Origin of the sequence: Paenibacillus sp., assembly GCF_048976745.1 — a bacterium.
Taxonomy (GTDB): domain Bacteria; phylum Bacillota; class Bacilli; order Paenibacillales; family Paenibacillaceae; genus Paenibacillus.
Window position 1 is genome coordinate 288,358 of sequence record NZ_JBHGUU010000006.1, and the last position, 115,343, is coordinate 403,700.

The window sequence follows — 115,343 nt, forward strand, 5'->3', positions numbered from 1 at the left end:
GGTGATGCAAATTAACCAGATCCTCGTTGACATCATCATTAAACGTCAGGTGAAGTTCAGCCAAAGTTTGTGGCTCTTCCCATGTCAATTGCACCCATTCCGGCTTGCCAGACTGCATCGGCTGCGACATCCACTGCTGTGGCCCACCGTAAGGGCGATGATAACCGTTGATCGTGTTGTCTGCTGAATAGGCAGAAGTCTCAGCGAGGGGACGACAGCAGAAGGGCTGACGTGCCAACCCTTGCATGGACCACAAGACAACAGGCTGATCCGTGGCGTGATCCTCCAGATTTTTGGACACGTGGTTTTCTTCTGTTTTGAAGAAGATCAGCATCCCGCTGTGTGCTTCTGTCGAATGGTAGAGTGAGACGGCTTTATTGGAGCGGATGATTATAAAAGCATTCTGCGGTTCTTCCGGTCGCCATTCGAGCGGAAGCTTCACCCACTGCCTAGCCCCGGTTGTAACGTTAACAGTCGCCGTAACTTGTAACGAATGCGGGACATAGTTCTCCTTACGCCCCGTATCCCACAGCTCTACCGTCAGCGCGGTATCGCTGGATGCATCCAGCAGCAGCTCCAGGCCGCTGAGCAGTGGATGCACAGGCAGCAGCAGGGCAACATCCGTACCCAGCGGGTACGTCTCGCCAGGCTGCTCCAGAGCGATGCCCGTCAGCGTGCTGGAGGCTGTAGCCTTGGCACGCCGGGCCAGATCCAGCTCATCGTGGCTACGCACCCCGATGATGGAAGCGTCCTGCCGCAGCAACGTCTGCTGCAGCGCCGCAAGATGCCTCGCGTGCAGCTCGCGCGGCGACACCCCCATGGCCGCGCAGAGCGCTGCGCCCGTACCCGCGGCTTCGCCGATGACCGCGCATGTGGCCATGACGCGGGTCGTGCCGAAGGCGACATGTGATGCACTGATGTCGCGCCCGGCCATGAGCATATTCCGCACATTGGCGGAATATAACGAGCGGAACGGCACGTGATATACGCCGTCGGCATGCATATGCTTCGAGCCGCTCGCTTCGGCGTACATGCCCTGCGGGGGATGCAGGTCGATGGACCAGCCGCCAAAGGCAACGGCATCCGGGAACTCCCGCTGGCTAATGATATCGTTCTGGGTGAGCACATAGTCACCCGTGAAGCGGCGGTACTCCCTTTTGCCAGGCAGCGAACCAATCCACTCCAGCGTCATATGATCGGCATCAAACTTGCCGGAGTTCTTGATATAGTCCCAGATCCCGTAGATTACGGACCACAGCTCATCACGGATCAGTTCATTGTCATGAACCGTGTCATGTTCACCGCCCCATTCAATCCACCAATAATGACAACCGGAATCCCCGCTGCGAATGACCCGGCGAATCGGAATACTCGTCTGTGTGATATCCTTGGCAAAAGAAGGCGGGATATAGCGGACGGGGGTACCCGTATCCTTGGTATAAAAGAGCAGTGTACTGCCCAGCGTGATCTGGTCGGCCACCTCCGGTGCCCATTCTTCACCATATTCGCTGCGGGCTTCCCGGCCGAGTGCAAACTTGGCACCTGCCAGAAAACCAACCAGTCCATCACCTGTACAGTCCAGATAGATCTGACTCTCGAATCGGATTTTGCGCTCAGAGCCCATCATCCACCCGGTAACAGAGGTGATCATACGTTCTTCGCCATCTCCAGTGGCCTCAACTTCATGGACATCCGTGTTCAGGTACAGGCTGATGTTGGATTCAGCTCGAACGGCTTCCAGAATGACCAAGTCCCAGAGATAAGGATTGCCCTCCGGATTACGATACTGATTCTCTACAAACAGTTCCCCCATGATGCCAGTCTCGCGGGCGTAGCGGTTAATCCCGTGGGCGGTAGCCCCGCAGACCCACACACGTACTTCACTGCTGGAATTACCACCGAGTACAGGACGATTCTGCACCAGAGCGACCTGTTGGCCCAGCCGGGCAGCAGATATGGCAGCGCATACGCCAGCAAGCCCGCCCCCGATAACGGTGATATCCGGTTTAACGAGTTCATGTTTCATACAAACACCTCTCTCATTGAATATGGATAAGCCTAAGCTCAGATTTTTTATTTCATATCTATAATTTCATAATAGTTCTATATATTTACTTTTCAAATACACTATATTATCATCGAGCATATACTTTATTTCATAACAAAGGCAGGTGTGTCATGGAGCTTCTTAATCACATCTACTGGAAGAAGAAAGCTGAATTTGCTCTGGCAGAAGATATCTACGATGCTTGGGTGGTCTTTGCCGTGGAGGAGGGCGTATTTCGTTACGAGATTGATGGACAGACCGGAGAGGCGGGTTTTGCTGATCTGGTGTTGTGCCCACCCCACGTTCCTTTTCGCAGAGAGACGGCAACCCCGCTGACATTTCACTATATGCTGTTCCGTTGTAACTCCGCAGATGCTGAGAACCTCCTGCCGCCAATCGGAAGATCCCTCATTAATGATACGAAGCGTCTGGCTTCTACCTATGCCTATCTGCGTCTGGCGAGCGAGGACAACGATGAGGCTACAAGAGGATGGAAAACCCATCTGATGATAGATTTGTGGCGACTGTACCAATGGGAGCGCAGACAGAGCAGACTAATGGAAACGAAGTTCACGGAGGATGCCCTCATGGCTGAAGCGGCAGTGTTGTTGGAGGAGTGGGCCGGAGAGGCAGTAAGTCTTCGAACGTTGGCGGAACATCTGGCGTTGAGTCCGGTCCAGCTTACCCGAAGGTTTCGGGAGGCCTTTCAAGAGACACCATCTGATTATTTGAAAGCGATTCGTCTCAAAAAAGCAAAAGCCTTGCTGGCAGATAGCCGCCTGACCCTTACACAGATTGCCGAGAGATGTGGATATGAGAACGGTTTTTATCTGAGCCGTGTATTTTCGTCCACCATAGGAATCAGCCCCTCGGAATATCGGAGACGACATCAAGTGTAAGGTAAAAGTCCCATCCAACCAAGCAACCACCATTCATTCATCCATTCATTCAATCGAACTATCAATCCATCAATTTTTTTCGAACACCAATAGAACAGATCTGTGCATCTCACAGGGATGCAGGCAACGAATATCACAAATCCATGCAAATCAATCAACTGCGGCTGTAAATGGCAGGGTGGTGCTATAATGGGGTCATTAATTGCAGGGGAGCGAGCCAAAGGAATGAAGAAGCCACATTGGAAGAGTTGGTTGCCACAGCGGCTCAGGTACCGCCTGTTCGGTGCGTTTGTAGTGCTGATTCTCTTGCCGTTCAGTGCATTAAATGTCTACAATTATCAGCAGATTGAATCGTTGGTGGAGCAGAAAATCAGTGAGCAGAGTCATGAGCAGCTTGTCCAGATGTACCGATCACTGGAGGACCAGATGAGCATTGCCTTCAAAACGCTCATTTTTCTGGAACAGGATTCCGCGGTAAGAAGTGTGTTAACCTCCCCGGACAGTCGTACGCCCCTTGAGAACAAGTCACTGGTGGAAGAAAAGTTCAAAATGATCAACAACAGCTTTTTTCTATATAATCCTTCGGTGTACTTTACCTTGCTGGATTTTTATGATAGCGTTTACACTTCGTATTTGCCGAAAGAAGCACTGACTTATGGCCCCTATCTGGAACAATTCCGTGATCGGCTGGGGGAGATAACCATTCCACAAGGCGGTGCGAAGTCACAACCGATTCAACCGGAAGAACTCTTCTATCGCTGGGATGCACGGGATACCAATCCTGTGCTCAGGGAGTTATCCTCCAGCCCGTATCTGTTGTCGCTGTATGCCTACATGAAGGATAGCGGCGGCAAGCGATATGGATTGGCACGAATTAGCATCGATTATTCCTACTGGTTCCAAACCATGCTGAAGGATTCACAGAGCAACCAGGAGTATTACCTTATTACAGGTAGTGGAGAGACCATAGCCAGTTCATCCAAAACAGCGTCGCTTTCCCCGGACGTTACGCGTGAAATAGCTCTTCATCCGGCACAGGCTTATCTGACCGATCCAGCCTCGGATACGTTAATTAACTACGTGTACATCGAGTCACTGGATTGGTATATGGTGAATCGCATTCCGCTTTCCATTCTGTTTACAGAGATATCCGAGCTTAAACAGCGTTACTTTCTGACCTTTTTTGGTTTCACAGGCGCATTTGTAGTGATGGCTTTTATGATTTCGGCAACGTTTACGCGCCCTTTGTCGCACTTACAGAATAAGATGAAGGAAGTTGTACGCAAAAACCTCAAGATTCGTATTCCCGAAGGCCGCAGCCGTGGGGAAGTACTGGAACTGACACGTACGTTTAATACGATGCTGGATGATGCCAATCAGATGATTAACCGACTCAAGGCGGAGGAACGCCAGAAGGAAGCGGTACATTTTCATATGCTCCTGGCCCAGATGAATCCGCACTTTCTCCTGAATACATTGAATACAATGAAATGGAGTGCGATCCGCAGCGGGAATGAGGAGATCTCCGAGATGTGTGTTTCCTTGGGCAAACTTCTGGAGGTCAGCCTGAACTCACAGGTCGAATTGGTATACCTGAAGGATGAGATCGAGTTGGTTCAGGCCTACCTTCATATCCAGCGGATTCGATACCGCGATAGTTTTGAGGTCACTTGTGAATTTGACGATACACTGGAATATGCGTTGGTGCCCAAGCTGAGTTTGCAGCCACTGGTGGAAAATGCCATTCACCACGGTGTGGGGCCACTGGAACAGCTTGGTCAGATCCACATCGGAATTTATAGGCAAGACACAGGCATGTTGATGCTGGAGGTAGCAGACAACGGAGTTGGAGTGGTGGAATCCCGGCGTCAGCAGACGACTCGCACGCGTCCGGGAATTGGTCTGTCCAACCTCAGGGAACGATTGCTGTTATTGTTCAAAGGCCAAAGTAAACTTGAAGTGATCGATACCGAGCCAGGGACATTAGTGAGGTTCAGCATTCCTTTTTTATTGTCAACGCCTTACGTACAGAAGCGATCAGACTAGCGGACTGGAGAGGGGAATCTGGCATGTGGAAGGTATTGCTTGTAGAAGATGAGGTGTTTGTACGCGAGTCGGTGCGAGAGATTATTTCCTGGGAGGAGCTGGGCTTCACGGTCATCGGAGAATGCGGTAACGGGACCGAAGCGCTGGCGATGATCTTACAGGATACACCCGATCTCGTGCTGACCGATATTGTCATGCCAGGCATGGACGGTCTGGAATTACTCAGGCAGACTCGTCAGGCCGGGTTGAAAACCAAATTTGTCATGCTCACCTGCATGGGGGAGTTCGAATATGTACGTCAAGCGATGGAATACGGAGCTTCGAATTATATTCTAAAGCTGTCGATGAGTGTGAATTCACTGCGTGATACACTCCGCAAAGTAAGTGCGGAACTGGGAGCATCGGCTGAAGCCCGCACAGAGACAGCGCATCATGAAGTGGCATCGTCCACACCGGTTCTCACGTTATCGCCTGCTTCGTCTAATTCCCTTACCGTCTCTTCCTCACCGCCGTCTGAGACGGACCTTCCGTTCACACCTGTTCGTGAGCCGGTTGTGAAACATCCGGAAATTAGCAAAATAATTGAGTATATCGGACAGCATTACGATCAGGACATTACCGTCAAATCCATGTCACGGTATGTGATGATGGGCGAGAATTATGTGAGTGCTTTGTTCAAAAAGAAAACCGGTCATACCCTGATTCATTACCTGCATGGGGTACGGATGGAGAAAGCAGCTGAATACTTGCGCGAGACGGATCTTCCCGTACAGGAGATTGGTTACCGGGTAGGGTTCGGAAGCGATAATTATTTTATCAAAATATTCAAACGTTGGACCGGTTGCACGCCCAGCCAGTACCGCCACCGCTCGTGACTGACAGGATGAGTAGAAGGAATATGTGTACCCGAGTGTTTAGACAAGGAAGGGTAAATCCGTATTTTTGTTCAATTCGGATCATGGATATGTATCTTATGAACCCAGCAAGGTCCCTGCTACGATGTAACGGAAGGTACACTTCAATTCAGGGAGGTCATGTGACCAGATGAGAATCAGAAAAGGATTAACAGGGTTAATCGTAGGTGCGCTGATGCTGGGCTTGCTTGCCGGCTGTGTTGGTAAAAATGAGACGAACGGTGGAGATAACGGAGGTGGAGCGGCAGCGGGAAAAGTGAAGCTCACCATGTGGGGCGCGGTGCCGCCCGAGAATGGTCCGCAGGAAGTCGTGGATACCTGGAATGCGGAGCATCCGGATATTCAGGTGGAGTATGTGCGGTTTGTGAATGATGATGATGGCAACCTGAAGCTGGATACAGCGCTGTCCACCGGTCAGAACGTTGACCTGTATGTCAACTATACCCTCACCAATCTGGATAAACGCATTAAAGGCGGGACCGCACTGGATCTGGGTGAGTTCACCGACTACAACATTGATGAGAAAATGGGTGAAGATGCGGCTTCCTGGAAAGTGGACGGAAAATATTACGGGATGCCGACCAAGAAAAACGCTGCCTTCTTCGCCTTAAACATGAAAGCGCTTGATCAGGCGGGGCTGAGCGTACCAACAGCCTGGACTTGGGATGAAGCCCGTGAGTATGCACTCAAGTTGAAAGATGCTGGCTTCAAGTATGGATTGGTGCAGCATACCGCTTCCTATGTGGACCCGCTCGATTCCGTTCTGGTGAAGAACGGTTATGTTAAGGCAGACGGAACTTCCAACCTCGACGATCCCCTCGTTACCAAATGGTTGGAGACGTTGAACGGAATGATGAAGGAGGATGCAACCACCCCACCACTTGGTGAGCAGCTCACTTCCAAAATGCCGGTGGAGAACATGTTCCTTGCCGGTGAGTCTGCCATGATTAATATCGGCGAATGGCTGATCCGCACTTCGAACAACATGACCGAGTTCCCTCGGGATTGGAAAATCGCCTTTGCCCCTGTACCGAGACTGGCTGCACAGGAAGCAGATATGGTGAAGAGTGGGGGACTGGGTGACTTTATTGCCATCAATTCCAAGTCGAAAAATAAAGAAGCTGCATGGGAGTTCCTGAAATGGTACGCCGATGGGGGAATGATGCCGATGGCTGCTGGTGGACGTTTGCCTTCCTCGAATGCGGTCGATCAACAGACGGCTATTGATCATCTGCTTGGCGATTATGCCGATTCTTATGACAAAGAGTCACTGGAATTTGTGTTGTACGGTGATAAGACACCTACGTTTGTCCGCAGTATTGCGCAAGAAGTGGTCGATCTGCGTGCACAGGAGTATGAAAAGTTCTTCCTTGGGAACCAGACTGCCGAAGTTACGGTACAGAACATGGTCAAACGTCATAATGACTGGCTGAAGCAGAATCAATAGAATGCAAAAGTGTTGAGTCGTAAGACCGTCCCTATCGGGGCGGTTTTTTTTCTATATAAGTAATAGAACAATTCCATGTTATTATCCTTCCGAAAGTCACTGCCAAAATACATATATCTGTGATATCAGGAACGGGGTTATGTTCCTTAAATGTTAGAGGACATCTTGTTATGCTTAATTCCAGAACAGATGTTAAGGAGTGGGGGAGCATATGCATAAATCCTGGATGAAACGGCAGAGCAGGCTCGGGTATCTGTTTATTGGACCCAATATGATTGGCGTGCTGTTGTTTTTTATTATACCGGCTGTCTATTCGTTCTATCTCATGTTCACGGATTACAAATTCATGAGCCAGGAAACGAATTTTGTGGGGTTGGACAATATCCGCCGAATGATGAATGATGATCTGTTTGGGGTGGCTCTTCGAAATACATTTGTATTTTTGTTGGCGGTTCCCATATCGATGGGATTGGCGTTTATTGTGGCGGTGGCGCTGAACAAGTCGGTGTACTGGCAAAAAACGCTGCGTGCCCTCTATTTCATGCCCTATATTACCAGCGGTGTTGCCATCGCCTTTGTTTGGATGCTGCTGTTCCAGCCAACGTCGGGGCCGATCAACGGTTTTTTGCGGGGAATCGGTATTACGAGTCCACCGGGATGGTTATCAACAACCGAATGGTCCATGTACGCAATTGATATCATCTGGATCTGGTTCATGCTGGGTTACAACATGATTATTTATCTGGCAGCTTTGCAGGAAATCCCGGAGGAATTGGTTGAGGCTGCACGAATTGATGGAGCCCGCCCCTGGCAGACGATACGCCAAGTAATCTGGCCGCTTGTAAGCCCGACTACCTTTTTGCTGCTGATTACAGGGCTGATTATGACCATCAAAAATTTTGGTATTATTCAGGCCATAACTCAGGGTGGGCCGGGGAACAGTACAACCGTACTGTCACTTTTTATCTACCAGAACGCCTTCCGGTATTACGAGATGGGATACGCTGCTGCCATTAGCTGGGCGCTCTTTGCCATCATCATGATCTTCACTGTATTGCAGTGGCTTGGTCAGAAACGTTGGGTTCACTATTAAGGAGGGGGGGATCGTAATGGAGAAATTAAATGCTGCGAACGTGAAGCCTATAGTTCCGCAATCACCTCAAGTTAAAGTCCGCAGGGAGTCTATGACCCAGATTCGGAAGATCATACTGACTTTACTGATGTCCGGATTTGCTTTGCTGATGATTATGCCGTTTATCTGGATGATCAGCACGTCGTTCAAATCTCCTGCGGACGTCTTCACCTATCCGATCCAGTGGATACCCTCCAGCCTGAACTGGGAGCATCATATCAAGGTGTGGAGTGGGGCGAATACCTTTGCGACGTATTATCTGAACTCGTTGAAAATATCGCTAATTAGCACGATTGGAGCTGTATTTCTTTCGGCGTTTGCAGCCTATGGCTTTGCGAGGATTCAATTCAAAGGTCGGGAGACACTGTTCCTGATTTATCTGTCGATGATGATGGTGCCGCCGCAGGTGCTCTTTGTGCCCAAGTTTCTGATGTTTGAATGGGTCGGCATATATAATACACATTGGGCTTTGATATTGCCCGGAATGTTCACGATCTTTGGGGTGTTTATGCTGCGACAGTTCTTCCTGTCGGTGCCTTCAGAGATTTCGGAAGCGGCGTTCATCGACGGTGCCGGTCACCTGCGCATATTCTTCAGGCTTGTTCTGCCCTTGGCGAAGCCGGCGCTGGCTACCCTGGCGATCATTGATTTCTCATGGCACTGGAATGATTATGAGAATGCGCTTGTGTTCCTGATCGACAAAGACCTGTACACCGTGCCGCTTGGACTGCAGAACTTTATTCTGGAGAACAATGTCGACTACAACGGCATGATGGCCGCTGCCACAGCTGGCATTATTCCAATGATCATCGTCTTTCTGGTGGGTCAGCATTATATCATCCAGGGCGTGGCCGGAAGTGCTGTGAAAGGCTGAAGCTGTGATCACTGCCTCCCATAATATTACCCTTTTGCTGAACGAGGAAATTTTGGCGGCAGAAGGGTTTTCTGTTGAAAAGCAGAATTAATCCATGATCTGAGTTTATCCATTGGAGGCGATTTTCTTGGAGATGAAAGTTGTTACTTTGCCTGCTTTTCACGTTGTAGGATATTTAATCGAAGCGACTGTAGAAGAATTCGAATCCGGGCTGGGCAAAAGCCACTACCATAAGCTAGTTGAGAGAAAGAAGGAAATTCAACATCGAAAAAATGACAATGTCATGTTGATGCAGATGTATCCGATGAATGAGGATTTTAACGCGAAGGTCGATAAGTTCACACATCTGATAGGATATGCAGTAACCAGTTTGGAGAACGTTCCATCCGAGATGATAAGTCATGACGTCCCTGACAGCCAGTATGTGACGTGCACCCATCGAGGGATCGAGTCAGAGATTGGTGATACATATGATTATATATACGGACAGTGGTTTGATGAGACGGGACATGAACCGAAGTTTTATGACTTTGAAATTTGGGATGAGCGTTATCAACCGGAAAGTGTCAGCAATGAGATTGATATATATGTAGCTTTGCAATCATAATCTCGGCAATCTTTCCGCAATACAATAGGGCTAACTTCGTATATAATATAAAATCATATGATGCTGTATGACTACATAACTATCGCGAGGTGCACTAGACTTATGCCAACCATCTACGACTTTACCGTAACCCGAACCAGTGGAGAGCGATTCCCGCTCTATCAATATGAAGGAAAACCTGTGCTCATCGTAAACACGGCAAGCAAATGTAAATATACACATCAGTTTGATGACATGCAGAAGCTGTACGATGAGTACAAGGATCAAGGACTTCAGATCATTGGTTTCCCGTGCAACCAGTTTGCCGAGCAGGAGCCTGGAAGCAGTTCGGAAGCGGAATCCTTCTGTCAAATTAACTATGGTGTGAAATTTCCGATGTTCTCCAAACTGGATGTGAATGGAGAAGCGGCGCACCCGCTCTATGACTTTTTGAAAAGATCTGGACCTTTTGCCGGCTTTGATGAAACGGATATACAGGCCAAATTATTGAAATTGATGGTGGCTGATAAAGCACCAGAATGGTTACACGGCGATGCAATTAAATGGAATTTTACAAAATTCCTGATTGATGCAGAGGGTCATGTAGTCAGACGTTTCGAACCGATCGACTCCATCGACGAAATTCAGGAGAGTATTAAGCAGCTTCTATAATTTCACTTTCATATATCCTACAGGGGCATGACACGAATCGTTCCCTCTTCCGAACAGGAGGTGCATGAATGTGCCGAGCATGATGCAATTTAGTGCTTCACTGGAGTATAGTTACCGTTCCACCAGTACGTTTGATCCGGGCAAGTCAGATGGATTTCATTCACATCCACATTATGAGATTTATTATTTTCATGAGGGAGAATGTACGTATATTATAGGAGACCGGGTATACAACCTGGAGCCAGGTGATCTGGTGTTAATGCATGGCTTGACTCTTCATCGACCACATCCGAAGCCCGGCAGTACTTATGAGCGAAGCACATTGCATTTTGATCCATCTGCCATTCGCAGCAGTCTGCATCCGGACCGTTTGGTTGAGGTGCTCAGGCCATTCGAAGAACTCCGAAATTGTCGGGTCAACCTGACGGGAGATAGTCGCTCCGAGTTCGAAGCTTTATTGCAAGACCTTCATCGGCTGTCTCAAAGTGAGAGCACTTTCAGACAGGAGCGCATGAATGTGAGATTGTGTGATCTCTTGTATTTTGTAGCAGAGATCTGCCAGGGCGATGTCGAAGAACAACTTCCTTCATCGGAGAAGGAGCGGCATATCCAGCATATTATTCGTTATGTGGATACCCATTATATGAAGGATATTGGTCTGGATGATTTGGCACTGGAATTACATCTATCCAAGCCATATCTGGCAGGCATGTTTAAGGAAATGACAGGTTTGACGATATTCAAATACCTGTATGACCGTCGCATTAATCAGGCAAAGCTTTTGTTTCAGTTCCAACCGGAGATCACCGTGACAGAAGCAAGCCGCTTGTCCGGCTTCAAACGCCTTTCCCATTTTAGTCGGATGTTCAAACAAAGTGTGGGATGTTCGCCGGATCTGTATCGTACCCAATTGCATCGCCAATCATAGTCCTCTGTGAGCTGACCAGCTTGTCTGGTTGGCTTTTTTTGTTGATTTTCGTTCGAGCAATGTCTTTCGTTGTGTTTAGAGGGCGTGCATAAAAGGTAAAGAAAGGTAATGAACCCAGAGGAGGCGATTATGAATGAAACAGCGCACACCGGATCAGAATAACAGCGATACCCGTCAGGATCAATCCCGTGACAATCCCGAACAATATAAGACAGAGCATGAAAGTCTGCTTGACCAATATGAAGAAGAACAGACTGTAGATCCAATTCCGATGGAAGATCTGAATATGGAGGCTCAGGAAGAGAAGAATAAGGATCAGACGAAAAGCAACTCGTCTACCGAAGAGAAATATCGGGCGGATTATCGCAAAAAGGCGAGCGAGTGAAGGTTAATCCCGATGGCTGATTTGAAATACTGATTTGAGCAAAAAAGTGTCGTTTATTGTCGAAAGTATATTTAGTGAAAATAAAATAGTTTGTTGACTAATGTATGTTACTATATTATAGTTACTATGTTGGCAAATGAATAAAAAATTTGGGAGGCGAATAAGAATGACTACTTTTTTTGATGCGTTGAAAAACAGAAGATCTTATTACGGAATTAGCAAGGAATCTACAATTTCGGATGCTAAAATCCAGGAAATCGTAGAAGAAGCGGTGAAATATACACCAACTGCTTTTAACTCTCAAACATCCCGTGCTGTTGTATTGCTTGGTGAACAACATGATAAATTGTGGAATCACACTGAAGAAATTTTGCGTGAAGTGGTAGGTAATGAAGAAGCCTTCAAATCCACAGCAGAGAAAATGACTGGATTCCGCAGCGGATATGGTACGGTTCTCTTCTTTGAAGATAACAATGTGATCGCACAGCTTCAACAAAATTTTGCAGCTTATGCAGATAACTTCCCGATCTGGTCTAACCAATCCAATGGTATGTTGCAACTGGTCATCTGGACTGCTCTGGAACAAGAAGGTCTGGGTGCATCTTTGCAGCACTACAATCCGTTGATTGACGAAAAAGTGAAGCAAGAATGGAACATTCCTGAGAACTGGAGATTGGTTGCTCAGATGCCATTTGGTAAACCAACGGCAACACCGGGTGAGAAAGAATTCCAACCAATTGAAGAGCGCGTAAAAGTACACAAATAAATCAATTTCATAATACCTTTAGCTGCTTCAATCAAGGCTAGATATGGATCAAAACGTTTCAATTTGTCTATATCTAGTTACATAAATTCATTTTAATGAGTTATGAAATTGATTTAAGTAAGCTTCGCATTTCCCAACATTTAACCACATACGGCCTCGCTTCAATTTGATACGATAATAGTTGATCGTAATCCAATGAAGCGAGGCTTTTTGATGTGAATAATAGATTAATAGACATAACGAACCAACGTGTGTGGAAGATAGCTTTATGCGGGTTATTAACATTTGGGTCGGTGGCTGGATACAGTTCTGCCGTTCAGGCTGCAACCGTGCAGCAACAGTTTCAGGATACGCGTACGAGTTATGCGAAGGATGCCATTACACATCTGGTGGCCAAAGGTATTGCTGCCGGTACGTCAAAGACTACGTTTGAGCCAAAGAAAGCCGTTACTCGTGCAGAGTTTGCGACGTTTGCGGTTAGATTGTTAGGTTTGAAGCCCGTAAAAAATAATATTAATCCCTACCAGGATATAAGCATGAATGCCTGGTATTACGGCAACGTTGCCGCCATGACAAATCTTTTTATTCTGGAGGGTAAAGGTCAGGGAACGTTCCAGCCTAATGCTTCCATTACCCGTGAAGAAGCGGCAGCTCTTCTTGTTCGAATGTTGAAACAGCAACCCGTAGAGACGTCACTCTTATCTTCAACGTATTTCGACTCAGCGGAGATCTCGGAATGGGCACGTCCATATGTGCAGACGGTATATCAACTTGGATTGATGAAGGGAAGCGGAGGCATGTTCCGACCGCATGACCAGGTAACGCGAGAAGAAGCAGCCGTCATGCTTGATGCCATTTTACAAAAGAAAACATGGTCTGAGCAGTTACAACGTGGCGATGAACTCGGCGTTCAGTTGGGGTGGCAATATAACTCCACTACCGCTGAATTCAAGAAGCAAGTGGAACAGTCTGAAGTGAATACGCTCGTCCCGCGCTGGTTTTTCCTGAACAGCAGTATGAAAGTAACGGATCACGCGGACCCTGCATTGATCTCCTGGGCATCCGCCACAGACAGGCAGTTATGGCCGTTGCTTGGGAATCGTTCCGATTCGGCACTTACACATCAAATGTTATCCAGCTCAGCCAACCGAGCGGCAGTGATCTCACAGGTAGCTGCTTATGTCAAAACCTATAAACTGGACGGCATTAATGTGGACTTCGAGAATGTTGATCCTGCGGATCGTGAAGGGTTGACGGCATTTGTCACCTCCTTGACGGCTACGTTACACGCACTGGGTGCAGTTGTGTCTGTGGATGTATCACCAGACCTGGGTACAGATTGGACGGATGCATTTGATTATGCCAAACTGGGCGCTGTGTCGGATTATATGGTGCTGATGGGATACGAGGAACACTGGAACGGTGATCCGAAAGCAGGATCAGTGGCGTCTCTTCCATGGGTGGAAAAGGCTTTGGATACCATGCTCTCAGAGGTGGTACGTGCCAAAACCATTTTGGCCCTTCCGCTATATACACGAGACTGGTCTTCAGTGAATCCAGCAACCAGTTCTTGGGACATTACACTGGCAGACCAGGGAACTCGTGCCCATGCTACGGGGTCTGTAAGACGATGGGATGCAAGTCTGGTTCAATATATTATTGGTTACAACAGTAACGGTATCCCAAGATATATATGGGCAGAGGATAGTCGTTCTTTATCGGCCAAAGTGTTGATGAGTGAGCAACGGCAGATTGCCGGACTGGCTTACTGGTATATGGGCGGCGAAACAGCAGATGTATGGAACGCCATTTCGAATGCTTCGCGATTTGAATCATATAACTTCTAACTAATATGAATAGGATAGACTCAAACGAACCGGGATACTACCGGATGGTTTGGGTCTGTTTGTTTTGGTATAAGATAAGCAATATGAGGAATCGTTTAAGCTTGGCTAAACGGTTTAATGTATATAAGGACAAAATATAGATATATTGAACTAAACATTTACACAAAACGGAGAGGACAGAACGAACCTGAAGAAGCGAAGCGTTCGCCTTTATCACCGGATTTAACCTTTGTAAAAGATATAAAAAAAATCTGGGGATAACAGCGATCGGAAGGTTGTTCTGTCATCGGAGTGTGCGGTGTAAATACTTGTTAGTTCAATATATATAGTTCAGGAGGAGAAGGAGCATGCGAGAGGTTGATTGCATAATCGTAGGTGGAGGGCTCGCAGGGCTTCAGGCAGCCATTCAGCTTGGACGTTATTCAGCTCATCAGGTGTTGGTCATCGACGCGGGAGAAGGCAGATCAACGTTATGCCGGACTTATCATAATATCCTCGGTTTCCCCGATGGGGTATCCGGTGAAGAGCTCAGAGCCCGGGGCAGGATGCAGGCAGAGCGGACGGGTGTATCTTTTGAGAAAGACCGTATTGTTAAAGCGGGCCGTCATGGAGAGAAGATTCAATTGTTCGGTACTTCAGGAACTGAATACAGGAGCAAAACCGTGTTATTGGCAACAGGGCTTTCAGATAGAGTGCCGGATATTCCGGGATTAACCCCAACACTGGGCCGAACAGTTTATGTCTGCCCTGATTGCGATGGTTATGAGATTCAGGATCAACGTACGGTACTCTTGGGATCTGGCGAAGCAGGTGCCAATATGGCGATGATTTTAATTCAGCGTACGAATGATCTTTTATATATCAATCATGAGCAGGCCCCCATATCTGCAGAGCTTCATCGCAGCATGAAAGAGGCGGGAGTTCGTTATCTGGAAGCGGCTGTTCAGGAAGTACAACAGATTGAGGATGGTCATATCACCGGTGTTCTGACCGAAGATGGACAGATTTTCGAGTCGGAGCGTGGATTTATCGCATTTGGAGGCAACCAGGTACACTATGAATTGGCAGAGCAGCTTGGAGCTGTGATCGCAGATAATAAACATGTAGAAGCTGATCCGCGCAGCTTGCAGGCAGCGACGAATGTGTGGATCGCCGGGGATCTGGGAGTGCACGCAGAACAAGCAACCGTTGCGATGGGTGAGGGTTCCATTGCCGCGATCTGGATTCATAAGGCGTTACAGCAGATGACCAAGGATTAACTCCAGAGTTGATCAATAAAATTTCAGTTAGTGTAATTAGAATATCATTTTTCTATGACACCAAAAGACCTCCCAGGCCATGAATAGGGCGGGAGGTCTTTTGGTGCTAATTTCATCTTGAAAAAGGACAATCATTAATCCGATGAATCAGGCGAATGGGAAGAATCCTTTTTGTCCTTCGAGTCATGGGAGAAATCCTTCCGAATGTTATCTACGATATCACCAACCACGCCTTCGATCATATCGGTTGGTCCTGGATTATTTTTGTCTGGATGGATAACGGTATTCACGCCGGGTTCAAGTTCATCGTTTGTCTTCTCATGTTTGCTTTCTTCATGCATGGGAAATCCCTCCTGATTCATTATTGTACAAGGTGTTCATTAACATATCCAAACACCGTTACATATATGTAAACGATTAACCGCTGTAGCTCTTTTGAAACGGTTGCTTGCTCATATCATAGAAGATTATACAGAATTGAACGTACTGATTAAACTTCTGTAATCCGTTTATATTATAGATAACCCGCTTGATTATTAAGTCTAAATCTCGAAACCAATAAACAACTATTATACAGGAGGTTATTCAAATGAATGAACAAAATCATGTAATCCATAAAGATGGCCAGGTTTCAACTGAGAAGGTGGACAATGCAATCGAGAAGATTGCACCGGAAGAAAGAGATCAGATTTTGCAGAACTTTGATGCATTCAAAGAATACTTGGGTAAGCGAATTGCCATGGGAGAATCGATTGGACTAAGCGAGGAGCAGATGGCCAAAATTGCCGAGAAAGTAGCGGATCATCTGGCTGCGCGGGAGGAACCCCGTAATCGTGAAGAAAAACTGCTTCAGGAGCTGTGGAATGTCGGGAAGGAAGAGGAACGGCACATGCTGGCTCATATGCTCGTTCGTTTGGCGCATGACTCCACAACCAATCATTAAGATTAACAAGTATCCACAAGAATAAGATTCATGAACAAACATAAGAATCTTATACGAGTCAAGCACCCCTGAATGACGAGGTCTTTCAGGGGTGCTTGTCATTTACGGAGACTACAGACAGGAGTAATGACGTTCATTGTAACTATTTTTAATCTGGTTGATACTTTTATATTCGCTGTTCCAAGTATGATAGGAAAAGAAAGAACGTTGGAATGAATAGTTCGCTTGAGCGTTTGATAAGCAAGACTTCCGGTTAAGGAATAATAACGTTCATATTAAGGAGAGATGTACCCATGAAGAACGCGGCAAAACAATGGAAACTACGAATGATCGGTGCAGTTGTTGCTTTACTTGGCATGATTGTGCTGACTACATATTTGCTTACCCCTGCGAATGCACAAGAAAGTGCAGATAGCCAACAGCCTTCTGCCAAAGAAGCACAGGTTGCAAACTCCGAGATGTTTACAGCCTATGTTGAAGGCATGCACATGGAAGACGGCAAATTGTTTATGACAGTGGACAAGATTGGCTGGTATCAGGGTGAAGAAGCCGATGCGATTTTTGCACAGCGTAATCCGGAAGCGGGTATAGACGGTGCTCCAGATGGTTACTATATTGTCAATGACAGCAAAGAGCAGGAACAGGTTGAGGTTAGTGCCAATGCTGAAGTTTTGATGCAGTTATATGACCGGGATGGTACGATGCAGGGCGCAGACATTCAATGGAATGAACCTGTGACATTATCCAAGTTCGAATCGTTGTATGAGAATACCCGTATTCTTGACCTGTCCGTATTCCCGTATCACCTGACAGTGCAGGACGGAAAAGTTACCAAAATTGTGCAACAATACATCCCATAAAATGAGAAGAAATTCATCATTCAAGCATTCCTTCAGTTCATTGGAACGGTGAGGGGTGCTTTTTGGTTATGACAAATTCATGAAAGCGATTGTAATTAATGGTAGGTACATGTATCATTATTGGAATGGCGTTTTTACATAGTTCAGGAGGAGCCTCATGCTTAAAGACATGATTGCATTAACTAAACCCGGACTTCTAAGGCTAAATGTGTTTGCGGTGGCTGTAGGGTTCTGGGTAGCTTCAAAATGGGATATTAACTGGTTATCTCTGCTTATGGTCGTGATCGGATCAACCTTGGTTATTGCTTCAGCTTGTGTTATCAACAATTATTGGGATCGTGAATTGGACCAGAAGATGGAGCGCACCAAAAAAAGGATGGATTACATTAACCATCTGAAGCCAGGGTTTGTACTTGGCTATGGCATTATCCTTGGTGTTGTGGGACTAGCAGTACTGTATCTCTTGGTGAATCCGTTATCAGGCTGGATGGCACTGCTGGGGTGGTTCGCGTACATCGTGATATACACGATGTGGTTGAAACGCAGTTCAACGTGGAGTACGTCGCTTGGTGGAATTGCGGGAGCGATGCCGCCTGTCATCGGTTATACGTCTGTAACCAATGAAATTGATGCGGGAGCCTGGTTACTGTTTGCGCTGTTGTTCCTCTGGCAACCACCACATTTCTGGTCATTGGGTATTCGCCGGGTAGAGGAGTATCGTGCTGCAGGGTTTCCCTTGTTGCCTGTCGTTAAAGGGGTGAAACGCACCAAGTTTCAGATGATTCCTTATGTTTTTCTGCTGCTTCCTGCTGTATTCCTGTTGTATTACTACAATTACGTGGGTCTGGTATTTCTGATTGTATCACTGGCCGGTGGACTGATCTGGTTTGTGCATACACTTAGTGGGCTGAAGACACAGGATGATGAGAAGTGGGCAAAAGTAAACTTTCTGATCTCGGTGAATTACCTTATGCTTGTATTCATTGTCATGGTCGCGAATACGACATGGTCTTAATCAGGCGATGAACAGAACATTTTGAGAGAGAGGTAGCTTTAGCGACCTCCACAGAATGAAAAGCACACGAGGGAATAGGGTTTGGACAACCTTTGGTTGTTACAACATATTCTCAAGTGTGTTTTTTTGGTATAATAAAACAATTGATTCATATATGTGGGAATTATAATGCAAGATGGGAAGTGACAGCATGAGTAATTTGGAACAGGCCGTACGATGGAGACAAGAAGGCAAGGTACAGGAAGCGATTGAGCTTCTGCAAGAGATTACAGTCCAGGAACCCGAGAATGCAAATGTCTGGTATCAGCTCGCTTGGGCACATGATTCGCTTGGATTGGAGCGGGAGGCTGTCCCGCATTATGAGAAGGCACTGAGTCTTGGACTTTCTGGTGAGAACAGAGCAGGTGCAATACTCGGATTAGGCAGTACATACAGAACGCTTGGACAGTACGAGCAGGCGAAAGTTTGGTTTGAAAAAGGGATGAAAGAATTCCCGGCGTACCGGGAATTTGAAGTTTTCTATGCCATGGTGCTCTACAATCTGGGTGAACATGCAGAAGCGATGCAAAGACTGCTTGTACAACTTGCGGATACATCAAGTGACAAGAGAATCAATGACTATAACCGAGCGATCCGTTACTACGCAGATCAGCTGGATCGGGTGTGGGAATAGACCGATTATGCAGAAAAGGGGAGATGGATAATGAATTCCAATCCAGATCTGAAACAGGTAAATGAAAGATTGGATCAAATTGAGAAAAAGTTGGATAACCTGGGAGGCAGCCAGCAGAACAAACGCTCACCTGGCAAGCGCTTCCTGAGTGGTTTTGGCATCACGATGGTGATTATCTTTGTACTGCTGCTAACCCTCGGTGTTATCCAATTTGTTAGTAACGGATAGGAGCAAGTGTTTATAGCGACAAACTTAGTGATTCTCTCAATTATTAAGACACGGGCCGGGAGTTCTCCAAAGTTACATCGCCCGGCCGAGCCACTGTTGGACCTCTTCAATGAAACGCCGCGTAGCTGGCGATAGATTAACCAAAGACGGGCAGGCCATGCCGATTGTGCGATAAGGATCTCCAGTGAGTGGTACAAGCGCGAGCGAATCCGTATGATTTTGAAGAACCATTTCCGGCAGTAAGCTGATACCCAGACCATTACGGACCATCGCCATGATGGCTTGATCTTCTGCAACTTCATAGACAACATTGAGCTTGGCTGCATGCTGCCGGATCAGTCGTTCAATCTCGTTATCTCCGCCCCATTTGGGCAGAATAAAGGGTTGCTCCAACAGAATATCAAATGAAACAGACTCCTCTGAGGCGAGAGGATGATCCAGAGGCAGGATGCACATCATCCTGTCTTTTTGTAATGGGATCGTCTCAAAAGGTGATGAATCGCCGAGGGACAGAAATCCGAGATCGATGGCACCTCCGGCCAGCCAGCCCTCAATCTCAGCATAATCGCCCTCCCACAGCTTGATCTCAATTCCTGGATGACGCAGACGAAACTGTTTCAGGATGCCCGGCAACCATTGTGTGGAGACACTGGCGAAGGTGCCAATACGCACAGTACCAATCTCCGCGCCGCGAATGAGGGAGATTTCCTGGTTCATCAGTTCCGTCCAACGCAGAATCTCACGGGTGTATCCCAGAATACGTTCGCCTTCAGCGGTAACCCGTACACCGGAGCGGCCGCGATGGAGTAGTGAAAAACCACATTCTGTCTCCAGACTGGCGATGGCATGGCTGACGGCGGATTGGGTGATATTCAACGCTTCTGCCGCTTTGGTGAGACTGCCATATTCCACAACGGTATTCAAAATTTCGTATTTGATCAATGACATGAATGGTTCCGTTCCTTCCATTTTGGATGCATGAGTTTATTTCATATAATCCATTATAAATATTCATTTTTATAATGCAAAGAGATCGTTTATACTTGCCAAGGCGAGTTAGTTTGACGCACGATCACACAGCTCAGAATACATAGAATGAAGGTTGAAGCAAGATGAATGGTGTACAGGTTAATCAAGGTCAGGTAACACGAAGAGCGGACATACAGATGCTGCTCGCAACGGTTATATGGGGATCATCCTACCTGTTTATGAAATCGGGCCTGGAGTCCATGCAAGAATTGAATCTGGTCGCATTTCGTTTTGGCATTGCCTTTATTGCGGCAGGGCTTCTTTTTCATCGGAGGTTGTTAAACATGGATCGCAGAACACTTGTGGCAGGAGCGATTATGGGGACAGCTTTATTTGCTGCATTTGTATTCATCACCTATGGTGTGCAACGAACAACGACATCCCAAGCGGGATTCTTGATCAGTTTGGCCGTTATCTTTGTACCCATCCTGACGACAATCCAGCATCGGCGTATGCCGGACAAACGATTGACGCTAAGTATACTGGTTGCAGTTACCGGGCTTGGCTTGCTGACGCTTCAACATGAGCTGAGTCTGCACACGGGAGATATTCTGTGCATACTAGCAGCACTGGTGTATGCCATCTATATTATGATTGCTGGCAAGTTCACACCGAAGCATGACCCACTAACATTGGGAACAGTTCAATTGGGTGTTGCGGCGATGTGGGGAATTGCAGCTACATTCATGCTGGAGACGCCACGGATGCCCGATACGGCTGAATCCTGGGCAGCGATTCTTGGCTTGGGCGTATTGTGTAGCGGATTCGGATATATTTTGCAGACACTTGCACAGCGCCATGCTTCTCCCACAAGAACAAGTCTGATCTTCTCACTCGAACCCCTGTTTGCAGCGGCCTTTGCATTTACCTTTCAAGGGGAATCGCTAACGTTGCAAGGATATGCAGGAGCAGCACTGATGTTGGTCGGTGTTCTGATCACAGAGATCAAACTTCCACAGCCTGTCTTCTTGCGCAGAAAACGCCCGGTTTTACAGTCGGAACTCAGCGATCAGGGAGCACCAGGCGTATAATTAGGGAAAAGGGTTCTTTCGTCATCTTCTATGGAAGGTGGGGAAAGGGCCTTTTTTGGTTATGTCGAATACCTTGTGAAACAGATAATCAACTACCTAACAAAAATAGAATAACATAACCTTGTTTTGTTGATTTTTGTTTTTTATGCTACACTGAATGGAAAATTAGGAAAAACGGGTGAGTAGGATGGCCAAAAGAGTAACGATGCAGCAAATTGCGGATGCTGCGGGGGTGTCCAAGTTTGCAGTCTCCCGTGCGCTGACGGGCAAGCCTGGTGTGAGTGAGCATACACGCGAGATGATTGTCAGAACGGCGGGGCAGCTTGGGTATTTCAGAACCGAACCGAAGCGTTATCCGGGCGAGATACAGATATCTGCAGAGATGAAGCCAGAAGCGGAGCGCCAAGGCACGATATTGATTTTGTTTCCCAACATTCGTTCACAGAATCGGTCCTCCTTGTACTGGGGTCCTGTGTTTGACGGCATATCGGAGAGGTTGAATGAGCAGGGAATGGATATTTTAACGCTGACAGAACCTTCTTCAGATCGGATGTTCTCGGTCCTTAATCCCGAAGCAATCAGCGGAGTCATTACGGTGGGCACCATCTCGACCTCCGTATTGCTGGAGATTTACAGGCTTCGTATTCCGCTTGTGATGGTGGACCATGAAGACCCGGCCGTGTACGCAGATTCGGTTTTTACGGACAATATGAAATGTATGAAAGAACTGGTTCTTATGCTCGTTGGTAAAGGGTACAGAAGGTTCCAGTTTGCCGGGCAACTGCCCGATGCAGCAAGCTTTAGAGAACGCTGGCTTGGATATCGTACAGTGCTGGAAGAGAAGCAGTTGCAGGGAGAACAGCAAGAAGACTTGCTGGGACAAGAGTATGATCAGATTCGTAAATCCATTGCTGAAATGAAGCTGGAGGACATCCCGGAAGTCTTTGTATGTGCGAATGATCATACGGCTGTCATCGTGCTTCAGGAACTCCAGAGCCGAGGCATTCAGGTTCCTGAACGCTGTGCCGTAACCGGGTTTGACAATACGAAGACAGATGAACCCATTCTTGCTACGGTGCATATTAACAAGGAGAATCTGGGCACAAGAGCGGTGGATCAGCTGTTGTGGCGGATCAAACATCTGGATGAACCATACGAACGCAAGCTGATCTATTCGGAATTAATTATTCGCGATGAATATAACGCCAGTATACAGTAAGGGGATATGAACGTATTGGTCATTTTAACAATGAACATACGTGTAAATGAACTCAGGTGAGACATGAAGAGTTAGAGCTTCATGTCTTTTTGGTATGCAGAGATTGTTTAACAAATTAAATTACAAAACAGATTGACTATAAGAAGCATATCGTGGTAATTTTGTTTTGTAAGTTATTTATTTTTATGCTAACAAAACCTAACAAAATATTGATTAACAATTCTAACAACAATGGAGGCTGTCATGAGCACAATACAATCACAGGTTTTTCAGAATTGGACGTTCAAGGCTTGCGAAGATCAAAAGTGGATGCCGGCTCAGGTACCAGGCTGTGTGCATACAGATTTGCTGAAACTGGGCAAGATTCCAGATCCTTTTTATGGAACGAACGAGAAGGAAGTACAATGGATTGATAAGATAGATTGGGAATATCAGACGGAATTTGATGTGGCCGAAGGGTTATTCTCGCAGGAACATCTGGAACTGGTGTTTGATGGTCTGGATACATATGCGGATGTGTACGTGAATGATGTGCATGTGTTATCGGCAGATAATATGTTCCGGGTATGGAAGGCGGATGTGAAGGCTGTATTGAAGGGAAGTGGCAACATTCTCCGAATACGTTTTCGGTCACCGATTCAGGAAGACTTGCCTAAGCTGGAGAAGCTAGGATATGCATTGCCTGCATCCAATGATCAGTCCGATGTTGGCGGACTTGGCGATAAGAGAGTAAGTATTTTTGCCCGTAAAGCCCCATATCACTATGGTTGGGACTGGGGTCCGCGTTTTGTAACCAGTGGGATCTGGCGTGAAGCACGTCTTGAAGGTTGGACACAGGTACGAATCAATGATGTGTATATCCAGCAAAATGCAGTGAACGCTACCTCAGCTTCATTAACAGCTGTTGTGGAAGTTGAGACATCACAAGCGGTAGATACGGTCATTCGTATCGGCGCAGATGGTCAGAGATGGGAAAAATCAGTCTCGCTGCAGCCTGGAGCTCAGACGGTGGAGATTCCTGTCTCCATTACTGAACCGAAACTGTGGTGGAGCCGCGGGCTTGGTGATCCGCATATGTACACCTTCCTAGCAGAAGTGCTTCAGGGTGAGCGGGCTGTGGCTGAATCTACGGTGAAAACAGGACTTCGTTCCATTCGCCTGGTACGTGAGAAAGATGCAGCGGGGGCATCCTTTTACTTTGAACTAAACGGTGTTGCGGTCTTTGCCAAAGGGGCCAATCACATTCCGAATGACAGCTTCATCACCGAAATAACCCGTGAACGTTATCGACATGAGATTATATCTGCTGCCGAGTCCAATATGAACATGCTTCGTGTGTGGGGTGGCGGGATTTATGAGCAAGATGACTTCTACGAACTGTGTGATGAATACGGCATCCTGGTATGGCAAGACTTTATGTTTGCATGCAGCATGTACCCGGGAGACGAAGCATTCCTGAACAGTGTGAGACATGAAGCCGTCGATAATGTGAAACGTCTGCGCAACCATCCAAGTATTGCACTCTGGTGTGGAAACAACGAGATTGATTCGGCTTGGGCTCACTATGTTGAGAATGGTGGCTGGGGCTGGAAAAAGGAATTTACTGCCGAGCAGCGTGAACGCATCTGGGCGGATTACGAAGCGATCTTCCATGATCTGCTGCCAGAAGTGGTTGAAGCGTATGCTCCAGGTGTGGATTACTGGCCTTCTTCACCTCTTGTATCCCTGACAGGGGATGAGAAGCAGCATGCGCACCCGTCCACAGCCGAAGGCGATATTCACTATTGGGGCGTGTGGCACAATGTAGAACCGTTTGAAAACTACAACGTGCATGTAGGTCGTTTCATGAGTGAATACGGATTCCAGTCATTCCCGGAGTACAAGTCAGTTCGCACTTACGCGGAAGAAGAGGATCTGGCTCTGGAATCGGAAGTGATGCTTGCACATCAGAAGAACGGGGCAGGTAATCGTCTGATCAAACAGTACATGGATATGTACATGCATGAATCGAAAGACTTCCCATCGTTCCTATATATGAGCCAGGTGCTTCAGGCGGAAGCGATGAAGACGGCCATTGAAGCGCACCGTCGCCGCAAACCATTCTGCATGGGCACACTTTACTGGCAAATGAATGACTGCTGGCCGGTGGCTTCATGGGCAGGTATGGACTATCTTGGTCGCTGGAAAGCATTGCAATATTATGCAAAACGCAGCTTCAGTGATGTGCTTGTATCCGTAGACGGAACCAAGGAAGATACGACAGATATCTATGTCATCTCGGATCAGCTTGAGCCAGTGAAGGGGCAATTGCAGGTTCGATTGATTGGATTCGATGGCACGGTATACCGTGAAGAAGAGCATGCAGTAACAGTGGCTTCCAACTCGGGGCAACAGGTGTTGTCCCTGAGCCAGGCTGAATGGTTAGAAGGACATGATGCAGCAGCAACGTTGTTGCGGATTGATTTGAAGCAGAATGGCGCAGCGGACATTGTGCAGGAGCATTATTTTGCACCATCCAAAGATTTTGCGTTGAAACCTGCACACATTAAAGTAACTGAAGTTTCGGATGAGGCTGGTGATCATCTGGTGCTGGAAAGTGATGTACTTGCCAAGCAGGTATGGATTTCCTCTGAAGCGGAAGGTGTATTCTCGGACAACTTCTTCGATCTCATTCCTGGCATTCCGGTGAAGGTGCAGTTCACTTCAAGAGAAGGGCTGCAATCTGCCGATGCGTTATCCAATACAGGACTCATTCAGGTTCGTTCCATGGCTGATTTTATCAAACTATAATAAGGCTTAACATCAGGACGGTTGAGATCTCTCTTAAGAGGGGTTTCGACCGTTTTTATTTTGCGGCATGAAACAAAAACGAAGGTAGGCTTCAAAGATGGCTCCATCATTGCTATAATTGATAATCATTATCAATTAAAAACAGGTTTTAATGACAATGCCAGGGCATTGTGCATGTTTGATCGCTTAGGAAAGGAAGTTTATATGGGAATTCAGAATGACATCAAGCTGTGGGATCAGGTTCAGGTTCGCGTGCTTGATGTGCGTTTAATATCACTGGCAACACACGAGTACATGCGTAATTATGTGTTACCGACCAGTGCATTTGTGTATATTCAAGGCAGGGGACAGGTCTGGCTGGATGAAGAGGTGTGGACTACAAGCCAGTTCTTGCTGCTGCACGGGGGAAAAGGAAGGCGTCTGACACTTGAAGCGACCGGAGTTACAGAGGTACATCTGATTTTGTACAAATCAACCTTGCCCTCCAACGTGCTTGTGGAGTATCGAATGATGTTGAACCAGCACAATCCGTTTGAAGAGTCCTGGGCGACAGCGCCGGATCATGCACTTGAGCTCCGTGAGCTGGTACGGAATATACATGAATGCTGGTCAGGGCAGGAGCAAGTGGGCAAAATTCAGGTTAAAGTGTACTTCTATCAACTGGTACAGATTATATTGTTACAGCGTAGTCGCATGTTTGACGAAGTTCAGCAGCCTTCACTTACCGATCAGGTTTTACGATATATCAAAGCTCATTTCCGGGAATCGATCTCACTTGACTCGCTTGCCCAATCCTTGAATTACAGTCCGCAATATTTATCACGCAAATTCAAGGAACAGACGGGATGTACACCGACAGAATATGTTATTCGGTTACGAATGGGTGAGGCAAGGAGTTTGCTTGCTTCCACGGAAGCTTCATTACAAGAGATTGCTGCGTATGTGGGTTATATGGACCCGTTCTATTTTAATCGTATATTCAAAAAAGAGACCGGCATTACACCGGGACAATATAGGACGAAGCAGCAGGCAAATTCGAAATTAGTTTCAAAAAGTGCATTAAATGCAACAAATGAATCCATTGTAACAGGAGGGGATGAACGTTATTCTTTAATTGATGATGATAATCATTATCAATATAGGGGAGATGAGGAAATAAATATGTTTAACCATTTTAAATCAGCGATCATGTCGCTTGCGCTTGTACTCACATTGAGTGCTTGTGGAACAACTCAGCAGGGGGCAGAAACATCCGAAGTTTCGGCTGAACCTGAACAACCGGCAGTCGTGGAAACCCAAATGGTGAATACAACCTTTGGTGAGGTAGAAATTCCTGCACATCCGGAGCGAGTCGCTGCCATTGATTATCTGGGAACGGTGCTTGCTCTTGGTGTCAAGCCGATTGGTGGAGGACAATTTCTAATGAACAGTCCTTATCTGGAAGGTCACTTGCAAGGTCTTGAAACGATAGGTGATTCCGTTGAACAATTGATGGAGCTGGAACCTGATCTCATTATTACATTGAATCCGGACGAGGCGGCTTATGAGAAATACAGCAAGATTGCTCCAACCGTTTCAGTTGCATCCATCACTTTCCCGTCACTGAAGGATGAAGTAACCTATTTCGGTAAAGTCCTTGGCAAAGAAGCGGAAGCAGAGAAATGGCTGGCCGATTTCGATGAAGAGATTGCCAAAATCAAGCAGGAGGTGAAGAGTGTAGTTCCAGCTGACGCTACATTCTCCGTTATGCAAGAATATGATCGTCAAGTCTTCATTTTTGGCAATCAGTCGGGCCGAGGAGGACGTAACATCTACGAATTGCTTGGTTTGCAAGCACCGAAGAACATTCCAGCGGAGTTGATGCAGGGCGCCTATCATGAATTCTCCATAGAACTGCTCTCCAAATACGCTGGAGATTACATTGTTCTGACCAGTAACTCTCAGCTGAAAGACCTTCAGGCAGATCCGGTCTGGGGTTCATTGCCTGCTGTCAAAAATGGAAAAGTGTACATATGGACGGAAGAACAATCCTGGTTCCGTGACCCCATCGCCTTGTTGAAACAGACACAGGATCTGGCTGAATGGATTATTGGACTTAATACACCATCTAAATAAGGAACGTCGGTTCCTGCGCATAGTTAAAGGCCCGAGTGCATCGCAATTGCACAGCGGGCCTTTTTCCTTTTTTTTTGCAACCATGCATCTTGTTTGTAATACTTCTCGTTTATTGGATTTCCAAGATCTCGATTGCATAACCGTCGAGTTCCAGAAGATGGCCTTTAAGTTTCCCGTCCAGTGCACTGGTATATGAAGCCTTGAGTTCAATGGAGACAGGTTCTGGGCTCAGATTCAGAATAAATCGAAACGTTCCATTCGGACCCGAGCGGGTGGTCACCTGCACACCATCTGGCAGAGACTGAATTCCGGAAAGGTCACAGCTTTCTAAGATGCTTCGTAATAACTGGCTTAAATACCCTTCTTCCGGCTGGGTTGCCACATAATAGACCTCACCTTCACCCCAGTTATTTCTGGTGACAGCGGCACTTTCGGCAAAAAATTGATCCGCATACACAGCGACCGGCTGTGCCGTGTCCAGCTCCAATACATCTACCCATTGGGAAGCGGTATAGAGACGGCCTTGTTCATCACGAATCTGAACGGTATCCCCGCCAACAGGATCATACTCTGTAACCCGAACACCACTACAGGCAGACAACAGACCTGGGAGCGGAGCCATGACACAGACATTATTGTCGTTCTTGACACCCGTCCGATGGGTTAAGACCAAGATGCCTCCGGCTGCTGCAAAAGCTTGCAGACGTTCTGCTGTAGTTACATCCAGCAGGTACAGGTGCGGAGCAATGATGATTTTATAGCCATCCAGTGGCTCCGAAGTGTGTATGACATCCGTACTGATGCCCAATTTGGTCAAGGCACGATGCCAGACCTTCATATTTTCGTAGTATTCCAGTCCTTCGGCTTGGGGCTGAATTCGAAGAGCGTTCAATTGGTCATGTGAATGCAGAATCGCGACTTCATTATGCAATGTTGAACCCTGCAGGCGCTCACTGAGTCTGTTCACTTCGGTACATAACTGTTGAAACTCCATGAAACGTCGTCCTGGAACGTTGCTGTGATCAATCAGTCCATGCCAGAACTGTTCAGCGCCGACAGTTGCACTCCGCCAGCGGAAATGTACAACCGCATCAGCCCCGCGAGCAATCGTCTGCCAAGCGTAAGCGCGCAGGAAGCCGGGCTGCGGTGTACGCCACATCGGGAACCAGCATCCCGGAGGGCCGCTCAGTTGCTCCATGATCCAGAAGTTGCGGCGTTTAATACCGCGTGTCAGATCCAATGAGAGTGCACCGCTGTAAGGCGCGGTGTCTGTTTTGTTCGGTGAAGGGTTCGGATAATAATCAAAGGAAGCGAAGTCCAGCTCCCGACCGATTTTATACTGATCTGCCTTTTGCGGATAGCTGTGAAAATTATGGGTGACAACATGTTCTGGACAATTGCGGCGAATAATCCCGACCTGAATATGTTGAAATTCCACAATGGAGTCCGACTGAAAACGGGAGTAGTCCAGCAGGAATGAAGGATTCTGGAACGAGGAACCTCCATACGGCGGCGTGACTTGTTCCCAATCGCTATATTCACCACTCCAGACCACAGTCCCCCAGGCTTGGTTTATCTGCTCCAGGGTGTTATAGCGGGCACGAACCCATTCGCGAAAAGCATCCGCACAAGCATCACACTGACAATCCGTGAAGCTGAATTCGTTGTCGGTCTGCCATCCGATGATTGCCGGATGTTCGGCATAACGCTCGGTCAGTTTCTGTACAATTCTTGCACTGTACGTTCGCATACTGGGACTGTTATAACAACGATGCCCCCGAATGCCTTCATGATACGGTTGGCCATGTGGAAGCACAGGCAGGACATCAGGACATTTTTCGGTAAGCCAGCGTGGGGGTGTCATGGTTGGTGTACCGATTACAACTAGAAGTCCATGACGATGTAAGGTATCGATCGCTTGGTCAAGCCATGCCCATTCAAATTGTCCATCGGTTGGCTCCATTCGGCTCCAGGCGAACTCACCCACACGCACAATGCGCACTCCACTGTCAGCCATTAAACGGGCATCCTGTTCCCACAGGGAAGCATCCCAATGTTCTGGATAATAATCGACGCCCATTTGCACGGGACGGTTTGTCTTCATATCGGTTGTTCTCCTTTGGTATCAGCATCATGATCTTGTGAATCCTGTACAAGTCTATTTCATTGTATACTGGATAATAACAAGGGAATATAACAACATGTTGCGACAGGATATCATGATCTTGCTATTCAGTGTCTTCGTATTCTATACGTAAACAGGAGGTTAAACATATGCGAACACATTGGTTTATGCCTGAGCCGGGATTTGCCGGGTACACCTGTTATCCAGTGGCCTATGGAAGATATATCGATCCAGAGCATGGGGAGCATCGTCCAGATGGGATACGGGAATACAATTTACATCTGATTTTCAGTGGACAGGGATATGTCCGAACAGAACAGGGAAATGTCCGGTTGATGGCTGGACAAGGTTTTTTATATGCACCAGGACAGGCGCAGCATTACTATGCGGATCCTTCTGATCCTTGGGACGTCAGGTGGATTCATTTGCAAGCCTACGATCTGGAGCGTTTGTTGGACCTCCGTAGTCCAGACAAGGTTTGGCTGTTTTCATTTTCGGGATTCGAACGTTTCGAGACGTTGCATGAACAATTATGTCAGCTCGGCAGAACTTATGAGAGTGTTCATGAACCCCGATTGTCTGCTGTGTTATACGAGTTACTGGCAGAACTTACGAGGAATTCGGAGTCGCTGGTGGGGACGTCTTTACTGAGCCATCAGGATACGATTCGTTCAACGGCCGATTATATCCGTCGTCATTGCACCCAACCGCTCAGTCTTGCCGACATGGCACATACAGCGGGATACAGTATGTATTATTTTAATCGTATGTTCAAAAGCATTATGGGGGTTCCCCCAGGCCGATATCTGCTGGATTGCCGTATGCTGGCGGCGAAGACAAGTCTGGCAGATTCAGATCTGACGGTGAAACAGATAGCTTCTCAATGTGGCTTCACACACAGCAGTTATTTTATTCGTATGTTTCGAACTTACATTGGAATGACGCCGCAGCAATTCAGGTTGCTTTATAGCTCTGGTAATGCAGATAAGGGAAATGCCATAACAATGGAGGATTGAATCCATATGTAACTCCAACAAAACCGTGCTGCCCAGTTGCTGAGCAGCACGGTTTTTTATATTCGTATGTAGGACTGAACAGTAGGAGGGGATGAGCTGTCTGTGAGTCTGGGCGGGGATGAACCAACCGTGTGATTGCCCTATAAGAGATATAGGTTATTTTTTCTGTTCTTCTTTTTGGATTTCTTGCAGATCCTCCAGGTGCAGTGTGAGGTCATTCTCGGGATTTGCACTCACAATGACTTCTGACGGTGATTGTTGCTGACCCGGCTGGTTCGATTTGGCGACAGGTTTGATCACGTAGAGACTCTGAACGGAGTTGAGCAGGCTGGCAGGGGTGTCTTCATACGTTTCCAGGAAGAGTACATAGTCTTTGGTAGGAATCAGCTTGAGGCTGTCATCATTAATAATCTCGGTGTTGCCTACTTGTCCGCCAAGTTGCTTGACTTCAAGTTGTTCCCCGGCCGTGTAACTGCCCTTATAGGATTCAGCGACCTGAATGGTGTGGATCGTATAGATTTTGTCAAAAGAAGATGGATCGCCGCCCGGATCGGACGCGAGGTTTAACTCGTTTTCATTGGCAGCATCGGTAACTTGTACGATATCGTTCAAAGCTTCCACACGCGTTTCAATAACACTGCCTTTTATAATGGTATTTGCTCTCGCGGACAGGTCGTCAATGCTGGAATAACTCGGGTAATCTTCAGAAGCAATAATGGTTATGGGCGCATCGGATGGGGACGCAGCAGGTGTAACAGAAGAACATCCAACAGCAGATAGCATGAAAATGGAAGAGAGAAGCAGCGTTAATACTCGATTTTTGTTCATGAACAGGAATCCTCCTTGGATTATGGGATAAGTTCGTGGCGGATTAGTACTTGGATCTTACGTTATTGATATCAAAAGTTTGGGGTTTGGTCATGGAATTGCGGTTGCGGGAGTAAGACATAATGGAAGGACTGGTTGTTGTCGGGTTGTCACCGAGCCATATGGAGTGACCGAGTTCGTGGACGAATACGCTTTGAATGAAGTTGGATAAGTTGGTTGCATCAGGGGTGATCGTGGATGCATTGAGTTCGATGCGGAAGCTTACGACTTGACTGCCGGATACGGAGGCGTAGTTGACACCATATGCTGTATTATTGAAGTTTCCTGCGGTGATGGTGTTTGGTGAGTTACTTGTTTTGGTGAATTGGACTTTGGCACCTGCATTGTTCCAGTTGGTAAGGGAAGCGTCCATGGGAGTCTGCCATGCGGAGGCGTAATTATACGTACGAATGGGGATGGTGGTACTGGGATAACCATAGTTCAGAAAGGTTGCCGCATAGATGGTGCTGCCGAACATCGCAAACGCAGAAAACAACATGATGCTCGCTAAAAACTTCCTTTTCATACTTAAAACCTCCAATAAATGTATTTTGTTCTCTATTATAGTAACAAGTAATATTTGAGTTGAAATGAGTCCGAGGTCGTTGTTTTTGTCGTCAAAAACATGAAATAACCCTTGATCAGACTCTAATGGTGTCAAAATAAGTCATTTTCTTTTCAATGTGCATGCATAATTTCCCTGAAGTTACAAACAATACATCCAACTTACACAGGGAAAGGTAGTGCTAGAGCATGTGCAACCGTTTTTCATTGGCAGCCGATTTGGACGAAGTCAGAGATCACTTTAAGATTCAGCGGGTGATGTATTATTACAAAAACCGATACAATATCAGCCCAACACAGCATACACCGATTATTTTGCATCAGGATGGTGAGCGTGTATTGGATGAGTTCCGGTGGGGGTTCATTCCATTCTGGGGTCGTGATGCCGTTAACGCAAATCTTATGACGGTGCATGAGAATCCTTCCTATTACAAACTGGTAGAGACCAAGCGCTGCGTCATTCCCTGCAATGGATTATATTACTGGCGGCAAGAAGGCAAGAAAAGTTATGCGGTTCGTGTTGTCATGCCGGATCGCGGTCTGTTCGGCATTGCCGGGTTGTACGAGGTGTGGAGAGATACACGGAAAGAGCCGCTTCGTACCTGCACAATGCTTATGACAGGTGCAAACATGGTTACACGCGAGTTTGGCAGTAAAATGCCGGCGATTCTCTCCGAAGAAGAGATCAATACCTGGCTTGACCCGGCCAATACACGAGTGACTCAGTTGCTACCGTTACTAAAATCGTATAACAGTACAGAGATGAATCTGTATCCTGTCACCCCCATGGTCGCGAACGATGAGCACGACTGTTACGAGTGTGTAGAAGAGATGGATCAGAAGCTGGCTTACGTTCGGAGTTTCTGAATATCCTTTGGATAGAGTAGAGGACTTTGGATAGAATGAAGCAGATGAAGGGGCTGAGAGTCTGGAGACACTCTGCTCTTTTTTTCTTTCTGAAAATGAAAAGTTGCAATTGCATTGAAACGTAACTATAATCATTACAGTAAGTGAACGCATATATTCATATATCTATTAAAAGAGATATTTAATATCAGGAGGGAACCACGAATGAATCCAAAGTTTAACCAGATGTTTGAACAAGTTTCACTGCCGACTGGTATTACACTGAAAAACCGTATCGTGCTCGCTCCCATGACTCATATGTCCTCGAATGCTGATGGTACCATATCAGACGCGGAACTTGCTTATTATGCACGTCGCACCGGTGGTGCAGGCATGTCGATTACAGCTGTAGGACATGTAACTGAGACTGGGATTGGTTTCCCGGCTCAGTTTGGCGTCTATGATGATCGCTTCATTCCTGGTCTGAAGAAACTGGCTGATACCATGAAACAACAGGGCTCCGTTGCCGTATTGCAAATTTTCCATGCGGGCCGTCTGACACCTGAACAAGCTGTCCCTGCGGGACAAGTGGTTGCTCCTAGTGCGGTTGCAAGTGAGCGTCCAGGTTCGCCTGAACCAAGAGAATTGACGGAAGCCGAGATTATTTCCATTATCAAAGACTTTGGTGAAGCAACACGTCGTGCAATCGAAGCCGGATTTGATGGTGTTGAGATTCACGGTGCAAACGGTTATCTGATCCAGCAATTCTTCTCCCCGCATTCCAACCGACGTGAAGACCGCTTTGGCGGTAGTGTCGAGAAACGTCTGACTTTCCCGCTTGCTGTAGTGGATGAGGTTCAGAAAGTAGTTGCCGAACATACCAAACTGCCGTTCATCATTGGTTACCGTTTCTCCCCGGAAGAACCGGAAACACCGGGACTTACAATGGAAGATACGTACGCACTGGTGGATGCACTGAAAGATAAAAACCTGGATTATCTGCACGTTTCCCTGAACGAATTCTGGTCCAAGCCAAGACGTGGTGAAGCAGATACACGATCCAGAATGGAATTCATCCTGGATCGTGTGAACGGAAAATTGCCTGTCATTGGCGTAGGTTCGATTCATACGGCTGATGAGGCTGCTGAAGCGCTCCAAACGGGAGTACCTTTGCTGGCTATTGGACGTGAACTGATTATCGAGCCGGATTGGGTCGAGAAAATCGAGAGTGGGCGAGAAGAAGATATCGAAACGATTCTGACGAAGTCGGATCAGGAACGTCTGGTTATCCCTGATGGGTTGTGGAATGCAATTATCCACACACCGGGATGGTTTCCTATGGCAGAAGATAAATAAGATCTACTTCAGAACTGGAATGGAGGGGGCGAAAGCTCCCTCTTTTTGCACATGGTCCAGATTCTTCTTGTCATCGCTCTGTGGTATGATGGATGAACAGGATCAACTGGATAATCAACGGTTTGGAGTGAAGGAATATGCTCGTAGCTGAACGGTATGAGAAAATAGTGGAATGGGTGGATACGCAGGGCAGCATGCGTGTGACCGAACTTAGTGAGCGCTGCGGGGTGACAGAAGAGACGATTCGTCGTGATCTGGACAAGCTCGAACAGGCGGGCAGGCTCAGAAGGTCCCATGGCGGGGCGGTCAGCGTTAAATACAAAGAAGAGTTGCAGTCGGAGATTCCATATCCGGAACGGGCTGTGGCCCATGCAGAAGAGAAGCGCAGAATTGCAAGTGAAGCGGTGAAAATGGTGGAATCCGGCGACCGGATCGCCCTGGATGCAAGCACAACGGCGTGGTATATGGCGGCAGGATTGCCGAACATTCCACTGACGGTATTAACGAACTCGATTAAGGTCGCCGCAGAGTTGAGTAACAAGGAGCAGATTCGCGTGATTGCCACAGGTGGGCAATTGGCTTCAAAGTCACTGTCTTTTGTAGGACCGCTGGCGGAACGTTCGTTGGATGCTTATCATGTGGATAAAGTGTTTCTGTCTTGCAAAGGAGTGCATCTGACCAAAGGTATCAGCGAATCCAATGAATTGCAGGCTTTGGTGAAGCAGAAAATGATCCATATTGCGGATGAAGTCATTTTACTTGCAGATTCCAGCAAGTTTAACATACAGGCGTTTACGAGAGTCGCTGAGATGAGCAGTGTAGGGAAAATAATTACAGATCAGGGTGTAGACGAAGAACACGTTAGCGCAATGATCGAGCAGAACATTACGTGTATACGTGTGTAAATAAGAAAGGAATGAATGTCATGAAACATCCTTTTCATCTGAAAGCGGTATGGAATGGTGGGCGTAACAGTGAGGGAACCATCGATGCGGGTGGATTAAAAACGGTCATATCGATTCCGCAGGAGATGGGCGGACCCGGTACGGGAACCAACCCGGATGAAATGCTGCTGGGTGCAGCCTCCACCTGTTACCTGATCACGCTGGCAGCGATGCTGGAGCGTTCGGATATTACGCCGGAGGAATTAACGCTTGAATCGGAAGCAACGGTAGATGTTACGAATAACATATTTACGTACGAACGGATCGTACATAGACCCCGGATTGTACTCACCCAAGATGCTTCAGAGGCAGATATCACCAAGGCTGAGCGCTTGGCGCACAAGGCTGAATCATCCTGCATGATCTCCCGAGCGGTGGCAGGTAATGTCCAGATGGAGACGCAGCCGGTCATTGTTACTTCAGGAGCTAACGCGGTGTGATATACTGAAGAATAGACAATTCAAGTTGTCATTTGTGTAAAATAAGGAGTAATTCGGTATGAACCCACAGAAGCGCAAGACTAACCGCTGGGTACGTTTAACGCGTGCTATGAAACTGAACTTTCTCAAGTTGTTACGTGCTCCCGGAGGTGCCCATAAAATATCCACCGGATTTGCCATAGGGTTTGGACTGGAACTGATTGTGATCTCGACCGCTTCCCTGATATATCTTGTATTTTATCCGATTGTGCGACTGTCTGGAGGTTCGATGCCAGCAGCGATTGTTGGCAATGTGATTGGTAAACTTACCTTTTTACCTATTATCCTAATGCCGCTTGCCAAACAAATTGGGTCATGGATTTTGCCTGCTCACAGCATGGGACAGGGACTTGTAAATGAGAGTGCATTCATGGAGCTGTTCCGTGGAAACTGGTCGGCCGTGAGCGAATTGTTGCTTGGTGGACTGGATATTCTGGCAGGCATGTCCGTATTTGGTGTCATTCTGGGTGTGATTTCGTATTTTGTCGTGAAATTCTTCTACATTAGATCACTCAACCGGCGTTATGAACGCCGGCTGGAGAAACGCCGACAAGCGGATATCGCTTCGGTATCACCTCCGGTGTTAATCAGGAAGCCATCACAATCATAATCGGCAACATCAACATGGATGCAGCAGTTGTCCACAGAATGCAGCGGGATACAAACTGTGGAGAAGCGTTGAACTGTTCAGCCAAAATAACAGCGTTCACAGCGGTCGGCATGGATGCGAGAATGAGCAGCACACTGAACAATGTACCCTCGACCTGAAGAGCGGTCAGAATTAGCCAGGAGAGGATCGGTGCAGCTGCGAGACGCACCACAAGTCCAGTCCAGAAAGCTCGGCGCACATTAGGCAGCCAAGGCACCGTTACACCTTTTGGTCTGAGCATCTGTGCTCCCAGAATGGCGAGAACAACAGGAGAGTAACCCGCAGCCAGCATGGAGATCCCTCCATCCAGCGCTTCGGGCAGGCTCAGATTGGACGCACGCAGCGTAATGGCGATGCCGGCAGCATAGATGGATGGCATGCGGAAAACGGACAGAATCGCATCTTTCACCGTGAATTCGGATCTCGCGGCAAAAAAGATACCTACCGTATTAACAATGATCATCTGTCCAATAACGTAGACGGAAGCCTTGTCCAGTCCAAGCTGACCAAAGGCAAGCAGCACAAGCGGGAGCCCGTAATTCACACAGTTCGTAAACGTGGAGACAAGGGTGAGACCCGCTTTTTCGCTTGCACCCAGACGGAAACCCCGGCTTAACAGCTCGGCGAGTGCCCACAGGGCAATCAGATTAATGATGGAGAACCAGAACGTGCCGGTGACGTCCGTCCAGGTAATCTCTGCATGCAGCAATGTATTGAAGATGAGCGCAGGGCTCAAAATATAAAGGGAAAAGGTCGAGAGCGACCGCGTATCCCAATTCTTGAAGCGTTTTAACAGAATACCCCCAATCACGGGAAGTGATATCGGCAGGAATACATGGTATAAGGTGAGTAAAAAAGAGTGAAGCAATACATTTCAGTCCCTTCTGGATGAAAACCTATCTTATCATAGCAGAAGATACATCTCATATGAATGGATTTCAGTATGATTGTGTGCATTCCGTGCGTAGTTTAATCGATGATTTTACGGATGCACATGGACAGCTGATTGCTATTTTGATATGGCAGATTTATTATAGAAGAGGTGCAACAAGATTACATACACATAGAGGAGGAAACTGTAATGAGTGAATCAAAACGCTTGCTCGTACTTGCTGGCTCTTATGCCGAAACGGAAAATGAGGGCATTTATGCATATGAATTGAATGAGGATACAGGCAGCTTGTCCAAGCTTGATGGCATTGCGGGCGTGAAAAACCCAACGTTTGTCAATGTGGATACTGAGGGTAACAAACTGTATGCAATTGGTGAAACAGCGTCTGCCGAAGGCAATAAAATGTCTGAAGCTGTAGCTCTGAGCATTGATCCTTCTACAGGAAAATTAACATTGCTGAACCGGAATAACTCCATCTCAGCTCCACCATGTCATATCCAGCGTGATCCTTCCGGTAAATACTTGATCCTGTCCAGCTACCACGGTGGTCTGGTAGGTCTGCAAGCCTTGACGGATAACGGTGAGATCGGAGCGCTTCTGGATGAGAAGAAACATGAAGGCCAAGGGGCGCATCCTGAACGTCAGGACAAGCCACATGTGCATTCCGCTTTCTTCAGCCCGGATGGCAAATACATGATGGTACAGGATCTGGGTGCGGACAAAATCGCGATCTATTCCATTGATGCAGACAAGAATGAACTTGTGCTGCACAGTGAAACCAAAACGCATGCGGGTGCAGGCCCACGTCACCTGGCATTCCATCCGAATGGTCAATTCGCATATGTCATCAACGAAGTGGATTCTTCCATTACTTCGTTCCAATATGATGCAGCAGCGGGCACATTGACTGAATTGTCTACCGTATCCACACTGCCTGATGGATATGATGGCAAAGAGAATACAACAGCGGAAATCGCCGTTTCCAATGATGGACGTTATGTATATGGTTCTAACCGTGGACATGACAGCATCGTTGTATTTGCAGTTGATGCAGACAAAGGGCACCTGACACTGGTTGAGCATGTATCTGCTGAAGGGGAGCACCCGCGTCACTTTGCTCTGACACCAAACGGCAAATTGCTGATCGCCGCTAACCGCGATACGAACAACATCGTGTCATTCACGGTGGATCAGGAGAGCGGACGCCTGAAATACACAGGTCACAGCACAGGTGTATCCAAGCCGGTATGCGTGAAGCCTGTATATCTGTAATATTATAAATCTCTAAACCAGCCCGTGGCTGGATTAAAATGATAACGACCCTGCCATGTGGCGGGGTCTTTTATATTGAACACCTAAGATGATGGTTGCTGTTCTGTTGTAATCAGGATTAAAACAGACGATTAATCCTATCGCACAATTCACCTAACAACGAATAATTATTAATAGTATCGCCCAAGTAACTACCCCACTTCAAAGTGCGTACTTCCTGAATGGATAGTCAGGGTCTACAATGAGTGAGTAGCCAAAACAAACACTGCATGCATCTGAACAGATAAATTGGTGCAAGCTAAATATCTAGTTATTATTTTTACAGGAACGACCCATATTTGAACAACAAAGGAGAAATAAATGATGAAATTGCAATTGGCACTTGACTTGGTAAACATCCCTGAAGGTATCGCACTGGTTAAAGAGGTTGAACAATATATTGATATCGTTGAGATTGGTACACCAATCGTTATTAATGAAGGGTTGCACGCGGTAAAAGCGATGAAAGAAGCATTCCCTCATCTGCAAGTCCTTGCAGACCTTAAAATCATGGACGCTGGTGGTTATGAAATCATGAAAGCAGCTGAAGCTGGTGCGGATCTGATTACTGTGCTTGGGGCAACCAATGACAGCACGATCAAAGGTGCAGTAGCAGAAGCGAAGAAACAAAACAAACAAGTTCTTGTAGACATGATCAATGTACCTAACCTTGAACAACGTGCTCGTGAAGTTGATTCACTTGGCGTAGATTACATCTGTGTACACACAGGTTATGACCTGCAAGCTGAAGGACAAAGCCCGTTCGAAGATCTGCAAACGATCAAAGCTGCTGTGAAAAACGCTAAAACGGCTGTCGCTGGTGGAATCAAGCTGGAAACATTGCCAGAAGTAATTAAAGCACAACCGGATCTGGTTATTGTAGGCGGCGGTATCACAGGACAAGCAGACAAAGCCGCAGTTGCAGCTGAAATGCAACGTCTCGTTAAACAAGGCTAAGCTGATGAGCAAAACACAATATGCAGCGGACATCTTAAAAGAGTTGGAGCGTACGCTAAGCCAGATCGATGAGGCAGAGATGCAAGCGATGGCTGAACATATTCTGGCTGCGGAACAGATTTTTGTGGCTGGCGCAGGCCGGTCAGGTCTGATGGGAAAGGCTTTTGCCATGAGACTGATGCAGATGGGACTTCGTGTATATGTGGTAGGTGAGACCGTTACACCCGGGATCAGCTCGAAGGACTTCCTGTTGTTGTGCTCAGGCTCAGGAGAGACAGGCAGTCTGGTAGCCATGGCTCAGAAGGCTAGTCAGGCAGGTGCACCTGTTGGTCTGATTACGATCAAGCCAGAGTCCACAATTGGGCAATTGGCAACTACGGTCGTGCGCCTTCCGGCTTCGGCCAAAGAGGACACAGCGACTTCAGGAGCGGATGTAACCATTCAGCCGATGGGCTCGTTGTTTGAACAAGGACTGTTAATCGGCATGGATGCTCTCATCCTTACGATGATGGAAATGAAGGGGATGACCGGAGCGGACATGTTTGGCCGCCACGCGAACCTGGAATAGTCGAATAAATGTAAGACCGAAATCCTTTGATTGAGAAGGGTTTCGGTCTTTTTCTGCGATGCATAGTCACTTCATCTGTATAGGTTTTATAAGTGATTTTCAGTTAAACTTTGCATCTCGACAAGGCTGTAGTAGAATTAATAGATAGCTGTATCGAATGAATGTACTTATTACATCATGCATGGAGCGGAAAACTTACCTTATGTGAAGTATCCCCGTGATATGCGTAATATACACGATATAAGATTGAAGATGAGGGGGCTCGGAGCCATGGCAGCCGAAGTCAAGGAACGGATTAATCTGAAAGAAATCAACTGTGAGAAGGAATTGACCCTTGCGGTGATTGGTGGAAAATGGAAACTGATCATTTTGTGGCATTTGGGTCTGGAAGGCACCAAACGTTTCAGTGAGTTGAAACGTCTAATCCCTCATATTACCCAGAAGATGCTGACCAACCAGCTACGTGAGCTGGAGGAAGACAAGTTGATTGAGCGCAAAGTGTATGCAGAGGTACCTCCTCGGGTGGAATATACGCTAACAGATCACGGCCAAAGCTTGATGCCTGTCCTGCACGCAATGTATAACTGGGGTAAAAATTACGGTGAAAATGTAATTTGGAAAGAAAGCTAAATAAGTAATAGTTAGTAAAACCGCTAGGTAAATGGATTCTTCCAATACCCAGCGGTTTTTCAGTTACTTTTAAATTTTGCTCAGTGGATCAATAGTTTACTCCAAACGTAGCGGGCAGAAATAGACTTAAGAAGCGGAGCTAAAAGCTTTCTGAAATAAAGCTACATCGAAAGCATACGCTTCGCCTTTATCACTGGATTTTCACCTTTGAAAAAGGGAATCAAAAAATCTGGGGATAACAGCGATCGGAAGGTTGTTCTGTCATCGGAGTGGTAAGTGTGAATATTCTTTTAGTCCAATCTATATTCCCCTGAACCAAAAGTCTCATTATTTGCAGATGTCATGTATACATAAACCGATTATGATACGATGAGAGATATTGGAAAATGTAAGGAGGATGACAACTAAAGATGGAAAAAATACGTACACGTGCTGAGGTAGATCAGGAAACCACTTGGGAATTGAGAGACTTGTTTGTAACCGATGTAGAGTGGGAGCAGGAGCTTCGATCACTTCCTGAGGCTGCTGCCCAGATTGAAACGTTCAAAGGACGTCTGGGTGAAGGCGCTGAACAATTGCTGGCTTGTCTGGATGCCCGTGAAGCTTTGCAGGAGCGGATTGGCAAGACGGCTTCTTATGCCCGCTTGAAGCAGTCAGAGGACAGCACCAATCCGGTGAACATTGAGAATTCAGCTAAAGCAGGAGATATCCTGTCGAATCTGTCGTCGTCCTTGTCTTTTGTCAATTCGGAGATCGTTGAACTTCCGGATGGAACGGTAGAGCGTTATATTCAGGAGCTTCCGGGGCTGGAGCCGTATGCACGCAGTTTGGAGCGTTTGATTCGGGAAAAAGCACATCGGCTCACACCGGAAACCGAGAAGGTACTCGCTTCACTTGGAGAGGTACTGGATTCCCCATACCGAATCTATCTGCGTGGTAAACTGGCAGACATGACGTTTGACGATGCCCTCGATGGAGAGGATAATACTCGTCCACTGTCCTGGTCATTCTATGAAAATAATTATGAGATGTCGTCCGATACGAAGCTGCGCCGTTCTGCTTATGCTGCATTCAGCTCGACATTACATGATTACAAAAATACGTTTGCAGAAGGTTATGCAACCGAAGTGAAGAAACAGGTTGTTTTATCCAGGCTGCGTGGTTACGAAGATGTCACAGATATGCTCCTCAGCCCACAGCAAGTGAGCAAAGAGATGTACAATAATATTCTGGATATTATCCAGCAGGAACTCGCACCTCATATGCGCAGACTGGCGGCTCTCAAGAAACGTGAGCTGGGTCTGGACAAGCTGATGTTCTGTGATCTGAAGGCCCCGCTTGATCCTGAATTTAGCCCTGCCATTACATATGACGAGGCTTGCACACTCATTCGAGAAGCCCTTGATGTACTTGGGCCGGAGTATGGCGAGATCGTAGAGCGCGCATTTAGTGAACGCTGGGTGGATTACGCAGATAATGCGGGCAAATCCACAGGGGCATTTTGTTCCTCTATATATGGTTCGCACTCTTATATCCTAATTTCATGGGCGAACAATATGCGCGGAGCATTTACACTTGCCCATGAAGTGGGACATGCAGGTCACTTTATGCTTGCGGGACGTTATCAACGGCTCACGAATACAAGACCATCCCTTTATTTCATTGAGGCACCATCAACCATGAATGAAATGCTACTGGCAGATCATCTGTTGAAGCGTTCCGATAATCCGCGAATGCGTCGTTGGGTCATTTTGCAACTGTTGAATACGTATTACCATAACTTCGTTACGCATCTGCTGGAAGGTGAATTGCAGCGCAGGGTGTATGCACTCGCAACCAATGATGAGCCGATTACGGCGAAGACGTTAAGTCAGCTCAAAGGGGACATCCTCTCTGAATTCTGGGGACCTGATCTGGTGATTGATGAAGGGGCCAAGCTCACGTGGATGAGACAACCTCATTATTATATGGGACTGTATCCATATACCTATGCGGCAGGTTTGACCGCTTCCACAGCGGCAGCACAGCAGATTCGGGAAGAAGGACAGCCGGCGGTAGATCGCTGGCTTGAAGCACTCAAAGCGGGTGGAAGTCTCACACCGCAGGAGTTAATGAAGCTTGCGGGTGTGGATATGTCCGGACCTGAGCCAATTCGCTCTGCGGTTGCATATGTCGGCAGTCTGGTCGACGAACTTGAACGTCTGTATTCCTGATCTGGTTCATATAGTATACGGACAAGGCAGAACGGGTTGTCTGCATGCACCGCCTTCCTTGCGTGGGGGCGGTGCATCTTATTTTGCAAGGGGAAAGGAACGATGATGAATGGCGTTAACAAGCGTGTCCTCATCGATGGGCCGATTAAGCGTGGACGGCTTTGGTGTGTTTGACGACATGAATGGAGTACCGGGTTTTGAAGGCAATCAGGGTGGTTTCTTTTCGGGATTGAATGAGTTTGGTGCCATGGGTGCGTTTGTTTCCATTTTTATTGGTGCCGTATTTCTTATTGTTGCGGGTGTGATTGTATATGCCATCATCTCAGGGGTACGCACGTGGTCATCGAATAACGCATCGGCCTTGTTAACCCTGCACTCAACGGTGGTGGCCAAACGAACGGAAGTTTCAGGGGGAAGCGGGGATAGCAGCGCGACTACCCGGTATTATGTTACATTCGAATTTGACAATGGGGAGCGTATTGAACTGATCGTTGGAGGAAATCATTATGGCATGTTGGTGGAAAATGATCGAGGGATGCTGACGTATCAGGGGACACGCTTCAAGCATTTTGAGAGAGATATACAGCCCCAGTCGGGGGTAAGCAAAGGCCAGTTTTATACTTGAAGCATAAGAAATGCGGCTCCTCCCAGATGGGAGAGAGTCGTTTTTGGTATACCAAAAATAAAGAAAAACCAAAGGGTATTCAAACGCTTACAATGGTGATATACTCGTAAAATAAAGTAAAACAGTATAAAACAAAAACAAACAAACAAAAAATGCAGAATAAAGTACAGGGTTACGGACTGAAACAAGAGATAATGTATGGAAGTTTGGAAAATAGGATGAGTTCGAAAGGTTGGTGAAGCGCGGTGAGTGTGCTGGCTTATGATTTGGGCGCTGGGAGCGGGAGAGCGCTACTGGGACATCTGAATGATCGCGGGATCGAAACGAGCGAAATTCATCGGTTCAAGAATGAACCCGTGAAAGTTGGCGAGCGGATGCACTGGGATATTCTGCGACTGCATCATGAAATATTGCAAGGGCTTACCCTTGTGAAACAGCAGGGAGAACTGCCGGAGAGCCTGGGGATCGATTCGTGGGGCGTTGATTTTGGTCTGCTTGGCAGTAATGGTGAATTGCTGGGAAACCCGTATCATTACCGTGATACACAGTTTAACGGCATGATGGATCAGGTACGCCAAGAGCTGACCTCTCAGCGGATCTTTGAACGTACAGGAATTCAGTTTCTTGGCTTTAATACCTTGTATCAATTGGCAACGCTCCAACGCAGTGGTTCCACGTTACTTCATGAAGCAGAGCGTTTTCTCATGATTCCGGATTTGCTTCGTTATTTCCTGACCGGAGAAGCGGTGAATGAGTTCACGAATGCAACAACAACGCAATTATACAATCCAACGGCGGGGCAATGGGATCGTGAGTTATTGGCACATATTCGCATTTCGGAGAAACTGTTCGGTGAAGTCGTGCTGCCAGGTACCCGTGTTGGACAGCTGCGAAGCAGTATCTGTACCGATCTGGGTCTTTCCCCGATTCCCGTAATCACGGTTGCCGAGCATGATACAGGTTCAGCCGTTGTGGCTGTTCCTGCAACGGAACGTTCATTTGCTTATCTGAGTTGTGGAACCTGGTCCCTGATGGGTACGGAGATAGATCAACCTGCGATAAGTAACCAGAGTCTGGCCTTGAACTTCACGAATGAAGGCGGGGCTGGCGGAACATTCCGTCTGCTTAAGAACATCATGGGTCTGTGGATTTTGCAGGAAAGCATGCGGGAGTGGGAGCGTCAAGGGCAGGGAATCAGCTATGATGCGTTATTGGCGAAGGCGGAACAGGCGCCTCCATTTGCCAGTCTGTTTGATCCGGATGATGAACTGTTCATGCCAGCAGGAGATATGACGACCCGCATTCGGCAGTATTGCCGTGATACAGGGCAAGTGGTGCCAGAGGATCAAGGTGCTATTGCCCGGGCAATTCTGGAGAGTCTGGCATTGAAGTATAGAAGAGTGCTGGAATGGACGGAACAATTATCCCGGCAGACGTTCAACGGATTGCATATGGTTGGTGGAGGTATCCAGAACCGCCTGTTATGTCAGTGGACTGCGAACTCCATTGGCAAGCCGGTATGGGCGGGTCCGGCAGAGGGAAGTGCCATTGGGAATATGGCTGTGCAGTGGATGGCAAGCGGAGCTTTTAAGGATATCTGGGAAGCTCGCAAAGCCATTCGTGATTCATTTCCGGTAACTGCATATGAGCCGCAGGACAGGTCCATTTGGGATGATGCTTACGGCAGATTTATGCGTTTAACGGCATCACCTACTTCACAAGCGGGGAGTGAATTGTAACATGCTGGCTGCTGAGCGGTATGACCGGATTGTGGAGATGGTAAATGTAAAGGGCAGTATGCGTGTATCCGAGCTTAGTGAGCGCTGCCGGGTAACGGAGGAAACGATCCGGCGCGATCTGGATCGGCTGGAACAGGCAGGACGATTGCGTCGTTCTCACGGTGGTGCAGTGAGTGTGAAGGAAGATCAGCCGGAGATCCCTTACCGGATCAGGGAAACAACCCATGCGGAAGAGAAAAGGCGGATTGCACAAGCGGCTTTGGCGATGATTCATCCAGGTGACCGCATTTTGTTGGATGCCAGCACAACGGCAGGTTATATGGCAGCAAAAATGCCGGATTTTCCACTGACGGTCTTAACCAATTCCATCCAAATCGCCACTGAACTTAGCAGCCGTGACAAGGTTGAAGTCATCTCAACGGGGGGCCAGCTGGCGGCTCGCTCGTTGTCTTTTGTTGGGCCACTCGCGGAGCGTTCTCTGGAAACGTATCATGTGGATAAAATGTTCATGTCGTGCAAAGGTGTACATCTCGAAGGTGGCGGAATCAGTGAATCCAATGAACTCCAAGCAAGGCTGAAGCAGAAGATGGTTGGCATATCCGATCAGGTCATCTTACTTGCAGATGCCAGTAAATTTGGTGTCCGTGCTTTTGCCCGGGTATCCGGGTTAAATGCAGTCCATACGATTGTTACCGATCAGCCATTGGAGGCTGAACAGACAGACCTGTTGAGCGGATACGATATTGGAATCATCACGGTTTAAACAGCGATCGGAAGGTTATTGTGTCACCGGAGTGTTCATTGTAAATATTCTTAGTCAATTTCTTAGTCAATTCATCTACTAATCAGTTAATAGGAGCGTGTAATTATGAAGGTCTCCTTATTCATTACCTGCCTCAGCGATGCCATCTATCCCCGAGTGGGGGGAGCCATGGTCAGATTGCTCGCCGCTCATGGTGTTCGGCTGGATTTTCCGCCGATTCAGACCTGCTGCGGTCAGCCATCCTACAATAGCGGGTACTGGGACGAGACTCGGGTAGCGGCCAAAACGATTCTTGAAGCGTTTGACGACAGTGATTTTGTAGTCTGTCCATCCGGATCGTGTACGTATATGATTCATCATTATCCCGAACTGTTCGCAGATGAACCGGTGTGGCTGGAGAAGGCGAAACGATTGGAAGCCAAAGCCTATGAATTCACTCAATTCCTCGTTCAGGTACTCGGAATAACCGATCTGGGCGCTCATTTTCCGCACAAAGTAACCTATCATCCATCTTGCCACGGCAGCCGTCTGCTTGGTGTGAAGGATGAGCCGATGGCGCTGCTTTCTCAAGTAAAAGGACTGGAATTGGTTCCACTTCCGTTTGCTGAGGATTGTTGCGGGTTCGGCGGCACGTTTGCCATCAAAATGTCCGATATCTCAGGAGCGATGGTGACGGAGAAGGTCGATCATGTCAAAGAGACACAAGCCGAAGTACTCGTTGGGCTGGACATGGCCTGTCTGATGAATATTGCAGGTAATCTGCGTTATCGGAATGAACCGGTGCGTGTGATGCATTTGGCGGAACTATTGTATGAGGGGGTGCAAACAGGATGAGTCAACCGGGAGTCATGGATACAACGGTCAAAGAACGTGCCGGACTGGCCTTGAATGATGATTTTCTGCGTAAAGCGGTGAAATTTACAACAGAACGATTGCGTAACGGCAAGAAGTCTGCCTCAGAAGAACATGGAAACTGGGATGAATGGCGAGAGCGTGGCCGTCAGATTCGTCTGCATACGATTGCGCATCTGGATTATTATCTGAATGAATTTGTGAATAACGCCCGTGCGAACGGGGTTCAAATTCATTTTGCAGATACATCGGTGGAAGCAGCGGCGATTGCGCTGGATATTGCGGCTCACAAGCAGGCTTCTACGGTGGTAAAGTCCAAATCGATGGTGTCGGAGGAAGTACATCTGAATCATGTGCTGGAGTCGGCGGGCATTGAAGCCATCGAGACTGACCTGGGTGAATATATCATTCAGCTGGCAGGCGAAGCACCCTCTCATATTGTCATTCCAGCCATCCATAAGAACCGGTATCAGATCGCAGAGTTGTTATCGAAGGAAGCAGGTGAAATTCTGGAACCGGACACGACGGTACTTGCCGGATTTGTTCGCAAAAAGCTGCGCGAGAAATTCCTCGAAGCAGATATCGGCATGACCGGCTGCAATTTTGCGATTGCGGAGACAGGTTCCATGGTTTTGTTCGAAAATGAAGGCAATGCGCGTATGGTATCCACTGTTCCAAAAACGCAGATTACACTCATGGGCATGGAGCGGATCATCCCGTCATGGACGGATCTGGAGGTCATGGCAACCTTGTTGCCACGCTCCGCAACAGGTCAGAAATTAACGATGTACATGTCAGGCATCACAGGTCCGCGTCGTACAGCGGATGCAGATGGGCCGGATGAAATGCACATTATTATCGTGGACAATGGTCGATCCCTTCAACTCGGTGATCCTGAATTCCAGGAGTTGCTGAATTGTATTCGCTGTGGTGCTTGTCTGAATGCTTGCCCGGTATATCGCCATATTGGAGGTCATGCCTATGGTGGAACCTATAGTGGACCGATTGGCGCGGTACTGACACCTGCACTCAATGGCAACATTGATGAATGGAACGATATTGCGGGTGCTTCAAGTCTGTGCGGAGCCTGTTATGAAGCATGTCCGGTCAAAATTCCGCTGCATGATATGCTCGTTTATTTACGTAGACGTAAAGTGGAAGACGGTCATGGAAACAAAATGGAGAGCATGGGCATGAAGGGTTTTGCTGCCGTTGTTTCCAATTCCAAACGCTTCAGTGCGGCCATACGTCTGGGACAGATCGGGCAGAAGGCGGTTGTACGCAACAACGGCATTTCTCTCAAGCTGGGTCCACTCAAAGGCTGGAACAATTATCGGGTTGCACCAAGTCTCGCCAAGAAATCCTTCCGGCAACAATGGAACAAGCTGGATCAGGAACTGAACCAGAAGCAATCAGCCATGGATTCTTCCGTTCGCAGCCGTATGGAGCGGATTATTCGTGAACGAGAAGAAGGGGAGGGGACTAAACATGGTCACTGAACATCAGCAATGGCTTGCGGAATTGGAGAAAAAGTCCATAGAGAAACAGGAGCAGTTCATGAATGACATTGCTTCGAAATTGAGAAGACCAAGGCAACGACATGCGCCGACCCAACCTTTCCGGGGAGCACCCGACTTTTGGACTGAGCTAGAATGGGATGAAGAGAAGCGTATTCAAGCATTTACGGATAACTTTGTGAGTGTAGGCGCACACATTGCCCGGGTTCAGAACATGGAAGAAGTATCTCAATTTATTGCCAACAAATCGCATGAACTGAGTGCCAAATATATCATTCGTCAGAATGAACAGGCGTTACAGGATCTCGGATTGGAAGAGCAACTTCCGGATGTACAGATCTCAGTGTGGAATAGTCAGACGGATGAGAACTGGAGGGCACGGGCAGCTGAGGCGGATATCGGTGTGGTCATGGCGGATTATGCGACTGCATATACAGGCTCGGTCACTGTACTTTCTTCACCGGAAAAAGGTCGTTCCGTCAGTCTGTTGCCTACGGTACTTATCATCATTATTCCAGTAGATCGACTATACACCAGATTGGGGGAGACGCTGGATCGGTTTGACAAAGCGGGAAGAGAGAATCTTCCGGCAGGCATTCACTTTATTTCAGGCCCAAGCCGCTCTTCCGATATTGAAAATGATTTAACCATTGGTGTACATGGGCCTGGTATTGTATATGGTCTGATTATGGGTTAGCTGTGTGTTAAGCGTGATTGCACAACATGATTTGGTAACTGTCCAGATGCAGCATTTAGCTGCTGAGGGCAGTTTTTTTGGTTTATTTTTTCATAGTTAAAAACTATCGAATTTATATTTATTATATATTTCACCTATTACTAGTAGGGGGTGGAGAAAATTAAGGTCGTAGGGCAATCGATGCATCCGTTGTTCCGTTACCTGACTGAAGAAGCGCCGTTTCAAGGCTATGATCTGGATACGCAAGAAGGACAGTGGATGGACACTTTTGTGAAAGAGAAGCATCCTGAATTGTACCGAGGAGACGGGATCAAATGGAATTTCACCAAATTCCTGATCGACCGCAGTGGGAATATTCATGGCCGGTATGAAACGACAGTTGCTCCAATGGAGATGGAGTCGGCTATTCAGATTCTGTTAAAAGATTCATAAGTTTACCGCAATCCATGTCCTGAGGTCCTATGACTTTGGGACTGTTGAAGATTGGAACTGGAAATGTTAGGGTAAAAGGAGATAACAAGTTCATCCATTTTTTTTAATCAAAAATGACCAGTATACCATTTCGGTCAGTTAGTTCTTTATCGTTTTATCGTTATCTGGATGAAATATGAAATTGTGCAAAAAATAACTTGAATCTGTTGATTTGAAGATGAAGTGTGATCTGAAGGTTAAGTGCAATTGCGTATGTAATCAAGTCATTATTTTTATAGTTGTAAAACTCTTAACTTGGAAAAAGGAGTGAGCGTCATGCCACCAATTTCAGTGCCTCAACCCAAAACATTTGGCCCGCTGGGCAATTTGCCGCAATTAAACTTTGAAGAGCCAGTGCAATCTCTGGTGAAGCTGGCTGAAGAATATGGACCGATCTTTCGTATGGAGTATCCCGGGCGAAGTGAATTGTATATTTCAGGTCACGAACTGGTCGCCGAGGTAACGGATGAATCCAAATTCGACAAACGGGTGTGGGCACCCCTTGCGAAGGTTCGTGCTTTTGCAGGAGATGGATTATTTACGAGTTGGACGGAAGAGCCAAATTGGAAAAAAGCCCATAATGTCCTGCTTCCAAGTTTCAGTCAACGTGCCATGCAGGGATATCACAACAAAATGATTGACCTGGCTGTGCAGTTGGTTCAGAAATGGTCACGATTGAATCCGGATGAGACGGTTAACGTTCCGGATGATATGACACGTCTTACGCTTGACACGATTGGACTCTGTGGTTTCAACTATCGGTTTAACAGCTTCTACCGGGAAGAACCACATCCATTCATTACAAGCATGGTACGTGCGCTGGACGAATCCATGAGTTCATTGCAGCGACTGCGTCTGCAAGACAAACTGATGATTACCAAAAAGAAACAATTTGAACAGGATATCCGTTCGATGTTCTCCTTGGTGGATCACATTATTGCCGAGCGCAAAGCGAAACCGCAGGAAGGCGCAGATGATCTGTTGTCCCACATGCTCAGCGGCAAGGACCCGGAAACGGGAGAAACACTGGATGATGAGAACATCCGTTATCAGATTATTACCTTCCTGATCGCTGGACATGAGACCACAAGTGGTCTGTTATCCTTCGCCGTTTATTATCTGATGAAGAATCCGGATACACTGGCTAAGGCTCAGGCAGAAGTGGATCAGATTCTGAAAGATCCGGTTCCAACGTATAACCAGGTTCGCAATCTGAAGTACGTTCGCATGGTTTTGAACGAAGCATTGCGGTTATGGCCAACGGCCCCGGCATTTTCCTTGTATGCCAAAGAGGACACGGTACTTGCGGGTCAATATCCTTTGCAAAAAGGAGACAGCGTCAGTGTACTTATTCCCAAGCTGCATCGCGACCGCGAAGCATGGGGAGACGACGTAGAGGAATTCCGCCCGGAACGGTTCGAAGATCCGAGTAAAGTGCCGCATGATGCGTATAAACCTTTTGGTAATGGTCAACGGGCTTGCATTGGTCAGCAGTTTGCACTTCAGGAAGCAACGTTGGTACTGGGCATGGTGCTGAAGCATTTTGACTTCATCGATCATTCGGATTATCAGTTAAAGGTAAAAGAAACGCTGACGCTTAAACCGGATAACTTCACCATTCGTGTACGTGCGCGTGGGGGACAGCCCGTCATGGCCGTTCCGGGTGTAGCGGTTGAAGAACCAAAGCCGGTTGCCAAAAAAACAGAGCCGGATGCAGCGAATGCCCACCACACACCGATGCTTGTTCTGTATGGTTCCAATCTGGGGACTGCGGAAGGCATTGCTCGTGAAATTGCGGATACTGCCAGATATCAGGGGTTCCGCAGTGAGGTCGCTGCGCTGGATGATCGTGTTGGCAAACTGCCGAAGGAGGGTGCCGTTATTATTGTCAGTGCATCCTACAATGGTCAGCCGCCAAGTAATGCCAAGATGTTTGTCGAGTGGATTGAACATGCGGATGCTGATGAATTCAAAGGGGTGCGTTTCGCCGTTCTTGGATGTGGTGACCACAACTGGGCCAGTACCTATCAGCGTATTCCTCGTTTAATAGATGAACAATTGTCTTCGAGAGGAGCAGAGCGGTTATCGCCCTTGGGTGAGTCCGATGCAAGCGGTGATTTTGAGAAACAGGTGGGGGATTGGACGGAGCAATTATGGCCGGATCTTGCACGAACAATGGGACTGAAACTGAACACAAGCTCCAATAGCGAACGCAGTTCACTATCTGTACAGTTTGTTAGCGGACTCGCTGTAACACCGCTTGCAGATACGTATGATGCACATGTGGCAGAAGTGCTGGAGAACAGGGAGCTTCACGATCCGGGCAGTGAACGCAGCACACGTCACCTGGAGATCCAATTGCCTGAAGGCATCACCTACAAGGAAGGGGACCATCTGGGTATTCTGCCACAGAATCCGCCGGAGCTGGTGGAACGTGTACTGCGTCGATATGGATTTACCGGAACGGAGCATCTTGTTCTGGATGCATCCGGTCGGAGTGCCGCGCATCTGCCGCTGCATCAACCGGTGAACCTGTATGATCTCCTCAGTCATAGCGTTGAGCTTCAGGAAGCGGCAACTCGTGCACAGTTGAGAGAGATGGCAGCATACACGGTATGTCCACCGCATAAGAAGGAACTTGAAGCGTTGCTTGATGAATCGGTGTATAAGGATCAAGTTCGGAATAAACGGATCTCCATGCTGGATTATCTGGTGAAATATGAGGCATGTGAACTGCCGTTTGAGCGCTTCCTTGAACTATTGCCTTCACTAAAAGCCAGATATTATTCGATCTCCAGTTCACCTCGTGTTCAGCCTGACCAGGCAAGTATTACGGTGAGTGTAGTGCGTGCCCCGGCATGGAGTGGACAGGGAGAATATAAAGGCATTGCGTCCAACTATCTGGCTAACCTGAAACCGGGTGACGAGATCGTCATGTTCACGCGGACACCGGAATCCGGTTTCCAACTGCCGGAAGATCCACAGGTTCCCGTCATCATGGTAGGTCCCGGTACAGGTGTTGCTCCATTCCGAGGTTTCTTGCAGGCGAGACATGTATTGAAGCAGCAGGGTCAAGCCGTTGGGGAAGCCCATCTGTACTTTGGATGCCGGAATCCCGAACATGATTATCTGTACAAAAATGAACTGGAAGCCGCCCAGCAAGAAGGGCTTGTAGAGCTTCACACGGCCTTCTCCCGTGTAGACGGTGAGGAGAAATGTTATGTACAACATCTGATGAGAGACGATGCCCGTCATCTGATTCCTTTGTTTGAAGCGGGTGCGCATCTGTATATCTGCGGAGACGGCAGCAAAATGGCACCCGATGTGGAAGCCACACTCCAGCATGCATACGCTGAACTTCATGGCAAATCCACAAAGGAAGCAGAAGATTGGCTTAATCAGCTTCAGCAGGAAGGTCGTTATGCCAAGGACGTATGGACAGGCATCTGATGTACACATATGAAGGGGCAGCTTGATCCGTGACTGGCTTAGCGGTGAGATACAGAAGTAATTCTGTTCTCACCCCTTTTTGACATAAAATGATTCTTCAGCAGAGGAGTGGTTGCATGAGTTATAATTATATATTGGAAGGGAGCACCGGTATGCAGATATTCGGGAACCATTGTATGGCTTGCGTAAATGAACCAGCTTTACTTCCGACTACAAGGTCGTTTCAGATTCTTTTTTCCGGTGGTTGGCCGATAGATCGACTCGACGCTGGAGAGAGGGAATAGAATACGGGAAGGGACTCTGCCTTTTCCCTGGAGTTCAAGATAATCCAGTCCTACGCCCACCAGTCTGATATTGTTAAATGCATTCCAGGAAGGGAAAGTCGTGCGGATTCCGACTCTGACGCCTCGCCGTGTTCGAGGAATATCGAATACCCGAATGGAATTCAGACTAAGTGGAATGAATATTTGACGGTTTACTTTGATAAACTGCCTCGGGTAGACACGACGAATACGTCCCGGTTCCAACCCGGAGAGTGGCGTATTCAGTTCTGCAAGATGCCCCTGGAGTTCTGCCAGACGCTGCTGAAGTGTTTTTCCAGTATGGAGATGCTGCCAGCTCATAAGAATTCCTCCGTTCGCCATTTGTACCTAGTATATGAAGGCACGGGGTAGGAAGGTGTACGTTTGATAGCCCATGTTCGTTACGGCTAACGGGGTTTCATTTTATAATAGAGGAGTGATTTAATTGATCGTAGAGATGTATAAAGACCTCATTCAGGATGAGCGTGGCAATTATTATCTGGCAGTACAGATGGATGGTAATGAGCTTACACTCGTTAATGCATTCGTTGAAGCGGCATTCACACCAGAACTGATCTACAATGAAGAGTTTCGCACGAAGCATAAGGAGATAGAAGGCGGGTTTGTAGGCAAAATTGCGATGGACCTGTTAAGGCATGATGTGGTCATGGGGATGAAGCAAATCGACCGCAAACTGTTGAACCTGTCGGATGTGGAACAGCAGTTCACCGTAAATTATATTGATACGATTGAATTTTATCGTCACCCGGCGTGGAACCGGAAGGTGTAGAAATATAGAAATGCCAAAACGCAAGTGCAGGGGCAGTAAGTCTCCGCTACTTGCGTTTTTTGCATTCGAACAATTAACGATACGTAGGATGGATGATGCCAATGTCGCGCTCGGTTCTGAAACATCCATTAGCGTAAGCTGCATTTCATTTCCTGTGATCCGAATATTTAGAAACGAACCAGATTATTGACGTTGACAGGCAAACCCGTGGCGATGGCGCGATTGGCCGCAATTCCAGTCAGAATGGATCTGGCACCGTCCACGTGGTTAGCAGCACGATGGAACGGATCTTCTACAGGCTCTCCGAACAGATCATTCAGCAGAACCGGGTCACCTCCGCCATGTCCACCAGCTTTCTCTTCCACTTCAACCTCATATGGCGCACCAAACATCGGAAGGACCCGCAACGTTTTACCGATCAATGCACCTTCCTTACTTTTGTCACCCAATGAATTGACATAGGATTGCTCCACAATGTTCATCTCCATCCGGCCTTTGGTACCATTAATGGCAATGCGGTAACCTTCCCATGGCTGATAGGCAACGAGGGAGTACGTCAGAATCGCTTTGTTCCGATACTTCACAAGAACACCCATCGTATCCTCAATGTTGATACCATCCCCAAATACGCTCTGGTCCCGCTGATAACCATCTTCTGATTCGGCATCCAGATACATGGACTTCATATGAGCATCCGAATCCAAATGCAGTGCAAAAGGATCTTCCTTTGCAATCGGATTGCCTGTTGCCCGATTATAGAACTGCGTTACACCGCGTTCTTCTGCGTTTTCTCTGCCGTAAAACATCAGATCACCAAATGCAAACACGGTATCTGGTTGCGAGCCGATCCAGAAATTCACCAGGTCGAAGTGATGGGTGGATTTGTGCACAAGCAGCCCGCCGCTATTACGCTTGTCCCGATGCCAGCGGCGGAAATAATCTGCCCCGTGGCGCGTATTCAGCAGCCATTCGAAGTGAACGGAAGTGACTTTCCCAATGGTATCATTCAGAATAAGTTCCCGAATCTTCGTATGGTGCGGTGCATAACGGTAGTTAAAGGTGACTCTGACGTTCTGACCAGTCCGTTTGACGGCATCCAGGATGTCCTGGCATTTCTCCTCATCGATCGTCATCGGTTTCTCGGTGACAACGTCGCAACCCAGTTCCATCGCGCGAATGATGTACCTGTGATGGGTACGGTCAACGCTGGTTACGATGACATAGTCAGGTTTCTCGTTCTCAATCATCTGATCAAATTGATCCGCAGGATAAGTGGGTACCTCGGGATAATTGTACTTTTCCTTTAACAGTTGATTCGCGTAATTCATGCGGACTTGATTTATATCACAAAAGCCGACAAGCTCGGAAGTATCCCTGTAATCCCGGGTTAAAGCACCATAAAAAAATTCGGCTCGGCCGCCGGTTCCAACTAACACATAACGTTTCTTGTTACTCATGTCCATCGCCTCCTTGAATATAGCTTTAGACTATAACAAGGGAGTACTTCTTTCGCCGCATTTTATGCGTAACCGCTTTCAAATGCCGCATATTTTGCTATAATTTATGGAAAGGAGAGAGGCCGACATGACAGAACCTTTCAGTGCAGATTTTCATGATCCCACGGATTTATTACATATCGAATATGATCGTCGCATTGGATATTTCTCGATGACGGATGACCACCTGCATGATCATTATGAGTTGTATTACCTGTTGTCTGGCGAGCGTATCTATTTCATTAGGGACCGGACCTACCGGGTGAAGGCTGGCGATCTGGTGTTTGTTGACCGGAATACGGTGCATAAAACCTTGGAGAGTGGCATGCCCGACCATGAGCGGATGGTATTGTATCTGAAGCCTGAGCTTTTTGCAGCCATGGCTATTTCAACGGAGTTAGTTGAAGCCTTGAAGGAGCCCTTCGGCTGGGAAATTCCGATTGTAAGATTTCCTTCACAGGTCACGGATGTTTTGCAGCGGATGGTTAGTGAAATGGTGGATGAAATGCTTTGTCCTCAACCTGGAAGCAACCTGTTGCTTCGTCACCGGACTATTGAATTGTTGCTGCATGCCTATCGTAATCAGCATCTGGGCAGGTTATGCTCCGATGATCGTGAACCGGTTCTTCATCCCAAGACACAGGTAGTTGTACGTTACCTGAATGAGAATTATCAGAAGCCACTGACATTACCGGAAGTGGCGGGCATGTTTCGCATTAGTCCGCATTATCTGAGTCGATTGTTCAAACAAACGACGGGGTTTACCTTCAGTGATTACCTGAACCTGTTACGGGTGAAGGAAGCACAGCGTTTGCTGCGAGAAAGTGAGAAGTCCATCACGGATATCGCCTGGCTTGCAGGATTTAGTAACTTCTCTCATTTTGGCAAGATGTTTAAGCGTACCGTTCAGGTATCACCAAGAGTCTACAGGCAGGAATACAAGGAATCGGGTTCCGTGAGGACCTTATAAGAGGGAGCGAGTATACGATGATTGAAGCAAGATTGAATGAACTGGGGATCATTTTGCCACAGGCCAGCGCGCCCGCAGGGAAATATGCCAATGCCGTTATTGTGAATGGAATCATGTATGTATCCGGGAAAGGACCGGATACCTCTGAACGTGGCAAACTGGGATCAGACTTCACAACAGAGCAAGGATATGATTTTGCCCGGAATGCTGGACTGGAGGTTCTTGCTGTCGTTCGAGACGTGCTGGGTTCACTGGATCGGGTGAAGAAAGTGGTTAAAGTGCAAGGCTTTATCAATGCATCTGCTTCGTATCAGGAGCATCATAAAGTGCTGAATGGATTCTCCGATCTGATGATGGAAGTTTTCGGGGAGCAGGGTGTACATGCTCGTTCGGTATTTGGTGCCGCATCTGTTAGAGATAATTTGCCGCTAATCATTGATTCTATATTTCAGGTAGAGGAGTAGATATGACCATGACAGAATCGTCCTCATTTAATCCAATTATGCTAACGATTCCCGAGAGCTTCCACACGGAACGCCTCACGATTCGTGCTCCGCAGTGGGGGGACGGCGCAGCCGTTAATGAAGCGGTCCGTGATAGTGCGGAGCAGTTGCGGTTGTGGTTACCTTTTGCCGAGAAGATCCCGTCATTGGAAGAGTCTGAAATGATGGTTCGTAGAGCAAGACTGAAATATCTGGAACGTAGCGACCTGATGTTACATTTGCGTGATAGACATACGGATGAATTCGTCGGCAGCAGCGGGTTACATCGCATTGACTGGAATGCACGCTGTTTTGAGATCGGTTACTGGATTCGGACATCGCGGTCTGGTGAAGGTTTGATGACGGAAGCAGTGAAAGGCATTGAGCAATTTGCCATTACGCATCTGGAGGCAAATCGGCTGGAGATCCGCTGTGATGCACGGAACGTGCGAAGTGCGAGAGTGGCTGAAAGAGCGGGGTATACGCTGGAAGGGATACTGCGCAAGCTGCGGCGGAACAGTGCAGGTACGCTGGTCGATTCTATGGTGTTCTCTAAAGTCAGAGGAATTGAGTTCGAGTAAAGGGCGGATGAATATGGAGCGAATTGGTCAGGGAAGAACTGCGGAAATCTATGCGTATTCGAACGAGCACATTATGAAGTTATATCGAATGGATTTTCCATTCGAAGCAGTCCAGAATGAATATGGAATAAGTGAGTTAGTATTCAGAAAAGGACTCCCCGTCCCACAAGCAGTATCCTTGATAGAGCATACTACGTCGCGTGCAGGCATTGTTTTTGAACGACTCCAGGGGTCTACCCTGTTATCACTTATCATTCAGCAACCTGAGTTATTAGAGCAGTTGGCGTTTAAAATGGCTGACTGCCATTACAGACTTCATTGTGAGCGAGATGATGAAGGAACACTTCCCTCCCAGAAGCAGATTTTATCGGGAGCGATTCACAATGTTCGATTATTGTCCGAGAACGATCAAGCGCGAGTCCTTTCTTACTTAACAACATTGCCTGATCAACAGCAGATCTGTCATGGCGATTTTCACCCCGATAATGTTATGCTCAGTGAGGCTGGCGATCAATACTGGGTCATCGATTGGATGACTGGCATGTCGGGTGATCCCGCGGGTGATGTAGCCCGAAGCTGGGTAATATTAATGAGCGGTACATTGCCGGAAGATACAGAGCCGGCAATACGAATGGGTTTTGAAACGGCTCGTAAATCGCTGGTTGAATATTACATCCAGCATTATATTGAACTTTCCGGGATTACACGTGAAGCCATTGAATCCTGGATGCTGCCAGTTGCTGCCGCGCGTCTTGACGAAGATCTGCCCGCTCAAGAGGTGGAACAGCTGCTCAAGTTGGTTCAGGAACGACTTCGTCTGTTGGACGACTAACTATACAATATATAAGGGTAGAGAAAGAGGGGGACATATTCATGCTGCATTCATTAAAGGCCATACAATCATACAAATCAGGCAACACGCCGGAAACTGGGCAGCAATGGCTGCAAGTGCTGGCAGCAGCAGAGCAGCCCCACATTAACCTCGAACGCATTCATTCCATCGCTGAACTTGAGGGCACGAATCCGGTACTGGATTACACCGAGCGCACACTGCACGTGCTGGAGAAGCTTCAGGTTTCTTTTTGGGTGCGAGAAGTTCTGGAGGACGTATTAATCTGGTCAGAGACGGCAAAGGCCGGATCACGGGAGCAACGGCGGATATGGCAAAAGCAGGGCGTTAACCTGTTTGTGCACAATGTCGGGTCCGCTCAGTTATATGATCTTTACGCAGGGCCAGACCACCTGGATCATGACATAGGTGAGACCAAGGAGACGAGTGTCAATCAACCTGGATCTCCGAGTGTTACCCGAAGTGAGAGTACAGATGTAAGCGAGCATCATGCTGCGCTGACTTCACACACACCAAGGCATGAGATTATACACACTTTAATTGCTACGCATGGGCTTATTGGTCAATACATACGCGGCGAGATTCCATTTGCCGAGAATGCTCCGCTTCACGCCTTGATCGTCAAAGGATGGTTGACTACAGATGAACTGCACACCATACTGATGGCATTAAATGAGTGCATTATTGCAGGCGTTGATCCAGCGTTATGGGTTCAGGTTCAAGCTGAGGTACAGCGAATTGTAGGCTGGATTATCGCTGGACCGGATCATGAGGACTGGAGCGTGAAGGAACGGTTATCCCGCTTGAGAAGTTCATCCATTCGGCAGGGAGAAGCGATGGATACGGCTTACGGCAAGCTCCAAACGGAACTGGATGTAGAACAGGCGCTGGCTCCGCTGGCTCATCGCACATTATGGTATGTGGAGTCGGCCATGCAGGATTTTTCGCTGCAGGAGATGGTGAAAGTGTTCTTTTTGGCGCTTCGCAGCGAAAGTATGAATCCAACATTTATGGAGAATCAATCTGAAGTTGTTCGTCATATCAGCTTCGAACCATTGATGAATACGATGTATTACGACTACAAGGGTGTCAAGAAGCTCAATATTTACAAGAAACGAATGATTGAAAAATATTTGGAACAGTATACATGGGTACAGATTAAGGCAGGGGAGCAGATCGTCTATCCCCATCTAACCCATCGCATTGAGCGTCATGCGGATCTGCCCGATACACTGTTTGTGACCTTCGAATTTTCCCCAGCGGCAGAGAAGCTGATTGCATTCTGTATTGAAGCGGAGAAGTCACCATTATACGAAAAAGCTGTATTGCTGTTATTTGACCTGTTCGGATTACGTCGGGATGCCTATGACCGGTTTCACAACGAAGAGACGTATTTGTCCGATATGAACAGCTCCGGTGATTATAAAAAAGTACTGCTCGACTATATCGTCGGTAAACGAGTACTTGATATCGGTCCAGGTGGAGGGATTCTGCTGGATCTGATTGAGCAAGAAAAACCGGAAGTGGAGCCTATTGGTATCGATATCTCGGCCAATGTCATTGAAGCGCTGGAACGCAAAAAACAGCGTGAGGGGCATCGCTGGCAAGTGATGAAGGGAGATGCCCTGCAACTGGAGCAATATGTGCAGCCGGGCACCGTGGATACGGTTATTTTTTCATCCATTCTGCATGAGCTATATTCCTATATTGAACTGGACGGTCGAAGATTTAATTCCGATACAGTTGTGGCAGCGCTGAGAAGTTCATTCCGTGTGCTGTCACCTGGAGGAAGAATTCTGATTCGTGATGGCATCATGAGTGAACCGGAGGCACAGAAGCGCCGGATTCGTTTTCTGGAACCGGATGGAATGCGCTGGCTGGAGCGGTATGCAGAGGATTTTCAGGGACGTGCAATTCAATATGAACGGATCTCAGACAATGAGGTCGTATTGCCAATCAACGATGCGATGGAATTTCTCTACACCTATACGTGGGGTGAAGAGGCATACGTACATGAAATTCAGGAGCAGTTCGGTATTTTCACGCCGACAGACTATGAGAACTGTATTCGAGAGGCACTGGGTGAACAAGCCGAAATGATTACTTTCCGACATTTTCTCCAGGAGGGTTATACGGAAGCACTTGGAGAACGAATCATCTTTATGAGGGAAGATGGAGAACCTGCGCCTTTGCCAGACAGTACCTGCCTGATTGTCATTGAGAAGAAGAAAGGGCTGGCGGATGAATGATGAGCGAGGCCAACACGGTTTTGTATTTTGTTAGACATGCGGAGTCACGGTATGTTGAAGGACAGGAACGCGAGCGTGGACTGACAGCGAAAGGTCATCAAGATGCGGGAACGGTTGCCAGTCTGCTCCAAGGGGAGCGGATTCAACTGTTCTATTCAAGCCCTTACAGGATGAAAAATGCATTAGCCGTGATGAGAGTAGAAAGGTGTGGGTTGAACGGATGAAAATTACGCTGTTACCTGATACATACTTTATTGAAAATCTAAGCGTAGCCCCATTACAGGATAGATTTTATTGCATATTTGATCTCGAAGGTACAGGCATTAATCCTGTGGTTGAGAGTGTGACACAATTTGGTGCGATGCATTACCAGAGAGGTCAACCATGTTATACAACATTTTCTTCACTTGCACGCGCAACCAAACCTATACCAGAACCTGTGGCCAAGTTAACAGGCATTTCGAATGAGGATATGTTGGAAGCTCCTTCGTTCGTAGAAGCATTTCAGACCTTTCAGGAGTTCATTGGGGACAACGTTCTGGTGACACAAGCCGGATATGAGTATGACCTGCCCATCTTAAAGCGGCATTGTGATGAGTATGGTCTCCCGATGTTGACCAACCCGGTGCTGGATACAAAAGCGATGTTTACCTATATTCATCCTGAGATTACCGAGGTCGTCTCAACGGATTTTCTGATTGGGTATTATGATCTGAATACAGAGGGAATTCACAGGCACAATGCTTTGGCAGATTGTGGTGTGATTGCTCGTATCTTTGAAAGTATTCTTAGCGAATATGAGAAACTTCAATTGGATCATTTTACAGCCGATCCCAAGCAGATGATGAAACGTTTCGTTATACCAGAGATGTATCTGACATGATAAGGAACTGGAGGAGAGATTCAATGAGCAGAACGGATGTGGAGAAGCTACTGTTGGATCTTAACGAGGAACGGATTCTGACCCAGCAGACATTCGAAGGACTGGATGTGGAAGTTTACCTGGACGAAAGAGATGCCTCTGCATTTGCTGACGAGTGGATGCAAACTTTTGAACGATGGGCTCGAGTTACTGCGGTGGCTGAAGAAGAGGTGTTGCGCGCAGGCAGGGAACAGGCTTTCAAACAAACTTTAGCTCTCACCGGCGAACCTGAGTTAGCCGGGTATGTAAGTGATGATATCGGTTTAATTGGCGCTGCACTGTTACAGGATGTGGTGCATGAACCATTTGTTAATGAACTGTTGGAAAGTTATCGACAAGGTCGGTTGCCCCTGCAATAAGCGGGGGAGGACCAACAGGAGTGTTTTCGTTTGTATAAAAAAATAGCATCAAATGTACATTGTGAGTCGGCTGAACCTTGAGGTACAATTCACCTATGTACTTAATGAGAATGATAATCATTATACGTTATATATATATAACATTCTCACGATTACATTAACAGATCATATAGGGGTGAAAGGTATCATGGCAGGTTTTACTAAAGGTTTCAAAGGGTGGGCGATTACATTACTGCTCATGGGTCTGGTGATTTCAGGATGTAGTACAAATACCGCTACAAATGCGGAACAGACTCCTGCAACTGAAAGTGCAGCTTCTGGAGAAAATGCTTCTGGAACGGAGGCGGCGCCTGCGACGCGAGTTGTACAGGATGAATTCGGAGATGTGACGATCCCGGTTCAACCACAGCGGATTGCTGGAATATATGTGGAAGATTATCTCAAGGCGCTCGATATTACACCTGTAGTACAGTGGTATAATCCGATGTGGGGTGTTCAGGATTATTTAAAACTGGATGTTCCGCAATTTGATACTACAGGGAGTATTGAGGCTTTGTTGGAATATGATCCGGATCTGATCATTGTGGATGGTGCAGCGGATGCGGAGAAATATGAGATGTATTCGAAGGTGGCACCGACGTATCGTTTGCCTGAGAGCGTACTACAGGATTCTAATCAAATTCTGAAAACCATCGCCGATGTTGTGGGTAAACCGGACAAGGGTGAAGAAGTTGCAGCGGCATTTGAGGCCAAAATTGCAGATGCCAAATCGAAGTTGCAGGAAGCAGTTGGGGGTGAGACAGTCGCAGTGGTCCGGCTGAATGTTAACGATGACACACTGGCACTGTTCGGTGTGAAAAATCGTTTGACCGGATTTATTTATTCGGAGCTTGGTCTAACACCTCATCCTCTGGTTAGCAAGATGAAAGAATATCAGGAAATTTTGTCTGAGGAGGCCATTCCACAGCTTGATGCAGATCATCTAATTATTTTCCCTTCCAATGGAGATTGGTCATCTCCCGAGAATAAGGAAGCCTTGAAGGTACTAGACAGCAAGCTGTGGGAATCCCTTCCTGCGGTTAAAAATAATCAGGTGTACATCATGGAAAGATCACATTGGCAATCAGGTGCGATTACAGCGAATTCCATGAAAATTGATGATCTTCTGGAAAAAATGACTCCATAAGCATAGTTTCATAAGAAAGAAAGTTCTTCGGTCAGGGTTGAAGAGCTTTCTTTTTTCGTATACACTACTTTAAATGATAATAATTCTCAGTTAAGGACGATGAACATGTACCCCACGATAATACAATGGATTCCCAAACCCTGGTTATGCTCACTTCAGCATATGAAATACATAGATCATAATAAATCCGATATTCATAAACGTTTGTTATATAGAATGTCATCCTCACACTCCATTTTCGTTGTAACGTCTGGGAAGGGCTCAATGTTTTACTCAGATCGGGAATTTCATTTGGAAAAAGGAATGATTATATTTGTTCCGGCTGGAGCTTCTATTAAGATAGAAGGATCTCCATGGACAGAAAATAAATTGCAATATTATAAGCTTGACCTGATGGTGGCTGAGCTAAAAGAAGATATTTCAAGCTATTCGTCTACGATAATCAAGATTGAGCAGCAAGAGTTTTTTAAAAGGATTGAGACTCAAGAAGCGTTACCACTTATTCACCTGAGTTACAGTCCCTGGAGCTCCTGTCTGGAAGCCTTGGAACAAATGCTGCGTCAACAGGTCACTGGCGATTGGTTGGGGCAATGGGGGATACAGCTTCGTTTTCAGGAGTGGTTCCGTGCCTTGCTTCGCCAAAGTGATCCCGAAACAGAAGCACCAGATGAGCGTGCGCGTCTTCAAAGTTCAATTCGTTATATTGGCGACCACTATGATCAGACGATAACCGTGGATGAGCTCGCGGCAGATATTGGTCTTACCAGAGCCAGCTACACTCGGCAATTTAAAAGGATTACAGGTACGCTTCCGCTTGATTATTTAAATACAGTTCGACTGGAGCGCTCGAAGCAACTATTGCAGCTAACGGATGATCGGATTCATGAAATTGCACAAAATGTGGGATTTAGCAGCGAGTATTATTTTGGCCGCCGTTTCAAGCAATATGCTGGTATTTCCCCTGGATTGTACCGTCGTCATTACCGTCAAGAGGTCCGTGTATTTGCTCCATATCTCGAAGACTTTGTGTTGGCTCTTGGCGTAAAACCCGTATTGCAGTGTTCGCATCACTCCTGGGGGAGACAGCATTATTTGGGGTTGGATGATGTGCCTGAATTCGATGTAAGCCAGCTGGATGCACAGTTTAATCTGGGCAATGTACCTGACTTTATCATGCTGAATAAGGGATATGATCGATGGAATCTGGACCGCTTTGAGCAAGTAGCACCTACGTTTTACGTAGAACATCTGGGAGAGGACTGGCGCTCCATTTTGAGATCAACAGCCGATGTATTGGGAAAGGTGAATCGGGTTCAGGATGTAATTGGTGCGTATGAGGATAAGGCATTGGAAGCTAAAGGACGTTTAACACGTTATATGCGTGGTCAGACGGTAGCTTTTTTGCGCATATCCGCATCTGATATTACGCTTTACGGGGATCAGCAGGGCTACGTTGGACCTGTAATTTATCAGGATCTTGGACTGATTCCGCACTCCCGAGTGCAGCAATGGACAAGACACGAGCGGAGAATTTTCATTGGATTGGAGCAGTTAAGTCAGCTGGATGCGGATCACTTGTTGATTACATTTGACACTGGAAATTCTGCTAAACCTGGAGATGAGCGCGAACTGCTTGAAAGGGACGAATGGAAACGCCTTCCTGCGGTGAAAAACGGTAATGTGTACGAAGTGGATTTCATGAGTTGGATGAACTACGGTGTGATCTCTCATGGGAAGAAGATTGAGGATATTTTGCGGTTTATGGCTTGAGGAATGGGAGTTAGAACTATAAACCATATTCTACTAATCGGATTTACTGTATGATATAGGAAAAATGAATTGGGGAATAGACATCTTATGCAGAAAAAAATTTGGGCCTTACTTTTAGTAGTAGTTGGTATTGGGATGATTCCTGTTACAGAGGTATCGACAACTACGGTTGCCGAATCGCATGAAATTTCGGGTGAAGATCTTCCTGAAAGCTTACGATATGATTCTAACCATCCAGATATAATTTATGTGAAGGATTGTGGGGTCTTCGAGAAAGTGGATTCGAGTTTAGTAGATTACGGCGAACAAGAAGTTGTGTTTGACGATTTACAAAAGGTAACAGATAAAACAAATATAATTGTTGCTTATGATGCAACTTACGTTAAAAAAGGTGAATGGGAATAGGGATCGATAAACACGACAACAACAAAGGGCCATTTAAGAGTCGGAAGGATTATATCCTGTTTGATCGAGTGCTGACGTTTGAGGTAAGTGAATACTAAAAATGTGAAGTTCCTTCAGCGTAGCTGAAGGGGCTTCTTTTTTGTTCAATACGATGAATTAGAGATCTAAATCCATTGACATGTGTTGATTATGGCGACGAAGACCTAGCGTAACGAGTAGATAAATACAGGTTAGTACAGCCGATACGGTACTGCTGATCCAGATTCGTTCAAGCCCGGAAAAAGAGGAAAACAGCTGCAGCAAAAATTGAGCGATCCATCCCCCCAGTGTGATAAGGGGAAGTGTAATGCCGTGTGTACGCTTGTGAATTAAACTCAGGAGCAGCATGGGACCAAGCATGCATCCATGCAATGATCCGAACAAATACAGGATTTGAATTGGCGTCATCGATACGGATAACGAAATGATGGTCGCTACAAACATGGCCACCCAAATGAAAATGTTCCGGGTACGTTTTTCACCAGAGTTGGCAAGGCTGAATTGTTCCATACATAATTTCAGAACGGCTTGAAACCGGCTCATATAGGACACCGTGAACATCAGGATAAGACATATAATCAACATAGCAAACAAAACGGGTGAATGGGTAATGGACAATAGCGGATAGATCAGAGACGGTATATTGGCAAGTCCACCAGAATGAATGGAGACCATCACAAGCAGTAAAAAAGCCATCAGCACCGTCGCATACATCATGCCTGACATCATATATGCGGGCACAATTTTGGAGCGTTCGATGTGGAATAGACGCTGCCAAGTAGCCGGATCAGCGATAACCTGTCCCATACCAACCAGTACACCCGTTGCGATAAAAAGCAGGGCAGAATGGTTGTCGATCACAAGCATATAAGGATGATAGAGGCGAATTCCAGAGTAAACCGGGTCAACACCTTGCCGGATAAAATAAAACAAAGGAAACATGATGGCAACGCTGAAAGTCAGAATAACTTGGGGAATAGCCAATGCATAGAGTGTCTGTAGCCCAATAAAACCTGCAAGCAAAGAGCAGATGACGATAAATGCCGTTCGCCCAGCAACTTCGGGAAGACCGAATAATTGATGGAAGAAAAATCCGGATACCATTCCTTGCAGGAGCACCGTTTCCAGAAGCAGTATCGCAAACAATCCTGTCATCAAACGAGCACCTGAAGGTGTCAGTTTGGCTGTCAGCCATTGATTCAGTGTTACTGCTTCACCGGAGTGCCTTCTTACATATTTGCCCAGCCATCCAAATAACATCAGCGCGAGGGCTGTTGCAAGTGAATACCCCAAAGTGCCGTACAAGCCATAACGCATCAATGCTTCAGGTGAATCTACAATGTTAAGCCCGGTGAGCCATCGCCCAAGCAGCGCAATGGCTCCAAGTCCAATCCCCAGTTTGACAGGTGCCACCAAATTGTCGCGGAAATGATTGTAACGCATCTTAACTCCTCTTCTCACGGAACTTTTTGGGTGGCATCCCCACATGTTTGTGGAATTGTGTGCAGAAGTAGTGCTGGCTGTTAAAGCCACATCGCTCAGCAACGTCAGCGATATTCAAATCTGAATGACGGTGAAGAAGTTGTTTGGCATACTCCATTCGTAATTGATTGAGATATTCAGAGAACGAGATGCCTACTTCTTCATGGAAGAGTCGGCTCAGATAGGTTGGATTCATGTGAACAGCTGAGGCGAGACCGGAGAGATTGATTTTTCCCGAAAACTTTTTTTGCATAATCTGGAGTGCTTCCTGAATGACTTTGGACTGCACGGCTGGTGAGTCATTATGATCAAACTCATGTAATACTTCGAGCAATTCCTGTTCTATAACGGGTTTGGTGATGTAATCCATAACTTTCAGCTTGATCGATTGACGAGCGTATTGAAAGTTGTGGTGTGCAGAGATCATAATAATATGAATTTCGGGGTGAAGACGGCGCAGGTCCTCGGCAACGAGCAGACCGGATTTGCCAGGGAGATTGATATCTAGCAGGGCGAGTTGAATCTGTACTTCTTGTCCAATCGATGTGGCTTGTGTTCCATCGGCAGCTTTGTAGAGACGCCAGAAAGGAAATTGAGGCTGAATTAGAAATTCCAGCTGCTCCAGTTCCAGAGGCTCGTCATCAACCAGCAATACATTCATGATGAAGTCCCCCTATTCGTGATGGATCGTTCTCCGTAATTAATGAGCTTTTAATATCTCTTCTTGGGTATAGGGCCAACTGACCTCAACGACAGCTCCTCCTTGGTGTCCCGCTGTTAAGCGGAGAGAACTCTCCTCACCAAAAAAGATATGCAGTCGCTTTCTGATATTTTCCAGCCCATGTCCTTGAATCACTTCATCTGAGGATGTTGGTGATAGACCCACACCGTTATCGATAACGGTAAGTAACACTTGCTTTTGATTTCGAAGACAACAAATGGTTAACTCGACAGGGCCCATTTTGGGTTCAAGTCCATGTTTGAACGCATTTTCTACAATCGTTTGAAGCACAAAGGGAGGGATGAAAGCATCAAGCACATTCTCATCGTAATCCGTGACAAGTCGCAAGCGTTCACCAAACCGTAGATGCTGGATCTCCAGATAATGACCGGTATAACGAATTTCCTCTTCCAGACGAATCATGGGCTCATCGGTATTGTACTTGAATTTGAGGAATTTGGAGAAAACCTCAAGCGCACCAACAACCTGTTCTGTACGACGTAGTCTGGCCAAACTGAGAATAACGTTGAGGGTGTTAAACATAAAGTGAGGTTGAATCTGTTGACTAAGCTGTACATACAGTGATTTTTGGAACTCTTTCTCCAGCTCGATCTGCTTTGTTTGCATCCGAAGCAAGTCCAGCTGTTTCTCGAAAAAAAACAAAATCAATAGAGCAATCGCCCCCACAATGGGAGCGATTATGAAGATTAGGACGATGAGAGTAAATTGATCAAGGTTAATCATGATGGTCCTCCATGCTAAATGCTATGCTAACATTGGGTGTCTATTGAATACGATAGAGCCATCCGTAAATCATAAATTATAAAAATATGAAGTTGAATGAGAAATGTATTGTCATATTAATGTATTTTGGTAAGTGATTCAATAGAAGGAAAGCAATTTGTAAATGGTGCCCAAAAAGGATGCATGATTTTAGGAAATCAGATGGCAGGCAGCCTGATGTCCCTCATGAATGGTGCGTAGTTCGGGAACTTCAGAGGAGCAGCGATCAACTGCATATGGACAACGTGTATGAAACCGGCATCCACTAGGTGGATGAATGGGAGAAGGGATATCACCGGTTAACTGAACACGTTCTTTGGGCTGATTACGTTTTGTTGATGGAATGGAACTTAGCAGAGCGCGTGTATACGGATGTTGCGGATGATCAAACAGTGATTTTTTATCAGCGATCTCAACGATTGTGCCCAGGTACATCACGATTACACGATCAGAGATGTGACGGACCACACCAAGATCATGGGAAATAAACAGGTAGGTCAGTTGATGCTGTTTCTGAAGTTTTTTGAGCAAATTAATAATCTGAGCCTGAATGGATACATCCAGAGCAGAGACGGCTTCGTCACAGATAATTAATCGGGGCTCCAGGGCAAGTGCTCGAGCGATACCAATCCGTTGGCGCTGCCCACCGCTAAATTCATGAGGCAAACGATCGACATGCTCCGGACGCAAACCAACATTGTCCATCAGTTCACGGATACGTTCATCCTGTTTGCTGCGAGGAACCACTTTCTGTATCTCCAGAGCTTCCTTCAAAATCTGCCGTACGGTCTGGCGTGGGTTTAAAGAGGCGAATGGATCTTGGAAAATAATCTGCATATCCTTGCGCATTCGTTTTAACTCAGCTTTATTTAACTCTAAAATGTTTTTGCCCTGAAAATAAATCTCTCCACTCGTTGGATCATCGAGTCGCAGGATGGAACGTCCCGTTGTTGATTTGCCACAACCTGACTCCCCTACAATACTGAGCGTTTCACCTGCATGAATTTGAAAGCTGATGTCATCCACAGCTTTGACATGGTGAACCACTCTGCCAAGCAGGCCTCCTCGAATCGGAAAGTATTGTTTCAAATGCCTGATATCAGCAAGGACATCAGAACTCGGAAGTGCCGCAGATTTCATGTCTGTTGCGGACAATGGGGGGGTTACATGGATGCTTGTCATATTACTCTGCTCCCTTCCTGATTCGAGATGTGCGGTTGGCCGCTTACATCACAGTCATTCCATTTATCGTCATACATCCAACATCGTACCGATTCTTCATCGGAAATATTCAATAGCTCAGGCTGAGCCATGGAACAGATATCTTTGCGGAAAGCACATCTTGGGGCGAATCGGCAACCTGAAGGCAGATCATAAGGACTCGGAACAGTTCCCGGGATGGCTAACAACTCGTCCTGGTCCTCATCGATCCTTGGCAGTGACTGAAGCAGGCCCTGGGTGTATGGATGTCTGGGGTTATCAAATATGGAATCCACAGAGGCGTATTCAACAATCTGTCCTGCATATAGAACCGCTACGCGGTCACAGGTTTCTGCAACAACACCCAAATCATGTGTGATCAGGATGATGGACATGCCCATACGCTGCTGGAGTTGCTTCATGAGATCAAGAATTTGAGATTGTACGGTTACATCGAGCGCTGTCGTGGGTTCGTCTGCGATTAACAGATCAGGTTGACAAGCCATAGCCATTGCAATCATGACACGTTGACGCATGCCGCCACTAAGCCGGAAGGGTTCCTGATGCGCGCGTTCTTCAGGGGAAGGGATTCCTACCATGCGCAACAGTTCAACGGCCTTTGCCCAAGCTTCCTTCCGTCCCAGGTTCTCATGCAGCCTGAACACCTCAGCAACCTGTTCACCGACTGTATAAACAGGATTCAGCGAGGTCATTGGCTCTTGAAAAATCATGGATATCTCTTTGCCACGAATACGTCGCATCTGTTCTTCAGACTTGGACAAAAGATCCTCATTCTTGAACAAAATCTGACCTCCGACCGTTTTTCCTGGACGACTTAGAAGCTGCATGATGGAGAGAGAGGTCATGCTTTTTCCACAACCGGACTCTCCAACGAGACCTAATGTTTCTCCGCGATATACACTGAAATCAATGCCATCCACAGCTTTGCTAATTCCTTCGTCGGTAAAAAAATATGTTTGCAGCCCTTGTACTTCCAGCAACTTCTCCTGCGTGATCCTAACCATGCAATTTCCTCCTTAATCCATCTCAATTCTTTTGTTGAAGTAACGGTATAACAGATCCACACCCAGATTTACAAATACAAAAATGACAGAAGCAACAAGTACGCCGCCTTGAACGACAGGGAGGTCCCTCATACGAATGGCATCAACGATCAATCGCCCCAGACCATTGATGGCAAATACGGATTCAACCAGAACCGTCCCACCAAGCAGTGTTCCAAATTGTAATCCGATGACCGTGATTACGGGAATAAGCGCGTTTTTGAGGGCGTGTTTGTACACAATGAGTCTATTTTTTAGACCCTTTGCCCGTGCGGTACGGATGTAGTCCTGATGAATGACATCCAGCATACTGGAACGGGTCATGCGGGCAACGATGGCGGCTCCCGAAGCACCAAGCGTAATAGCAGGTAAGATGACGTGTTCCAGGCTTCCCCAGCCGGTAACGGGCAAGAGATGAAATTTGACGGAGAAAAAGGAGATTAACATCATGCCCAGCCAGAAGCTGGGGAGTGAGATGCCCAGCAGGGCAACCAGCATGATCAGACGATCCGCTGTACTATGCTGACGGGTGGCGGAGACAATTCCCGCTATCATCCCGAGTACAATCGTGATGATAATACTGGCCAGTGCCAATTGAATGGTGGTGGGCAAGCGAAGCATGATTTCATCCATTACCGGATGGTCTGAGCGATACGAGGTTCCCAGATCTCCGCGAAACACATCGAGTACATACTGGATGTATTGCAGCGGAAGAGGTCGATCCAGTCCCAGATCATGGCGGATCGCTTGTACCGTTTCTTCAGATGCCCCGTCTCCAGCGATGAGAACAGCAGGGTCTCCCGGGACCATCTGCATAATGAGAAAGACAACCAGAATGACGCCAAATATAACGGGAACGGTCTGAATGAGGCGTCGCACAATGTAAGTCAGCATATAGGATGTTCTCTTCCTTTCATGAGCAAAGTTATTTTAGTTTGGGGTCAAGTGCATCCCGAAGACCATCACCAAACAGATTGAAGCCAATCACAAGGGTGGAGATGGCGAGACCCGGGAAAAGAGCCAAATATGGAGCACTGAACATGTAATCACGTCCACTGCTTAACAAGGCTCCCCATTCTGCGGAAGGAGGCTGAGCACCCAGACCCAGAAAGGAAAGACCTGCTGCGGACAGAATGGCAGTTGCGAGGCGCAACGTAATCTGCACGATAATAGGTGACATAATATTGGGCAATATGTGCATGAGAATGATTCGCAGATCACTTCCGCCCAGCGTGCGTATGGAATCAATGTATTCGAGCTTACGGACGGTCAGTGTTGAGCCTCGTACAATTCGTGCGAACATGGGAATGGAGAAGACACCAACAGCGATCATGACATTAATTAGGCTTGCTCCCAGTGCACTGACGATCGCCAAAGCGAGCAAAATACCCGGGAAGGCCAAAAGGATATCCATGATTCTCATAATAATGGCATCCATCCAGCCACCGTAATAACCAGCTATCAGTCCCAGAAGCACGCCAAAGATTGCACCAATACTTACAGCAGCAACACCGATTAATAGGGATAGACGTGTTCCGTAAATTATGCGGCTAAGCAGGTCGCGACCTTTATCATCCGTACCCATCCAATGATCCCAGGAGGGGAGAAGTAATTTGTCAGGCAGATGAATGTTATAAGGATCGTATGGAGCAATCCATGGGGCAAAAAGAGCAACAATAATATAGAAGAGAACAATGAGGCCTCCGGCAGAGGCTAGTTTGTTTGCTGCCATACGGGTAAGGAACTTATGCAGTTGGCCAGGTCTTATTACCGTGTGTGGAGCAGAAGCAGGTGTAATCGCAGATTGATTCATATGAGCCTCCCTTATTGCTTGATATGTTAATTAAACTAACACAAAATAGTGAAAGATAAAGGAATTTTACACATGAAGTAAAAATAACGAAAATTTAAGTAAAGATCATGTAAATAAACTTAACAATTAATCGCTAGAATGAAATTCAAGGCAGGATTGACAGCCTCCAACTCAAAAAAGAAGTGAAGAAGGGGGAGATGCGAATTGGACTACATGAATTCAACAGACTACTGGCTGCTTAATGTTCAGATTGAACGCCGCTATGTCTATGACGGGGATGCTGTACGGGGTACGGAAACAGAACTAAGTCATGTACAGATTAGAGAAGGGGTGATTGTGCAAGTCATTGCGGCTGACAGGATGAATTCGGTCAACATGGACGGAGAACAGATTCTGGCGGAGCCTGCGTATGATGGCAGAGGAATGTTGATGTTACCTTCATTTACCGAGAAGCATGTTCATCTGGATAAAACGTTGCTGGGAGAACCGTGGCAAGCGGTTATACCCGCCAGCGGGGTGGCCGGCAGATGTGAAATCGAAAAAAGACTTCTTCCGCAGCTTGTCACACCGCCGTTGCAAAGGGCTGAACTTCTGCTTCAACGTCTGATTGAAGCAGGTTCTACTCATATACGGACCCATATCGATGTGTATCCTGAAGCAGGAACGAAACAACTGGAACCCGTATTGAACTTGTTCCATTCTTATCGTCATCAGATTACACATGAGGTTGTGGCGTTCCCCCAGCATGGTTTATTGCGCTCGGGCAGTAAGGCATTGGTTCGTGAAGCGCTCAAGCAAGGGGCTCAGCTGGTCGGCGGGGTTGATCCTGCAACAATGGATACGGATCTGGAGGCAAGTTTGCAGCTGATGGTGGAGCTTGCAGTTGAAGCGGGTGCCGGTATTGACCTGCATCTCCATGATCCGGATTATTTGGGCACCTATACAATGAAGAGATTGGCAAGGTTGGCTGTGGAGGCAGGACTACAGGGCAACGTATCGATCAGTCATGCATTTGCGCTTGGTGAAGTCAGTGAGGCAGAAGCACGATCTACAGCAGATTTGCTGGCCGAGGCGGGAATAACCATCATAACCAGTGCACCTCATGGTCGAACACTGCCACCTGTGCCTCTGCTGTGGAAGCATGGAGTGAACGTGGAAGCAGGGTGTGACAACATTTATGATACGTGGCAACCCTTCGGAAACGGGGATATTCTTGAACGTGCTTCGAGACTCGCAGAACGTTTTGCCTGGATCGATGAACGTTCGTTAGCCCAGTCGCTGAGACTGATCACGGGAGGCAGAGAGACACTGGATGCTCAAGGTGAACGGGTGTGGCCTGTTTCTGGTGATTCGGCAGATTTGGTATTGGTCGATGCAAGCTGTGCAGCGGAAGCTGTAGCCCGCAGAGCACCAAGAAAAGCAGTTTTCTCCAAAGGACATCTCATCTGGGATGATCAGACGGGACACCGAATGGTGCATGAGTAAGCCTGTCTGACAAATCTGTGGAAGTTCATTGGATTCGAATCATGTGACGAAGAAGGGGATGAGGGGCATTATACAGCATCAGCATACACCGTATTGGTTACGTAATGTGCGTTTGGAACAAGGGTATCGTTATGAGAATGATCATATAACCGGGACCATAAGTGAATTGTATGATCTATGGATCGAACATGGAAAAATCATGCGAATCGTTAAAACGGAAGATCGTAATATTTCAGATCCGTTAACAGTTACTACAGAATTGATGAATGAAGGAAAAGCGGAGCTGGACATGCCAAACTCAGATCGGGATGCGGGAGGGATGCTGCTTTTACCCGGCTTCCGCGAAATGCATATTCACATTGATAAAACATATTACGGTGGACCTTGGATCGCGCCGACGCCACCTGAAGGAATTTTCAAAAGAATTGAAGAGGAGCGTGAACTGTTGCCACGGCAATTGCCGCATGCGCAGGAAAGGGCTGTGAAAGTATTGTCTCTTCTTCAATCCAGCGGGGTCACGCATGTGCAAACCCACTGCAATATTGATCCTCAGATTGGGCTTGCCAACCTTGAAGCAACCGTGTCAGCTGCGGCTCAGTTTAGCGAGAGTCTCACGTGTGAGATCGTGGCGTTTCCACAACATGGTCTTCTACGCAGTGGCGTCGTTGCAGAAATGAAAGAGGCACTGCGACGCGGTGCGCGCTGGGTAGGCGGGGTGGACCCGGCAACGGTGGATAATGATATTGAAAAATCTCTCTTTACCATCATGGATCTGGCGGTGGAAGCCAATGCAGGAGTGGATATTCACATTCATGATCCGGGTCATTTGGGCACATTTACGATGAATCGTCTTGCGGCGATGACGGAGCAGGCCGGTTGGCAGGGGCGAGTGAATGTGAGCCATGCACTGGGTTTTGCAGACATTACAGAAGCGACGCAGGTGCAACTGGCCGAACGGTTTGCGGAACTGGATATCTCGATAACCTCGACTGTACCGCTTAACCGCTGGATGCCCTATTCTCTTCTGAAGAAATACGGAGTTCGAGTTGAATTGGGTGAAGATACCATCACGGATCACTGGGGACCTTTCGGCCGTGGGGACATATTGGAACGAGCCGGACGGTTGGCCGAGCGTGAGCGGTGGAGTTCAGAACGGGGATTAGCCGAGACACTGGCATATATTACAGGGGGGATCACCCCGTTAGATGAGCGAGGTAAAGTTCAATGGCCTCTCATTGGTGATCCAGCGACAGCGGTTCTTGTGCAGGCTTCCTGCTCGGCTGAAGCAATTGCAAGGCGTTCAACGCGAGGTGCATTCATATACCAGGGGAATCTTGTCAACGGGTAACAATCAGAAATATTACATCATTTAATTCAATTCATAACGGAAGTAGGAGATTTATATGAAAAAAAGAGGGTTTGTCGGAAGCATGCTGGCATTATCCATGACACTTGTAATCAGTGCCTGTTCATCGGGAGAAACATCTACTGCAGGTGGTGGAGCGGTCTCTCCGGGAGAACGTCAATCGGGCGGTACACTGGTCATAGCGAGACAGAGTGATGCAAATAATCTGGACCCTCAGTACAGTTCCCAGATTAATTCCATGGCAGTATACCATCATAAAATAACAGAAGGTCTTGTCTTAATGGACAAGAACAGCAAGTACCAACCATTGTTGGCTACGGAATGGACGCAACGGAATGATACAACATGGGAGTTCAAATTGCGTGAAGGAGTGTCTTTCCATGATGGGACACCTTTTAATGCAGAGGCTGTGCAAAAAACGTTTGAACGTATTCCGACCACACCCAAAGCAGGCATGTTCTCCATGATCAAGGAAGTGAAGGCGGTGGACGAGCATACGATTCAGTTCATCCTGAATTATCCTTACGCTCCAATCATGTCACTTCTTGCCAGTGCGGAAGGAAATATACTTAGCCCGACTTCCATAGAATCGGCGGGAACAGATATGGTGAAGGAACCTGTTGGAACAGGACCGTTTGTATTTGAATCATGGACACCAGGAGACAAAATTGTACTTGCTAAAAATGAAAATTATTGGGGTGACAAACCAAACATCGATAAAGTGGAGTTCAAAACTGTCCCGGAAGATACAACCCGCTTGGCGATGGTTGAGACAGGAGAGGCTCAGGTAGCAGAGCAGGTTCCCTCCACGGAGATTGCACGGATTGAAGCATCTTCAACCATGAAACTGGGGCGTTACGAGGCTTTTTCTACGGACCATATAGGATTTAATACAAGCAAAGAGCCATTTAACAACCCGTTGGTTCGTCAGGCTGTAGCATATGCGGTGGACAAGGAATCTATCGTCAGCGGCGTGTACAACAATATTGGCAAGGTAACGGACTCCACACTTGGAACCACGATGATCGGATACAGTTCCAATGTGAAGGGATACAGTTATGATCTGAACAAAGCAAAGTCCTTGCTTGCAGAGGCTGGGTATCCGGAGGGGTTCTCGGCCACGTTATATACCAGTGATAACAAAACAAGAGTGAACGTAGCAGAGGTGTTACAGTCTCAGTTGAAAGGTATCGGAATTAACCTTGAGGTGAAAGTACTGGAGTTTGGAGCTTACATTGATGCAGCAGCCAAAGGGGAAACCGAAATGTTCCTGAGTGGATGGGGAAATGCAACAGGCGATGCCGATTATAATCAGTTTAACCTGTTTCACAGCACCTCCAAAGGAGTTCCTGGTAATCATTCCTTCTATAATAATCCGGAAGTGGATCAATTGATTGAGGATGCCCGGAAAGAAACGGACCCCGATAAACGCACAGCCATTTATGAAAAAGCCATTCAACTTGAGTTGAACGATGTTCCCATTCTACCCTTCCGTAATGGCGAGAATCTGGCAGCCCTCTCCAAGGATGTGGATGGGGTATGGATTAGTCCATCCGGTTTTGTTGAGATCAATAATGCAAGCTTTTTGAAATAACGGACGGAGGAGTGGTCAACATGATCCGCCAACTCATTCAAAATTGCCGGATTCCCGGGAATTATGGACTACATGATATCGTATTACATGGTACAACCATTGAACAGATCCTGCCGTCATCGGACGGCGGGTGTTCATCCATGAGTGACATGACAGGCATGATCCATAGAGAACTTGAAGAAGATCAGAGGCGGTATGGATTTATATTTGATGCTAAGGGTGGTCTGGTACTGCCAGGATTAATCGAGCCCCACATCCATCTGGAAAAGGCACTTTTGCTTGATCGCATGCCTGGAGATGCTGCCTCGTTGCAGGAAGCGATCTCGATGACAGCTGCACTTAAGGCGGGGTTCACGGAGTCCGATATGATCCAAAGATCCATACAAGTCATCCAAAAACTGTCCAGTTACGGTGTAACCAGACTTCGTTGTCATGTTGAAGTGGACCCCATGCTGGGACTACGGGCTATGAACAGTGCGTTGTCTGTGAAAGAGAAAATGAAGGATATGATGGAGATCCAGATTGTGGTCTTTCCGCAAGAGGGGATCTTTAGTGCTCCAGGTACTGCAGATCTTATGGAAGAGGCAGTACGGATGGGAGCCGACGTAATTGGTGGAATTACTTATGTTGATCCTGAACTGGATGATCATCTGAATTTTGCGTTTGAACTGGCTGCGCGGTACAATCGCCCCGTTGATTTTCATGCAGATTTCTCACTAAATCCTGATGATGAAGCTATACTTCACATAGCGAATAAGACCTTGGATTATGGGTTTCAGGGCAGAGTTTCGGCTGGTCATATAACTTCGCTTGCGGCTATGCCACGGGAAAAGGTGAAGTTATGCGCCAGAAAGATTGTAGAAGCGGATATCCATCTCATGACCCTTCCTGCAACAGATCTGTACCTGAATGGCCGAGCGGATAACGATAACACCCGCAGAGGCATAACGCCGGTTGGTTTGTTGCGGGAGGAGGGGGTGAACGTGATTTACGGCGCCAACAATATTCAAAATGCCTTTACACCTTTTGGCAATGGTAATCCGTTTGATATCGCTTGGTTGCTTGCCCATACGGCTTACATGGGGAGTGAAGCGGATGCCAATACATTGGTGGAGATGGCAACACTGGGTGCAGCACGGGCACTCGGAATAGAAAATTACGGTCTCCGATCTGGAGCACAAGCCGATCTGGTCATATTTCCAGTGCAATCCAGGCGTGAACTGATTATTGAACGACCGCGACCTGTTGGTGTATGGAAGAATGGTCGCTTTCTGACTACAAAAGTGGAGGATGGAAAATGTCATGAAATTAGTTATCGATAATGTACTTTTGCCAACGGGAACACACACGCTAGTTATTGAAGAGGGGAAGATTACACAGGTCGTGGCGGAATCCACGGATCAGGATCAAATCACACAGGCTCTCCACAGCGATGCCGATTCATGGAACGCTGCCGGTCTTGTGTACCTTCCCACACTTGCAGATATGCATTGTCATCTGGATAAACATCATATCGGTGAACGCTGGATTCCCCTGGAGCCGTTCCAGACACTGGAATCACATCTTGCTTATGAGAAAAAACTGCTGGGTGGATTGACTCAAACGGTAGGAGAACGGGCGAAAGTTCTTGCTGAACAAATGATAGATTACGGTACAACGCGCATTCGTACACATGTTGATGTGGATCCTGAGGTGGGTCTCCGAAATCTGGAGGCCATACTGCGCGTGCGAGATGAGCTGTATCATTACATGGACATTGAGATTGTAGTATTTCCTCAGCAAGGGCTCATTCGTTCATCTTCTGAACAGATTGTGAAGGAGGCGCTGGCATTGGGGGCCGATCTGGTTGGTGGTGTCGACCCGGCAGGTCTGGATGGGGATATGGAACGCAGTTTACAGATGATGTTTGATATCGCTACAGCTGCAGATAAGGGGATTGATCTTCATCTTCATGATGGAGGTGAAACCGGTTTAGTCACCTTACGACGATTTGCTGAATTGACAATGGAGGCAGGACTTCAGCATCGAACAGCGGTTAGCCATGCCTATTGCTTGGGGGAGCAAACGGAATCCGACGCACAGCCAACCCTTGATGTGTTAAAACAAGCCGGAGTCACACTTGTATCTAGTGTACCTATGGATCGTCCAATGCCTCGAGGAAGCCAGATTCTCGATACAGGCGTTAACTTTATGCTTGGTTCCGATAACATCCGTGATGCCTGGTCACCGTTTGGCAACGGCGACATGTTGCAGCGAGCTTCCCGAATGGCTGAACGTGAAAATTGGGTCAGTGATGACAAGTTGTTAGGCACCTATGCGTGGGTGAGTAATGGCAAGTTAACCCCAAGCGTTGGTGATCCGGCTGACTTCATGTTAGTACGGGCATTGAACGCCCAACACGCTCTAGCTTCTGTACCCGCGCGTGCGGCGGTTTTCAAAAAGGGCAAACGTATACGTTAAGATAGAAAATACGTTTTACATTCCGAACACAAATGTCGAAGCAAATGTCCTTGACTGCCTCATTGCAACATACCATTAACTAAAGGGCAATTCGAACGGTTGGGTTGCCTTTGAAGTATAGCCATGTAATGGCAGATGGGAGCGCTGTAATGACGAAACGGGTAGTTCTCTTGGAAGAAGGTACGGCAGAGATGAAAGGGCTGATGGGTAGTAAAGGGGCTGGACTTGCAGTGTTGCTTCAGGCAGGTTGGCCCGTTCCGGCCGGGTTCATTGTAACAAGGGAAGGCTGTCGCGCGTTCTGTACCCGTCTTGGGCATCTTTCCACAGAAGAAGTTCAAGAGATTGGCAGCGCAGTTCGGCATTTGGAAGGGCAAACAGGAAAATTCTTCGGCGATTCTGTAGCACCGCTGCTGCTTGCCGTGAGGTCAAGTGAAGCGAATTCCCACGATATGGAATCCCCTGCTTTGCTTCATGTGGGACTGAATGATGTGACGGTTGAGGGACTCGCCAGGCAAACCAATGATCGACAGTATGCGCTTAATTGTTATCGAATTTTATTACAGGATTATGGTCAGCTAGTACATGGCATCCCGTACACCCTATTTGAAGAGAAGCTGGGTGACCTTTCGTTCCTCGATGAAGCGAAACTGGAATTCGCCATCGCAGAATATAAGCAATTAATCGAAGATATAGGACTTCATCCTTTCCCTCAAGACGTCCAATTACAATTAAAAGAAGCCATTCGTGCGGTTTCTCATACACAACGTGCATCTCGACTCAACTCACAACAAGAACCTGGTCTCCAAACCACTCCACGCTCAGGGGATCATCAAGCTCCGGCTCTTATTCAGGTGATGGTTAATGGTGAGCAAGGTGAACGCAGCGGCAGCGGCACGGTATATTCCCGACATCCGGGAACGGGGGAAAGAGGCATGACAGGCGAGTACTCTGCATCTGCTGCTTCCCAAACTCAGGATGAAGGATTGGGTCAGTTGCGGAGAGAAGAACCTGAATTATATGATCTTCTATTGGAAGCCTGCAGCTATCTGGAGAATTATATGGGAGAAGTTCAAAAAATCCAATTCATTATTGATTCAGGGGAGTTGTATCTTCTGCTTATCAGTCCAGCGTGCTTAAGTGCTAAGGCGGCTTTGCGGTGTACTATTGATTTGGTGCATGAAGAGATAATCACCAAAGCGGATGCAATATTGCGTATTGAGCCGTGGCATGTGACGGAGATGTTGAAAGGGTTCTCAAGTGGTACACCGGAACTACAGCTTCTGCTCGAATGGTCGGATGAAATAAAGGAACTGACGATTCTGTCCAATATAGATCATCCACAGGATGCCGTGACAGCACGGCTACAGGGGGCCGAGGGAATTGGTTTGTGTCGTACAGAACATATGCTCATGTCTGCTTCAAGGCTTCCTTTTGTACAAAAAATGATTCTGGCAGACAGTGAATCCGAACGCAGGCGTGGGTTGGAGCGATTGTTACCGATGCAGCAGTTTGACTTTGAACAGATATTTGAAGCAATGGATGGATACCCGGTAACGATACGTTTGCTCGATTTGCCGTTGCATGAACTGCTACCGGATCTGGGAGTGTTGGAGAAACGACGTGAGTGGTTACAAGCAGAGGAGCCGCAGGAGAAAGAAGACTTTCAGATTGAACTGGAGGAACTGGAGCGTGTAATTCGCAGGGTCAGTGAATTGCATGAACATCATCCTACATTGGGGCAACAGGTTTGTCGTCTGAGTACGGTGTTCCCGGAAATCGTTGATATGCAGCTTGAAGCGATTTTCCGCGCAGCGGTGAAAGGCATTCGGCAAGGCTGGTGGGTACGTCCTGAGATTATGATCCCGCAGATCGGTCATGTGCATGAACTTCAGTTGTTAAGAGATTTGGTGGATCATGTGGCTGACCAAGTCCTGGGGGAGGAGAAGCGGCATTGTCTCTATAGAGTGGGGGCGATGATCGAAGCTCCGAGAGCGGCGCTGACGGCGGCTCACATTGCTCGCCAGGCAGACTTTTTCTCGTTTGGCACGGATGAACTGACAGAGATGATGTTTGGATATCGTCGCCATGAATCCGAGAAGCGGTTCATTCAACTGGATACGGACTCTCGTACGGTAACGAATAATCCATTTCATGTGCTGGACATTGAGGGAGTTGGGCAACTGATTGAGATGGCTGTAGTCCAAGGTCGAATTCGAAAACCTCATCTGAAAACAGGAATCTGCGGAGAGAATGTGGTTGATCTGGAGTCGATTACCTTCTGCCACCGGATTGGTCTGGATTTCGTAAGCTGTTTGCCTGCACAGATCCCTTATGCACGAATTGCTGCTGCACAAGCAGCCATTAAGGGACAGAGAGAGCGCGCGAACACTCAGAATGCAGATATATCCACAATTGCCTAACACTCACCCTGTCCTACACGGAACTTCCATGGAATAGCAACCAGAAAACTGTTATACTGAAATATGCGTTTTGTAAAATGAACGTAAAATTTCAGGGTAAGGGTTGAAAGCGACCATGTATAATTCCAAAAATGAACGAACTTCATCACGGACTTTATTCGCCGTGTTATTCATTCTTATGTTGCTGAAGCTGTCATTGTTGCGGTATTTCTTTTTCCAAGGTCTGTCCGGCATCGGTCTAATAACCGACGCATTAGGTGCATTAACGCTGGTATGTCTACTGGATCTGATCGTGCCCAAAGGCTGGAAGCGAGCCGTATACGGAGGATTCAATATTTTGTTTTCTCTACTTCTGTTTGCGGCAACGCTGTACAACGTTCATTTCAGTTCGGTACCAACATATACCGTGCTAAGTGAGTTGGGTCAGGTTGCGCAAGTGCGGGGCAGTATCGGACCACTGGTACGACCAGAGCACTTTCTGTTTTTTGCAGACATCGTATTGGCATTGCCAATATGGTTGATTATGCGCAGACGTTCCGGTGGACGTAACCGCAGCAGTTACCGCGATAGCGGGTTGACATTTGGCAGAATTCGCAGACGTTACTGGGGCAAGCTCGGCGTTGCGCTTACTGCGGCATTCTGCATCGTAATGTCTGGCAGTTTTATTGTCAAAGGTGAAACGATTGATAATGAGCTGGTTCGCGCCGAGAATCTCGGCTTCTTGAACTACCAGGTATCGTCGGCCATTATGACAAGCAAAGAGAATGAGGCCATTGCGAATGGTAACATTAACGAAACGATTGCCAAGATCAATGAGCTGGTTAGCCAGTATCCGTATCAGGATAAACCAAGTGACGGCACAGCCGTCAAAGCCAAATATTTTGGTCAGGCCAAAGGTAGCAATCTGATTGTTCTTCAACTGGAGTCCTTTCAGAATTTTCCGATTAATGCTTCATTGGACGGTCAGGAGTTAACACCGGTATTGAATGATCTGGCGAAAGAAAGCTATTACTTCTCTCATTTCTTCCAACAGATCGGACAGGGAAACACATCAGACGCCGAGTTCATGTCGAACACGTCTATCTATCCAACCGGAGTTGTTCCCATGTCGGCAGGGTATAGTGACCGTGAACTGCCGAGTCTTCCAAAGTTACTGGGCAAAGAGGGATATGAGTCCGAGACCTACCACGTCAATGACGTCACCTTCTGGAACCGGAACAAAATGTATCCGGCTCTCGGATTCACTCGTTACTTCGATAAGCCGAGCTTTGAGAATGACAAGTTTAATGATTTTGGACCATCCGATGAAGAGTTATACCGTGTAGGTGTGGAAAAAATGACTGCGCATCAGGCGGCAAACCAGCCATTCTATGCTCAGTTCATTACGGCTTCAAGCCACTCGCCGTTTACAATTCCCGCTGATCGTGCACGAATCACGATTCCTGCGACCATTACGAACAAATTGCTTCACGATTATCTGCAAGCGATCAACTATACAGATTACGCCATTGGTCAACTCATTAATGAGCTGAAAGCGAACGGATTATGGGATAACACAACCCTTGTGCTCTACGGAGACCACTTCGGTCTGCCTGCTGATGAAGAGATTACACAGCAGATTCAGGCCAATCTGGGCGTCCCTTATGATGGCAAGGTAAGTCGTTTCAACATCCCGTTAATGATCCACACGCCAAAACAGACCAAAGGACAAGTGATTGAGCAGCCTGGCGGTCAGCTGGATATGTTGCCAACAATCATGAACCTGATGGGTGTTTCGCTCCAGGATGAGAAATTCACTGCTTTCGGGCATGATCTGCTGAACATGGACCATAATGCCTTCGGCATTCGGTATTACTTGCCGACGGGTTCATTTGTCAACAATGACATCATGTTTATACCGGGTGCGGGCTTTGACGATGGAACAGCCTACTCACTCAAAACATATGAACCGGTAACGGATTTGGAACCTTATCGTCCCGATTATGAACATGTGCTCAGCCTAATGAAACTGTCTGACGAGTATGTGAAGTTGTTACCAAAACGTGCGCCATAACTCCATTTTTCTGCAATAGGTCAGATCAGAATGTCACCAGTCATAAAGCTGGTGGCGTTTTTTTTGCATGTTTCTTGCACAAGTGTGGTAATAAGAGGATAACTAAAGTTTGAAACTGTAATAATTAATGTTACAATGGAACAAGCAAGAATAAAGTGAGCAAGAGTGCGTAATATCCGCAGATCTCATATTCACAGCACTTATGAACCTAACAGACGAGAGGATTGAATATATATGAAACTGAGTGTACTCGAACATGGACATATCAATGAAGGACGGACTGTACAGGATACGCTGCAGGAAACGGTGAAACTCGCGCAACATGCGGATCAATTGGGATACTCGCGTTTCTGGATGTCGGAGCATCATGGTAGTGGTGCGCTGTCTTTCTCCAGTCCCGAAGTGATGATTGCACATGTGGCTGCACATACGGAACGAATTCGCGTAGGTTCCGGTGGCGTCATGTTACCTCATTATAGTGCCTATAAGGTTGCGGAGAATTTCCGTCTGCTGGAAGCTTTGCATCCGGGGCGGATAGACCTTGGGATTGGCAGAGCCCCAGGCGGAATGCCGATTGCCAGCAGAGCGCTGAACGAAGGCAAATCATCGAATGTACAATTCTTCCCTCAGCAGATTGCGGATCTGGGTGGATACTTCCATGAGCAATTGCCCGAGGATCATCGGTTTGCATCTCTGGTAGCCGGACCATCGGTGCCAACGGTACCCGAAGTGTGGTTGCTGGGTTCCAGTTCCGAAGGTGCGAGAATTGCTGCAGCTCAAGGGACATCGTATGCGTTTGCCCAATTCTTCGGAACACCGGGCGGCGAAGAAGCGATGAAGCATTATCGCAGACATTTCAAGCCGTCCATCCTGAATGACAAACCACATTCAATGATTGCTGTCTCGGCATTCTGCGCGGAGACAGAGGAAGAAGCGGCTGAACTGGCGCGCAGCAATGAACTTTTCTTCCTGCGCCTCGGACGAGGTATTGAACAACGATCCTTCCCATCCCTGGAGACGGTGAACAACTATCCATTCACAGCGATGGAGATGGAACAGATCCGTCAACGTCGTTCTTATTCCATCGTGGGTACACCGGATCAGGTGAGAGACAAAATTACCGCTATGGCTGAACGTCATGAAGCGGATGAAGTCATTATCGCGTCAGCGGTCCATTCGTTTGAAGCACGTCTGCGCTCATTCAGCTTGATTGCAGAAGCCTTTGGACTTAAGCAGGACTAATAGTGAGCAAGCGGGAATAACTACTCTGAACAGACTGGAATCTTGCTTTTGCAAGGTTCCGGTTATACTCTTGCGTGATCAGGGAGAGGAGAGATTCACATGCGCAGATGTGTCATTAGTGATATTCATGGCTGTTACGATGAATTTAATGCACTGCTTAAGCTTGCAGATTATAATCCTTTGCAGGATGAATTGATTTTGCTGGGTGATTATGTGGATCGCGGTCCAAGCAGCAGACAGGTCATCGAACAGATTATGCAGCTTCAGCAACAGCACCCTATTATTGTGATCAAAGGCAATCACGATGCCATGATGGTCAAGGCGCTAACCCAGGATGTTGAGCAATATGATCAACACTGGATTCGTAACGGTGGATTACAAACGATGGCAAGTTATCTCAATCTGGAGCTTACTTATGATGAGCAGCAGATAGATTGGGAAGCTTATGCTGAAGCCAAACAGTGGGTACGTACACACTATGAACACCATCTTCGTTTTCTGGAACAGCTTCCGCTGGTGTACGAGATTCCGGGTTATATTTTTGTGCATGCCGGGATCAACCCGGACATTGAGGATTGGAGAAGCCAGTCCGAGCGGGACTTTATTTGGATTCGTGAATCATTCTATTCCAGACCAACAACGATTAGAGAAACGGTCGTATTTGGACACACACCCGTGAAGCATTTGCATGATGAGACAGGCATTTGGTTTGACCCGAGCGGAGACAAAATTGGCATTGACGGTGGTTGCGCTTACGGAGCGCAATTGAACCTGCTGGAGATTAATGAGGATGGCAGTTTACAGACCTTTTTTGTACAGCGAGGGCAGAGCAAGGAAGAACCTGAAATTTAATATTTTCGTTGCGTAGCAGGGTTCCGTATGCTAATTTATAAGGTTGTACGATAGAATAAACAAGATACATATCATATCGACTTGAGGGGAATGAACCAAGTTTGGCTATCTATAATCTGGATCAACTGCAACATCACATTTTACTCTGTAATGGTGGAACATGCATGCGTAACGATGGGGAAGAAGTAACTCAGGCGGTACGGGACGAGATTGTTAAACAGCAGGCGGGAGGATTCATCCATACGACTCGTACCAAATGTAATGGTCAGTGTGACGATGCATGTGTAACGATTGTGTATCCACAGGGTGACTGGTATGGCCAAATGACACCGGATTCAGGCAGAGCACTGGTACAGGCCTTGTGTGAAGGGGAGAAATTGGAGAACCACCTGATTGCTAATGTGGCCAAGACCTCTGTAAATTAGAATTACAGAGAGGATATTATTTTTTTCTAAGATGACTTACCTGAGAATGATTTGCAATTAATTCGCTGTAACGGGATTGGAATTAAGCCTTATAAGCGCTATAATCAGTAGGGTATGATTAAAATATGACATGTATTATTCTATATAAGTTCAACTAAACGTTCTACACGAGAACGGAGAGGACAGAAAAAAGCTGGAGAAGCGGAGCGTTCGCCTAAAAGCTTTCTGAAAGAAAGCTGCATCGGAAGCGTATGCTTATCACCGGATTTTCCCTTCAAAAAGGGAATCAAAAAATCTGGGGATAACAGCGATCGGAAGGTTATTCTGTCATCGGAGTGGCAAGTGTAAACATTCTTTGGTTAAACTTATATAAATGAGAATTGACGGAGGGCTATAAATATGGAAAAAGCGTTAATCTTCGGTCACAAAAATCCCGACACGGATACGATCTGTTCAGCAATCGCCTATGCGGATCTGAAAACAAAATTGGGTCAGGACGTTGAAGCTGTTCGTCTCGGCGAAGTCAATGGTGAAACCCAGTTTGCACTGGATCAATTCAAAATTGCTGCACCACGTCTGATTAAAACAGCTGCAAATGAAGTGAACAAGGTTATTCTGGTTGACCACAACGAGCGTCAGCAAAGTGTAAGCGATATTGAGGAAGTGACTGTCGTGGAAGTTATCGACCACCACCGTATTGCTAACTTTGAGACAAGCGGACCTCTGTATTTCCGTGCAGAGCCTGTAGGTTGTACAGCAACCATTTTGAATAAAATGTACAAAGAAAATGGCATCGAAGTGAGTGCACCGATTGCTGGCCTGATGCTGTCTGCTATCATCTCCGATTCCTTGTTGTTCAAATCCCCGACTTGCACAGAGCAGGACGTAGCTGCTGCGCGTGAACTGGCTGCCATTGCAGGTGTAGATGCAGACAGTTATGGTCTGGACATGCTGAAAGCCGGCGCGGATCTGAGCCAAAAAACAATTGCTGAACTGATCTCCCTGGATGCCAAAGAATTCGTAATGGGTCAATCCAAAGTGGAAATTGCACAGGTTAATGCTGTTGACGTGAATGATGTTCTCGTGAAGCAACCTGAGCTTGAAGCGGCTATTGAGGCGATTATCTCCAGTAAAGGTCTCGACCTGTTTGTATTTGTCGTAACAGACATTCTGAACAACGATTCCGTAGCTCTGGCATATGGTACATCCACCAAAGCTGTGGAAAAAGCCTACAATGTGACGCTGTCTGATAGCAGAGCGCTCTTGAAAGGCGTAGTATCACGCAAATCACAAATTGTACCGGTTCTGACGGAAGCATTCAACACGCTGTAAGTCGGACGAAAATGGCGTATTCGTACGCCGATATACATTGCAAATATAGAAACACCATCCTAGCCTGCTCTGATCTGTAAATGGTCAGGACAGGCTTTTGATGTAGAGGAGGAAAAACCATGATCAAAAACGAAAAGATTAAAGCAGCCGAAGTACAGCTCACCGGCTTGAATGGTGAAGATCTGGGTGTGATGTCCACGCAGGAAGCACTTCTACTTGCGAAGCAGCAAAAAGTAGATCTGGTGTGTTTGTCCTTGATGACAAGTCCACCACCATGCAAGCTGATTGGGGCTGGAGCAGCCAAAGCGGAAGCGCAGCAAGCGAAGAAAAAAGCGAGTAAATCCCCCGATAAACGTAAAGTAAAGGAAATTCGATTGAACCTTGCCATGGAGGATCATGACCGGGATACCAAGCAGTCTCAGGCGGAACGCATCCTGAAGAAGGGTGATTCGGTAAAACTCGTCATCCAGGTGCATGGGCCCAAAGAAGGAGTTGCAGGGAAAGAATGGGCAGAGCAACTGAGCAAATCGCTGGCTGAATTCGGTAGCAAAACGACGGGTGTTCAGGTAAGTGGTAAACAGGTTGTTGTACAACTAGACCCGATTGCCTAAACTGTCGGAAGTGACCATGCTTGTAATATAGAGCTAAGCAGGTATGAATAGAGTAATTTCTTATCGATATGAGGAAAGCCCAATGAGATGGCAGATTAACTGCTGCTTTCACTGGGCTTGTTTATCATCATTCGGATGCAGATCTAAGTCAGTTTAAAGCGCAAGTTAGCTCCGTCCAGTAGTCAGCTGCGTAAATAACGGCTGCCACCAAGTCGTACATATAACTGTCCGGGTAATACAGGTGTAGAACCAGCGGCCATATTATTCTGGCTGTTCTTGGAAAATCGGGATAAATAAAAGAAATCCGGATAGATCACCATATCCATTAAGTAAGCGGAGACCCGGCTACCTGGAACGCGGAACTGATTCAGGGTACGTATAATTTCTTCGCCGCGTGCAATACCAATGCCATGTCCGTAATACCAGTTCTCCCGCAGCATAATGGTATTCTCTCCCTGCCATTCGGGGGTTTCGGGAGAAACATCCGGGTTTTTGAAATACAGTACATCTCCTGGAAGGGCCGTATCACTACCGTTTTTTTCGGTCAATCGCAGGTCGCTGTCATAATGCCAGTCAAAGAGTAACAGATTTCGAAACAGAGAATTAAAGGCGTCTTCGCGAATGCTTCCCAGTACGCCACCATACAGCACAATGACGGTGGCTGTGGCACATTCAAAGGCGTATAAGTGTCCATTCCTCCAGATATCCCGGATGCCCTCGGCAGGGGTCACGTTCGATTTTAGCTCGAATCCACCCTCTGCATTACGATTCCAGTAGGCAGGGTTACATCTGGATTTTTCAAAGGATGCAAAGCTCACACCACTTCGATCCAGTCCTTCCGCTGCATCCACAAGAGAACCCCTCAAGTCCCATTCAAAACGAAGATGATCCATGGATTGATAAATATATCTCGTGGGTTGATTCTGGAGTTGCTGTAACCAATACCATTCAAAAGCAGACCATTCCGGGCGGTTCAGTTCTACCGGTTGATTTGCGACAATGATCATAATCAATACCTCCGTTCCTGTTCGAATATTCAACATTGTATAATCGGGAGAGCACGGGTATTGTGTAGTATATGACGTCACGTGTTCGAATTGGTATCTTTTAAAGAAAGTCATTAGTTTCGAGATTAAAGATGTCAATTTATGTGTGCATTTTATCTGACCTCGTTTATAAATCATGGCATTTGGGGTAGTACTCTATAGATGAAGTTATGTTCAGGGCGATCTATTCATACGGAATACATTCAGATTCTCATAAAGGAGGACATGTAATGTCGAAATTCATTACAGAGAGCCGATCCCTGTTCGAACAATTGTATACACACGCACCAATCGGCATTGCTGTCGCATCGCATGTAAACGGACGGTGGTTACAGCTTAATCCTGCATTTTGCGAGATGCTTGCATACAGTGAAGATGAACTGATCGATACTTCGGTCATACATATGATCTACGAAGAAGATCTGCACATGGAGGAATTCCGCAGCAAGTTCTGGGAAATGACCCATGAAACAAGTCCGATGTACGAGACGGAGGTTCGTCTGAAACGAAAGGACGGTTCGTTATTATGGGCAACCATTCGAGCGTGCATTGTGAGGGATGAAACCAATGGTGAGCCCTTATATCTGCTGGTACAAGCTGCTGATATTACGAAACAAAAAGATGCAGAGGAAATCCTCATTGTGCAGCGTAAACAATTGGAAGAGAGCAGTCGCATCTCTCGCCTGCTGGCAGAGTCTTCACTAGACCTGATTGCAATCCATGACGCCGATTCTAGTCGTACATTTAAATATGTGTCGAATGCATGTAAGAGCATGTTGGGCTATGAGTTGGAAGAAGTTGTAGGTAAGCCGGGAACATTCGTTATCTATCCGGATGATGTGCCTTTGGTTGAAGCTTATGTGGAAGAGCAGCGAAAGGGACTGGCTCCCAAACGGCTCAGTTATCGCCTGCAACATAAGGATGGGTCCACGGTATGGGCAGATACGATTACACATTATGTATATGACGATTCAGGTGAATTGATGGAGATTGTCGCCGTAACCCGGGATATCACAGCCAGCCAGCAACAACAGTTAAGCATGCAGGAGTACAGATCGTTATTTGACTGTAATCCCCTAGGCGTGGCTTCTCTTGATCTGGATGGCAATCTGCTGAAAGCCAACATGGGTCAGGAACAGTTGACAGGACACACCAAGGAGGAGCTGCTGAGTCGTCCTTTTGATCACCTCATTGATCCTGTGGATCTGGAGAAGACTCGATATCATTTTGAGGAGACGGTAAAGGGCTCAGCACAGAGCTACGAGATAGGTTTAATTCATAAAAATGGGCAGCGAATTGAAACACATGTAATTAATGTTCCTATTATACTTGAGGACAAAGTTGTTGGAGTCTACGGGATCACCAGCGACATTACAGAGTCCAAACGTTACGTCGAGGAAATCGAGAATCTTAGTTATGAACGGGCATTGATTTTGAATGGCATGTCTGAGGGGGTTATTGGACTGGACCTGGATGGGAATCTGAACTTTGCCAATCCGGCCGCTGCGGAGATCATGAACTTCTGTCCAAGTGAAATGAATGGCAAACCCATTGAACAGATGATGATCCAAATGCAGAGCGAAGGCATCCCCTACCCATCCAAGGAAACACCTATTCTACAGGCTGTACGTGAGGGACGAGGTCTGCCGCGTACCGAATCCGTATTCTGGAGACAGGATGGGTCCAGTTTCCTGGCGGAGTTTCAATTGAAGCCAATTATGGATCAGGGTAGAACCCGCGGGGCAGTGTTGGTTTTCCGTGATATGACATCCGTTAAGGATATCATACGTGCGAAGGAAGCAGCAGAGCATGCAGACCGAGCGAAGTCCGAGTTTCTCGCCATCATGAGTCATGAGCTTCGTACGCCATTGAACGGTATCATGGGTATGGCCCATCTGTTAATGGAAACCGAGCTGGATGTTGAACAGAAAGGTTTTGCGGAAATCATGATTGACAGCGGTGAATCCCTTTTGTATATTTTGAACGAAATTTTGGATTTCAGCAAAATCGAAGCAGGCAAAATGGATCTGGAGCGCGCCCCTGTAGATATTAAGGCGATGCTGAGTGGGGTGATCGAGCTGTTTGCACTGAAGGCTTCGGAGAAAAATATTGAACTCTATTGTGAGGTGTCGGATCACATTCCTGAGCGCATTCGAGGGGATGAGACCCGAATCCGGCAGGTTTTAATTAATCTGGTGGGTAACGCCGTTAAATTCACAGAAAAGGGCCGTATTGAGGTGAGCGTAGGTGCTGATTTCTCAGATGAGCATGGTCAGGATAACCTGATGTTGACCTTTAAGGTGAGAGATACGGGGATTGGCATTCCAACAGAAAAGCAGCATCAGTTGTTCCAATCCTTCTCACAGCTTGATCCGGCCATCAATCGCAAGTTTGGCGGGACGGGCCTAGGGCTTGCGATCAGCAAAAAACTGGTGGAGTTAATGGGCGGAGCGATTGGCGTACAGAGTGAGATCGGTGAAGGGGCAGAATTCCAGTTCACCCTTGTAGTTGAGCGGTGGCAAGAGGAGAGTAGTGACTCAATCGAAATCACCACGAATGATGAACTGCAATGGGATCGAGCTAGTCTTGCCCATAACATCAAAATTTTGATTGCTGAAGATCAAGCGGTAAACAGTCATCTGTTGGAGGAAATGCTGCGTAAATTTGGCGGAGTATGTGATATCGTTGAGAATGGGGCACAGGCTGTCGATTCATTGAACAAGGTTCAATATGACCTGGTGTTTATGGATATTCAAATGCCGGTTATGGATGGGATTGAAGCGACCTGTCAAATCAGACAGACCTACCCAGACATACCGGTTATTGCAGCGATTACAGCTTTTGCAGGCGAGGGTGACCGTGAGCAGTGTCTGAAATGCGGAATGCAGGACTTTATCAGCAAACCTTTTCATGCCACGGAGATAAGCCGCGTATTAAATACATGGGTTCCATATATTCGTTCTCAAAAGGTAAAGTAACAGAAAAATAACCTGCGCCTTGAAATTCAAGGTACAGGTTATTCTGTCATTTACGACCAGCCTCCGATTAAGCCGGAGAGGGTTACGCATTCGTCATCTTCCAAATCTGCAATCAGAGTGAGTTCTTCGTTGTCTTGTGGATCAACGGAGAATAATTCACGGCGTCCGTCCTCATGTACAATAATGACTAACTGATGGCCGCCCTTTGTATCAAACTGGTACTTAACTCCGATACCAGGTAGTGGGCATTCGCGGATATTCATGAAACCTGTCACCTCTTTAGCTTTGCTTAATAAAAAATTAACCGTTCACACAGTACGGATGTATTCTACTATCCATAACACCGTTTGGCAAGTACAAATGAAAATGTCGTCATGGAATTAACGTTTTCCGCGATGTGGTCGTACGCTTTGGTGCTGTCTGGCACGTTTTCTGCGAACGAAAATCCAGATTAACAGGGCAACGATTAACAAGAGGCCAAGGACTGCAATAATGATGATATTTCGGATATTGGGAACCTGTACAGTCAGATCCAGTTTATTCATCTGGAGGGGTGAAACGTGCCAAATGAGCGTTTTTCCGCCATCCTCCACCTGATCCGCATTGGAATCGGCTGCCTTGATGGGCAAAGATAATTTAAAGTCAAAGTTAACATCTTTTAACAAGAGATTCTTAAGAAAGTTAGGCACCTTGTTAATCTGGTTTTTGATCTCACCATCCGGCATGGATTCCATGAGATCGGCTTCTGCTGTAATGTGCATCTTGGAAGTGAAGAAGCCGGGCGAAGTAGATTGTTCTACCTTGATCCCAGGTGGTAACTCGGATGTATCCAAGCTGGTCGTATTGCTTTTCTCATAATGGGTGGTCGCTGTGAGCTGCTTCTGATCCCCCTGTTCCGTAACCTCTGCCTGGAAGTTATTTCGATTCAATGCATCTGCGATCAGAGGCATAAGGTTGTCTTGTCCGATTTTACCAAGAGCGGAGCTCTTGACGTTGAGATTGAGATCCAGGTCCGTTGATCCATCCATATTTACCGTTAGATGGGCTTCTCCATCAGCACAAGCGGATAAAACAGATAACATAAGGGCTAACAAAACAGTAAGAAATAGCTGACGTAAGGGGATGCGAGTTAACATGTCTTTCAACCTTTCTGCGTAAAAATCCAAATTCCATTTCATAGAAGTATAGTATACACCGTAAGCTTGGTGGATGAAACTTTGCACGGTGCAGTGAGGAAAGTATGATTTAGTGTGATTGGGGAAATAATCAATATATTAAAATTAAAGATTTCGTATTTTTGTCAATGTTCGGTCAACTCAAATGGCGCTTCACCGTGTACACTAGTAGTAGTGTGATGAATATACGGAAGCAGGGAGGTTACATTCATGACATATATCATTATTATGGCCGTTATTATGGTCGTGGGCATGGTCGGAATGGGCTGGTTCTATCAGATTATGGATAAGGACCAAAGCTAGTAATCTTTAAATGTGAAAAGAAGAGAGACAACCTATAAGCTGGCTTCGCTAACGCGGGGCGGGCTTATTTGTGTGGGGAAATTTTTTGAAGAACTGACCTTACATGAACACGTAATATATGTAACCATGAATGGTGTACAAATTTGACCGATGGACAAATATTTTTCGTAAAGATGGGATTTTTTAGCTGCTCTTTTGTATAATAGGGGGTAGTTTAACTCGGGATCCTCCCGAGATTCTGCCAAACAGGAAAGGGTGTACATAAATGAAATTTAGTGAGTATACGTATACACGTCCGAATCTGGAACATATCAAGACATCTTTCCGCGAGCTGTTGAGCGGTTTTGAAGCTGCGGCAACGGTTGAAGAACAGAGCGGATTCATGGATCAGATTAACGCGCTGCGCAGTGATTTTGAGACGCAAGCCCAATTGGTCTACATCCGTCATTCCATTGATACCAATGATGAGTTTTACAAAGCGGAGAACGAATTTCTGGATGAGAATGCACCCATTGTGCAGGAATATATTACGGATTTTTACCGTGCACTGGTTAACTCCAAATTCCGTAACGAGTTGGAACAAAAATGGGGTTCACAGCTGTTCCAGCTGGCGGATCTTTCATTGAAAACATTCAGCCCGGAAATTATTGAAGAACTCCAGAAGGAGAACAAACTTTCCACAGAATACAATCAGTTGATCGCATCAGCCAAAATTCCGTTCGAAGGTGAAGAGCGCACGTTGCCACAGCTTCATCCGTTCGAACTGTCCACGGATCGCTCCATGCGGGAGCGTGCGTCTGAAGCCAGATACACTTTCATGGCTGAACATGAGGCAGAATTCGATCGCATTTACGATGAACTGGTTAAGGTACGTACACAGATCGCGAAGAAACTGGGTTATCCAAGCTATGTGGAACTCGGCTATGATCGCATGAACCGTACGGATTACAACGCAGAGATGGTAGCCAACTTCCGGGCACAAGTTCGTGATTATATTGTACCTGTAGCGACCAAGCTCAGAGAGCGCCAGCGTAACCGGATTGATGTGGATACACTGTATTATTACGATCAGGGCTTCAGCTTCAAGACGGGTAACCCGACACCAAAGGGTGATGCAGACTGGATTATTGACAATGGTAAAAAAATGTACGCTGAATTATCACCAGAAACGGATGCATTTTTCCAGATGATGACTGAAAACGAGCTTATGGATCTGGTCAGCAAAAAAGGTAAACAGGGCGGCGGATACTGTACGTTCCTGAACGATTACAAAGTGCCGTTTATCTTCTCCAACTTCAACGGTACCTCCGGTGATATTGATGTATTGACCCATGAAGCAGGTCATGCTTTCCAGGTGTATGAGAGCCGTGATTTTGCAGTGCCTGAATACAATTGGCCAACGTATGAATCGGCTGAGATTCATTCCATGAGCATGGAGTTCTTCACATGGCCGTGGATGCAGTTGTTCTTCAAGGAAGATACGGACAAGTACAAGTTTGATCATCTGTCTTCCGGTCTGTTGTTCATTCCGTATGGCGTAGCCGTGGATGAATTCCAGCATTTTGTATACGCGAATCCGGAAGCTACACCAGCGGAACGGAAGCAGGCATGGCGCAACATTGAGAAGACCTACTTGCCACACATCAATTACAAAGATAATGCGTATCTGGAGCAAGGTGGTTTCTGGCATAAGCAGGGTCACATTTTCTCATCGCCATTCTATTACATTGACTATACGTTGGCACAGATCTGTGCATTCCAGTTCTGGAAACGCAGCAATGAGGACATGAAGTCTGCATGGGCCGATTATCTGACATTGTGCAAAGCGGGAGGAAGCCTATCCTTTACCGGATTGGTTGAACTTGCTGGATTGAACTCTCCATTCGAGGATGGCTGTGTTTCCTCCGTAATTGGAGATATTGAGGCATGGCTTGACGGTGTGAACGATAAGGCGCTGTAAGCCTTCGGAAGAATGCTTTTAGTGAAAGTACCTCTAAGGTATAAGTAGTGGATAACGCTTTAAGATCGATAAGTAAGACGGCTTGGAGACCTTTGGGTGTCTGGGTCGTCTTTTTCATTATGGGTAAAAATCAACCTCAGTGTAACATTTATCGTCTTCATTGTGATTTATTTCACTATATCTGAAAACGGATTCAGTTACAATGGAGATAGTAAATCAGGGGTTACAGGAGGCTGGTTCAGATGGCAACACATGCATATTATGTTCCGCCCGTGAACTTGATGGGTAGAGGTTGTTTACAGGAAGCAGGTCAGATGATTGAACAGATGGGTATTCGCAAAGCACTGGTGGTAAGTGATCGTCAGTTGATTACTTCAGGTGTTGCAGAGCAGGTACTGTCTATATTAAGAAAATCAGGGTTAGACTATGTAGTATATGATGAGGTACAGCCTAATCCAACATGTCAGAATGTACATGATGGACTTCGAATATTCCAGGATCATGGCTGTGACGCCATTATATCGATAGGCGGAGGTTCACCGCAGGATGCTGCCAAAGGCATTGGCATTGTAGCAACGAACGGTGGACACATCCGTGAATATGAAGGATTGCATCAATCGAAACATAAGTCCGTGCCACTTGTGGCTGTTAACACAACGGCTGGCACATCGAGTGAGGTGACAATAAACTACGTGATTACAGATGAGGAACGTAAAGTGAAGATGGTGATGGTGGACCGCAACAGTCTGGTCTCCCTGTCGGTTAATGATCCGGAGCTGATGCTCAGCAAACCTGCAAGTCTTACAGCGGCCACAGGAATGGATGCGTTGACCCATGCTGTGGAAGCGATGGTTACGCCAGGAGGGTTTACCGTGACAAGTGCAACAGCTGCTGCAGCTGTTGAATTGATCTTTGAATATTTGCCAAGAGCCGTGAGAGACGGCAATGATCTGGAAGCGCGGGAACATATGACGTACGCGTGTTTCCTTGGTGGAATTGCTTTTAACAATGCGGGTCTGGGTTATGTCCATGCGATGGCGCATCAACTGGGTGGCGTATATGATCTGCCGCATGGTGTATGTAACGCCATGTTACTCCCCTATGTAGAGGAGCTGAATGCCAAGCATGTACCGGGCAAATTCCGTCACATTGCCAAAGCAATTGGTATGGATGTGAAGGGCAGAAGTGATGAGGAGTGTTCCGATTACGTTATTGGGGCCATCCGTCAGCTATCGAAGGAAGTTGGTATCCCTGAGAAACTGTCTGAACTGGGTGTGAAAGATCCGGATGTGGAATTGCTTGCCGATAATGCGATGAAAGATTCCTGTGCACCAGGCAACCCGTATCAACCGTCCAAGGATGAAGTGATGGAGCTGTTCCGCAAAATTATATAGACCATATGTAAGAATGGATATACGAAAAGTAAAGTATATTACAGTATGATCCTGTTAGAACTAAAGGAGCATGGACCAAACAGGAGCCATGGAATAGACAGACAAAATGAGCCGGGATGGGAAGTCGGCTTTTTTGTCATGTCAAATTCACATATTTTTACTTATTTTTCCATTTAATGATTGTACAAAAACGAAAGGATTTTGCTTCGCCACTATCGAATACAATATAAATAACAGCGGCACGAGAAAGGGTTATTTCACCCAAAACTTGATGTCGATGTTTTCCAGTAAGATTCCCCAGTCCGTTTCGTGTTTAATGTTAAATAGGAGTAGTCTATTTCATTTGCACGAGCTACACCTGAAGTTCTGCATCTAACATTCACCTCTGTAGGACAGTCAAGGCAATTCTACACCAGCATCATCTCTATTTCAGGCTTTACAATCCAAGAAGTTCAATCGCAACAAGATTTACCGGTTCCACATCTGTACAGCATGCTCCTAATCAAGACAACAGTGTCCACACAACAGAATATCGATTATGGGCTCTGAAATGAATCAGAACGAATGCACGTGGAGGAGGCTGTAATGATGGCGAAAAAAGAAGTTGTAGCGATGCTGCTTGCCGGAGGGCAAGGTAAGAGGTTAAAAGGATTAACCAAATCACTGGCTAAGCCAGCTGTTTATTTTGGGGGCACCTACCGAATCATTGATTTTCCGCTGAGTAACTGTTCTAATTCTGGTATTGATACAGTGGGTGTATTGACTCAATATGAACCACTTGTCTTACATTCCTATATTGGCATTGGCAGTGACTGGGATCTGGATCGGAAAAACGGCGGGGTATATGTACTTCCTCCCCATGAACGTGAAGACGGAAGCAACTGGTACCGAGGCACAGCAGATGCCATCTTCCGTAACCTGAACTTTATTGAACAATTCGATCCTGAGCATGTGCTCATTCTGTCAGGGGATCATATCTATAAGATGGATTACGAAAAAATGCTCCAGTATCACAAAGATAAAGATGCGGATTGCACCATATCGGTCATTGATGTCTCATTGGAAGAAGCCAGCCGATTCGGGGTGCTGAACACTAACGATGACTATAGCATCTATGAATTTGAAGAAAAACCTCCAGAGCCTAAGAGCACACTTGCCTCCATGGGTATCTATCTCTTCAAGTGGGATGTACTGAAACGTTTCCTGATTCAGGATGAACAACAGGCATCCACCTCCTATGATTTTGGCAAGGATATTATTCCTTTGTTGCTTAAAAACGAAAAATCCTTATATGCGTACCCATTCGAAGGGTACTGGAAAGACGTTGGTACCATTCGCAGTCTGTGGGAATCCAATATGGACCTGTTGGACGAAGACACACCGTTTAATCTGAATGATCCGGACTGGCGTATTTTCACACGTAATCCGAACCAACCTGCACAATACATCTCGCCTTCGGGTAAGGTGCGGAATTGTATTATTAGTGAAGGCAGTGTAGTGCATGGTGAGGTCAATCATTCTGTTCTGTTCTACGGGATTGAAGTTGGTGAGAACAGTGCTGTCATCGATTCGGTGATTATGCCAAGAGTGAAAATCGGGCAAAATGTACGCATTTATCGAGCTATTATTGCAGAAGGATTGGTTATTCCGGATGGAACACAGATCTCACCTGCACCGGGAGATGAGAGTGATATATTGCTCGTGGATCAGGAAGAACTGGAACGTCAGCTTCGCCAAGGAATAACTAGCAAGGCCTAATTGAAGTTAAAGGACGGTGCATGCGATGAAACAATTGATCGGAGTTATTAACCTTGACCATGAACTTGAAGAATTGAAGGAATTGACATATTTTCGCTGCGGAGCCGCGGTGCCTTATGCCGGGCGTTACCGTCTGATCGATTTTGTTCTATCCAATATGATGAATGCAGGCATTGAGAGTATAGGTGTATTTGTACGGCGCAAATATCGCTCGTTAATGGACCATCTTGGTGACGGTAAGCCTTGGGATTTGGATCGCAAACATGGGGGGATGTTTATTTTGCCACCAGACTGGAATGATCCAACAGATACATCACAGGGGGACTTGCAGCATTTCCATAACAATTTGGACTTTTTCCACAGAGGGGCAGGGCAATATGTTGTGCATGCGGGCAGTCGCCATGTGACCAAAGCAGACCTCCAGGATGTCTACAAGTATCACATCAGTAAAGGAGCGGACGTTACACTGGTCTGCAAAAAAGTAGATCAGCTGCTGCCTGAGCATGATGCCTGTGTCAAAGTTGAACATGACGGGGACGGTAACGTGGTGGACATTCACCAAAGCGCTAATCACCCGAATATATATACAGAAATTTTCATCATGGAAAAAGAATTATTTTTGCGCCAAGTGCAGCGCTGCATAGATCATGGTGAGAGCCACTTCTTCCGGGATGTGATTCAAAAAAATCCGGATGGATTGAAAATCGCTGCGTATGCATATGATGGCTATCACGCAGTTATCAATTCAATTGACAGTTATTATCGCAACAGTATGGATCTGTTGAATACAGGGCAATATGAACAACTGTTCCAGGAAGATCCCGTTCAGACCAAAATTAAGTATGAAGCCCCTGCCAAATACCTGGATACCGCCGATGTTAAGCATTCACTTCTTGCCAATGGCTGCATTGTAGGTGGAGAGGTGGAGGACAGCATATTATTCCGTGGTGTACAGGTGGCCAAAGGTGCCAAAATCAAAGGTTCCATCATCATGCAGAAATGTTACATTGGTGAGGGGACTGTACTTGAGAACGTTATTCTCGATAAAGACGTGAAGCTGACCGGAGGACAGACGTTGATCGGTGCCCCGTCGAATCCATACATTTTAGCGAAAAGTACTATTATCTAATGCCCGTACGTAACCGATATCTTCTATAAATATATATATAAAATAAAAATCCTGTAGGATGGATTTAAGGTTCATACATTTTTGACGCATCGGGGTGCCACTGAAAAAGCTCCTTCATACGTGCAAACGTAGTGGAGGGGACGAAATCGATTCTGAAGAAGCGAAGCGGTCGCCTTTATCCCTGGATTTTTCCTTTTATAAAAAGGAATCAAAAAAATCTGGGGATAACAGCGATCATAAGAACGATTCGTCACCGGAACGGGCTTTCAGTCGAAAGTGTAGCATTTATAGCTTTGACACTCACGCGCAAAAATTTGTATGAACCGCCATCATCCTACAGGATTTCCCCGGGAGGAACCTACTTTTGTTTGACAACAAAGAAACGTTCAAGAGTATCTTTACACGGAATCTGGTCAGCAAATTGGGCAAACCGATTGAAGAAGCAACACAGGAAGACGTATACCACGTACTGGGAAGTATGATCCGTGAATATGCAGGCCAGGATTGGGCAGCGTCGAATCAGGGGTTTAAGCAGCGCCAGGATAAACAGGTGTATTACTTCTCGCTGGAATTCCTGATTGGACGTCTGCTCGGCAACAATCTGCTGAATGTGAATGAATTGGAATTGGTCCGTGATAGTCTGGCTGAACTCGGTTTCTCCTTGGAAGAGGTAGAAGAACAGGAGGCGGATGCAGGACTTGGTAACGGAGGTCTGGGACGACTCGCTGCCTGTTTCCTGGATTCACTCGCATCACTCGGATATGCAGGACATGGCTGCGGCATTCGGTACAAATACGGTTTGTTTGAGCAAAAAATCATCAATGGCAATCAGGTAGAGTTACCCGACAATTGGCTGGATAAAGGCAATGAATGGGAAGTCCGCCGTCCAGACAAAAAAGTGGAAGTACAGTTCTGGGGCCGGGTGGAAGCTCACGAGCAAGATGGGGAATATCAATTTGTTACAAAAGATGCCGAATCGGTTGTAGCCATTCCCTATGACGTGCCTGTCATTGGTTATGGTCAAACGCATGTTAACACATTGCGTCTATGGAGTGCCGAGCCGAAGCGCGAGACTTCACTCGATACACCTTCGAACTACTACGGCTATCTGGATTATAGCCGTTCGGTGGAATCGATCTCGGAATTCCTGTATCCCGATGATTCCCAGTACGAAGGAAAGCTGTTGCGTTTGAAGCAGCAATATTTCATGTGTTCAGCAGGCGTGCAGAGTGCGTTGCGTACGTTCAACAAGCTGGAGCTACCGTACGATCGTTTGCCAGATAAAGTGGCCTTCCATATTAATGATACACATCCAACCTTGGTTATTCCAGAATTGATGCGCATCCTGATTGATGTGAAGGGTTATGGCTGGGATGAAGCATGGGATATCACAACGCGTACTGTATCGTATACCAATCATACAACGCTGAGTGAGGCGCTTGAGAAATGGCCTGTAGCCATGATCAGCAAGCTGCTGCCACGGATCTACATGATCATTGAAGAGATCAATAAACGCTTCTGTGGCATGCTGCTGGATCGGTATCCGGGAGATCAGGATCGTATAGGGCATCTGGCGATTGTTGCGAACGATCAGGTACGGATGGCACATCTGGCGATTGTAGGCAGTCATAGCGTGAATGGTGTGGCGGCATTGCATACCGAGATTTTGAAAGAACGCGAGATGGCGCCGTTCTATGCACTGTATCCAGAGCGTTTCAATAATAAAACCAATGGTATTACCCATCGCCGCTGGCTGATGCATGCCAATCCGAAACTGTCGGATCTGATTACGGATACAATCGGTAACGAATGGATAACAGAGCCGGGCAAGCTGGACCAACTGGCAGGCTTTGCGGATAATACATCATTCCAAGAGCAGTTCCGTTCAATTAAGCGGCACAACAAAGAGCGGCTTGCTACCTATATTTTGGACCATACTGGGACAACAGTGAATCCAGATTCCATCTTTGATGTACAGGTGAAGAGACTGCATGGGTACAAACGACAACTGTTAAACATTCTGCATGTGATGCATCTGTATAACCGGCTTAAGAATGATACTTCGTTTGATATGGTGCCACGTACGTTCATCTTTGGTGCCAAGGCAGCGCCGAGTTATTATTTTGCCAAGAAAATTATCAAGCTGATTAATACTGTCGCTGACACGGTGAATCGGGATGCGGCCGTAAATGACCGCTTGAAGGTATTTTTCCTCGAGAACTATTCCGTCTCTCTTGCAGAGAAAATCATTCCTGCTGCGGATGTTAGTGAGCAGATCTCAACCGCAGGCAAGGAAGCTTCCGGTACGGGCAACATGAAGTTTATGATGAACGGTGCTTTAACGATTGGCACAATGGACGGAGCCAACGTGGAGATGGCGGAGCAGGTTGGAGAAGAAAATATGTTCATCTATGGTCTGCGCGCGGACGAAGTGCTTGAGTATTATCGATCAGGAAGCTATCGTCCAAATGAGATTGTGCAGCATGATGAACGTATTCGCGAGGTCGTGGAGCAATTGGTGCATCCAGGGGCATTCTGTTATCGTGACGGGGAGTTCTGGGATATTTATGACTCCTTGCTGGCCCATGGTGACGAATACTTTGTATTGCGTGATTTTGCTGCTTATGCAGATGCGCATGCTGCCATTGACCAGGCGTATCGGGATATTCCGGGCTGGACTCGAAAAGCGATCTTGAATACGGCGCATTCCGGCATATTCTCCAGTGACCGTACCATTAGTGAGTATGCTACAGATATCTGGGGTATTCATCCCGTGTCCGGGAACTGGAAAGGTTAAGCATAGATTGTTAGAAAAATAGATCCCCTTGTTCACAAGAGTTTTCTCTACTGGTTAATCAATCAGAGTGGGGAGCATCTCCTTGTAGAACAAGGGGATTTTGGCTTAAAGTGAAACTATGAACGGAGGGAAGGACCAGACTTTGAAATGACGGATGTTTGGAAATCGACCCCTGAACAATTGGACATGAAGATCTATATCCCGTTAAAATAGACCTTACCGCTTCGCGAAATTCAAGGTCGGAGGATCGAAGGAATGAACGAAAAGTCATGGCTTCACTCCAAGTTTATGCTCGTAATTGTTGGTTGCATGGCAGTGCTATACATACTCATTATGGGCAATTTACTGTTTGTCAGTGGACGAACGCCAGGCGTGTATTATCAATATAATCTCATCCCCTTTGAGACCATACGGCCTCTTCTATTGGAGAGGGAGAGGTACCATACGGATGCCTGGGTTAAAAATTTGTTTGGCAATATCGTATTATTTATTCCGCTGGGGATCTGCATTCCATGGTTGTTTCGGAGATGTCGTTTGTTCCTGACCTTCACATGCACAGTTGTTTTGATACTGCTGGGTGTTGAGGTTACACAATTGATTACCCGTGTAGGTTCATTCGATGTGGATGACATTATTCTGAACACCATTGGTGCCTGGATCGGTTACGTGGGATTTAAGCTATTCTTATTCCCACCAGGAAGGACTCGGAATTGAGCCGCAGATCGCGGTCCATGACCGGGTCTTTTTGCATAAGAATCCTTTCACATGTTTACAAGGGAATCATTTCGGATAAAACATATTAACGGCTTATTTATATCGTGAGCAGAAATGAACTAAACGTTTACACAAAACGGAGAGGACAGAAAAAACCTGAAGAAGCGAACGCGTTCGCCTTTATCACCGGATTTTCCCCTTATAAGGGGAATTCATAAAATCAGGGGATAACAGCGATCGGAAGGTTGTTCTGTCATCGGAGTGTCCAGTGTAAATATTCTTAAGTTCAATTTATATAGTAGACAATGATGAGAGCGAGGTGGGCGATATCGTTTGGTGGAAAGAGAGTGTGGTATACCAGATTTACCCGAACAGCTTCAAGGATTCGGACGAAGATGGATATGGCGACTTGCAGGGGATCTGTGAAAAGCTTGATTATTTGGAGAATTTGGGCGTGGATGTGATCTGGCTCTGTCCCATCTATGATTCACCAGGACATGATAACGGATACGATATCCGTGATTATTACGCCATTCTTCGCAAGTATGGCACGATGGAGGATTTTGATCGCTTATTGGCAGAGGCACACAAACGTGGTCTCAAGATCATGATGGATCTGGTGTTGAATCATACGTCAGATGAACATGCGTGGTTTGCCGAATCACGTTCATCAAAGATGAATCCGAGGCGGGATTATTATATTTGGCGTTCAGGCAAAAATGGGCAGGTGCCGAATAATTGGGAGTCCTATTTTGGAGGTTCCGTGTGGAAGCATGATCCTGAGACAAATGAATATTATCTGCATCTGTATTCGGAACAGCAACCCGATCTCAACTGGAACAATGAACAGATGGCAGAAGAGATGTATGAGATGGTGCATTGGTGGCTGGAAAAAGGGGTAGACGGATTCCGTTTTGATGCAGTGGCGCATATCGCCAAGGCAGAGGGTCTGCCAAGTGCCCACAATCCGAATAATCTGCCAGTGGTTCCAGCGTATCAGCTCTTTTCCAACCTGGAACAAGTACACTCCATCCTGAAGAGACTGAATAACATGATCCTGAAGCCTTATGGACCGATGACGGTGGGCGAGACTTCGGGACTTGGGCCTGAGCAGGCGCTGGCTTATGTGGGGACGGATCGGGATGAGCTTAATATGGTATTTCAGTTTGAGCATATGTTCATCGATGCGAAATCTTCCGGAATTGGGAAGTGGAACTATAAGGAATGGAAATTAACAGATCTCAAAGAAATCATGAGCCGATGGCAAACGGTCTTGCATGGAAGAGGCTGGAACGCCAATTATATGGGCAACCATGATCAGCCCCGCCCGGTTTCCCGTTTTGGCGATGATGGAAAATATCGGGTGCGTTCCGCTCAGATGCTGGCGACATGGATGCTTACACTTGAAGGAACACCCTACATCTATCAGGGAGAAGAGATTGGCATGACCAATATCGCTTTCCCGGATATCGAACAATACCGGGATATCGAGACCAAAAATTATTACAATCATTACATTAGTCAAGGTAAGTCGAAGCATGAAGTCATGCAGGCAATCTGGCTGAAGAGTCGTGATAACGCCCGCACACCGATGCAATGGGATGATACGGAACACGCTGGATTTACCCAAGGTCAGCCCTGGATACAGGTAAATGATAATTATCCTGAGATTAATGTAGCCGATGCCGAAAGTGATCCGCAATCCATTTTGCATTATTACAGGAAGTTAATTGCGCTTCGCAAACAGCATAAAGTGCTTATCTACGGCGCGTATGAACTGCTGCTGCCAGATGATCCGGATATCTATGCCTATACACGAACGCTGGATGATGAGCAGATGTTGGTCATTCTAAATTTCCGTGGGCATGAGCCGGAGATGGAGTGGCCTGAAGGGTGGAATGCTGAGAAAGCCAAATTAATCATCAGCAATGTCAACAGACGTTATTCTACCGAAGAAGGTGCGATTCAACTTCAACCTTACGAAGCAAGGGTGTACCGTATGAAGCAGTGAGACGGTAGAGATCAAATTTTGCGTTGGTGAAGAGCTATGATTTATAATAAATAGTGGTTTCAAATCATCAAAACATATGTCAGGAGGAACCCAACTTGTTGAATATTACGTACCATGGTCACTCCAGTGTACAGCTGGGCACAGAAGAAAAGTCTCTGATCATTGATCCTTTCCTGCGTGGCAACGAGCTTGCGATCACGAAGCCTGAGGATATCAAGACCGATGTTGTGTTGCTGACACATGCACATATGGATCACATCCTCGATGCTGAACCTATTGCCAAGGCGAATAACGCCAAAGTTGTCGCTATTGTGGAATTGGCTACATATATGTCCTGGAAAGGTCTGGACACGCTTGGCATGAACATGGGCGGAACGGTGGATCTGGGCTTTGCTCAAGCCAAAATGATTCAGGCGTTCCATACTTCCGGGATTGTGCTGGAAGAAGAACAAAGAATCATGTATGCGGGTTTGCCTGCTGGATATATCATTACTATTGATGGCAAAACGATTTTGCATGCCGGAGACACAAGTCTCTTCGGAGATATGAAAATGATTGGTGATCGCCATGATATTGATGTAGCTTTCTTGCCGATTGGTGGACATTTCACCATGGGACCTGAGGATGCGCTGCAAGCGGCGGAATGGTTCAATGCCAAACTGACAATTCCGGTTCATTATGATACATTCCCGGTGATTCGTCAGGATGCAGAACACTTCGTGCAACAATTGGCTACCAAAGGGTTGGAAGGCCGTGTGCTGGCCCCGGGAGAATCCATTACCCTGTGACAGGTATTAACCACTGTTCAATAATAAAAGGATTAATGGATAAAGACGAATATCACGTCAAGATAACTGACGCGATATTCGTCTTTTTTCGGTTTCAGGTTCAATTTTCACCGATAGAGTTGGTACAAATGACAAAAACATTGAAATTCCATTGTTGAACGCTCGTCCGGAATGATATAAAAAGTTACACGGAAACCAAACGGAAATCCGAATTGACCGCAAACAGGGGGAGCGTTTATGTCATTTGTGAAATCATTATTTTTTCAAATTATAGTAGCGGTAATTATCGGGATTGGCGTAGGCATCCTGTGGCCGGATCTGGGTAGCTTGCTGCAACCGCTCGGAACAGGGTTCATCAAATTGATCAAGATGATCATCGCACCACTGATTTTCATGGTAATTGTCACAGGTATTGCCAAGATTGGTGATCTGAAGTCGGTAGGGCGCATTGGACTGAAAGCCATCGTGTGGTTTGAGATTGCAACTACAGTTGCGCTGGTACTTGGTTTGGGAACAGCCAATCTGCTTCGCCCAGGTGCGGGAATGAACGTAGACCCTTCAACCATAGACGCCAGTGGCATTGAAGCAAAAACCAATGGTTCCGAGTTACCACATACGGTAGACTTTATTATGAATATTATTCCGACAAGTGTTGTGGATGCCTTTGCACAAAATGCGCTTCTGCAGGTACTGCTCGTGGCCTGCCTGTTCGGAGTAGCGCTGGCAGCAACCGAAAGTAAGGCAAAAGAAAATGTATTGACACTGATTGAGAACTTACTTGGCATTGTGTTCCGCATCATCGGTTACATCATGAAACTCGCGCCGATTGGTGCATTTGGAGCCATGGCTTACACGGTAGGAGCCTATGGGGCTTCCACATTGTCATCCTTTGGTCTGTTAATTCTGGCCTGCTACGGTGCAGCGCTGCTGTTTCTGGTTATGCTGGCATTGGCTGCCTGGTGGATCACCGGGCTGAATTTCCTTCAATTTGTGAAGTATACCCGTTCTGAAGTGATGCTGGCGATTGGAACCGGATCATCGGAAGTGGTGATGCCACGCATGATGGACAAACTAACCAAGGCGGGTTGTGATCGTGCAGTTGTGGGACTTGTGGTGCCAACGGGGTACTCATTTAATCTGGATGGCGCTTCGATCTATTTATCATTGGCAACGGTTTTTGTGGCTCAGGCCGTAGGAATTGAACTGACATTTATGCAGCAGATTACGATTTTGCTGGTGTTGATGTTAAGTTCCAAAGGCATGGCAGGAGTACCTGGCTCCGCATTTCTGGCCCTGTCCGCAACGGCAGTAGCCGTCAATGCTTTTCCGGTAGCAGCCGTTGCTCTACTGCTTGGCGCAGATCGTTTTATGGATACCATGCGTGTTTTCACAAACCTGATGGGTAACTGTGTCGCAGCATTTGTAGTTGCAAAATGGGAAGGCCTGCTGGATCAAAAGCGAATGCGTGCAGTACTCTCTGGTGAAATCAGTGCTGCTGAACTGGAAAGGGAGGAACAGGCTGCACAATCTTTATTGAAGTTAAACATGCAGGAAAAACAGGGGAAAGCACTAGTTTCACCCGAGATGTTGTAGGTGGCATGTACCTACTATGATGACTTAGGCAAGTGATATCAACTTTAAAATCAACAAATCACTACAACAACCATTTAAATATAAAAAACCATCTTTAACCAAGAATGACCGTCTGTTGCCCACACCCATTGTGGGAAGAACAGACGGTTTTTTGTTGTCCCAATACAGATATCATGGAGTTCACGAACGCAGGCGCCAAAATAAATGTTACAGAGGAAAGGTTTATGGGGAATGTGTAGAAGAGGCAAAGAATATACATAATATAGTTTCAACTTGTATATACATGTTTAGTTATGTAATATAGATATGAAGTTATCCGAGAACATCACATAAGAGCATTACAATTTATTGGAGGCGTTAACATGAGTTCTAACAACACAACTCCGTCATCTTGGTGGAAGACATCAACAGTGTATCAGGTATATCCCAAGAGTTTTAATGATACAACCGGTTCGGGTACTGGAGATATTCGTGGATTAACCGAGAAGCTGGATTATTTGCAGCATCTGGGTATCGATATTGTGTGGTTGCAGCCGGTATATGTATCCCCGCAACATGATAATGGATATGACGTCGCGGACTATTACCGGATTAATCCGGATTATGGGACGATGGAGGATTTTGACGAACTGTTAAAAGGTCTGAAGGCTCGCGATATGAAACTGATGATTGATATTGTGGTGAATCACTCCTCGACCGATCATGAGTGGTTCCAGCAATCCCGCTCTTCCAAGGACAATCCGTACCGGGATTATTATATTTGGAAAGATCCTGCCCCGGATGGCGGTGTGCCAAACAACTGGCAATCCAAGTTCGGTGGACCTGCATGGCAGTATGATGAACAGACGGGACAATATTTCCTGACTTTATTTGATAAAACGCAGGCAGATCTCAATTGGGAGAATGAAGAAGTACGCCAGGCTGTAAGGGATATGATCAAGTTCTGGGCCGAAAAAGGGGTAGACGGTTTCCGTATGGACGTGATCAACCTGATCTCGAAAGATCAGCGTTTCCCGGATGACGATGGCAGCGTATCACCGGGGGATGGACGCAAGTACTACACGGATGGACCGCGTGTACATGAATATATCACGGAGATGTACGACGAAGTATTCGGACCGTACAACATGGTGACCGTAGGAGAAATGTCCTCCACAACACTGGAACATTGTATCCAATATTCGAACCCGGCTTCCCGGGAGTTTTCAATGACGTTTAACTTCCATCACCTGAAAGTGGATTATCCGAATGGTCAGAAGTGGGAACTGATGCCGTATGATTTTGAAGCGATGAAGCAACTCTTCAGCGAGTGGCAGACAGGAATGCAAGCTGGTGGAGGCTGGAACGCACTGTTCCTGAATAACCATGATCAGCCGCGTGCGCTATCCCGATTCGCCGATGATGGGGACTATCGTGCCGAGAGTGCGAAGATGCTTGCAACAACGATACACGGAATGCAAGGCACGCCTTATGTCTACCAGGGGGAAGAGATTGGCATGCCGAATCCAGTCTGGAATGACGTTAGCGAGTTCCGCGATATCGAATCGACGAATATGTACCGCTTGCTTCAGGAAGAACGAGGAAAATCTGCGGAGGAAGCTTTCCAGATTGTGAAGGAGCGTTCCCGGGATAACTCGCGGACACCGATGCAGTGGAATGGAAGTCAGAATGCCGGCTTCACAACGGGAACCCCCTGGCTGAAGGTGGATGAGCGGTATCCTTCTATTCACGTGGAACAGCAGTTGGCTGACCCGAATTCAATCTACTACCATTACCGCAAATTGATTGCCCTGCGTAAACAGGTGAACGTACTGACCGACGGTCTGTATGAACGATTGGACGATGCACATCCAGATGTATTTGCTTACGCACGGACCAATGGAAGTGAAACGCTGATTGTTGTATCGAACTTCAGTAAACGGGATGTCACATTCTCCCTGCCGGAAGCGGTCTGGAAGGATCACATTGCAGCCAAATCCGCAGAGTTACTCATAGGAAATACGGAGGCGGCCCCTGCTCTGACACAGGAAATCTCCCTCAGTCCGTATGCATCCTATATGTGGCTTGTGCCACAACAGGACTAATCACATTTTATAAATAGGAAGTGACACTATGGCAATTGACAAAAAACAGGTTGAGGAGATCGTCCGGGCAGTTGGCGGCAAAGAAAATATTGAAGCTGCAACACACTGTGTTACACGACTCCGGTTTGCCTTGTACGATGAGAGTAAAGTGGATACCGAAAGCCTGGATCAGAATGATCTGGTCAAAGGACAGTTCTCTTCCCAAGGACAATTCCAGGTCGTTATTGGGCCTGGTCTGGTGGATAAGGTCTATGATGAGATGATTCAGATTACCGGTGGAGAACGTTCTTCCAAGGATGATGTGAAGGCGGTCGCTGGTAAAAAGCAAAATCCAATCCAGAGAGCGATTAAAACACTCTCGGATATTTTCATTCCAATCTTGCCAGCGATCATCACGGCAGGTCTGTTACTCGGGATTAACAATATTCTGACAGGTCCAGGCATTTTCTTTGATGGAAAATCACTGGTGGATGTCTATCCAGCCTGGAAGGATCTTGCGTCCATTATTAATACAATCGCGAGTACAGCCTTTACGTTCCTGCCGGCTCTGATTGGTTGGGCAGCTGTAAAACGGTTTGGCGGCAGTCCGCTGCTTGGGATCGTGCTGGGTCTCATTCTGGTACATCCTGATCTGCTGAGTGCATATGGTTACGCTGATGCCGTGAACAATGGCACGGTACCAACATGGAATCTGTTCGGTTGGGAGATTGAGAAGATCGGTTATCAAGGGCAGGTTCTGCCAGTACTGGTATCGGCCTATCTGCTTGCTAAGATGGAAATTTTCCTGAACAAAAGAGTACATGATTCCATTAAACTGCTGGTCGTTGCACCAGTCACGTTGCTGGTTACCGGCTTCCTGGCATTTACGATCATTGGACCGGTTACCTTTGCTATTGCCAATGCAATTACATCTGGTTTGATCTATGTATACGATTCATACGCGGCGCTGGGTGGTCTGATCTACGGTGGTCTATACGCTTTGCTTGTTATCACCGGTATGCATCACACGTTCCTCGCGGTGGATGTTCAGCTCATTGGTAGTCAGGGCGGTACGTTCCTGTGGCCTATGCTGGCATTGTCCAATATTGCACAGGGTTCAGCTGCCCTTGCCATGATGCTTGTCCTGCGTGAGAAGAAAATGAGAGGACTGGCGGCAACATCCTCCGTATCTGCCTTCCTCGGGGTAACCGAGCCGGCGATCTTCGGAGTGAATATCCGTTACCGTTATCCGTTTATCTTTGGTATGGTCGGTTCCGCAATTGGTGGTGTGCTGCTGACAATCAATAATGTTCAGGCAACCTCCATCGGTGTAGGTGGCGTACCTGGATTCCTGTCGATTTTCCCTAACAAATGGGGTGTCTTCTTCATCGGCATGGCGATTGTCCTGGTTGTACCGTTTGTACTGACGGTCCTGTTTGGCAGAGCCAAACTGAGAAAAGAAGATCGAAGTGCAAGCAACGGTACAGTTGCTGAGCCCAAAGCGGCTACATCGCAATCTGCTTCGGGTGTTAGCTCTTCGACTGCAACAACAGATCCTAACCAGCGTACACGTAGTGCAGCTCAAGTAGGGGACGAAGCCGTGAATACGCTCGAGATTATGGCGCCCTTAACAGGCCAGGCGGTGTCACTGGAGCAAGTACCTGATCCGGCTTTTGCGGAGAAACAAATGGGTGAGGGTGTTGCCATTGAGCCTTCTGGCAACCTGGTTGTTGCTCCGTTTGATGCTCAGGTAGCCCATGTAATCAAGAGTAAACATGCGGTGATTCTTGAACACGCAAGTGGACTACAAGTTCTGATCCATGTCGGGATTAATACGGTATCTCTCAAGGGTGAAGGTTTCAACATGCATGTCGAAGCTGGCGAGCATGTAAAGGCTGGACAAAAGTTGTTGGAGTTTGATCGTAAGGTCATTGAAGATGCGGGATACCCGCTGATTACACCGATTATCATTCCGGATGGTCAGGATATGGTTGAACGGGTGGAAGTCACGACAGGTGATGTTACATCTAACCAAAATGGTGTGCTGAAGGTTCATCTGAAAGGTTAATTGAATACAACAACAAGAAGGGGCTGCGAGATGTGCAGCTCCTTTTTGCTGTATGATCGTTATTTTCATAAAGATCATGGTAAACTGTATATAAAATGGAAGAATCACTTTTTTGAAATACTGATTCCTATATCAATTGAACTAAACATTTACACAAAACGGAGAGGACAGAAAGGATCTGAAGAAACGGAGCTAAAAGCTTTCTGCAAGAAAGCTACATCGGAAGCATAAGCTATCCCCGGATTTCCCCTTTATACAAGGAATCAAAAAAATCTGGGGATAACAGCGATCGGAAGGTTGTTCTGTCATCGGAGTGTACAGTGTAAATATTCTTTAGTTCAATTTATATAGTATGATTGTCTGATAAAGCAAGCTACCGTCATGTTCGAGTCGTGGCGTTCATATGGTGGAGAAAGAGTTCCTAGTCAAGCGATGAGGAGGAGAGCCATGACACGTATTGCGGTGATGGTCATTCATGGGCTGGGTATGCGAAAGGATGGGTATGCGGACAAGCTGATTACTTGTTTGCATAAGGAATTGGACAAGGTGATGGTCCTGCCTGGAGCCTCCAAACAGATGCTGGATATCGAACCTGTATATTGGGCGGATGTATTTGAGGAGCGCGAAGAGGCGCTGTTTCAACAACTCGTCAGTTCTCCGGGATTGAATTACCAAGCGTTGCGTCGATTTGTTATCCATTACCTGGCTGATGCGGTTGCCTATCAACCGGTGGAAAATCAAGGGCATAACTATGATGCCGTACATCGAACGTTGCATCAGGCGATGCATACCCTTGCACAGCGTAACGGACCTGAAGCTCCGCTCTGTGTGGTTGCCCATAGTTTGGGTGCCGTAATCGCGAGTAACTTCTTCTACGATCTGCAATATCCGTCCAGTCGGGTTCCTGCGGTTGTGGATGTGAATTCGGCATTGGAGCGGGGGGACACACTGACCCATTTTTACTCGTTTGGAACAACCCTGCCCTTATGGAGTTTACGCTACCATGACTTTAGTTGCCCGATTCAAGTTCCCTCTTCCCAAGTGAATCAGTATTATGCCGGACTGGAAGGGGAATGGGTAAACTTCTACGATCGGGATGATATTCTCGGTTATCCGTTACGCCCCATTGATCCAGCTTATGAGAGAGCGGTTAAAGAAGACATTGAAGTGAACTCGGGCGGCGTGGCAATGAGCTGGAATCCGCTAAGTCATGGGGGCTATTTTTCGAATCGAAGCATGAATCGGAGAATCGCGCAGGGACTTGCTCGCACATGGACCTGGATAAATCGTTCATAATATAAGAGGATCTAGCTTCATCCCATTTTCTTGGTACTGAAAACTGGTCTTTTTGAACATGTATTGTAAGCACTATAGTTATGGAAATAGGGAGGGAATACGTATGGAATGCAGGACAGGCTGTGCCGCATGTTGTATCGCGATTTCCATATCATCACCGATACCGGGCATGGCTCATGGCAAGCCGGCAGGTGTACGTTGTGTGCAGCTTACGGATGATAATCGCTGCGGAATTTTTGGCCAAAAGGAGCGTCCCGCTGTATGCAGTGGATTGCAGGCGGAGGAAGAAATGTGTGGTCGCACCGATCAGGAAGCATTTGATATTCTGACCTGGTTGGAGCAAGAAACTGCACCGACCGTAATTGTGCCGAAAGTCGTTTGAGAGACTTGTTTTAATTAAATAGGATAATTATACTTAATATGGAAGAAGGTCGATCAGAGAGGAGACGCGAATACAATGGCGCTTGTTAAACGTTTTGTATTGGTTGTTGTGAATATGATCGGAGAGTTATGGATGGGATTTTACCGACGTAACTCCGATTATTATGACCATCAGACTTCGGAGTCCAAGAGCAAGATGGGGTATTATGCATTTATTATTGGGGCAACGGTAGTTACGGTGGGCATTGTGAGCTGGATGTACAACCGAATTTATTCATAAATACTCATTTTGTTTATAATCGAACAAGCCCAAAGGCTCAAGTGAAATCTGCACAGGTAAAGAGAGTATCCACAGGATGTGATATCAAGAGGATACTCTCTTTGGTATGGGATCGCTTAATAAGATCATTGAAGCGATGTAAGCCGTAATCACACACAATCCTATTAAGAGCAAGGTCATCAGCAGCATGAATACCATTGGTCCGAGCAACCACGGGATCGGTGTATGAATGGCTGGGAACAGCAAGAAAAAACCGAAAGACAACGTAGGAACCAAGCTTGCGCATCAGTTCCATCCGTTTAGCCTATCAGTTGAATGAGCTCATGCTTCTCCTGCGAGAGCAGTAGCGGAAGGCTTGGGTTCTCTGAACATTACATAGTACATCAATGATGAAATGACGTATAAACTGCCGGTGATGCTGAATGTGATGGCGTATCCCCAATACGTTCCGTACGTGGTGACCAGATAGGATTGCACAGGTCCCATGGTCGCCCAACCGATCATGAATGCAGTTTGCATCAGTGAATTGGCAATCCCGCGACGCTTGTCCGAGATGCGATCCACCAGTATGGCTGAATGTATAGGATTTGCCGCATTCATCAAGGCTTGTCTGAATAAGAAACTCAGTGAAGCAATGAACAACAGGTTGGTGAAGCCTGTTAATAGCAGGAAAGGCAGCGACATGACCTGAAAAATGACAACGGCTCGTACGCTCCCGACCCTTGCGGCCAAGGTAGGACCAATTAGCATGGATACTATCGTCATAATCTGACCAAGTGCGATCAGCAGACTCATCCCACTTAGAGATACCGAGAAACGATTGGTGAAATACAGATTCAGGTAGGGTACAACCAGTCCGGAACCTAATCCGATTAACAACTGAGTTATTACAAACTGACCAATCAGTCGGGAATCTTTTTTCTTGGTGATCGAATCATTTGTGCTCGAGGTATTCGTCAAACTTTCTTTTAGATCCGCGTTGGGTTGAGGATCAGATTGAGCCGGAATTGGTTTCTGAGAGGCGACCTTGTCTTCTGTTACAAATAATAGTGGTATAAATGCAGCCAGC

General features: G+C 46.8%; 100 protein-coding genes and 2 pseudogenes (2 of these 102 only partly in view). 82 read left to right on the top strand and 20 right to left on the bottom strand.

Annotation, left to right across the window (positions count from 1 at the left end; genetic code table 11):
• A protein-coding gene (locus tag ACE3K2_RS08225) for an FAD-dependent oxidoreductase (protein WP_421888811.1) crosses the window boundary here: on the bottom strand, positions 1-2,026 show its 5' portion. 239 nt of this gene lie to the left of the window's left edge; 2,026 of the gene's 2,265 nt are visible here — the first part of the coding sequence; it begins with the start codon at positions 2,024-2,026; its stop codon lies beyond the left edge, outside the window.
• A 152-nt stretch (positions 2,027-2,178) separates the two neighbouring features.
• Between ACE3K2_RS08225 and ACE3K2_RS08230 the strand changes: the two genes are divergently transcribed.
• The 13 genes from ACE3K2_RS08230 (at position 2,179) to ACE3K2_RS08290 (ending at position 15,802) form a co-directional block, all read left to right on the top strand.
• The gene (locus tag ACE3K2_RS08230; RefSeq protein WP_421888812.1) at positions 2,179-2,946 is read left to right on the top strand and encodes a helix-turn-helix domain-containing protein; all 768 of its coding nucleotides are present in this window, start codon (positions 2,179-2,181) and stop codon (positions 2,944-2,946) included.
• Positions 2,947-3,135: 189 nt separating this feature from the next.
• The gene (locus tag ACE3K2_RS08235; protein ID WP_421888813.1) at positions 3,136-4,992 is read left to right on the top strand and encodes a cache domain-containing sensor histidine kinase; all 1,857 of its coding nucleotides are present in this window, start codon (positions 3,136-3,138) and stop codon (positions 4,990-4,992) included.
• Between the two features lie 23 nt (positions 4,993-5,015).
• The gene (locus tag ACE3K2_RS08240; protein ID WP_421888814.1) at positions 5,016-5,867 is read left to right on the top strand and encodes a response regulator transcription factor; all 852 of its coding nucleotides are present in this window, start codon (positions 5,016-5,018) and stop codon (positions 5,865-5,867) included.
• A gap of 169 nt (positions 5,868-6,036) precedes the next feature.
• Positions 6,037-7,353 carry an ABC transporter substrate-binding protein gene (locus ACE3K2_RS08245; protein WP_421888815.1) on the top strand — a complete coding sequence of 439 codons (1,317 nt, stop codon included), beginning with the start codon at positions 6,037-6,039 and terminating at the stop codon, positions 7,351-7,353.
• 211 nt (positions 7,354-7,564) lie between these two features.
• A complete protein-coding gene (locus ACE3K2_RS08250; RefSeq protein ID WP_421888816.1) occupies positions 7,565-8,446 on the top strand; it encodes a carbohydrate ABC transporter permease in 882 nt (293 codons plus the stop codon).
• 91 nt (positions 8,447-8,537) lie between these two features.
• Entirely contained in the window at positions 8,538-9,359 is an 822-nt protein-coding gene (locus ACE3K2_RS08255) for a carbohydrate ABC transporter permease (protein WP_421891082.1), read from the top strand.
• A 133-nt stretch (positions 9,360-9,492) separates the two neighbouring features.
• A complete protein-coding gene (locus ACE3K2_RS08260) occupies positions 9,493-9,966 on the top strand; it encodes a GyrI-like domain-containing protein (protein ID WP_421891085.1) in 474 nt (157 codons plus the stop codon).
• Positions 9,967-10,068: 102 nt separating this feature from the next.
• The gene (locus ACE3K2_RS08265; RefSeq protein ID WP_421888817.1) at positions 10,069-10,617 is read left to right on the top strand and encodes a glutathione peroxidase; all 549 of its coding nucleotides are present in this window, start codon (positions 10,069-10,071) and stop codon (positions 10,615-10,617) included.
• A 64-nt stretch (positions 10,618-10,681) separates the two neighbouring features.
• Complete coding sequence (locus tag ACE3K2_RS08270) at positions 10,682-11,545, top strand: AraC family transcriptional regulator (RefSeq protein WP_421888818.1); 864 nt, start codon at positions 10,682-10,684, stop codon at positions 11,543-11,545.
• 133 nt (positions 11,546-11,678) lie between these two features.
• Positions 11,679-11,930, top strand: coding sequence for a hypothetical protein (locus ACE3K2_RS08275; protein WP_421888819.1), 252 nt, complete (start codon positions 11,679-11,681; stop codon positions 11,928-11,930).
• Positions 11,931-12,096: 166 nt separating this feature from the next.
• Positions 12,097-12,696 carry a nitroreductase family protein gene (locus ACE3K2_RS08280; RefSeq protein ID WP_421888820.1) on the top strand — a complete coding sequence of 200 codons (600 nt, stop codon included), beginning with the start codon at positions 12,097-12,099 and terminating at the stop codon, positions 12,694-12,696.
• Between the two features lie 215 nt (positions 12,697-12,911).
• The gene (locus tag ACE3K2_RS08285; protein ID WP_421888821.1) at positions 12,912-14,543 is read left to right on the top strand and encodes an S-layer homology domain-containing protein; all 1,632 of its coding nucleotides are present in this window, start codon (positions 12,912-12,914) and stop codon (positions 14,541-14,543) included.
• A 347-nt stretch (positions 14,544-14,890) separates the two neighbouring features.
• The gene (locus tag ACE3K2_RS08290; protein ID WP_421888822.1) at positions 14,891-15,802 is read left to right on the top strand and encodes an NAD(P)/FAD-dependent oxidoreductase; all 912 of its coding nucleotides are present in this window, start codon (positions 14,891-14,893) and stop codon (positions 15,800-15,802) included.
• Between the two features lie 134 nt (positions 15,803-15,936).
• Here ACE3K2_RS08290 and ACE3K2_RS08295 read toward each other — a convergent pair whose 3' ends face one another.
• Complete coding sequence (locus ACE3K2_RS08295) at positions 15,937-16,143, bottom strand: hypothetical protein (RefSeq protein WP_421888823.1); 207 nt, start codon at positions 16,141-16,143, stop codon at positions 15,937-15,939.
• A gap of 248 nt (positions 16,144-16,391) precedes the next feature.
• Here ACE3K2_RS08295 and ACE3K2_RS08300 point away from each other — a divergent pair, with 248 nt between their 5' ends.
• The 5 genes from ACE3K2_RS08300 to ACE3K2_RS08320 all read left to right on the top strand — a co-directional run bounded on the left by ACE3K2_RS08300 (position 16,392) and on the right by ACE3K2_RS08320 (position 19,521).
• Positions 16,392-16,745, top strand: a complete 354-nt coding sequence (locus ACE3K2_RS08300; protein ID WP_421888824.1) for a DUF3243 domain-containing protein — start codon at positions 16,392-16,394, stop codon at positions 16,743-16,745.
• A gap of 293 nt (positions 16,746-17,038) precedes the next feature.
• Positions 17,039-17,605, top strand: coding sequence for a hypothetical protein (locus ACE3K2_RS08305; protein ID WP_421888825.1), 567 nt, complete (start codon positions 17,039-17,041; stop codon positions 17,603-17,605).
• A 157-nt stretch (positions 17,606-17,762) separates the two neighbouring features.
• Positions 17,763-18,620 carry a heme o synthase gene (cyoE, locus tag ACE3K2_RS08310; protein WP_421888826.1) on the top strand — a complete coding sequence of 286 codons (858 nt, stop codon included), beginning with the start codon at positions 17,763-17,765 and terminating at the stop codon, positions 18,618-18,620.
• Between the two features lie 190 nt (positions 18,621-18,810).
• Complete coding sequence (locus ACE3K2_RS08315) at positions 18,811-19,293, top strand: tetratricopeptide repeat protein (protein ID WP_421888827.1); 483 nt, start codon at positions 18,811-18,813, stop codon at positions 19,291-19,293.
• Positions 19,294-19,323: 30 nt separating this feature from the next.
• A complete protein-coding gene (locus tag ACE3K2_RS08320) occupies positions 19,324-19,521 on the top strand; it encodes a hypothetical protein (RefSeq protein WP_421888828.1) in 198 nt (65 codons plus the stop codon).
• Positions 19,522-19,593: 72 nt separating this feature from the next.
• Here ACE3K2_RS08320 and ACE3K2_RS08325 read toward each other — a convergent pair whose 3' ends face one another.
• Positions 19,594-20,469: a LysR family transcriptional regulator gene (locus ACE3K2_RS08325; RefSeq protein ID WP_421888829.1), complete on the bottom strand. Its 876-nt coding sequence runs from the start codon at positions 20,467-20,469 to the stop codon at positions 19,594-19,596.
• Between the two features lie 164 nt (positions 20,470-20,633).
• On the opposite strand from ACE3K2_RS08325, the gene ACE3K2_RS08330 reads away from it, so the two are divergent.
• From ACE3K2_RS08330 to ACE3K2_RS08345, 4 genes are all read left to right on the top strand, one after another.
• Entirely contained in the window at positions 20,634-21,581 is a 948-nt protein-coding gene (locus tag ACE3K2_RS08330) for a DMT family transporter (protein ID WP_421888830.1), read from the top strand.
• Positions 21,582-21,768: 187 nt separating this feature from the next.
• Positions 21,769-22,800: a LacI family DNA-binding transcriptional regulator gene (locus ACE3K2_RS08335; protein ID WP_421888831.1), complete on the top strand. Its 1,032-nt coding sequence runs from the start codon at positions 21,769-21,771 to the stop codon at positions 22,798-22,800.
• Positions 22,801-23,043: 243 nt separating this feature from the next.
• A complete protein-coding gene (locus tag ACE3K2_RS08340; RefSeq protein WP_421888832.1) occupies positions 23,044-25,590 on the top strand; it encodes a beta-mannosidase in 2,547 nt (848 codons plus the stop codon).
• Positions 25,591-25,794: 204 nt separating this feature from the next.
• On the top strand, positions 25,795-27,705 hold the full coding sequence (locus tag ACE3K2_RS08345) for an AraC family transcriptional regulator (protein WP_421888833.1): 1,911 nt from the start codon (positions 25,795-25,797) through the stop codon (positions 27,703-27,705).
• Positions 27,706-27,814: 109 nt separating this feature from the next.
• Here ACE3K2_RS08345 and ACE3K2_RS08350 read toward each other — a convergent pair whose 3' ends face one another.
• Positions 27,815-29,809 (bottom strand): beta-galactosidase, encoded by a 1,995-nt coding sequence (locus ACE3K2_RS08350; protein ID WP_421888834.1) that lies wholly within the window; start codon positions 29,807-29,809, stop codon positions 27,815-27,817.
• Positions 29,810-29,979: 170 nt separating this feature from the next.
• On the opposite strand from ACE3K2_RS08350, the gene ACE3K2_RS08355 reads away from it, so the two are divergent.
• Positions 29,980-30,846, top strand: coding sequence for an AraC family transcriptional regulator (locus ACE3K2_RS08355; protein WP_421888836.1), 867 nt, complete (start codon positions 29,980-29,982; stop codon positions 30,844-30,846).
• 156 nt (positions 30,847-31,002) lie between these two features.
• Here ACE3K2_RS08355 and ACE3K2_RS08360 read toward each other — a convergent pair whose 3' ends face one another.
• Positions 31,003-31,674, bottom strand: coding sequence for a hypothetical protein (locus ACE3K2_RS08360; RefSeq protein ID WP_421888837.1), 672 nt, complete (start codon positions 31,672-31,674; stop codon positions 31,003-31,005).
• Positions 31,675-31,717: 43 nt separating this feature from the next.
• Positions 31,718-32,239 (bottom strand): hypothetical protein, encoded by a 522-nt coding sequence (locus tag ACE3K2_RS08365; protein WP_421888839.1) that lies wholly within the window; start codon positions 32,237-32,239, stop codon positions 31,718-31,720.
• Between the two features lie 227 nt (positions 32,240-32,466).
• Between ACE3K2_RS08365 and ACE3K2_RS08370 the strand changes: the two genes are divergently transcribed.
• From ACE3K2_RS08370 to ACE3K2_RS08390, 5 genes are all read left to right on the top strand, one after another.
• The gene (locus ACE3K2_RS08370) at positions 32,467-33,144 is read left to right on the top strand and encodes an SOS response-associated peptidase (RefSeq protein WP_091016984.1); all 678 of its coding nucleotides are present in this window, start codon (positions 32,467-32,469) and stop codon (positions 33,142-33,144) included.
• A gap of 204 nt (positions 33,145-33,348) precedes the next feature.
• Positions 33,349-34,479, top strand: coding sequence for an NADH-dependent flavin oxidoreductase (locus ACE3K2_RS08375; RefSeq protein ID WP_421888841.1), 1,131 nt, complete (start codon positions 33,349-33,351; stop codon positions 34,477-34,479).
• A gap of 137 nt (positions 34,480-34,616) precedes the next feature.
• Positions 34,617-35,384, top strand: a complete 768-nt coding sequence (locus tag ACE3K2_RS08380; protein ID WP_421888843.1) for a DeoR/GlpR family DNA-binding transcription regulator — start codon at positions 34,617-34,619, stop codon at positions 35,382-35,384.
• Positions 35,385-35,404: 20 nt separating this feature from the next.
• The gene (locus tag ACE3K2_RS08385; RefSeq protein WP_421888845.1) at positions 35,405-35,863 is read left to right on the top strand and encodes an OsmC family protein; all 459 of its coding nucleotides are present in this window, start codon (positions 35,405-35,407) and stop codon (positions 35,861-35,863) included.
• Between the two features lie 58 nt (positions 35,864-35,921).
• The gene (locus ACE3K2_RS08390; protein WP_421888847.1) at positions 35,922-36,512 is read left to right on the top strand and encodes a DUF2062 domain-containing protein; all 591 of its coding nucleotides are present in this window, start codon (positions 35,922-35,924) and stop codon (positions 36,510-36,512) included.
• Here the strand turns inward: ACE3K2_RS08390 and ACE3K2_RS08395 are convergent.
• A complete protein-coding gene (locus ACE3K2_RS08395) occupies positions 36,490-37,419 on the bottom strand; it encodes an AEC family transporter (protein ID WP_421888849.1) in 930 nt (309 codons plus the stop codon). The genes ACE3K2_RS08390 and ACE3K2_RS08395 overlap by 23 nt on opposite strands.
• Positions 37,420-37,632: 213 nt before the next feature.
• Here ACE3K2_RS08395 and ACE3K2_RS08400 point away from each other — a divergent pair, with 213 nt between their 5' ends.
• The 13 genes from ACE3K2_RS08400 to ACE3K2_RS08460 all read left to right on the top strand — a co-directional run bounded on the left by ACE3K2_RS08400 (position 37,633) and on the right by ACE3K2_RS08460 (position 53,236).
• Positions 37,633-38,715 carry a lactonase family protein gene (locus ACE3K2_RS08400; protein WP_421888850.1) on the top strand — a complete coding sequence of 361 codons (1,083 nt, stop codon included), beginning with the start codon at positions 37,633-37,635 and terminating at the stop codon, positions 38,713-38,715.
• A gap of 363 nt (positions 38,716-39,078) precedes the next feature.
• Positions 39,079-39,711, top strand: a complete 633-nt coding sequence (hxlA, locus tag ACE3K2_RS08405; protein ID WP_421891088.1) for a 3-hexulose-6-phosphate synthase — start codon at positions 39,079-39,081, stop codon at positions 39,709-39,711.
• A 4-nt stretch (positions 39,712-39,715) separates the two neighbouring features.
• Positions 39,716-40,279: a 6-phospho-3-hexuloisomerase gene (hxlB, locus tag ACE3K2_RS08410; RefSeq protein WP_421888852.1), complete on the top strand. Its 564-nt coding sequence runs from the start codon at positions 39,716-39,718 to the stop codon at positions 40,277-40,279.
• Positions 40,280-40,549: 270 nt separating this feature from the next.
• Positions 40,550-40,909, top strand: coding sequence for a winged helix-turn-helix transcriptional regulator (locus tag ACE3K2_RS08415; protein WP_062833989.1), 360 nt, complete (start codon positions 40,550-40,552; stop codon positions 40,907-40,909).
• Between the two features lie 410 nt (positions 40,910-41,319).
• The gene (pepF, locus tag ACE3K2_RS08420; RefSeq protein ID WP_421888854.1) at positions 41,320-43,122 is read left to right on the top strand and encodes an oligoendopeptidase F; all 1,803 of its coding nucleotides are present in this window, start codon (positions 41,320-41,322) and stop codon (positions 43,120-43,122) included.
• Positions 43,123-43,231: 109 nt separating this feature from the next.
• Positions 43,232-43,747: a DUF2500 family protein gene (locus ACE3K2_RS08425; protein ID WP_421888856.1), complete on the top strand. Its 516-nt coding sequence runs from the start codon at positions 43,232-43,234 to the stop codon at positions 43,745-43,747.
• Positions 43,748-43,992: 245 nt separating this feature from the next.
• On the top strand, positions 43,993-45,486 hold the full coding sequence (locus tag ACE3K2_RS08430) for a rhamnulokinase (protein WP_421888857.1): 1,494 nt from the start codon (positions 43,993-43,995) through the stop codon (positions 45,484-45,486).
• Between the two features lies 1 nt (position 45,487).
• Complete coding sequence (locus tag ACE3K2_RS08435; protein ID WP_421888859.1) at positions 45,488-46,249, top strand: DeoR/GlpR family DNA-binding transcription regulator; 762 nt, start codon at positions 45,488-45,490, stop codon at positions 46,247-46,249.
• A gap of 105 nt (positions 46,250-46,354) precedes the next feature.
• Positions 46,355-47,083, top strand: coding sequence for a (Fe-S)-binding protein (locus ACE3K2_RS08440; protein WP_338594114.1), 729 nt, complete (start codon positions 46,355-46,357; stop codon positions 47,081-47,083).
• The gene (locus ACE3K2_RS08445) at positions 47,080-48,600 is read left to right on the top strand and encodes a LutB/LldF family L-lactate oxidation iron-sulfur protein (protein ID WP_421888861.1); all 1,521 of its coding nucleotides are present in this window, start codon (positions 47,080-47,082) and stop codon (positions 48,598-48,600) included. The genes ACE3K2_RS08440 and ACE3K2_RS08445 overlap by 4 nt, the downstream gene beginning before the upstream one ends.
• Positions 48,590-49,315 (top strand): LutC/YkgG family protein, encoded by a 726-nt coding sequence (locus ACE3K2_RS08450; RefSeq protein WP_421888863.1) that lies wholly within the window; start codon positions 48,590-48,592, stop codon positions 49,313-49,315. The genes ACE3K2_RS08445 and ACE3K2_RS08450 overlap by 11 nt, the downstream gene beginning before the upstream one ends.
• 150 nt (positions 49,316-49,465) lie before the next feature.
• Complete coding sequence (locus ACE3K2_RS08455) at positions 49,466-49,747, top strand: hypothetical protein (protein WP_421888865.1); 282 nt, start codon at positions 49,466-49,468, stop codon at positions 49,745-49,747.
• Positions 49,748-50,062: 315 nt separating this feature from the next.
• On the top strand, positions 50,063-53,236 hold the full coding sequence (locus tag ACE3K2_RS08460; protein ID WP_421888867.1) for a bifunctional cytochrome P450/NADPH--P450 reductase: 3,174 nt from the start codon (positions 50,063-50,065) through the stop codon (positions 53,234-53,236).
• A gap of 200 nt (positions 53,237-53,436) precedes the next feature.
• Here the strand turns inward: ACE3K2_RS08460 and ACE3K2_RS08465 are convergent, their stop codons facing one another.
• Positions 53,437-53,859, bottom strand: a complete 423-nt coding sequence (locus ACE3K2_RS08465; RefSeq protein WP_421888869.1) for a hypothetical protein — start codon at positions 53,857-53,859, stop codon at positions 53,437-53,439.
• A gap of 124 nt (positions 53,860-53,983) precedes the next feature.
• Between ACE3K2_RS08465 and ACE3K2_RS08470 the strand changes: the two genes are divergently transcribed.
• Entirely contained in the window at positions 53,984-54,328 is a 345-nt protein-coding gene (locus ACE3K2_RS08470; protein WP_421888871.1) for a hypothetical protein, read from the top strand.
• 167 nt (positions 54,329-54,495) lie between these two features.
• On the opposite strand, the gene ACE3K2_RS08475 is transcribed toward ACE3K2_RS08470, so the two are convergent.
• Positions 54,496-55,785, bottom strand: a complete 1,290-nt coding sequence (locus tag ACE3K2_RS08475) for a Gfo/Idh/MocA family oxidoreductase (RefSeq protein ID WP_421888873.1) — start codon at positions 55,783-55,785, stop codon at positions 54,496-54,498.
• Between the two features lie 127 nt (positions 55,786-55,912).
• Between ACE3K2_RS08475 and ACE3K2_RS08480 the strand changes: the two genes are divergently transcribed.
• The 12 genes and pseudogenes from ACE3K2_RS08480 to ACE3K2_RS08535 all read left to right on the top strand — a co-directional run.
• Complete coding sequence (locus ACE3K2_RS08480; protein WP_421888875.1) at positions 55,913-56,794, top strand: helix-turn-helix domain-containing protein; 882 nt, start codon at positions 55,913-55,915, stop codon at positions 56,792-56,794.
• A 17-nt stretch (positions 56,795-56,811) separates the two neighbouring features.
• On the top strand, positions 56,812-57,258 hold the full coding sequence (locus ACE3K2_RS08485; protein ID WP_421888877.1) for a RidA family protein: 447 nt from the start codon (positions 56,812-56,814) through the stop codon (positions 57,256-57,258).
• An 8-nt stretch (positions 57,259-57,266) separates the two neighbouring features.
• The gene (locus ACE3K2_RS08490) at positions 57,267-57,857 is read left to right on the top strand and encodes a GNAT family N-acetyltransferase (RefSeq protein ID WP_421888879.1); all 591 of its coding nucleotides are present in this window, start codon (positions 57,267-57,269) and stop codon (positions 57,855-57,857) included.
• A gap of 13 nt (positions 57,858-57,870) precedes the next feature.
• Positions 57,871-58,689 carry a phosphotransferase family protein gene (locus ACE3K2_RS08495; RefSeq protein WP_421888881.1) on the top strand — a complete coding sequence of 273 codons (819 nt, stop codon included), beginning with the start codon at positions 57,871-57,873 and terminating at the stop codon, positions 58,687-58,689.
• Between the two features lie 41 nt (positions 58,690-58,730).
• Positions 58,731-60,956 (top strand): class I SAM-dependent methyltransferase, encoded by a 2,226-nt coding sequence (locus ACE3K2_RS08500; RefSeq protein WP_421888883.1) that lies wholly within the window; start codon positions 58,731-58,733, stop codon positions 60,954-60,956.
• Positions 60,953-61,180, top strand: a complete 228-nt coding sequence (locus ACE3K2_RS08505) for a histidine phosphatase family protein (protein ID WP_421888885.1) — start codon at positions 60,953-60,955, stop codon at positions 61,178-61,180. Before ACE3K2_RS08500 ends, ACE3K2_RS08505 begins: the two co-directional genes overlap by 4 nt.
• The gene (locus ACE3K2_RS08510) at positions 61,177-61,839 is read left to right on the top strand and encodes a PolC-type DNA polymerase III (protein WP_421888887.1); all 663 of its coding nucleotides are present in this window, start codon (positions 61,177-61,179) and stop codon (positions 61,837-61,839) included. The genes ACE3K2_RS08505 and ACE3K2_RS08510 overlap by 4 nt, the downstream gene beginning before the upstream one ends.
• Positions 61,840-61,862: 23 nt before the next feature.
• Positions 61,863-62,237, top strand: a complete 375-nt coding sequence (locus ACE3K2_RS08515) for a hypothetical protein (RefSeq protein WP_421888889.1) — start codon at positions 61,863-61,865, stop codon at positions 62,235-62,237.
• A gap of 187 nt (positions 62,238-62,424) precedes the next feature.
• Positions 62,425-63,423, top strand: coding sequence for an ABC transporter substrate-binding protein (locus ACE3K2_RS08520; protein WP_421888891.1), 999 nt, complete (start codon positions 62,425-62,427; stop codon positions 63,421-63,423).
• Between the two features lie 264 nt (positions 63,424-63,687).
• A complete protein-coding gene (locus ACE3K2_RS08525) occupies positions 63,688-65,193 on the top strand; it encodes a helix-turn-helix domain-containing protein (RefSeq protein ID WP_421888893.1) in 1,506 nt (501 codons plus the stop codon).
• An 87-nt stretch (positions 65,194-65,280) separates the two neighbouring features.
• Positions 65,281-65,598: a hypothetical protein gene (locus tag ACE3K2_RS08530; protein ID WP_421888895.1), complete on the top strand. Its 318-nt coding sequence runs from the start codon at positions 65,281-65,283 to the stop codon at positions 65,596-65,598.
• A gap of 2 nt (positions 65,599-65,600) precedes the next feature.
• Positions 65,601-65,696 (top strand): annotated as a pseudogene (locus ACE3K2_RS08535) (galactose oxidase); the annotation flags it as partial.
• Between the two features lie 58 nt (positions 65,697-65,754).
• Here ACE3K2_RS08535 and ACE3K2_RS08540 read toward each other — a convergent pair.
• The 7 genes from ACE3K2_RS08540 to ACE3K2_RS08570 all read right to left on the bottom strand — a co-directional run bounded on the left by ACE3K2_RS08540 (position 65,755) and on the right by ACE3K2_RS08570 (position 72,700).
• Positions 65,755-67,080, bottom strand: a complete 1,326-nt coding sequence (locus ACE3K2_RS08540; RefSeq protein WP_421888897.1) for a hypothetical protein — start codon at positions 67,078-67,080, stop codon at positions 65,755-65,757.
• Position 67,081: 1 nt separating this feature from the next.
• Positions 67,082-67,780 carry a response regulator transcription factor gene (locus ACE3K2_RS08545; RefSeq protein WP_421888899.1) on the bottom strand — a complete coding sequence of 233 codons (699 nt, stop codon included), beginning with the start codon at positions 67,778-67,780 and terminating at the stop codon, positions 67,082-67,084.
• Between the two features lie 39 nt (positions 67,781-67,819).
• Positions 67,820-68,584 (bottom strand): sensor histidine kinase, encoded by a 765-nt coding sequence (locus ACE3K2_RS08550; RefSeq protein WP_421888900.1) that lies wholly within the window; start codon positions 68,582-68,584, stop codon positions 67,820-67,822.
• Between the two features lie 189 nt (positions 68,585-68,773).
• On the bottom strand, positions 68,774-69,763 hold the full coding sequence (locus ACE3K2_RS08555) for an ABC transporter ATP-binding protein (RefSeq protein WP_421891091.1): 990 nt from the start codon (positions 69,761-69,763) through the stop codon (positions 68,774-68,776).
• Positions 69,764-69,801: 38 nt separating this feature from the next.
• Positions 69,802-70,848: an ABC transporter ATP-binding protein gene (locus tag ACE3K2_RS08560; protein ID WP_421888902.1), complete on the bottom strand. Its 1,047-nt coding sequence runs from the start codon at positions 70,846-70,848 to the stop codon at positions 69,802-69,804.
• Positions 70,849-70,860: 12 nt separating this feature from the next.
• On the bottom strand, positions 70,861-71,781 hold the full coding sequence (nikB, locus tag ACE3K2_RS08565) for a nickel ABC transporter permease (RefSeq protein ID WP_421888904.1): 921 nt from the start codon (positions 71,779-71,781) through the stop codon (positions 70,861-70,863).
• Between the two features lie 31 nt (positions 71,782-71,812).
• A complete protein-coding gene (locus tag ACE3K2_RS08570) occupies positions 71,813-72,700 on the bottom strand; it encodes an ABC transporter permease (protein ID WP_421888906.1) in 888 nt (295 codons plus the stop codon).
• A gap of 213 nt (positions 72,701-72,913) precedes the next feature.
• Here ACE3K2_RS08570 and ACE3K2_RS08575 point away from each other — a divergent pair, with 213 nt between their 5' ends.
• The 12 genes from ACE3K2_RS08575 to infC all read left to right on the top strand — a co-directional run bounded on the left by ACE3K2_RS08575 (position 72,914) and on the right by infC (position 88,540).
• Positions 72,914-74,185, top strand: a complete 1,272-nt coding sequence (locus tag ACE3K2_RS08575; protein WP_421891094.1) for an amidohydrolase — start codon at positions 72,914-72,916, stop codon at positions 74,183-74,185.
• A gap of 58 nt (positions 74,186-74,243) precedes the next feature.
• The gene (locus ACE3K2_RS08580) at positions 74,244-75,533 is read left to right on the top strand and encodes an amidohydrolase (protein WP_421891097.1); all 1,290 of its coding nucleotides are present in this window, start codon (positions 74,244-74,246) and stop codon (positions 75,531-75,533) included.
• A gap of 55 nt (positions 75,534-75,588) precedes the next feature.
• Complete coding sequence (locus ACE3K2_RS08585; protein WP_421888908.1) at positions 75,589-77,145, top strand: glutathione ABC transporter substrate-binding protein; 1,557 nt, start codon at positions 75,589-75,591, stop codon at positions 77,143-77,145.
• Positions 77,146-77,165: 20 nt separating this feature from the next.
• Positions 77,166-78,467: an amidohydrolase family protein gene (locus ACE3K2_RS08590; RefSeq protein ID WP_421888910.1), complete on the top strand. Its 1,302-nt coding sequence runs from the start codon at positions 77,166-77,168 to the stop codon at positions 78,465-78,467.
• Complete coding sequence (locus tag ACE3K2_RS08595) at positions 78,448-79,605, top strand: amidohydrolase family protein (protein WP_421888912.1); 1,158 nt, start codon at positions 78,448-78,450, stop codon at positions 79,603-79,605. The genes ACE3K2_RS08590 and ACE3K2_RS08595 overlap by 20 nt, the downstream gene beginning before the upstream one ends.
• Before the next feature lie 149 nt (positions 79,606-79,754).
• Positions 79,755-82,025 (top strand): putative PEP-binding protein, encoded by a 2,271-nt coding sequence (locus ACE3K2_RS08600; protein WP_421888914.1) that lies wholly within the window; start codon positions 79,755-79,757, stop codon positions 82,023-82,025.
• Between the two features lie 115 nt (positions 82,026-82,140).
• Entirely contained in the window at positions 82,141-84,078 is a 1,938-nt protein-coding gene (locus tag ACE3K2_RS08605) for an LTA synthase family protein (protein WP_421888916.1), read from the top strand.
• A 234-nt stretch (positions 84,079-84,312) separates the two neighbouring features.
• On the top strand, positions 84,313-85,320 hold the full coding sequence (locus ACE3K2_RS08610; protein WP_421888918.1) for an LLM class flavin-dependent oxidoreductase: 1,008 nt from the start codon (positions 84,313-84,315) through the stop codon (positions 85,318-85,320).
• Between the two features lie 99 nt (positions 85,321-85,419).
• Positions 85,420-86,172, top strand: a complete 753-nt coding sequence (locus ACE3K2_RS08615; RefSeq protein WP_421888920.1) for a metallophosphoesterase family protein — start codon at positions 85,420-85,422, stop codon at positions 86,170-86,172.
• A gap of 101 nt (positions 86,173-86,273) precedes the next feature.
• Complete coding sequence (locus ACE3K2_RS08620; protein WP_421888922.1) at positions 86,274-86,597, top strand: (2Fe-2S) ferredoxin domain-containing protein; 324 nt, start codon at positions 86,274-86,276, stop codon at positions 86,595-86,597.
• Positions 86,598-86,996: 399 nt separating this feature from the next.
• Positions 86,997-87,929: a manganese-dependent inorganic pyrophosphatase gene (locus ACE3K2_RS08625; RefSeq protein ID WP_076330830.1), complete on the top strand. Its 933-nt coding sequence runs from the start codon at positions 86,997-86,999 to the stop codon at positions 87,927-87,929.
• Positions 87,930-88,048: 119 nt separating this feature from the next.
• A complete protein-coding gene (gene infC / locus ACE3K2_RS08630) occupies positions 88,049-88,540 on the top strand; it encodes a translation initiation factor IF-3 (RefSeq protein ID WP_421888924.1) in 492 nt (163 codons plus the stop codon).
• A 182-nt stretch (positions 88,541-88,722) separates the two neighbouring features.
• On the opposite strand, the gene ACE3K2_RS08635 is transcribed toward infC, so the two are convergent.
• Entirely contained in the window at positions 88,723-89,547 is an 825-nt protein-coding gene (locus tag ACE3K2_RS08635; RefSeq protein WP_421888926.1) for a protein-glutamine gamma-glutamyltransferase, read from the bottom strand.
• Positions 89,548-89,816: 269 nt separating this feature from the next.
• Here ACE3K2_RS08635 and ACE3K2_RS08640 point away from each other — a divergent pair, with 269 nt between their 5' ends.
• Positions 89,817-92,564 carry a PAS domain S-box protein gene (locus tag ACE3K2_RS08640; protein WP_421888928.1) on the top strand — a complete coding sequence of 916 codons (2,748 nt, stop codon included), beginning with the start codon at positions 89,817-89,819 and terminating at the stop codon, positions 92,562-92,564.
• 50 nt (positions 92,565-92,614) lie between these two features.
• Here the strand turns inward: ACE3K2_RS08640 and ACE3K2_RS08645 are convergent, their stop codons facing one another.
• Both ACE3K2_RS08645 and ACE3K2_RS08650 read right to left on the bottom strand, forming a co-directional pair.
• Positions 92,615-92,827: a hypothetical protein gene (locus tag ACE3K2_RS08645; RefSeq protein ID WP_017688899.1), complete on the bottom strand. Its 213-nt coding sequence runs from the start codon at positions 92,825-92,827 to the stop codon at positions 92,615-92,617.
• A 117-nt stretch (positions 92,828-92,944) separates the two neighbouring features.
• Positions 92,945-93,700, bottom strand: a complete 756-nt coding sequence (locus ACE3K2_RS08650; RefSeq protein WP_421888930.1) for a hypothetical protein — start codon at positions 93,698-93,700, stop codon at positions 92,945-92,947.
• 607 nt (positions 93,701-94,307) lie between these two features.
• On the opposite strand from ACE3K2_RS08650, the gene ACE3K2_RS08655 reads away from it, so the two are divergent.
• The 15 genes and pseudogenes from ACE3K2_RS08655 to ACE3K2_RS08725 all read left to right on the top strand — a co-directional run bounded on the left by ACE3K2_RS08655 (position 94,308) and on the right by ACE3K2_RS08725 (position 114,274).
• Positions 94,308-96,002 carry a M3 family oligoendopeptidase gene (locus tag ACE3K2_RS08655; RefSeq protein ID WP_421888932.1) on the top strand — a complete coding sequence of 565 codons (1,695 nt, stop codon included), beginning with the start codon at positions 94,308-94,310 and terminating at the stop codon, positions 96,000-96,002.
• A gap of 242 nt (positions 96,003-96,244) precedes the next feature.
• Positions 96,245-97,396, top strand: coding sequence for an iron-containing alcohol dehydrogenase (locus tag ACE3K2_RS08660; protein ID WP_421888934.1), 1,152 nt, complete (start codon positions 96,245-96,247; stop codon positions 97,394-97,396).
• Between the two features lie 588 nt (positions 97,397-97,984).
• A complete protein-coding gene (locus ACE3K2_RS08665) occupies positions 97,985-99,154 on the top strand; it encodes a glucose-1-phosphate adenylyltransferase (RefSeq protein WP_421891100.1) in 1,170 nt (389 codons plus the stop codon).
• A gap of 25 nt (positions 99,155-99,179) precedes the next feature.
• Entirely contained in the window at positions 99,180-100,283 is a 1,104-nt protein-coding gene (gene glgD, locus ACE3K2_RS08670) for a glucose-1-phosphate adenylyltransferase subunit GlgD (RefSeq protein ID WP_421888936.1), read from the top strand.
• Positions 100,284-100,647: 364 nt separating this feature from the next.
• Entirely contained in the window at positions 100,648-103,080 is a 2,433-nt protein-coding gene (locus tag ACE3K2_RS08675) for a glycogen/starch/alpha-glucan phosphorylase (RefSeq protein WP_421888938.1), read from the top strand.
• A 114-nt stretch (positions 103,081-103,194) separates the two neighbouring features.
• Positions 103,195-103,293: pseudogene (locus tag ACE3K2_RS08680) on the top strand (AraC family transcriptional regulator); the annotation flags it as partial.
• 42 nt (positions 103,294-103,335) lie between these two features.
• Complete coding sequence (locus tag ACE3K2_RS08685; RefSeq protein WP_421888940.1) at positions 103,336-103,794, top strand: VanZ family protein; 459 nt, start codon at positions 103,336-103,338, stop codon at positions 103,792-103,794.
• Between the two features lie 319 nt (positions 103,795-104,113).
• Positions 104,114-105,805 carry a glycoside hydrolase family 13 protein gene (locus ACE3K2_RS08690; protein ID WP_421888942.1) on the top strand — a complete coding sequence of 564 codons (1,692 nt, stop codon included), beginning with the start codon at positions 104,114-104,116 and terminating at the stop codon, positions 105,803-105,805.
• A 95-nt stretch (positions 105,806-105,900) separates the two neighbouring features.
• Entirely contained in the window at positions 105,901-106,593 is a 693-nt protein-coding gene (locus ACE3K2_RS08695) for a metal-dependent hydrolase (protein WP_421888944.1), read from the top strand.
• A 237-nt stretch (positions 106,594-106,830) separates the two neighbouring features.
• Positions 106,831-108,186: a C4-dicarboxylate transporter DctA gene (gene dctA / locus ACE3K2_RS08700; protein WP_421888946.1), complete on the top strand. Its 1,356-nt coding sequence runs from the start codon at positions 106,831-106,833 to the stop codon at positions 108,184-108,186.
• A gap of 362 nt (positions 108,187-108,548) precedes the next feature.
• Positions 108,549-110,270: an alpha,alpha-phosphotrehalase gene (treC, locus tag ACE3K2_RS08705; protein WP_421888948.1), complete on the top strand. Its 1,722-nt coding sequence runs from the start codon at positions 108,549-108,551 to the stop codon at positions 110,268-110,270.
• 28 nt (positions 110,271-110,298) lie between these two features.
• Positions 110,299-112,317, top strand: coding sequence for a PTS system trehalose-specific EIIBC component (treP, locus tag ACE3K2_RS08710; protein ID WP_421888950.1), 2,019 nt, complete (start codon positions 110,299-110,301; stop codon positions 112,315-112,317).
• Between the two features lie 447 nt (positions 112,318-112,764).
• A complete protein-coding gene (locus tag ACE3K2_RS08715; RefSeq protein WP_421888952.1) occupies positions 112,765-113,613 on the top strand; it encodes a chemotaxis protein in 849 nt (282 codons plus the stop codon).
• A gap of 103 nt (positions 113,614-113,716) precedes the next feature.
• Positions 113,717-113,995: a YkgJ family cysteine cluster protein gene (locus ACE3K2_RS08720; protein ID WP_421888954.1), complete on the top strand. Its 279-nt coding sequence runs from the start codon at positions 113,717-113,719 to the stop codon at positions 113,993-113,995.
• A gap of 75 nt (positions 113,996-114,070) precedes the next feature.
• Positions 114,071-114,274 carry a hypothetical protein gene (locus ACE3K2_RS08725; RefSeq protein WP_421888956.1) on the top strand — a complete coding sequence of 68 codons (204 nt, stop codon included), beginning with the start codon at positions 114,071-114,073 and terminating at the stop codon, positions 114,272-114,274.
• 321 nt (positions 114,275-114,595) lie between these two features.
• Here ACE3K2_RS08725 and ACE3K2_RS08730 read toward each other — a convergent pair whose 3' ends face one another.
• Positions 114,596-115,343 carry the 3' portion of an MFS transporter gene (locus tag ACE3K2_RS08730; protein WP_421888958.1) on the bottom strand. 566 nt of this gene lie beyond the right edge of the window, so only the last 748 of its 1,314 coding nucleotides appear in the window; its start codon lies off the right edge, out of view — the gene reads right to left on this strand; it ends in the stop codon at positions 114,596-114,598.

Coding starts and splice junctions, on each gene's coding strand:
- ACE3K2_RS08230 (WP_421888812.1), top strand. CDS start 2,179: ATGGAGCTTCTTAATCACATCTACTGGAAGAAGAAAGCTGAATTTGCT.
- ACE3K2_RS08235 (WP_421888813.1), top strand. CDS start 3,136: ATGGGGTCATTAATTGCAGGGGAGCGAGCCAAAGGAATGAAGAAGCCA.
- ACE3K2_RS08240 (WP_421888814.1), top strand. CDS start 5,016: ATGTGGAAGGTATTGCTTGTAGAAGATGAGGTGTTTGTACGCGAGTCG.
- ACE3K2_RS08245 (WP_421888815.1), top strand. CDS start 6,037: ATGAGAATCAGAAAAGGATTAACAGGGTTAATCGTAGGTGCGCTGATG.
- ACE3K2_RS08250 (WP_421888816.1), top strand. CDS start 7,565: ATGCATAAATCCTGGATGAAACGGCAGAGCAGGCTCGGGTATCTGTTT.
- ACE3K2_RS08255 (WP_421891082.1), top strand. CDS start 8,538: ATGACCCAGATTCGGAAGATCATACTGACTTTACTGATGTCCGGATTT.
- ACE3K2_RS08260 (WP_421891085.1), top strand. CDS start 9,493: ATGAAAGTTGTTACTTTGCCTGCTTTTCACGTTGTAGGATATTTAATC.
- ACE3K2_RS08265 (WP_421888817.1), top strand. CDS start 10,069: ATGCCAACCATCTACGACTTTACCGTAACCCGAACCAGTGGAGAGCGA.
- ACE3K2_RS08270 (WP_421888818.1), top strand. CDS start 10,682: ATGAATGTGCCGAGCATGATGCAATTTAGTGCTTCACTGGAGTATAGT.
- ACE3K2_RS08275 (WP_421888819.1), top strand. CDS start 11,679: ATGAAACAGCGCACACCGGATCAGAATAACAGCGATACCCGTCAGGAT.
- ACE3K2_RS08280 (WP_421888820.1), top strand. CDS start 12,097: ATGACTACTTTTTTTGATGCGTTGAAAAACAGAAGATCTTATTACGGA.
- ACE3K2_RS08290 (WP_421888822.1), top strand. CDS start 14,891: ATGCGAGAGGTTGATTGCATAATCGTAGGTGGAGGGCTCGCAGGGCTT.
- ACE3K2_RS08295 (WP_421888823.1), bottom strand. CDS start 16,143: ATGCATGAAGAAAGCAAACATGAGAAGACAAACGATGAACTTGAACCC.
- ACE3K2_RS08300 (WP_421888824.1), top strand. CDS start 16,392: ATGAATGAACAAAATCATGTAATCCATAAAGATGGCCAGGTTTCAACT.
- ACE3K2_RS08305 (WP_421888825.1), top strand. CDS start 17,039: ATGAAGAACGCGGCAAAACAATGGAAACTACGAATGATCGGTGCAGTT.
- cyoE (WP_421888826.1), top strand. CDS start 17,763: ATGCTTAAAGACATGATTGCATTAACTAAACCCGGACTTCTAAGGCTA.
- ACE3K2_RS08315 (WP_421888827.1), top strand. CDS start 18,811: ATGAGTAATTTGGAACAGGCCGTACGATGGAGACAAGAAGGCAAGGTA.
- ACE3K2_RS08320 (WP_421888828.1), top strand. CDS start 19,324: ATGAATTCCAATCCAGATCTGAAACAGGTAAATGAAAGATTGGATCAA.
- ACE3K2_RS08325 (WP_421888829.1), bottom strand. CDS start 20,469: ATGTCATTGATCAAATACGAAATTTTGAATACCGTTGTGGAATATGGC.
- ACE3K2_RS08330 (WP_421888830.1), top strand. CDS start 20,634: ATGAATGGTGTACAGGTTAATCAAGGTCAGGTAACACGAAGAGCGGAC.
- ACE3K2_RS08335 (WP_421888831.1), top strand. CDS start 21,769: ATGGCCAAAAGAGTAACGATGCAGCAAATTGCGGATGCTGCGGGGGTG.
- ACE3K2_RS08340 (WP_421888832.1), top strand. CDS start 23,044: ATGAGCACAATACAATCACAGGTTTTTCAGAATTGGACGTTCAAGGCT.
- ACE3K2_RS08345 (WP_421888833.1), top strand. CDS start 25,795: ATGGGAATTCAGAATGACATCAAGCTGTGGGATCAGGTTCAGGTTCGC.
- ACE3K2_RS08350 (WP_421888834.1), bottom strand. CDS start 29,809: ATGAAGACAAACCGTCCCGTGCAAATGGGCGTCGATTATTATCCAGAA.
- ACE3K2_RS08355 (WP_421888836.1), top strand. CDS start 29,980: ATGCGAACACATTGGTTTATGCCTGAGCCGGGATTTGCCGGGTACACC.
- ACE3K2_RS08360 (WP_421888837.1), bottom strand. CDS start 31,674: ATGAACAAAAATCGAGTATTAACGCTGCTTCTCTCTTCCATTTTCATG.
- ACE3K2_RS08365 (WP_421888839.1), bottom strand. CDS start 32,239: ATGAAAAGGAAGTTTTTAGCGAGCATCATGTTGTTTTCTGCGTTTGCG.
- ACE3K2_RS08370 (WP_091016984.1), top strand. CDS start 32,467: ATGTGCAACCGTTTTTCATTGGCAGCCGATTTGGACGAAGTCAGAGAT.
- ACE3K2_RS08375 (WP_421888841.1), top strand. CDS start 33,349: ATGAATCCAAAGTTTAACCAGATGTTTGAACAAGTTTCACTGCCGACT.
- ACE3K2_RS08380 (WP_421888843.1), top strand. CDS start 34,617: ATGCTCGTAGCTGAACGGTATGAGAAAATAGTGGAATGGGTGGATACG.
- ACE3K2_RS08385 (WP_421888845.1), top strand. CDS start 35,405: ATGAAACATCCTTTTCATCTGAAAGCGGTATGGAATGGTGGGCGTAAC.
- ACE3K2_RS08390 (WP_421888847.1), top strand. CDS start 35,922: ATGAACCCACAGAAGCGCAAGACTAACCGCTGGGTACGTTTAACGCGT.
- ACE3K2_RS08400 (WP_421888850.1), top strand. CDS start 37,633: ATGAGTGAATCAAAACGCTTGCTCGTACTTGCTGGCTCTTATGCCGAA.
- hxlA (WP_421891088.1), top strand. CDS start 39,079: ATGAAATTGCAATTGGCACTTGACTTGGTAAACATCCCTGAAGGTATC.
- hxlB (WP_421888852.1), top strand. CDS start 39,716: ATGAGCAAAACACAATATGCAGCGGACATCTTAAAAGAGTTGGAGCGT.
- ACE3K2_RS08415 (WP_062833989.1), top strand. CDS start 40,550: ATGGCAGCCGAAGTCAAGGAACGGATTAATCTGAAAGAAATCAACTGT.
- pepF (WP_421888854.1), top strand. CDS start 41,320: ATGGAAAAAATACGTACACGTGCTGAGGTAGATCAGGAAACCACTTGG.
- ACE3K2_RS08425 (WP_421888856.1), top strand. CDS start 43,232: ATGGCGTTAACAAGCGTGTCCTCATCGATGGGCCGATTAAGCGTGGAC.
- ACE3K2_RS08435 (WP_421888859.1), top strand. CDS start 45,488: ATGCTGGCTGCTGAGCGGTATGACCGGATTGTGGAGATGGTAAATGTA.
- ACE3K2_RS08440 (WP_338594114.1), top strand. CDS start 46,355: ATGAAGGTCTCCTTATTCATTACCTGCCTCAGCGATGCCATCTATCCC.
- ACE3K2_RS08445 (WP_421888861.1), top strand. CDS start 47,080: ATGAGTCAACCGGGAGTCATGGATACAACGGTCAAAGAACGTGCCGGA.
- ACE3K2_RS08450 (WP_421888863.1), top strand. CDS start 48,590: ATGGTCACTGAACATCAGCAATGGCTTGCGGAATTGGAGAAAAAGTCC.
- ACE3K2_RS08460 (WP_421888867.1), top strand. CDS start 50,063: ATGCCACCAATTTCAGTGCCTCAACCCAAAACATTTGGCCCGCTGGGC.
- ACE3K2_RS08465 (WP_421888869.1), bottom strand. CDS start 53,859: ATGAGCTGGCAGCATCTCCATACTGGAAAAACACTTCAGCAGCGTCTG.
- ACE3K2_RS08475 (WP_421888873.1), bottom strand. CDS start 55,785: ATGAGTAACAAGAAACGTTATGTGTTAGTTGGAACCGGCGGCCGAGCC.
- ACE3K2_RS08480 (WP_421888875.1), top strand. CDS start 55,913: ATGACAGAACCTTTCAGTGCAGATTTTCATGATCCCACGGATTTATTA.
- ACE3K2_RS08485 (WP_421888877.1), top strand. CDS start 56,812: ATGATTGAAGCAAGATTGAATGAACTGGGGATCATTTTGCCACAGGCC.
- ACE3K2_RS08490 (WP_421888879.1), top strand. CDS start 57,267: ATGACAGAATCGTCCTCATTTAATCCAATTATGCTAACGATTCCCGAG.
- ACE3K2_RS08495 (WP_421888881.1), top strand. CDS start 57,871: ATGGAGCGAATTGGTCAGGGAAGAACTGCGGAAATCTATGCGTATTCG.
- ACE3K2_RS08500 (WP_421888883.1), top strand. CDS start 58,731: ATGCTGCATTCATTAAAGGCCATACAATCATACAAATCAGGCAACACG.
- ACE3K2_RS08505 (WP_421888885.1), top strand. CDS start 60,953: ATGATGAGCGAGGCCAACACGGTTTTGTATTTTGTTAGACATGCGGAG.
- ACE3K2_RS08510 (WP_421888887.1), top strand. CDS start 61,177: ATGAAAATTACGCTGTTACCTGATACATACTTTATTGAAAATCTAAGC.
- ACE3K2_RS08515 (WP_421888889.1), top strand. CDS start 61,863: ATGAGCAGAACGGATGTGGAGAAGCTACTGTTGGATCTTAACGAGGAA.
- ACE3K2_RS08520 (WP_421888891.1), top strand. CDS start 62,425: ATGGCAGGTTTTACTAAAGGTTTCAAAGGGTGGGCGATTACATTACTG.
- ACE3K2_RS08525 (WP_421888893.1), top strand. CDS start 63,688: ATGTTTTACTCAGATCGGGAATTTCATTTGGAAAAAGGAATGATTATA.
- ACE3K2_RS08530 (WP_421888895.1), top strand. CDS start 65,281: ATGCAGAAAAAAATTTGGGCCTTACTTTTAGTAGTAGTTGGTATTGGG.
- ACE3K2_RS08540 (WP_421888897.1), bottom strand. CDS start 67,080: ATGCGTTACAATCATTTCCGCGACAATTTGGTGGCACCTGTCAAACTG.
- ACE3K2_RS08545 (WP_421888899.1), bottom strand. CDS start 67,780: ATGAATGTATTGCTGGTTGATGACGAGCCTCTGGAACTGGAGCAGCTG.
- ACE3K2_RS08550 (WP_421888900.1), bottom strand. CDS start 68,584: ATGATTAACCTTGATCAATTTACTCTCATCGTCCTAATCTTCATAATC.
- ACE3K2_RS08555 (WP_421891091.1), bottom strand. CDS start 69,763: ATGAAATCTGCGGCACTTCCGAGTTCTGATGTCCTTGCTGATATCAGG.
- ACE3K2_RS08560 (WP_421888902.1), bottom strand. CDS start 70,848: ATGGTTAGGATCACGCAGGAGAAGTTGCTGGAAGTACAAGGGCTGCAA.
- nikB (WP_421888904.1), bottom strand. CDS start 71,781: ATGCTGACTTACATTGTGCGACGCCTCATTCAGACCGTTCCCGTTATA.
- ACE3K2_RS08570 (WP_421888906.1), bottom strand. CDS start 72,700: ATGAATCAATCTGCGATTACACCTGCTTCTGCTCCACACACGGTAATA.
- ACE3K2_RS08575 (WP_421891094.1), top strand. CDS start 72,914: ATGAATTCAACAGACTACTGGCTGCTTAATGTTCAGATTGAACGCCGC.
- ACE3K2_RS08580 (WP_421891097.1), top strand. CDS start 74,244: ATGAGGGGCATTATACAGCATCAGCATACACCGTATTGGTTACGTAAT.
- ACE3K2_RS08585 (WP_421888908.1), top strand. CDS start 75,589: ATGAAAAAAAGAGGGTTTGTCGGAAGCATGCTGGCATTATCCATGACA.
- ACE3K2_RS08590 (WP_421888910.1), top strand. CDS start 77,166: ATGATCCGCCAACTCATTCAAAATTGCCGGATTCCCGGGAATTATGGA.
- ACE3K2_RS08595 (WP_421888912.1), top strand. CDS start 78,448: ATGAAATTAGTTATCGATAATGTACTTTTGCCAACGGGAACACACACG.
- ACE3K2_RS08600 (WP_421888914.1), top strand. CDS start 79,755: ATGACGAAACGGGTAGTTCTCTTGGAAGAAGGTACGGCAGAGATGAAA.
- ACE3K2_RS08605 (WP_421888916.1), top strand. CDS start 82,141: ATGTATAATTCCAAAAATGAACGAACTTCATCACGGACTTTATTCGCC.
- ACE3K2_RS08610 (WP_421888918.1), top strand. CDS start 84,313: ATGAAACTGAGTGTACTCGAACATGGACATATCAATGAAGGACGGACT.
- ACE3K2_RS08615 (WP_421888920.1), top strand. CDS start 85,420: ATGCGCAGATGTGTCATTAGTGATATTCATGGCTGTTACGATGAATTT.
- ACE3K2_RS08625 (WP_076330830.1), top strand. CDS start 86,997: ATGGAAAAAGCGTTAATCTTCGGTCACAAAAATCCCGACACGGATACG.
- infC (WP_421888924.1), top strand. CDS start 88,049: ATGATCAAAAACGAAAAGATTAAAGCAGCCGAAGTACAGCTCACCGGC.
- ACE3K2_RS08635 (WP_421888926.1), bottom strand. CDS start 89,547: ATGATCATTGTCGCAAATCAACCGGTAGAACTGAACCGCCCGGAATGG.
- ACE3K2_RS08640 (WP_421888928.1), top strand. CDS start 89,817: ATGTCGAAATTCATTACAGAGAGCCGATCCCTGTTCGAACAATTGTAT.
- ACE3K2_RS08645 (WP_017688899.1), bottom strand. CDS start 92,827: ATGAATATCCGCGAATGCCCACTACCTGGTATCGGAGTTAAGTACCAG.
- ACE3K2_RS08650 (WP_421888930.1), bottom strand. CDS start 93,700: ATGTTAACTCGCATCCCCTTACGTCAGCTATTTCTTACTGTTTTGTTA.
- ACE3K2_RS08655 (WP_421888932.1), top strand. CDS start 94,308: ATGAAATTTAGTGAGTATACGTATACACGTCCGAATCTGGAACATATC.
- ACE3K2_RS08660 (WP_421888934.1), top strand. CDS start 96,245: ATGGCAACACATGCATATTATGTTCCGCCCGTGAACTTGATGGGTAGA.
- ACE3K2_RS08665 (WP_421891100.1), top strand. CDS start 97,985: ATGGCGAAAAAAGAAGTTGTAGCGATGCTGCTTGCCGGAGGGCAAGGT.
- glgD (WP_421888936.1), top strand. CDS start 99,180: ATGAAACAATTGATCGGAGTTATTAACCTTGACCATGAACTTGAAGAA.
- ACE3K2_RS08685 (WP_421888940.1), top strand. CDS start 103,336: ATGAACGAAAAGTCATGGCTTCACTCCAAGTTTATGCTCGTAATTGTT.
- dctA (WP_421888946.1), top strand. CDS start 106,831: ATGTCATTTGTGAAATCATTATTTTTTCAAATTATAGTAGCGGTAATT.
- treC (WP_421888948.1), top strand. CDS start 108,549: ATGAGTTCTAACAACACAACTCCGTCATCTTGGTGGAAGACATCAACA.
- treP (WP_421888950.1), top strand. CDS start 110,299: ATGGCAATTGACAAAAAACAGGTTGAGGAGATCGTCCGGGCAGTTGGC.
- ACE3K2_RS08715 (WP_421888952.1), top strand. CDS start 112,765: ATGACACGTATTGCGGTGATGGTCATTCATGGGCTGGGTATGCGAAAG.
- ACE3K2_RS08720 (WP_421888954.1), top strand. CDS start 113,717: ATGGAATGCAGGACAGGCTGTGCCGCATGTTGTATCGCGATTTCCATA.
- ACE3K2_RS08725 (WP_421888956.1), top strand. CDS start 114,071: ATGGCGCTTGTTAAACGTTTTGTATTGGTTGTTGTGAATATGATCGGA.